At 65.9% G+C, this 112,321-nt stretch carries 112 protein-coding genes and 3 tRNA genes (1 of these 115 cut by a window edge); 77 read left to right on the top strand and 38 right to left on the bottom strand.

The features are described 5' to 3' along the window. A protein-coding gene (locus tag ASE63_RS09350) for an NAD(P)H-quinone oxidoreductase (protein WP_056800030.1) crosses the window boundary here: on the bottom strand, positions 1 to 522 show its 5' portion. The gene continues 480 nt to the left of window position 1, outside the view; only the first 522 of its 1,002 coding nucleotides appear in the window; it begins with the start codon at positions 520 to 522; its stop codon lies beyond the left edge, outside the window. Positions 523 to 786: 264 nt separating this feature from the next. Between ASE63_RS09350 and ASE63_RS09345 the strand changes: the two genes are divergently transcribed. From ASE63_RS09345 to ASE63_RS09310, 8 genes are all read left to right on the top strand, one after another. Further along, positions 787 to 1,995, top strand: a complete 1,209-nt coding sequence (locus ASE63_RS09345; protein ID WP_056800029.1) for an ABC transporter substrate-binding protein — start codon at positions 787 to 789, stop codon at positions 1,993 to 1,995. A gap of 208 nt (positions 1,996 to 2,203) precedes the next feature. After that, on the top strand, positions 2,204 to 3,076 hold the full coding sequence (locus ASE63_RS09340; protein ID WP_056800026.1) for a branched-chain amino acid ABC transporter permease: 873 nt from the start codon (positions 2,204 to 2,206) through the stop codon (positions 3,074 to 3,076). Between the two features lie 4 nt (positions 3,077 to 3,080). Next, positions 3,081 to 4,922, top strand: a complete 1,842-nt coding sequence (locus tag ASE63_RS09335) for a branched-chain amino acid ABC transporter ATP-binding protein/permease (protein WP_082609786.1) — start codon at positions 3,081 to 3,083, stop codon at positions 4,920 to 4,922. Next, positions 4,906 to 5,610 (top strand): ABC transporter ATP-binding protein, encoded by a 705-nt coding sequence (locus tag ASE63_RS09330; protein WP_056800022.1) that lies wholly within the window; start codon positions 4,906 to 4,908, stop codon positions 5,608 to 5,610. The genes ASE63_RS09335 and ASE63_RS09330 overlap by 17 nt, the downstream gene beginning before the upstream one ends. A gap of 5 nt (positions 5,611 to 5,615) precedes the next feature. After that, positions 5,616 to 6,428: a shikimate dehydrogenase gene (locus ASE63_RS09325; protein ID WP_056800019.1), complete on the top strand. Its 813-nt coding sequence runs from the start codon at positions 5,616 to 5,618 to the stop codon at positions 6,426 to 6,428. Next, complete coding sequence (locus ASE63_RS09320; protein WP_056800015.1) at positions 6,425 to 7,201, top strand: SDR family NAD(P)-dependent oxidoreductase; 777 nt, start codon at positions 6,425 to 6,427, stop codon at positions 7,199 to 7,201. The genes ASE63_RS09325 and ASE63_RS09320 overlap by 4 nt, the downstream gene beginning before the upstream one ends. 24 nt (positions 7,202 to 7,225) lie before the next feature. Beyond that, the gene (locus tag ASE63_RS09315) at positions 7,226 to 9,403 is read left to right on the top strand and encodes an alpha-ketoacid dehydrogenase subunit alpha/beta (RefSeq protein ID WP_056800013.1); all 2,178 of its coding nucleotides are present in this window, start codon (positions 7,226 to 7,228) and stop codon (positions 9,401 to 9,403) included. Continuing rightward, the gene (locus ASE63_RS09310; protein ID WP_056800011.1) at positions 9,400 to 11,010 is read left to right on the top strand and encodes a choline dehydrogenase; all 1,611 of its coding nucleotides are present in this window, start codon (positions 9,400 to 9,402) and stop codon (positions 11,008 to 11,010) included. Before ASE63_RS09315 ends, ASE63_RS09310 begins: the two co-directional genes overlap by 4 nt. 125 nt (positions 11,011 to 11,135) lie before the next feature. Here the strand turns inward: ASE63_RS09310 and ASE63_RS09305 are convergent, their stop codons facing one another. The 5 genes from ASE63_RS09305 to ASE63_RS09285 form a co-directional block, all read right to left on the bottom strand. Further along, complete coding sequence (locus ASE63_RS09305) at positions 11,136 to 12,068, bottom strand: 3-keto-5-aminohexanoate cleavage protein (protein WP_056800008.1); 933 nt, start codon at positions 12,066 to 12,068, stop codon at positions 11,136 to 11,138. Between the two features lie 168 nt (positions 12,069 to 12,236). Next, positions 12,237 to 13,178: a 3-hydroxyacyl-CoA dehydrogenase gene (locus ASE63_RS09300; protein ID WP_056800005.1), complete on the bottom strand. Its 942-nt coding sequence runs from the start codon at positions 13,176 to 13,178 to the stop codon at positions 12,237 to 12,239. Positions 13,179 to 13,314: 136 nt separating this feature from the next. Then, positions 13,315 to 15,840 (bottom strand): branched-chain amino acid ABC transporter ATP-binding protein/permease, encoded by a 2,526-nt coding sequence (locus ASE63_RS09295; RefSeq protein ID WP_056800002.1) that lies wholly within the window; start codon positions 15,838 to 15,840, stop codon positions 13,315 to 13,317. Positions 15,841 to 15,847: 7 nt separating this feature from the next. Beyond that, on the bottom strand, positions 15,848 to 16,777 hold the full coding sequence (locus ASE63_RS09290) for a branched-chain amino acid ABC transporter permease (protein ID WP_082609785.1): 930 nt from the start codon (positions 16,775 to 16,777) through the stop codon (positions 15,848 to 15,850). A gap of 108 nt (positions 16,778 to 16,885) precedes the next feature. After that, entirely contained in the window at positions 16,886 to 18,145 is a 1,260-nt protein-coding gene (locus ASE63_RS09285; RefSeq protein ID WP_056799997.1) for an ABC transporter substrate-binding protein, read from the bottom strand. Between the two features lie 107 nt (positions 18,146 to 18,252). On the opposite strand from ASE63_RS09285, the gene ASE63_RS09280 reads away from it, so the two are divergent. Both ASE63_RS09280 and ASE63_RS09275 read left to right on the top strand, forming a co-directional pair. After that, a complete protein-coding gene (locus tag ASE63_RS09280) occupies positions 18,253 to 19,008 on the top strand; it encodes a GntR family transcriptional regulator (protein WP_244491349.1) in 756 nt (251 codons plus the stop codon). A 26-nt stretch (positions 19,009 to 19,034) separates the two neighbouring features. After that, positions 19,035 to 19,811 carry an SDR family oxidoreductase gene (locus ASE63_RS09275; protein ID WP_056799986.1) on the top strand — a complete coding sequence of 259 codons (777 nt, stop codon included), beginning with the start codon at positions 19,035 to 19,037 and terminating at the stop codon, positions 19,809 to 19,811. A gap of 190 nt (positions 19,812 to 20,001) precedes the next feature. Here the strand turns inward: ASE63_RS09275 and ASE63_RS09270 are convergent, their stop codons facing one another. After that, positions 20,002 to 21,033 carry an LLM class flavin-dependent oxidoreductase gene (locus tag ASE63_RS09270; RefSeq protein WP_056799982.1) on the bottom strand — a complete coding sequence of 344 codons (1,032 nt, stop codon included), beginning with the start codon at positions 21,031 to 21,033 and terminating at the stop codon, positions 20,002 to 20,004. Between the two features lie 231 nt (positions 21,034 to 21,264). On the opposite strand from ASE63_RS09270, the gene ASE63_RS09265 reads away from it, so the two are divergent. Next, positions 21,265 to 22,116: a hypothetical protein gene (locus ASE63_RS09265; RefSeq protein ID WP_056799979.1), complete on the top strand. Its 852-nt coding sequence runs from the start codon at positions 21,265 to 21,267 to the stop codon at positions 22,114 to 22,116. 128 nt (positions 22,117 to 22,244) lie between these two features. After that, positions 22,245 to 22,949 carry a glutathione S-transferase N-terminal domain-containing protein gene (locus tag ASE63_RS09260; protein ID WP_056799976.1) on the top strand — a complete coding sequence of 235 codons (705 nt, stop codon included), beginning with the start codon at positions 22,245 to 22,247 and terminating at the stop codon, positions 22,947 to 22,949. 3 nt (positions 22,950 to 22,952) lie between these two features. Here the strand turns inward: ASE63_RS09260 and ASE63_RS09255 are convergent, their stop codons facing one another. Continuing rightward, the gene (locus tag ASE63_RS09255) at positions 22,953 to 23,519 is read right to left on the bottom strand and encodes a phosphoribosyltransferase family protein (RefSeq protein WP_056799974.1); all 567 of its coding nucleotides are present in this window, start codon (positions 23,517 to 23,519) and stop codon (positions 22,953 to 22,955) included. A 115-nt stretch (positions 23,520 to 23,634) separates the two neighbouring features. Here ASE63_RS09255 and ASE63_RS09250 point away from each other — a divergent pair, with 115 nt between their 5' ends. The 3 genes from ASE63_RS09250 (at position 23,635) to ASE63_RS09240 (ending at position 26,127) form a co-directional block, all read left to right on the top strand. Then, positions 23,635 to 23,988, top strand: a complete 354-nt coding sequence (locus tag ASE63_RS09250) for an ArsC family reductase (protein WP_056799971.1) — start codon at positions 23,635 to 23,637, stop codon at positions 23,986 to 23,988. 181 nt (positions 23,989 to 24,169) lie between these two features. Continuing rightward, positions 24,170 to 25,342: a tRNA guanosine(34) transglycosylase Tgt gene (gene tgt, locus ASE63_RS09245; protein WP_056799966.1), complete on the top strand. Its 1,173-nt coding sequence runs from the start codon at positions 24,170 to 24,172 to the stop codon at positions 25,340 to 25,342. Then, complete coding sequence (locus tag ASE63_RS09240) at positions 25,339 to 26,127, top strand: hypothetical protein (RefSeq protein ID WP_056799963.1); 789 nt, start codon at positions 25,339 to 25,341, stop codon at positions 26,125 to 26,127. The genes tgt and ASE63_RS09240 overlap by 4 nt, the downstream gene beginning before the upstream one ends. Here the strand turns inward: ASE63_RS09240 and ASE63_RS09235 are convergent. After that, entirely contained in the window at positions 26,041 to 27,027 is a 987-nt protein-coding gene (locus tag ASE63_RS09235) for a DMT family transporter (RefSeq protein WP_156410277.1), read from the bottom strand. The genes ASE63_RS09240 and ASE63_RS09235 overlap by 87 nt on opposite strands. Positions 27,028 to 27,075: 48 nt before the next feature. Between ASE63_RS09235 and ASE63_RS27160 the strand changes: the two genes are divergently transcribed. After that, positions 27,076 to 27,846 (top strand): hypothetical protein, encoded by a 771-nt coding sequence (locus ASE63_RS27160; RefSeq protein ID WP_156410276.1) that lies wholly within the window; start codon positions 27,076 to 27,078, stop codon positions 27,844 to 27,846. 22 nt (positions 27,847 to 27,868) lie between these two features. Here ASE63_RS27160 and eno read toward each other — a convergent pair whose 3' ends face one another. Continuing rightward, positions 27,869 to 29,152 carry a phosphopyruvate hydratase gene (gene eno / locus ASE63_RS09225; RefSeq protein WP_056799953.1) on the bottom strand — a complete coding sequence of 428 codons (1,284 nt, stop codon included), beginning with the start codon at positions 29,150 to 29,152 and terminating at the stop codon, positions 27,869 to 27,871. Positions 29,153 to 29,307: 155 nt separating this feature from the next. Between eno and ASE63_RS28720 the strand changes: the two genes are divergently transcribed. After that, positions 29,308 to 29,433, top strand: a complete 126-nt coding sequence (locus ASE63_RS28720) for a hypothetical protein (protein WP_280137442.1) — start codon at positions 29,308 to 29,310, stop codon at positions 29,431 to 29,433. Here ASE63_RS28720 and ASE63_RS09220 read toward each other — a convergent pair whose 3' ends face one another. Continuing rightward, entirely contained in the window at positions 29,434 to 29,664 is a 231-nt protein-coding gene (locus tag ASE63_RS09220) for a hypothetical protein (RefSeq protein WP_056799950.1), read from the bottom strand. 220 nt (positions 29,665 to 29,884) lie between these two features. On the opposite strand from ASE63_RS09220, the gene queF reads away from it, so the two are divergent. Then, positions 29,885 to 30,340 (top strand): preQ(1) synthase, encoded by a 456-nt coding sequence (gene queF / locus ASE63_RS09215; protein ID WP_056799947.1) that lies wholly within the window; start codon positions 29,885 to 29,887, stop codon positions 30,338 to 30,340. A gap of 13 nt (positions 30,341 to 30,353) precedes the next feature. On the opposite strand, the gene ASE63_RS09210 is transcribed toward queF, so the two are convergent. Together ASE63_RS09210 and kdsA are read right to left on the bottom strand one after the other, a co-directional pair. After that, a complete protein-coding gene (locus ASE63_RS09210; RefSeq protein ID WP_056799945.1) occupies positions 30,354 to 31,568 on the bottom strand; it encodes an MFS transporter in 1,215 nt (404 codons plus the stop codon). Beyond that, positions 31,561 to 32,433, bottom strand: coding sequence for a 3-deoxy-8-phosphooctulonate synthase (gene kdsA / locus ASE63_RS09205; RefSeq protein ID WP_056799939.1), 873 nt, complete (start codon positions 32,431 to 32,433; stop codon positions 31,561 to 31,563). The genes ASE63_RS09210 and kdsA overlap by 8 nt, the downstream gene beginning before the upstream one ends. A gap of 280 nt (positions 32,434 to 32,713) precedes the next feature. On the opposite strand from kdsA, the gene clpS reads away from it, so the two are divergent. From clpS to ASE63_RS09180, 5 genes are all read left to right on the top strand, one after another. After that, a complete protein-coding gene (clpS, locus tag ASE63_RS09200) occupies positions 32,714 to 33,055 on the top strand; it encodes an ATP-dependent Clp protease adapter ClpS (protein WP_056800115.1) in 342 nt (113 codons plus the stop codon). 46 nt (positions 33,056 to 33,101) lie between these two features. Then, complete coding sequence (clpA, locus tag ASE63_RS09195; protein WP_056799936.1) at positions 33,102 to 35,642, top strand: ATP-dependent Clp protease ATP-binding subunit ClpA; 2,541 nt, start codon at positions 33,102 to 33,104, stop codon at positions 35,640 to 35,642. Positions 35,643 to 35,646: 4 nt separating this feature from the next. Beyond that, the gene (locus ASE63_RS09190) at positions 35,647 to 35,922 is read left to right on the top strand and encodes a hypothetical protein (RefSeq protein WP_056799934.1); all 276 of its coding nucleotides are present in this window, start codon (positions 35,647 to 35,649) and stop codon (positions 35,920 to 35,922) included. A gap of 150 nt (positions 35,923 to 36,072) precedes the next feature. Beyond that, on the top strand, positions 36,073 to 36,795 hold the full coding sequence (locus ASE63_RS09185) for an AzlC family ABC transporter permease (protein ID WP_056799931.1): 723 nt from the start codon (positions 36,073 to 36,075) through the stop codon (positions 36,793 to 36,795). Then, positions 36,792 to 37,154 (top strand): AzlD domain-containing protein, encoded by a 363-nt coding sequence (locus ASE63_RS09180; protein WP_056799928.1) that lies wholly within the window; start codon positions 36,792 to 36,794, stop codon positions 37,152 to 37,154. The genes ASE63_RS09185 and ASE63_RS09180 overlap by 4 nt, the downstream gene beginning before the upstream one ends. A 9-nt stretch (positions 37,155 to 37,163) precedes the next feature. Here ASE63_RS09180 and ASE63_RS09175 read toward each other — a convergent pair whose 3' ends face one another. The 5 genes from ASE63_RS09175 to ASE63_RS09155 form a co-directional block, all read right to left on the bottom strand. After that, on the bottom strand, positions 37,164 to 37,592 hold the full coding sequence (locus ASE63_RS09175; protein WP_056799924.1) for an HIT family protein: 429 nt from the start codon (positions 37,590 to 37,592) through the stop codon (positions 37,164 to 37,166). Between the two features lie 66 nt (positions 37,593 to 37,658). After that, complete coding sequence (locus ASE63_RS09170) at positions 37,659 to 38,489, bottom strand: hypothetical protein (protein ID WP_056799921.1); 831 nt, start codon at positions 38,487 to 38,489, stop codon at positions 37,659 to 37,661. Then, complete coding sequence (locus ASE63_RS09165) at positions 38,486 to 39,727, bottom strand: GNAT family N-acetyltransferase (protein ID WP_056799916.1); 1,242 nt, start codon at positions 39,725 to 39,727, stop codon at positions 38,486 to 38,488. Before ASE63_RS09165 ends, ASE63_RS09170 begins: the two co-directional genes overlap by 4 nt. Beyond that, positions 39,724 to 40,491, bottom strand: coding sequence for a glycerophosphodiester phosphodiesterase family protein (locus ASE63_RS09160; protein WP_056799913.1), 768 nt, complete (start codon positions 40,489 to 40,491; stop codon positions 39,724 to 39,726). The genes ASE63_RS09165 and ASE63_RS09160 overlap by 4 nt, the downstream gene beginning before the upstream one ends. Positions 40,492 to 40,505: 14 nt before the next feature. Next, on the bottom strand, positions 40,506 to 40,979 hold the full coding sequence (locus ASE63_RS09155; protein WP_056799910.1) for a RidA family protein: 474 nt from the start codon (positions 40,977 to 40,979) through the stop codon (positions 40,506 to 40,508). A 249-nt stretch (positions 40,980 to 41,228) separates the two neighbouring features. Between ASE63_RS09155 and ASE63_RS09150 the strand changes: the two genes are divergently transcribed. Further along, complete coding sequence (locus tag ASE63_RS09150; protein WP_162261739.1) at positions 41,229 to 42,068, top strand: cell envelope integrity EipB family protein; 840 nt, start codon at positions 41,229 to 41,231, stop codon at positions 42,066 to 42,068. On the opposite strand, the gene ASE63_RS09145 is transcribed toward ASE63_RS09150, so the two are convergent. Continuing rightward, positions 42,025 to 43,347 carry a DNA polymerase IV gene (locus ASE63_RS09145; RefSeq protein ID WP_244491352.1) on the bottom strand — a complete coding sequence of 441 codons (1,323 nt, stop codon included), beginning with the start codon at positions 43,345 to 43,347 and terminating at the stop codon, positions 42,025 to 42,027. The two genes, ASE63_RS09150 and ASE63_RS09145, sit on opposite strands and share 44 nt — an antisense overlap. Positions 43,348 to 43,379: 32 nt before the next feature. Continuing rightward, entirely contained in the window at positions 43,380 to 43,670 is a 291-nt protein-coding gene (locus ASE63_RS09140) for a DUF3572 domain-containing protein (protein WP_056799903.1), read from the bottom strand. 142 nt (positions 43,671 to 43,812) lie between these two features. On the opposite strand from ASE63_RS09140, the gene ASE63_RS09135 reads away from it, so the two are divergent. Together ASE63_RS09135 and ASE63_RS09130 are read left to right on the top strand one after the other, a co-directional pair. Further along, a complete protein-coding gene (locus ASE63_RS09135) occupies positions 43,813 to 44,184 on the top strand; it encodes a response regulator (protein WP_056800111.1) in 372 nt (123 codons plus the stop codon). 16 nt (positions 44,185 to 44,200) lie between these two features. Continuing rightward, positions 44,201 to 45,577, top strand: coding sequence for a PleD family two-component system response regulator (locus tag ASE63_RS09130; RefSeq protein ID WP_056799900.1), 1,377 nt, complete (start codon positions 44,201 to 44,203; stop codon positions 45,575 to 45,577). Positions 45,578 to 45,825: 248 nt separating this feature from the next. On the opposite strand, the gene ASE63_RS27155 is transcribed toward ASE63_RS09130, so the two are convergent. Next, entirely contained in the window at positions 45,826 to 45,966 is a 141-nt protein-coding gene (locus tag ASE63_RS27155) for a hypothetical protein (protein ID WP_156410275.1), read from the bottom strand. A 568-nt stretch (positions 45,967 to 46,534) separates the two neighbouring features. Here ASE63_RS27155 and ASE63_RS09125 point away from each other — a divergent pair. Beyond that, on the top strand, positions 46,535 to 46,843 hold the full coding sequence (locus ASE63_RS09125; RefSeq protein ID WP_056799898.1) for a hypothetical protein: 309 nt from the start codon (positions 46,535 to 46,537) through the stop codon (positions 46,841 to 46,843). A 17-nt stretch (positions 46,844 to 46,860) separates the two neighbouring features. Here ASE63_RS09125 and ASE63_RS09120 read toward each other — a convergent pair whose 3' ends face one another. Both ASE63_RS09120 and ASE63_RS09115 read right to left on the bottom strand, forming a co-directional pair. Next, a complete protein-coding gene (locus ASE63_RS09120; RefSeq protein ID WP_056799895.1) occupies positions 46,861 to 48,093 on the bottom strand; it encodes a glycosyltransferase in 1,233 nt (410 codons plus the stop codon). After that, positions 48,042 to 48,662: a MarR family transcriptional regulator gene (locus ASE63_RS09115; protein ID WP_082609784.1), complete on the bottom strand. Its 621-nt coding sequence runs from the start codon at positions 48,660 to 48,662 to the stop codon at positions 48,042 to 48,044. The genes ASE63_RS09120 and ASE63_RS09115 overlap by 52 nt, the downstream gene beginning before the upstream one ends. 327 nt (positions 48,663 to 48,989) lie before the next feature. On the opposite strand from ASE63_RS09115, the gene ASE63_RS09110 reads away from it, so the two are divergent. The 30 genes from ASE63_RS09110 (at position 48,990) to ASE63_RS08965 (ending at position 79,733) form a co-directional block, all read left to right on the top strand. Beyond that, positions 48,990 to 50,759: a type I secretion system permease/ATPase gene (locus ASE63_RS09110; protein ID WP_082609783.1), complete on the top strand. Its 1,770-nt coding sequence runs from the start codon at positions 48,990 to 48,992 to the stop codon at positions 50,757 to 50,759. Continuing rightward, positions 50,756 to 52,111 carry an HlyD family type I secretion periplasmic adaptor subunit gene (locus ASE63_RS09105; protein WP_156410274.1) on the top strand — a complete coding sequence of 452 codons (1,356 nt, stop codon included), beginning with the start codon at positions 50,756 to 50,758 and terminating at the stop codon, positions 52,109 to 52,111. The genes ASE63_RS09110 and ASE63_RS09105 overlap by 4 nt, the downstream gene beginning before the upstream one ends. Before the next feature lie 292 nt (positions 52,112 to 52,403). Further along, positions 52,404 to 53,225, top strand: a complete 822-nt coding sequence (locus ASE63_RS09100) for a calcium-binding protein (RefSeq protein WP_056800104.1) — start codon at positions 52,404 to 52,406, stop codon at positions 53,223 to 53,225. Positions 53,226 to 53,330: 105 nt separating this feature from the next. Then, positions 53,331 to 55,568, top strand: coding sequence for a glycosyltransferase (locus ASE63_RS09095; protein ID WP_056799892.1), 2,238 nt, complete (start codon positions 53,331 to 53,333; stop codon positions 55,566 to 55,568). After that, the gene (locus tag ASE63_RS09090) at positions 55,565 to 56,398 is read left to right on the top strand and encodes a class I SAM-dependent methyltransferase (RefSeq protein ID WP_056799888.1); all 834 of its coding nucleotides are present in this window, start codon (positions 55,565 to 55,567) and stop codon (positions 56,396 to 56,398) included. The genes ASE63_RS09095 and ASE63_RS09090 overlap by 4 nt, the downstream gene beginning before the upstream one ends. Further along, entirely contained in the window at positions 56,395 to 57,648 is a 1,254-nt protein-coding gene (locus ASE63_RS09085) for a glycosyltransferase family 4 protein (protein ID WP_056799885.1), read from the top strand. Before ASE63_RS09090 ends, ASE63_RS09085 begins: the two co-directional genes overlap by 4 nt. Positions 57,649 to 57,650: 2 nt before the next feature. Further along, on the top strand, positions 57,651 to 58,394 hold the full coding sequence (locus ASE63_RS09080; RefSeq protein WP_156410273.1) for a hypothetical protein: 744 nt from the start codon (positions 57,651 to 57,653) through the stop codon (positions 58,392 to 58,394). A 4-nt stretch (positions 58,395 to 58,398) separates the two neighbouring features. Beyond that, positions 58,399 to 60,609 (top strand): hypothetical protein, encoded by a 2,211-nt coding sequence (locus ASE63_RS09075; RefSeq protein WP_156410272.1) that lies wholly within the window; start codon positions 58,399 to 58,401, stop codon positions 60,607 to 60,609. After that, complete coding sequence (locus ASE63_RS09070) at positions 60,606 to 61,931, top strand: glycosyltransferase family 4 protein (protein WP_056799875.1); 1,326 nt, start codon at positions 60,606 to 60,608, stop codon at positions 61,929 to 61,931. Before ASE63_RS09075 ends, ASE63_RS09070 begins: the two co-directional genes overlap by 4 nt. Positions 61,932 to 61,961: 30 nt before the next feature. Further along, a complete protein-coding gene (locus ASE63_RS09065; protein WP_056799872.1) occupies positions 61,962 to 63,149 on the top strand; it encodes a polysaccharide pyruvyl transferase family protein in 1,188 nt (395 codons plus the stop codon). Beyond that, positions 63,146 to 64,339, top strand: coding sequence for a hypothetical protein (locus ASE63_RS09060; RefSeq protein WP_156410271.1), 1,194 nt, complete (start codon positions 63,146 to 63,148; stop codon positions 64,337 to 64,339). The genes ASE63_RS09065 and ASE63_RS09060 overlap by 4 nt, the downstream gene beginning before the upstream one ends. After that, positions 64,336 to 65,799: a polysaccharide pyruvyl transferase family protein gene (locus tag ASE63_RS09055; protein ID WP_056799868.1), complete on the top strand. Its 1,464-nt coding sequence runs from the start codon at positions 64,336 to 64,338 to the stop codon at positions 65,797 to 65,799. The genes ASE63_RS09060 and ASE63_RS09055 overlap by 4 nt, the downstream gene beginning before the upstream one ends. A 101-nt stretch (positions 65,800 to 65,900) precedes the next feature. After that, a complete protein-coding gene (locus ASE63_RS09050; protein WP_082609781.1) occupies positions 65,901 to 66,932 on the top strand; it encodes a GSCFA domain-containing protein in 1,032 nt (343 codons plus the stop codon). A 769-nt stretch (positions 66,933 to 67,701) separates the two neighbouring features. Further along, entirely contained in the window at positions 67,702 to 68,907 is a 1,206-nt protein-coding gene (locus ASE63_RS09045; protein ID WP_082609780.1) for a site-specific integrase, read from the top strand. Between the two features lie 2 nt (positions 68,908 to 68,909). Further along, on the top strand, positions 68,910 to 69,413 hold the full coding sequence (locus ASE63_RS09040; protein WP_156410270.1) for a hypothetical protein: 504 nt from the start codon (positions 68,910 to 68,912) through the stop codon (positions 69,411 to 69,413). A 57-nt stretch (positions 69,414 to 69,470) separates the two neighbouring features. Further along, positions 69,471 to 69,659, top strand: coding sequence for an AlpA family phage regulatory protein (locus tag ASE63_RS09035; RefSeq protein WP_056799857.1), 189 nt, complete (start codon positions 69,471 to 69,473; stop codon positions 69,657 to 69,659). Between the two features lie 12 nt (positions 69,660 to 69,671). Next, positions 69,672 to 69,896, top strand: a complete 225-nt coding sequence (locus ASE63_RS09030) for a hypothetical protein (RefSeq protein WP_056799855.1) — start codon at positions 69,672 to 69,674, stop codon at positions 69,894 to 69,896. Further along, positions 69,893 to 70,690: a hypothetical protein gene (locus tag ASE63_RS09025; protein ID WP_056799852.1), complete on the top strand. Its 798-nt coding sequence runs from the start codon at positions 69,893 to 69,895 to the stop codon at positions 70,688 to 70,690. Before ASE63_RS09030 ends, ASE63_RS09025 begins: the two co-directional genes overlap by 4 nt. Further along, entirely contained in the window at positions 70,687 to 70,929 is a 243-nt protein-coding gene (locus tag ASE63_RS27150) for a hypothetical protein (protein WP_156410269.1), read from the top strand. Before ASE63_RS09025 ends, ASE63_RS27150 begins: the two co-directional genes overlap by 4 nt. Continuing rightward, a complete protein-coding gene (locus tag ASE63_RS09020) occupies positions 70,926 to 71,180 on the top strand; it encodes a hypothetical protein (protein WP_056799849.1) in 255 nt (84 codons plus the stop codon). Before ASE63_RS27150 ends, ASE63_RS09020 begins: the two co-directional genes overlap by 4 nt. Next, positions 71,170 to 71,523, top strand: coding sequence for a hypothetical protein (locus tag ASE63_RS09015; protein ID WP_056799847.1), 354 nt, complete (start codon positions 71,170 to 71,172; stop codon positions 71,521 to 71,523). The genes ASE63_RS09020 and ASE63_RS09015 overlap by 11 nt, the downstream gene beginning before the upstream one ends. Positions 71,524 to 71,598: 75 nt before the next feature. Beyond that, entirely contained in the window at positions 71,599 to 72,654 is a 1,056-nt protein-coding gene (locus ASE63_RS09010) for a phage major capsid protein (protein ID WP_156410268.1), read from the top strand. Then, positions 72,651 to 73,424, top strand: a complete 774-nt coding sequence (locus ASE63_RS09005; RefSeq protein ID WP_056799841.1) for a hypothetical protein — start codon at positions 72,651 to 72,653, stop codon at positions 73,422 to 73,424. Before ASE63_RS09010 ends, ASE63_RS09005 begins: the two co-directional genes overlap by 4 nt. After that, entirely contained in the window at positions 73,421 to 73,618 is a 198-nt protein-coding gene (locus ASE63_RS09000; RefSeq protein ID WP_056799839.1) for a hypothetical protein, read from the top strand. Before ASE63_RS09005 ends, ASE63_RS09000 begins: the two co-directional genes overlap by 4 nt. A 3-nt stretch (positions 73,619 to 73,621) precedes the next feature. Further along, positions 73,622 to 73,930: a hypothetical protein gene (locus ASE63_RS08995; RefSeq protein WP_056799837.1), complete on the top strand. Its 309-nt coding sequence runs from the start codon at positions 73,622 to 73,624 to the stop codon at positions 73,928 to 73,930. A gap of 466 nt (positions 73,931 to 74,396) precedes the next feature. Beyond that, positions 74,397 to 77,651, top strand: coding sequence for a phage tail length tape measure family protein (locus ASE63_RS08985; protein ID WP_056799831.1), 3,255 nt, complete (start codon positions 74,397 to 74,399; stop codon positions 77,649 to 77,651). A 2-nt stretch (positions 77,652 to 77,653) separates the two neighbouring features. Further along, positions 77,654 to 78,337 carry a hypothetical protein gene (locus tag ASE63_RS08980; RefSeq protein ID WP_056799828.1) on the top strand — a complete coding sequence of 228 codons (684 nt, stop codon included), beginning with the start codon at positions 77,654 to 77,656 and terminating at the stop codon, positions 78,335 to 78,337. A 15-nt stretch (positions 78,338 to 78,352) separates the two neighbouring features. After that, positions 78,353 to 79,039: a hypothetical protein gene (locus ASE63_RS08975; RefSeq protein WP_056799825.1), complete on the top strand. Its 687-nt coding sequence runs from the start codon at positions 78,353 to 78,355 to the stop codon at positions 79,037 to 79,039. After that, entirely contained in the window at positions 79,039 to 79,386 is a 348-nt protein-coding gene (locus tag ASE63_RS08970) for a hypothetical protein (protein ID WP_056799822.1), read from the top strand. The genes ASE63_RS08975 and ASE63_RS08970 overlap by 1 nt, the downstream gene beginning before the upstream one ends. Next, a complete protein-coding gene (locus tag ASE63_RS08965; protein ID WP_156410267.1) occupies positions 79,383 to 79,733 on the top strand; it encodes a hypothetical protein in 351 nt (116 codons plus the stop codon). The genes ASE63_RS08970 and ASE63_RS08965 overlap by 4 nt, the downstream gene beginning before the upstream one ends. Positions 79,734 to 79,822: 89 nt before the next feature. Here the strand turns inward: ASE63_RS08965 and ASE63_RS27145 are convergent, their stop codons facing one another. From ASE63_RS27145 to ASE63_RS08950, 4 genes are read right to left on the bottom strand one after another with little or no spacing between them, the layout of a single operon-like run. Further along, positions 79,823 to 81,091, bottom strand: coding sequence for a hypothetical protein (locus ASE63_RS27145; RefSeq protein WP_156410266.1), 1,269 nt, complete (start codon positions 81,089 to 81,091; stop codon positions 79,823 to 79,825). Positions 81,092 to 81,151: 60 nt separating this feature from the next. After that, entirely contained in the window at positions 81,152 to 82,075 is a 924-nt protein-coding gene (locus ASE63_RS08960) for an ATP-binding protein (protein WP_056799817.1), read from the bottom strand. Between the two features lie 24 nt (positions 82,076 to 82,099). Beyond that, complete coding sequence (locus tag ASE63_RS08955) at positions 82,100 to 82,381, bottom strand: hypothetical protein (protein WP_056799813.1); 282 nt, start codon at positions 82,379 to 82,381, stop codon at positions 82,100 to 82,102. 51 nt (positions 82,382 to 82,432) lie between these two features. After that, complete coding sequence (locus ASE63_RS08950) at positions 82,433 to 82,651, bottom strand: hypothetical protein (RefSeq protein ID WP_056799808.1); 219 nt, start codon at positions 82,649 to 82,651, stop codon at positions 82,433 to 82,435. A 112-nt stretch (positions 82,652 to 82,763) separates the two neighbouring features. Between ASE63_RS08950 and ASE63_RS08945 the strand changes: the two genes are divergently transcribed. Continuing rightward, positions 82,764 to 83,075, top strand: a complete 312-nt coding sequence (locus tag ASE63_RS08945) for a hypothetical protein (RefSeq protein ID WP_056799805.1) — start codon at positions 82,764 to 82,766, stop codon at positions 83,073 to 83,075. 58 nt (positions 83,076 to 83,133) lie between these two features. Beyond that, positions 83,134 to 83,400 (top strand): hypothetical protein, encoded by a 267-nt coding sequence (locus ASE63_RS08940; protein ID WP_056799803.1) that lies wholly within the window; start codon positions 83,134 to 83,136, stop codon positions 83,398 to 83,400. A 33-nt stretch (positions 83,401 to 83,433) separates the two neighbouring features. Here ASE63_RS08940 and ASE63_RS08935 read toward each other — a convergent pair whose 3' ends face one another. Then, the gene (locus ASE63_RS08935; RefSeq protein ID WP_056799800.1) at positions 83,434 to 83,814 is read right to left on the bottom strand and encodes a helix-turn-helix domain-containing protein; all 381 of its coding nucleotides are present in this window, start codon (positions 83,812 to 83,814) and stop codon (positions 83,434 to 83,436) included. 57 nt (positions 83,815 to 83,871) lie between these two features. Next, complete coding sequence (locus ASE63_RS27140; protein WP_156410265.1) at positions 83,872 to 84,048, bottom strand: hypothetical protein; 177 nt, start codon at positions 84,046 to 84,048, stop codon at positions 83,872 to 83,874. Positions 84,049 to 84,470: 422 nt separating this feature from the next. Here ASE63_RS27140 and ASE63_RS08930 point away from each other — a divergent pair, with 422 nt between their 5' ends. After that, entirely contained in the window at positions 84,471 to 84,710 is a 240-nt protein-coding gene (locus ASE63_RS08930; protein WP_082609779.1) for a helix-turn-helix transcriptional regulator, read from the top strand. Between the two features lie 497 nt (positions 84,711 to 85,207). On the opposite strand, the gene rpmG is transcribed toward ASE63_RS08930, so the two are convergent. The 4 genes from rpmG to rnr all read right to left on the bottom strand — a co-directional run bounded on the left by rpmG (position 85,208) and on the right by rnr (position 89,082). Beyond that, positions 85,208 to 85,375, bottom strand: coding sequence for a 50S ribosomal protein L33 (gene rpmG / locus ASE63_RS08925; RefSeq protein WP_038367996.1), 168 nt, complete (start codon positions 85,373 to 85,375; stop codon positions 85,208 to 85,210). 154 nt (positions 85,376 to 85,529) lie between these two features. Beyond that, a complete protein-coding gene (locus tag ASE63_RS08920) occupies positions 85,530 to 86,264 on the bottom strand; it encodes an NUDIX hydrolase (RefSeq protein ID WP_056799794.1) in 735 nt (244 codons plus the stop codon). Beyond that, complete coding sequence (locus tag ASE63_RS08915) at positions 86,261 to 86,707, bottom strand: DUF983 domain-containing protein (RefSeq protein WP_056799791.1); 447 nt, start codon at positions 86,705 to 86,707, stop codon at positions 86,261 to 86,263. The genes ASE63_RS08920 and ASE63_RS08915 overlap by 4 nt, the downstream gene beginning before the upstream one ends. Then, entirely contained in the window at positions 86,707 to 89,082 is a 2,376-nt protein-coding gene (rnr, locus tag ASE63_RS08910) for a ribonuclease R (protein ID WP_056799788.1), read from the bottom strand. The genes ASE63_RS08915 and rnr overlap by 1 nt, the downstream gene beginning before the upstream one ends. A 670-nt stretch (positions 89,083 to 89,752) precedes the next feature. Between rnr and urtA the strand changes: the two genes are divergently transcribed. The 5 genes from urtA to urtE all read left to right on the top strand — a co-directional run bounded on the left by urtA (position 89,753) and on the right by urtE (position 95,450). Further along, on the top strand, positions 89,753 to 90,982 hold the full coding sequence (gene urtA, locus ASE63_RS08905; protein WP_244491351.1) for an urea ABC transporter substrate-binding protein: 1,230 nt from the start codon (positions 89,753 to 89,755) through the stop codon (positions 90,980 to 90,982). 133 nt (positions 90,983 to 91,115) lie between these two features. Beyond that, entirely contained in the window at positions 91,116 to 92,717 is a 1,602-nt protein-coding gene (urtB, locus tag ASE63_RS08900; RefSeq protein ID WP_056799785.1) for an urea ABC transporter permease subunit UrtB, read from the top strand. Further along, positions 92,714 to 93,853, top strand: a complete 1,140-nt coding sequence (gene urtC / locus ASE63_RS08895) for an urea ABC transporter permease subunit UrtC (protein ID WP_056799783.1) — start codon at positions 92,714 to 92,716, stop codon at positions 93,851 to 93,853. The genes urtB and urtC overlap by 4 nt, the downstream gene beginning before the upstream one ends. Before the next feature lie 5 nt (positions 93,854 to 93,858). Beyond that, entirely contained in the window at positions 93,859 to 94,623 is a 765-nt protein-coding gene (urtD, locus tag ASE63_RS08890; protein WP_056799780.1) for an urea ABC transporter ATP-binding protein UrtD, read from the top strand. Positions 94,624 to 94,754: 131 nt separating this feature from the next. Next, positions 94,755 to 95,450, top strand: coding sequence for an urea ABC transporter ATP-binding subunit UrtE (gene urtE / locus ASE63_RS08885; protein WP_056800098.1), 696 nt, complete (start codon positions 94,755 to 94,757; stop codon positions 95,448 to 95,450). Positions 95,451 to 95,463: 13 nt separating this feature from the next. Here urtE and ASE63_RS08880 read toward each other — a convergent pair whose 3' ends face one another. Further along, a complete protein-coding gene (locus tag ASE63_RS08880) occupies positions 95,464 to 95,976 on the bottom strand; it encodes an SRPBCC domain-containing protein (protein WP_056799778.1) in 513 nt (170 codons plus the stop codon). Then, on the bottom strand, positions 95,973 to 96,317 hold the full coding sequence (locus ASE63_RS08875; RefSeq protein WP_056800094.1) for a metalloregulator ArsR/SmtB family transcription factor: 345 nt from the start codon (positions 96,315 to 96,317) through the stop codon (positions 95,973 to 95,975). The genes ASE63_RS08880 and ASE63_RS08875 overlap by 4 nt, the downstream gene beginning before the upstream one ends. Before the next feature lie 197 nt (positions 96,318 to 96,514). On the opposite strand from ASE63_RS08875, the gene gnd reads away from it, so the two are divergent. Further along, positions 96,515 to 97,501 (top strand): phosphogluconate dehydrogenase (NAD(+)-dependent, decarboxylating), encoded by a 987-nt coding sequence (gene gnd, locus ASE63_RS08870; protein ID WP_056799776.1) that lies wholly within the window; start codon positions 96,515 to 96,517, stop codon positions 97,499 to 97,501. Positions 97,502 to 97,507: 6 nt separating this feature from the next. Beyond that, positions 97,508 to 98,035, top strand: a complete 528-nt coding sequence (locus ASE63_RS08865) for a gluconokinase (RefSeq protein ID WP_056799772.1) — start codon at positions 97,508 to 97,510, stop codon at positions 98,033 to 98,035. Between the two features lie 5 nt (positions 98,036 to 98,040). Here the strand turns inward: ASE63_RS08865 and ASE63_RS08860 are convergent, their stop codons facing one another. Together ASE63_RS08860 and ASE63_RS08855 are read right to left on the bottom strand one after the other, a co-directional pair. Next, complete coding sequence (locus ASE63_RS08860) at positions 98,041 to 98,415, bottom strand: DoxX family protein (RefSeq protein WP_244491347.1); 375 nt, start codon at positions 98,413 to 98,415, stop codon at positions 98,041 to 98,043. 26 nt (positions 98,416 to 98,441) lie between these two features. Then, positions 98,442 to 99,878, bottom strand: a complete 1,437-nt coding sequence (locus tag ASE63_RS08855; RefSeq protein ID WP_056800092.1) for a multicopper oxidase family protein — start codon at positions 99,876 to 99,878, stop codon at positions 98,442 to 98,444. A 185-nt stretch (positions 99,879 to 100,063) separates the two neighbouring features. Between ASE63_RS08855 and ASE63_RS08850 the strand changes: the two genes are divergently transcribed. From ASE63_RS08850 to ASE63_RS08805, 10 genes are all read left to right on the top strand, one after another. Then, positions 100,064 to 100,148, top strand: a tRNA-Leu gene (locus tag ASE63_RS08850). An 87-nt stretch (positions 100,149 to 100,235) separates the two neighbouring features. Next, positions 100,236 to 101,678, top strand: coding sequence for a trigger factor (gene tig / locus ASE63_RS08845; protein ID WP_056799765.1), 1,443 nt, complete (start codon positions 100,236 to 100,238; stop codon positions 101,676 to 101,678). A 163-nt stretch (positions 101,679 to 101,841) separates the two neighbouring features. Continuing rightward, positions 101,842 to 102,462: an ATP-dependent Clp protease proteolytic subunit gene (locus ASE63_RS08840; RefSeq protein WP_056800089.1), complete on the top strand. Its 621-nt coding sequence runs from the start codon at positions 101,842 to 101,844 to the stop codon at positions 102,460 to 102,462. 284 nt (positions 102,463 to 102,746) lie between these two features. Further along, positions 102,747 to 104,015 carry an ATP-dependent Clp protease ATP-binding subunit ClpX gene (gene clpX / locus ASE63_RS08835; protein ID WP_056799762.1) on the top strand — a complete coding sequence of 423 codons (1,269 nt, stop codon included), beginning with the start codon at positions 102,747 to 102,749 and terminating at the stop codon, positions 104,013 to 104,015. Positions 104,016 to 104,440: 425 nt separating this feature from the next. Continuing rightward, the gene (lon, locus tag ASE63_RS08830; RefSeq protein ID WP_056799758.1) at positions 104,441 to 106,867 is read left to right on the top strand and encodes an endopeptidase La; all 2,427 of its coding nucleotides are present in this window, start codon (positions 104,441 to 104,443) and stop codon (positions 106,865 to 106,867) included. Between the two features lie 148 nt (positions 106,868 to 107,015). Next, a tRNA-Val gene (locus tag ASE63_RS08825) sits at positions 107,016 to 107,091 on the top strand. A gap of 219 nt (positions 107,092 to 107,310) precedes the next feature. After that, positions 107,311 to 107,697: a hypothetical protein gene (locus tag ASE63_RS08820; protein WP_056799755.1), complete on the top strand. Its 387-nt coding sequence runs from the start codon at positions 107,311 to 107,313 to the stop codon at positions 107,695 to 107,697. Positions 107,698 to 107,838: 141 nt separating this feature from the next. After that, positions 107,839 to 107,915 (top strand) — tRNA-Asp (locus tag ASE63_RS08815). Between the two features lie 683 nt (positions 107,916 to 108,598). Continuing rightward, positions 108,599 to 109,561 carry a DUF3383 family protein gene (locus ASE63_RS08810; RefSeq protein ID WP_210169311.1) on the top strand — a complete coding sequence of 321 codons (963 nt, stop codon included), beginning with the start codon at positions 108,599 to 108,601 and terminating at the stop codon, positions 109,559 to 109,561. 12 nt (positions 109,562 to 109,573) lie between these two features. Beyond that, entirely contained in the window at positions 109,574 to 109,786 is a 213-nt protein-coding gene (locus tag ASE63_RS08805; RefSeq protein WP_056799750.1) for a hypothetical protein, read from the top strand. Between the two features lie 527 nt (positions 109,787 to 110,313). Here ASE63_RS08805 and ASE63_RS27710 read toward each other — a convergent pair. Further along, positions 110,314 to 112,321: glycosyltransferase family 39 protein (locus ASE63_RS27710; protein ID WP_162261738.1), on the bottom strand; the 2,008-nt coding region annotated here is incomplete at its 5' end.

Genomic DNA, 112,321 nt, shown 5'->3' with positions numbered 1-112,321 from the left:
ATAGACCGTCGCGCCGGCATGCTTGGCGAGCTGAATCGCGGTCGAGCCGATGCCGCTCGACCCGCCATGGATCAGGATCGTCTCGCCCTTCTTCAGGCGGCCGCGGGTGAAGACGTTGTCGTAGACGGTGTAATAGGTTTCGGGCAGGCCGCCGGCTTCCAGCAGCGAGAGCGGCCTCGGGACGGGCAGGCAGAGCGGCCCGTCGGCGACCGCGTATTCCGCGTAGCCGCCGCTGATCACCAGCGCGCAGACCTGTTCGCCGATGCGGCTGGCCGCAACGCCGTCTCCGACCGCGACGATCTTGCCGGAAACCTCGAGGCCGGGAATCTCGGTCGCGCCGGGGGGAGGGGGATAGCCGCCGGCGCGCTGCAGGCAGTCAGGCCGGTTGATGCCGGCCGCGGCTACCGCGATCAGCACCTGGCCCGGCCCCGGCTGCGGCAGCGGCGCGGTCTCGATCTCGATCACCTCCGGGCCTCCCGGGCCCGCAAAGCGCACCTGCTTCATCGTCTGGGGCAATGCCATTTTCGTCTCTCCCTGCATCCGGCATTCTGTCGCTGGCGCGGGTTCTGAAGCGGCAGCTTGCCGCCGACAGGAACGGGCGCTTCGCGCGGGCTCGTGTAGACGCTTGCGGGTCGGCCCTGCCTCGGTCAAGCGTTAGCAAAACCGTACTTGTCAGGCAACTTGGTTATCTGCATTATCCGGCCTGCCGGCGAAACGTCCGGCCGGGAGGCGTCACGCGATGCCGACCGCAAGAAATAACGCTGACAGCCGTCCAGGGAGGACAAGATGAAGGTTTTGACGCGCGCGGCGCTGACCGCGGCATTGACTCTGTCGGGCGGCCACGCCTTCGCCCAGGTCAAGATCGGCGCGCTCTATCCATTTTCGGGCGGCCTCGCTCTGCTCGGCGACGAGAGCTTCCGCGGCCTCGAGATCGCCATCGAGGAGCGCAATGCCGCTGGCGGCCTCAAGGGCCAGAAGCTGGAGATCGTCAAGGGTGACGCCGTTGAGCCCAACCAGGCGGTCGGCGAGGCGCGCCGCCTGACCTCGGTCGAAAAGGTGCCGGTGATCTTCGGCACCTATTCCTCCTCGCTCTCGATCGCGGCGACGCAGGTCGCAGAGCTCGCCGGCGTGCCCTATTTCGAGCTCGGTGCGATCTCGGACCCGATCACCGAGCGCGGCTTCAAGAACGTCTATCGCACCAACCCGACCGCGCGCGACTTCGCCAGCCGCATGGTCGACGCGGTCAGTGAGGCGATCGCGCCTGCACTCGCGGTCGATCCAAAGTCGCTCAAAGTCGCGATCATCCACGAGGACTCGCTCTACGGGCAGACTGTGGCCGGCTACCAGACCGCCCGCGCCAAGGAGAAGGGCGTCAACGTCGTCGAGACGCTGCCCTATTCGGCGAAGTCGGTCGACCTGACACCGGTGATCCTGCGGCTCAAGACGGCCGGCGCCGATGTCGTGCTGCAGACCTCCTACCAGAACGACACCGTGTTGTTCTTCCGCCAGATGAAAGAGCAGGGCTTCAAGCCCAAGGCCATGATCGGCGCCGGCGGCGGGTATTCGCTGCGCGATACCATGACGGCGGTCGGTGCCGAGAATATGGAAGGCGCGCTGAACGTCGACTTCACCCAGTTCCGCACCAACCCCAAGGCGGCGCCGGGTGTCGATGAGTTCGTCAAGAAGTACCAGGCGAAATACGGCTCAGCCCCGCGCTCCGGCCACTCGCTTGCCAACTACATGGGCGCGCTGGTCTTCCTCGACGCGATGGCCGCGGCGCCGGACCTGAAAGCTGCCTCGATCCGCTCGGCCGTGATGCAGGTCGACATCCCCGTGGGCGGCACTGCGACCGGCTGGGGCGCAAAATTCGCCGAGAGCGGCCAGAACAGCCGGGCCGTGCCCTTCCTGATGCAGTGGCAGGGCGGCGAGCTCGTCACCGTGTTCCCGGCCGATGCTGCCGTCGCCAAGATGAAGGTCGGCATCGGCACCAACTGACGCTGCGCGTGACGGCTTTCGCCCGATCCGCGCCGTCAACACGGACAAGCCGCGTCAGCGGCGCTGATCCGGGATCCATCCTAGAGCGCCGGCGCCCTTCGATGGATCCCCGGGCAAGCCCGGCACGACGGCGATTGTTCTGCGCACGGGATCGAGTCGGCCAGCCGCGACCGCATCCACCGACAATCCGACTTCGGAGACGCCCTTCATGGACGTGCTTGTCCAGTTGCTGCTCAACGGCATCATGCTCGGCAGCATGTACGCCATCATCGCGGTGGGACTGACGCTGATATTCGGCATCGTCCGCGTCGTGAACTTCGCCCATGGCGAGTTCCTGATGATCGGCATGTACGCGACCTACCTGCTGGCGACGAAGCTCGGCTGGCATCCTTACGTCTCGGCGGTGCCGGTCGTGCTGCTGCTGTTCTGCATCGGCGCGCTGGTGCAGCGCTTCATCATCCAGAAGCTGCTCAACGCCGACGAGCACATCCAGATCTTCGCCACCGTCGGCCTCTCGACGGCGCTGGTGAACCTGGCGCTGATGATCTTTGGCGCCGATCTCTACTCCGTCTCGGCGCCCAGCGCCCGCCAGTCGGTCCCGCTCGGCGGCTATACGGTGCTCTCCGGCCAGCTCGTGATCCTGGCCTGTGCGCTGGCGCTGGTGGCCGGCCTGCACCTCTTCATGCAGCGGACGCCGCTCGGCCGCGCCATCCGCGCGACGGCGCAGAACCGCAACGCCGCGCTGCTGATGGGCGTGCGGGTCGACCGCATCTACATCATCTCCTTCGGGCTCGGGGCGGCCTGCGTCGGCCTCGCCAGCGCCCTGGTCACGCCGCTCTTCCCGGTGACGCCGACGATCGGCTCCTACTTCGTGCTGACCGCCTTCGTCGTCGTCGTGCTCGGCGGCATGCGCAGCATGTACGGCGCCTTCCTTGGCGCGATGATCATCGGCATCGTCGACAGCCTGTCGGGCTACTACATCGCTCCCGACCTCAAGGAGGTCGTCTATTTCGCCATCTTCATCCTGATCCTGATCTTCAAGCCGACCGGCCTGTTCGGCTTTGGTCGAGGGACGGAGTGAGCCCATGTCCCATCACACCGCTTCCCAGACCGCAACCGCCGCGCCCGTCGCCATCGCCAGGCCGAGTCGGCTTTCCGCGCTGACCCATCCGCGCGTCTATGTCGCGCTGATCCTGCTCTCGCTGCTGCTGATCATCCCGGCGATGAGCGGTTCGCCCTTCGTCATCCACGTCTTCGTCACGATCTGCGTCTTCGCCGGGCTCTCCACCGCCTGGAACATCGTCGGCGGCTATGCCGGCCAGCTCTCGCTCGGCCACATGGTCTTCTACGGGATCGGCGCCTACACAACGGCGCTGCTCATCCAGCATTTCGGCCTCACGCCCTGGATCGGGATGTGGGCCGGCGCGGCGCTCTCGGCCGTCGTTGCCGTCTGCATCGGCTTTCCCTGCTTTCGCCTGCGCGGGCCGTTCTTCGCGCTGGCGACGATCGCCTTCCTGGAAGTGATCCGCCTGCTCGCGATCCATTTCCATGGCGTCACCGGCGGCTCGGCGGGGCTGATCGTCCCGCTGAAGCTCGGCTGGACCTGGATGATCTTCCAGGACAAGTTCAACTACCTGATCATCGCTTTCGGCCTGCTGTTGCTGACGCTCATCGTTTCCTGGGCGATCCGCAACGCGCGGCTTGGATACTACCTCACCGCCGTGCGCGAGCGCGAGGATGCGGCCTCGGCGGCCGGCATCAGCCCGACCGAGGTCAAGCTCAAGGCGGTCGTCGTCTCGGCCGCGCTGACCAGCCTGATCGGCTCCTTCCACGCGATGTATACGACCTTCCTCGAGCCGGCGACGATGTTCTCGCTCGCCACCTCGATCGAGATCGCGATGTTCTCCCTCATCGGCGGCCTCGGCACCGTGCTGGGCCCGCTGCTCGGCACCGTGCTGGTCGTGCCGATCGCGGAAGCCGCCCGCGGCTGGCTCGGCGCTTCGGCCAACGGGCTGCACGGCTTTGTCTACGGCACGGTGCTGGTCCTGATCACGCTGACGCTTCCCGGCGGGCTCGTCGGCACCTTCGGGGCGACGGTCGGCCGCTGGGTCGACCGCCTGCCCGGCGGCAGGTCGCGCCCCGAGCCGGAGGCGCCGGCGCTGCGCCAGATCACCGGAGCGGCCGGCGAGACCATGCTGCTGACGAGGAATCTCACGATGCGTTTCGGCGGCCTGCTCGCCACCGACAACGTCTCGATGTTGCTGAAGCGCGGCGAGATCCTCGGCATCATCGGCCCCAACGGCGCCGGCAAGACGACGCTGTTCAACCAGATCTCGGGCTTCCTGAAGCCGAGCTCGGGCAGCCTCGCCATCGTCTCCGGCGGGCAGGAAACGACGCCATCCAGCGCCGACGCCTTCGCCCGGGCCGGCATCGGCCGCACATTCCAGATCGTCCAGCCCTTCGGCAAGCTCACCGTAATCGAGAACATCATGATCGGGGCCTTCATGCGCCATCCCGACGTCGCCTCGGCACGAGCGGTCGCGCTGCGGGTCTCGACGCTGGTCGGCCTTCACCAGCTGTGCGAGGTCGAGGCGCGCAACCTGCCGATCGGGGATCTCAAGCGTCTCGAGGTCGCCCGCACGCTCGCGACCGAGCCCGACATCCTGCTGCTCGACGAGGTGATGGCCGGGCAGAGCCAGGCCGACACCCAGAAGATGGTCGAGCTGATCCGCGCCGTGCGCGACAGCGGCGTCACGGTCATCGCCATCGAGCACAACATGCAGGCGATCATGAGCCTGTCCGACCGCATCATCGTGATCGATTCCGGCAAGGTGATCGCCGAGGGCGATCCGCAGGCGGTGGTGCGCGACCGGCGCGTGATCGAGGCCTATCTCGGAGAGGATTTCGCCAATGCTCAAGGTCTCTGAGCTGACGGCCGGCTACGGCCGCACCACGATTCTCCACGATATCTCGCTGCGGATCGGCAGAGGCGAGGTGGTTACCATCATCGGCGCCAACGGCGCCGGCAAGACGACGCTGCTGCGTGCCATCTCGGGGCTGGTGAAGCCGACGGCCGGCTCGATCGCGTTCGACGGCCAGGAGATCGCCGGCGCCGCGCCCGCCGACATCGTCGGCCGCGGCCTCGTCATGGTGCCGGAGGCGCGCCAGCTCTTTCCGGTGATGACGGTCCGCGACAACGTCATGATGGGCTGCTACCACGCCAATGCCCGCGAGGGTTCGGCCGCCCGCTTCGAGGAGGTGCTGGAAATCTTCCCGCGCGTGCGCGAACGGCTCGACCAGCTCGCCGGCTCGCTCTCCGGCGGCGAGCAGCAGATGGTCGCGATCGCGCGCGGGCTGATGGCGAAGCCGCGCCTGCTGATGCTGGACGAACCCTCGCTGGGCCTCGCCCCGATCATCGTCCAACAGATGTTCGGCATCGTCGAGCGCATCTGCGCCATGGGGACGACGGTGCTTCTGGTCGAGCAGAAGGCCTTCCATGCGCTGAAGATCGCCCAGCGTGCCTATGTCATCGAGAATGGCCGTATCGCCATGGAGAACACCGGCGAGGGACTTCTCGCCGATCCGCATATCAAGACCGCCTATCTCGGGATCTAGGGCAGATGACGGACATCTCCGGCCACAGCCGCGTCTATGGCATCCTTGCCGACCCGGTTCATCATGTGCAGACGCCGCAGCGCCTCAACGCGCTGATGCGCGCCCGCGGCCATGACGGGGTGATGGTGCCGATCCATGTCGGTACGGACGATCTCGCGACGGTCGTCGCCGGCCTAAAGCGGATGAAGACCTTCGGCGGCTTCGTCGCGACCGTCCCGCACAAGACGGCGATCGTCGGGCTCTGCGACGAGATTTCGCGGCAGGCCGGGCTGGTCGGGGCGGTCAACTGCGTCCGCCGGGAGCCGGACGGCCGCCTCGTCGGCGAGATCCTCGACGGGCTCGGCTTCGTCGCAGGCCTGCGGCGCGAGGGCCTCGAACCGACGGGGCGCCGCGTCCTGCTGCTCGGCGCAGGCGGGGCGGCCAATGCCATCGCTTTCGCGCTGGCCGAGGCGGGCGTCGCGAGCCTCGCGATCGCCAACCGCACCCGCGCCAGGTCGGAGGACCTGGCGCGGCGCCTGTCGCATGCCTTTCCGCAGCTTCCCGTCGCGCTCGATGAGGCCGACCCCGCGAACCACGACATCGTGGTCAACGGCACTTCGCTGGGTCTCGCCGAGGGCGACCCATTGCCGGTCGACGCATCCCGGCTGTCCGGGCGGCAGGTCGTCGCCGAGATCATCATGCAGCCGCGCGTCACCGCGCTGTTGGCGGCTGCCCAGGCGCGCGGCTGCCGCGTTCATTACGGGCTGCCGATGCTCGAATGCCAGCTGGAGATGATGGCGGATTATATGGGCATGACGGCGCCGGGCGCACGGCCATGACGGCCGCACCGGCTCCCGATCGCAACCGCGATCTTGCCGGCAAGGTCGCCCTGATCACCGGCGGCGGCTCCGGCCTCGGCCTCGCCATGACCTGGCGCTTTGCGGCGCGCGGTGCGCGGGTCGTCGTCGCCGATCACGATCCGGCGGCGGAAGCAGCGCTTTCCGGCATCGAAGGCGCCAGCTTCATCGCCTGCGACGTTTGCGTGCCGGAACAGGTCGATGCCACCTTCGAGCGGGCGGAGGCCGAAATCGGCCCGCTCGACATCGTCGTCGCCAATGCCGGGGTCTCGCAGAACGGACCGACGCTGGAGCTCAGTTTCGCCGAGTGGCGCCGGGTGATGGACGTCAATCTCGGCGGCGTCTTCCTGACGGCGCAGGCGGCAGGCCGCCGCATGGTGCCTCGCGGGCAAGGAGTCATCCTGCTGATGGCCTCGATGTACGGCGTCGTCGCCGCGCCGGAGCGTGTCGGCTACTGCGTCTCGAAGAGCGGCGTCGCGATGATGGCGAAGACGTTGGCGCTCGAATGGGCCCACCACGGCCTGCGTGTGAATGCGTTGGCGCCAGGCTATGTCCGCACGCCCTTCCTCGATGACCTGATCGCGCGCGGCCGGCTCGATGCCGACGCGCTGACGGCGCGGATGCCCATCGGCCGCTTCATCGAGCCGGAGGAGGTTGCCGATCTCGCCGCCTTCCTGGCGAGCGACGAGGCCAGCGCGATTACCGGCCAGATCGCTGGCGTTGACGGAGGCTGGAGCGCCAATGGCTATCTCTGAGACAAGAGCCGGAGGACGGCCCTGATGCCCAGGCGTGAGAAACTCCAGGCCAGCGCGCCCTGGACCGCGCTGCGCTCGACCCCGGCCGACTGGAAGGCCGCCGATCCGGCGCTGCTCGGCAGCATGCTGACGCAGCTCCACCTGATCCGCGCTTTCGAGGAGAGCGTGCTGGAACTTGCCGGCGAGGGTCTGGTTCATGGCCCGGCCCATTCCTCGATCGGGCAGGAGGGCGGGGCGGTCGGCTCGGTGATCGGCCTGCGCGCGAGCGATCAGGTTAACGGCTCGCATCGCGGCCACCACCAGTTCCTCGCCAAGGCGCTCTCCTGGCTCGCGCCGACGCTCGACCCAACTGCGGATTTCGCCGCGCCTGTCGAAGGCATGCTGCATCGCAGCCTCGCCGAAATCCTTGGCCTGCAGCCGGGCTTCGGCCATGGTCGCGGCGGCTCGATGCATCTGCGCTGGATCGAGGCGGGTGCGCTCGGGACCAATGCGATCGTCGGCGGCGGCGTGCCTCTCGCAGCCGGCGCCGCCATGGCGCACAAGCTCGCCGGCAACGGCGATGTCGCGGTGACCTATTTCGGTGACGGCGCGATCAATATCGGCTCGACGCTGGAGACGATGAACCTTGCCGCAGCCTGGGCGCTGCCGCTGATCTTCGTCGTCGAGAACAATCTCTACGCTGTCGCGACCCATATCGACGAGGCTACGCGCGAGCACCGGCTCTCGGGCCGCGGGCCGGGCTTCGGCATCCCGGCCTGGCGCGTCGACGGCATGGACCCGCTCGCCGTGCATCTGGCAATGCAGGAGGCGAGCGCGCTGGCACGGGCCGGCAAAGGGCCGGCGCTGATCGAACTCGAGGTCTATCGCTATTACCATCAGAACGGCCCGCTGCCCGGCTCGGCCTTCGGCTATCGCCCGAAGGAGGAGGAGGCCGCCTGGCGCGCGCGCGATCCGCTGGCCCGGGTCGCCGCCGAGATGACGGCGCTTGGTTTGATCGATGACGGCGCCGTGGCCGATCTGCGCGAGCGCAGCGTCGCCCTGATGCAGGACATCGCTGGCGAACTGCTGGAGCCGGACGGCAACCGCCGCCGCATCCGCCCCGAGCTCTGGCCGGACACGGCCTTCGTCGATGTCGGCCTGCGCGGCGAGCTACCGGCGCTGCCGACGCAAGGGCCGCCGGCTGGCGAGCGCATCGAGCGCAAATTCGTCGATGCCATCGCCGACGTGCTGCACCGGAGACTTGAGACCGATCCTTCGCTGGTGATCATGGGCGAGGATATCCACCGCCTGAAGGGCGGCACCAACGGCGCGACGCGCGGCCTCGCCACCGCATTTCCTGACCGCGTGCTCGGCACCCCGATCAGCGAGAATGCTTTCACCGGCCTTGCCGGCGGGCTCGCCATGGACGGGCGCTACCGGCCGATCGTCGAGTTCATGTACCCCGACTTCATGTGGGTCGCAGCGGACCAGGTCTTCAACCAGATCGGCAAGGCGCGCCACATGTTCGGCGGCACCACTGACGTGCCACTGGTGCTGCGCAGCAAGATCGCCATGGGCACCGGCTACGGCTCGCAGCATTCGCTCGATCCGGCTGGCGTTTTTGCCACTTCGCCGGGCTGGCGCATCGTCGCGCCCTCGACGCCGGAGGATTATATCGGCCTGATGAATGCGGCACTGAAGGGCAGCGATCCGGTGCTGGTGATCGAGCACGTCGATCTGTACCAGATGAACGGCATGATTCCGGCTGATGACCTCGACTACACCATCCCGCTCGGCCGGGCGCGCCGCGTGCGCGAGGGCCGCGACCTGACCATCCTGACCTATTCCGCCATGGTCCACCGCGCTGTCGAGGCGGTCGAGGCGCTCGGCGTCGATGCCGAGATCGTCGACCTGCGTACGCTCGACCGCGCCTCGCTCGACTGGGAGACGATCGGCGCGAGCATCCGTAAGACGCACAATGTCCTGATCGTCGAGCAAGGTGCGCGCGGCACCTCCTACGGCGCGATGCTCGCCGACGAGTTGCATCGCCGCCTGTTCGACTGGCTCGACCAGCCTGTCCAGCGCGTCCATGGCCGCGAGGCTTCGCCGACGATCTCGAAGGTGCTGGAGCGCGCCGCCTTCGCCGGGCGCGAGGAGGTCGAGGCAGGCATCGCGCGCGCCATGGCCGAGCGCGGTACGCCGCTCACCGGGGCTGCCGCATGACCGCCGCCGATGGCGAGGCCTATGACTACGTCATCGTTGGCGGCGGGACGGCCGGCTGCGTGCTGGCAAACCGTCTGAGCGAGGATGGCCGCCGCAGCGTGCTGCTGCTGGAGGCGGGCGGCGAGGGCAGGGGCTTCTGGATCCCGATTCCAGCCGGATTCAGCAAGCTCCTCGTCAACCCCTCCTTCAACTGGCGCTTCTGGACCGAACCCGAGGAAGCCACCCGCAACCGCAGGATCGCGATCCCGCGCGGCAAGGGGCTCGGCGGCTCGACGCTGATCAACGGCATGATCTATGTGCGCGGCCAGGCGCAGGATTTCGACGGCTGGGCCCAACAGGGCTGCACCGGCTGGAGTTTTGCCGACGTTCTGCCCTATTTCCGCAAGCTCGAAGCCTATGACGGCGAGGGCGACGCGACGCGCGGGCGCCACGGCCCGCTGCCCGTCACCGAAGTCAAGGAGCGCCCGGAGGTTGCCGAAGCCTTCATCGCGGCGGCGGGGCAGGCCGGCTACCCCCGCAACCGCGACTATAACGGACCGGTGCAGGACGGCTTCGGCTATTATCAGGTCAACCAGCGCAACGGGCGCCGCATCAGCGCGGCGGATGCCTGGCTCACCCCGGCGCGCGGCCGGCCCAATCTGCGCGTTCGGACCGGCGCGCATGTGCTGCGCATCGATCTCGATCGCAAGCGCGCCACCGGCGTGACGTACCGGCTCGACGGCGTCGAGCGGCAAGCGAAGGCGCGCCACAGCGTCGTCCTGACCGCCGGCGCGATCCAGACGCCGCATCTGCTGGAGCTCTCCGGCATCGGCGACCCTGCCGTGCTCGCGGCGGCGGGGATCGCGACGCGTCACGAACTGCCCGGCGTCGGCGCCAATTACAGTGATCATTTCTGCACGCGCATGAACTGGCGGGTGAAGCTGCCGGTGACGTTGAACGAGACGACGCGCGGCTGGCGGCTGGCGGCGTCGGTCGCCCAGTATTTCCTCACGCGCAAGGGCATCCTGACCCTCGGCACCGGGCTGGCGCATGGATTCGTGCGCACGCGGCTCGATCTGGAGGGGCCGGACGTCCAGTACTTCTTCATGCACGCGAGCTACGCCAACGCTGCCGAGCGCCGGCTCGACCGCGAGCCCGGCATGACCATCGGCGTGACGCAGTTGCGGCCGGAATCGCGCGGCACGATCCATGCCCAGGCGCCCGATCCCGACACGCCGCCCGCCATCCGCCCGAATTTCCTCGCCACGCCGACCGATCGCCAGTGCATGGTCGACGGCATGAAGATCGCGCGCGAGATCGTCGGCCAGCCGGCGATGGACCGCTATCGAGCGCATGAGATGGCGCCGGGACCCGGTTGCGTTAGCGATGCCGACTGGCTCGATTTCGCTCGCGATAACGGCCAGACGATCTACCACGCCGTCGGGACCTGTCGCATGGGGCAGGGGCCGATGGCGGCGGTCGATCCGCGGCTGCGCGTCCGCGGCATCGAGGGCCTGCGCATCGCCGACGCGTCGGTCATGCCCGCGGTCGTCTCCGGCAACACGCAGGCGGCGGTGCTGATGATTGCCGAGAAGGCGGCGGACCTGATCCGGGAGGACGGCTTGTAGGGCAGCGCCCTGCGTCATGCTCGCCCTCGTGGCGAGCATCCGCGTCTTGAACACCGCTCCCGACAAGCGACGACGTGGATGGTCGGGACAAGTCCGACCATGGCGGCGCAGTGGCGCGGAGCGTCCTAGAAATTCACCTTGTCGGCGCCCTTGAGCTGCAGCACCTCGCGCGCATCTTCGGGCGTTGCGACCTCGAGACCCAGCCCCTCGATGATCATCCGCGCGGCCTTGACCTGATCCGCGTTGGACTTGGCGAACTGACCCGGCCCGAGCCAGAGCGAATCCTCCAGCCCGACGCGCAGATTGCCGCCCATCGAGACGGCCATCGCCGCGATCGGCAACTGGTGCCGGCCGGCGCCCAGCACCGACCACTGGTAGGCGTCGCCGAACAGCCGGTCCGCCGTGCGCTTCATGTGGATCACATCCTCGGGATGCGGGCCGATGCCGCCGAGGATGCCGAAGACCGACTGGACGAAGAAGGGCGGCTTCACCAGCCCGCGATCGACGAAATGCGCCAACGTATAGAGATGGCCGATGTCGTAGCACTCGATCTCGAAGCGCGTGTTGTTCTCGGCGCAGGTGGTCAGGATGTTCTCGATGTCCTGGAAGGTGTTCTTGAAGATCCGGTCCTTCGAGCCTTCGAGATAGGGTCGTTCCCAATCGTGCTTGAAATCCTTGAACCGGGCCAGCATCGGGAAGAGCCCGAAATTCATCGAGCCCATGTTGAGCGAGGCGACCTCGGGTTTGAAGTAAGCGCAGGGCTGAAGGCGCTCCTCGACGCCCATGGTCGGGGCGCCGCCGGTGGTGATGTTGATGACGCAGTTCGAGCGCTGCTTGATCACCTTCAGAAAGGGCTCGAAGGCTTCCGGCGACTGGTCGGGCTGGCCGGTTTTCGGGTTGCGGGCATGGACATGGACGAGGGCCGCCCCGGCTTCCGCGGCGCCGACCGCGGCGTCGATGATCTCCTCCGGCGTCACCGGGAGATGCGGCGACATCGAGGGCGTGTGGATTGCGCCGGTGACCGCGCAGGTGATGATGACTTTGCGGTTCTTCGCCATCGCGTGGGGTCCTTTCGCTGCGGTGGTCTGGCAATTTCAAACTCAGCCCTCATCCTGAGGAGCCGCGGCACGCGGCGTCGCGAAGGATGATTCAGGAAGCTCCGAGACCACTGGAACATCCTTCGAGCCGCACCTTCGGCTGCTCCTCAGGATGAGGGCCGGGGGATCCTATGATTCCGGCTTGCGCTCCGCACCGCGCTTATGCGCCTGCAGCGCCGCGAGCCGGGTGTCGCGCCAGTCGCTCAGCCGCTTGACGCGCTCCGGCGCCTGCGTGCCCGGCCACTCGCTCATCACGGTCGCGACCGTATCCGGGCCGAACGGATCGGCGCTGCTGGCCTCCGGCTGCATCCGCGCCAGCGAGGCGCCGTAGCGGGCGCAATAGTCGGGGATGCCGCCCGGTGCGTTGAGTTCGATGGTTTCGAACGGCCCCATGAACGACCAGCGCAGCCCGAGCCCGTCGCGGATCGTCTTGTCGACGTCCTCGGCGCTGGCGACACCCTCGCCGACGAGGCGGAAGGCCTCGGCCAGCAGCACCGCCTGAAGCCGGTTCAGCACGAAGCCGGGCTTCTCCTTGCGCAGTGTGATCGGCACCTGGCCGGCCTGTTCGTAGATCGCCTGCGCCCGCTCGACCACGGCCGGGTCGGTCCAGGGCGCCGGCGCGAGCTCGACGATCGGCACCAGATGCGGCGGGTTGACCGGATGCGCGACGAGGCAACGGGCGCGGCCCGCCAGCCCCTCGCTGAAAGTCGAGGCCATGATGAAGGATGTGGAGGAGGCGAGGATGGTGGATGGCGAGGCGAGCGCGTCCATTTCCGCGAAGAGCTTGCGCTTCGCCTCGACGGTTTCCGGACCGTTCTCCTGGACCAGATCGGCGCCCTCCAGCACATCGGCGAGGCCGGAAGCGACGCGGATGCGAGCGAGCGAGCCCTTCGGATCCAAAACGAGGCCATGGCCGGCGAGTTCCTCGAGATTGGTGGCGATATGGACCCGCGCCGCCTCAGCTGCGCCGGGCGCGACGTCGTGCAGCGCGACTTCGAAACCGTGGCTGGCGAAGACGGTGGCCCAGGCGCGGCCGATCAGGCCCGAGCCGACGATGGCGATCTTGGTCATGCGAGGCATTTCCACGTTCGTTGAGACAGGCGCCCGTCATTCTCGGGCGAAGCGGAGCGTAGACCCGAGAATCTCCGGGGAGAGATGCTCGGGCGGAGCCCGAGCATGACGCGCTGGACGGCGGGCCGGCAGATCATCACAGCCATAGCACCTGCCGCCGAAGCGCGAGGTCCTGGCTCAGCGCGAGCGAGGGGCCGGTGTGGACGACGCTGCCGCGCTCCAGCACCACGGTCCGGTCCGAGAGGGCCAGCGCGAGGTCGAGATGGTGATCGACGATGACGATCGCGATCTCGTGCCGCAGCTTGTCGAAAGCCTCGAACAATTCCTCGACGACCGCTGGCGCCAGCCCCTCGAAGGGCTCGTCCAGCAGCAGCACGCGCGTGTCGCCGGACAGCGCGCGCGCCACCGCCACCATCTGCTGTTCGCCGCCCGAGAGATAATCGGCCGGGGAATTCCAGCGCTGCTTGATGCGCGGGAAGAAGGAGAAGATCTTCTCGTCCTCCCAGCGCGTGCCGTTCCCGGTCAGGCGCTTGAGCCGGCCGAGTTCCATATTGTCCTTGACGCTCATGCCGGCGAAGAGGCCGCGCCCCTGCGGCACATAGGCGATGCCGGCGCGCGCGATTGTCGCCGATGCTTGGCCCGCGATGTCGCTGCCCGCCAGCGTGATGCTGCCGTTGGCCGGCGGCGCGATGCCGGTGATGGTCTTCAGCACGGTCGACTTGCCGGCGCCGTTGCGGCCGAGCAGCGCGACGATCTCGTTCTCGTGGACGTCGAACGAGACCTGCCGGAGGATATGGCTCTTCCCGTAGAAGGTATCGACCTTGTCCAGCCCGAGCATGACGCCATGACGCGCGGCGCTCTGGCGCGCCTTTTCGGCCAGGGCATGCGCCCCCGAACCGATATAGACCTCCTGCACGCGCGGCGAGGAGCGCGCATCCTCGACGGTGCCGTCCACGAGCACCGACCCCTCGTTCATTACCGTGACATGGTCGGCGATGGCGAAGACGCGGTCGATGTCGTGCTCGACGAGCAGCACCGGCAGGTCGGTCGAGATCGACTTGATCAGGTTGCCGACGCGCTCGCGCTCCGCTGCTGCGAGGCCCGCCAGCGGCTCGTCGAGCAGCAGGACGCGCGGCTTGGTGGCGAGCGCGAGGCTCATGTCGAGCAGGCGCTGGCCGCCATAGCTGAGCGAGCCGGCCTCGGCAGTCTCGATGCCGCGCAGCCCCATCGTGTCGATGACGGTCCTGGTCTGCGACGAGACCACGGCGAGGGAACCGGCGGGCCGCCAGAAGCCGAAGCGCTCCGGCGCGCGCGCCTGCACGGCAAGGCGGACATTTTCCTCGACCGACAAGGTCGGGAAGAGATTGGTGATCTGGAAGGCGCGGCCGATCCCGGCCTGGGTAATCGCCTCCGGCGAGAGTCCGCCGATCTGGCGTTCGCGCAGGCGCACCTCGCCGCGATCAGGCGCGAACATCCCCGATATCAGGTTGAAGGCGGTGGTCTTGCCGGCGCCGTTCGGGCCGATCAGGGCGTGCAGCCTGCGGTCGGCCATCGTCAGATCGACATTCTCGACCGCCTTGATGCCGCCGAAGCTCTTGGCGAGCCCGGTCGCGGTCAGGATCGTGCCGTCGCTGGCGTCCGCGGGCTTCATGAAGTCCGGCAGAGTCACCGAGCCGGCCTTGCGCTCCGACATCGCGGCATCGCCCGTGACCTGCCTGCGGAACGGGCGCAGCAATCGCTCGCCGACACCGACGAGGCCGGTCGGCGAGAAGACGATGAAGGCGACGAAGAGCAGGCCGAACCAGAACAGCCAGTTCGGCGTCACGCTCGAAAGATAGTCGCGGAAGATGACGAAGAAGAGCGCGCCCAGCGCCGGCCCGAGGAAGGAGCGCATGCCGCCGATCACCACCATCGCCAGCAACTCGCCGGAGAACGCGACGGAGATGGGCTCGGCCGAGGTCATGCGGTTGTTGAATAGCAGAAGCGTGCCGGCGAGCCCGGTCAGCGCCGCCGAGAGCGTGAAGGCGGTCAGCTTGTAGCGGGTGGTGGCGTAGCCGAGGAAGCGCGCGCGCTGCTCGTTCTCGCGGATCGCGACCAGCACGGTGCCGACCGGCGAGCGATGGAAGCGCCAGAGCCCGTAGACCGCTGCCATGGCGATCACCGCGACGAGCACATAGTAGTTCGAGGCCTGCTCGAAATCGATGCCGAGGAAAAGCGGGCGCTTGATGCCGCCGAGGCCGTCCTCGCCGCCGGTCACGGAGGTCCAGCGGAAGGCGACGGAATAGGTCATCGCGGCCAGAGCGAGCGTCAGCAGCGAGAAATAGACGCCCTTGCGGCGCAGGATCAGCGCGCCGAAGGCGAAGGCAACGACGCCGACGAAGAGCACGGCGAGCAGGACCGGCAGGGCGAACTGGCCGGGCAGCCAGTGGCGCTGGATCAGCCCTGCCGCATAGGCCGCGAGCCCGAACCAGGTGCCATGGCCGAAGGAGACGAGGCCGGTCGTGCCGACGAGGATGTTCAGCGCCATGCAGGCGATGGCAAAGACGACGATTTCGGTGGCGGACGTGGTCCCGAGGCCGATCGCATGCATCAGGAAGGGCAGGCCGAGTAGCCCGGCGGCGGCGATGATGAGCGGCGCGTGGTCGCGTTGGCTTTGAGTCATTGCGGCCTCACTCGAAGCGCTGGATGCGTTCGCCGAACAGGCCGCGGGGCCGGAACAGCAGGACGAGCAGCATCATCAGGTAGATCACCGCGGTGGACCATTGCGTGAAGCCGAGCCCGATGGTGATGCCCTTGACGAGGCCGACCATCAGCGCCGCCACCACCACGCCCCAGAACGAGCCGAGCCCGCCGATGACGACGACGACGAAGGCCGGCGTGATGATCTCCTGGCCCATGGCGGGATGGATCGAATAAATCGGCGCCAACAGCACGCCGGCCAATCCGGCGAGGCCGATGCCGATGGCGGCGACCGCGACCATGTAGGGCTGCAGCGAGATGCCGAGCGCGCCGACCATGTCCGGGTTCTGCACGCCGGCGCGCACGACCCGACCGAAGGCGGTGCGCTGCAGCAGGAACCAGAGCCCGAGCACGCAACCGGCCGCGATCAGCAAAAGCATCGCCCGGTAGCGCGAATAGATGAAGTCACCGATGAAGATCTGGCCGCGCAGTTCCGGCGGGATCGAGAATGAGAGCGGCGGCGCGCCGAAGCTCATCCGCAGGCTCTGCTCGGCCACCATGGCGAGCCCGAAGGTCAGCAGCAGCGAGAGGATCGGGTCGGTCCTGTAGAAGCGCTGGAACAGCGTGCGCTCGACGACGATGCCGATCAGCGCGACCACCAAGGGCGATGCCACCAACGCCCCGCCGAAGCCGATATGCGGCGCGAGCACGATCGTGAGATAGGCGCCGATCGCATAGAAGGCGCCATGCGCCAGGTTGACGATGCCGCCGAGCGAGAAGATCAGCGACAGGCCGAGCGCGATCAGGAGGTAATAGACCCCGTCGAGCAGCCCGTTCAGCACCTGCTGGATGAAGAGGGTGAGCAAGGGTTGGCCTTTGCGTGTTGCGCGATGAGGCGATGGGTCGGATCGGGCCGTCATGCTCGGGCTTGACCCGAGCATCTCAGGTCGGAGGAGGCGCCGGTGGCCTTCTCGTCACGAGATTCTCGGGTCGGCGCGTCGCGCCGCCCGAGAATGACGCTGCGGCGATCAGCTCATCTTGCAGACGGCCTCGTCGCCGCTGGTGGCGATGACCTCCATGTTCTCGTCCGGCCCCGGGATCGGGCCCGCGGAGGTGAAGAGGTCCCACTGGTTCTTCACCTGCGCCGCGGGCAGGGCGGTGATCGTGTACATTTCGCTGATGAGCTGATGGTCGGAGGCGCGGAAATAGCCCTGGCGCGGCTTCATCACGTCGAACTTCGCGCCCTTCTCCCAGTGCTCCAGGATCTTGGGGGTGTCCGTGCTCTTCAGCTCGTTCATCGACTGGGCCATGATCTTCACGGCGATGTAGTCACCCCAGGCCTGGTTCTCCGGCGGCTTGCCGTATTTCTTGGTGAAAGCGGCGACGAAGGCCTTGGTCGAGGGCGTGTCGATCAGGTGGTTCCAGACGGACGGCCAGATGCCGCCGAAATTGTCCTTGCCGGCGGCCCAGGCGAGCGCCGTGTCGAAGCCGAAGCCCGCGACCGGGAAGGTCAGGCCGAACTCGGAATACTGCTTCAGGAAATTGGTGATCTGATTGCCGGCGAGGTTCGAGATCACGAGGTCGGGCTTGGCGGCGCGAATCTCCAGCAGCAGCGCGGAGAAGTCGGTCGCGTCTGTCGGCACCAGCTTGTCGGCGGCGAACTGGCCGCCATTGCTCTCCATGAAGCGCTTGGCGACCTTGAGCAGGTCATGCCCGAAGGCGTAGTCCGCCGTCAGCGAGAACCACTTCTTGCCCTTCACCAGCCCCTGCGCCATCAGCGCGCGGCCGCAGCTCTTCACATACATCGAGTTCTGGTGCTCGACATGGAACATGTAGCGGTTGCAGCTTTCGCCGCGCAGCGCGTCCGAATTCGCGCCCGTGTTGACGAACAGCGTCTTGGTCCGGCCCGCCACCTGCGCGATCGTCAGCGCCGAGGCCGACGAAATCTCGCCGATGATGCAGGCGACCTTGTCGCGCTCGATCATGCGCTCCGCCTTGGTCGAGGCGGTCTGCGGATTGACGGAGTCCTCCTTCAGCGCCTCGAGCTTGCGCCCGTTGACGCCGCCGGCCGCGTTGATCTCCTCGACGGCGAGATCGACCGCCATCACGCCGTACTCGCCGAGGGGGCCGAGGAAGCCGGTGCGCGGCGTCAGATGGCCGAAGCGGATCACGTCCGGCGTCTGCGCCAGGATGAGCGACGGGCTCGCGATGAGCCCGGTCGCAGCGCCGGCGCCGAGCCCGGCCAGCGCTTGCCGGCGCGAGAGGCGGGTCGTCTTCAGGTCTGACATTGGCGTTCCTCCCAGAACGTGCGCCGCGCCGTTTCGACGTCGGCCGATTGAGATCAGCGGTCTCATGCCGCTTGTCGTGATCTGTGATCACAGTTAGGTTGGCAGACATGACTGCCCCTGTCCAGCCCTTCTCCATGCCGCCTGAAGCGGCCGCCGGCACGCCGGACCATGATGGCTCGGCGCTCGACCGGATCGGTGCGATCCAGCGCGAAACCCTCGGCGAACGCGTGACCGGGGAGCTGCGGGCGCTGCTGGTTGCAGGCCGGCTGGCTCCGGGCGAGAAGCTTTCCCTTCGCCGCGTGGCCGAAGCGCTCGGCGTCTCGATGATGCCGGTCAGGGAGGCCGTCAGCCGGCTGGCGGCGGACCGGGCGCTTGAGGTGCTGCCAGGCAGGGCGGTCCGGGTGCCGGTGCTGACGCTGGCGCAGTTCCGGGAATTGACGCGGCTACGGCTCGTGGTCGAAGGCTTCGCCGCCGAGGAAGCGGCGCGAAAGGCGACACCACAGGATATCGCGCGGGTCACGAGCTATGATGCCGCTTTCCGCAAGGCGGCGAGTGCCGATCCGCCGGACAGCGCAGGCGCCGTCGCGGCCAATCGGGACCTGCATTTCGCGCTCTACGAGGCCGCCGGCATGCCGGGCCTGATCGAGATGATCGAGCGGCTCTGGCTCAAGGCAGGGCCGATTCTCAATATCGATATGCGCGACGAGCCGCGCCGCCTCAAGGGCGGCAGCGCCATGCAGGCGCATGCGCGGCTGCTGGACGCCTTGCGAAGTCAGGACGCGGCTGCCGCACGCGCTGCGCTGGAGGACGACATCGCGGCCGCAGCCACGCATATCGAGGAAACAGGCCAGCTCAGCGCCTGAGACCAATCTGGACGGGAGACGCAAGGATGGATCTGCAGATCAAGGGCCTGCGCGTGCTGGTGACGGCCGGCGCCAACGGCATCGGCCGCGCGACGGCGCGCGCCTTCGCGGCGGAGGGGGCGAGGGTCCATATCTGCGACGTCGACGAGGCGGCGCTTGCGGAGATGGCGAAGAGCGATCCCGCGATGTCGCAGTCGGTCTGCGATGTCTCCGACCGCGCCGCCGTCGGCCAGCTCTTCGAGGAAGCGCTGGCGGCGCTCGGGGGGCTCGATTGCTTGGTCAACAATGCCGGTATCGCCGGCCCCACCGGCCGCGTCGACGAGATCGACCCCGCCGACTGGGACGCTTGCGTCGCCATCGACCTGACCGGCCAGTTCAATTGCACGCGGCTTGCGGTCCAGCACCTGAAGCAGTCTGAGAACGCCTCGATCGTCAATCTGTCGAGCCAGGCCGGCAAGCACGGCTTCCCGCTGCGCTCGCCCTATGCCGCGGCGAAATGGGGCGTCATCGGCTTCACCAAGGCGCTCTCGGCCGAGCTCGGCGAGTTCGGCATCCGCGCGAACGCGATCTGTCCCGGTCTCGTCGAGGGCCCGCGCATCCAGAGCGTCATCGCCAACAAGGCGCGCAGCTTCAATGTCTCGCATGAGGAGATGACGCAGCGGTTGTTCGCGGGGGTCTCGATCAAGCAGTTCGTCGATCCCGCCGACATCGCCAGGCAGATCGTCTTCCTCGCCTCGCCCTTCGCCAAGACGATCTCGGGTCAGGAGATCTCGGTCTGCGGCGATACACGCATGCTGGCGTGAGCTGCGGCAAAGCTGTCTCAAGGGTTCGCGCGCAACCACCCCATCATCCCGCACCTGTCCCGGGATGACGGGGTGGTTCCGCGATCAAACGCCATGGCGCGGCGACACAATTCGTTGAGGCGCTGTGCGAGGAAACCGCGGGAAGCGATTCTCTTAGAACGCCTTTTCTGTGCATTTTGCCCGGCCGCCATCAGGCCAGCATGTCCCGCACCAGCGGCACGACCTTTTCGCCATACAGGCTGATGCAGCGCATCATCTTCTCGTGCGACAGCGGCCCGGCGCTGTATTTCATCTGGAAGCGCGACAGGCCGAGCGTCTTCACCGTCGCTGTGATCTTGCGCGCCACGGTCTCTGGCGAGCCGAGATAGAGGGAGCCGCGCTGTACTTCGTTCTCGAACTCGTCGCGGCCCATCGGCGGCCAGCCGCGTTCGCTGCCGATGCGGTCGCGCATGCGCTTGTAGTCGGCGAAGAACTCCTGGCGCGCCAGTTCGTCGGTCGCGGCGACATAGCCCGGCGAGTGTATGCCGATCGGCTGCACCCGTTCGCCGAGCTGCGCGAAGGCGCGGCGATAGAGATCGGCGTAAGGGATGAAGCGGCCCGGGTCGCCGCCGATGATCGCGAGCATCAGCGGCAGGCCGTAGCGGGCGGCGCGGACGACCGATTCCGGGCTGCCGCCGACGCCGATCCAGGTCCTGAGGCGCCCCGTCTCGATGGGCGGGAAGACGCGCTGCTCGCTGAGCGGCGGGCGGATCGAGCCTTTCCAGCTTACCGATTCCTTGCTGATCAGCGCCGAAAACAGGTCGAGCTTTTCCGCAAACAGCGTCTCGTACTGGCTGAGATCGAAGCCGAAGAGCGGGAAGGATTCGGTGAAGGAACCCCGCCCGAGGATGACCTCGGCCCGCCCGTTCGAGATCGCATCCACCGTCGAGAAGCGCTGGAAGACGCGGACCGGATCGTCCGAACTCAGCACCGTCACGGCCGAGCCCAGCCGGATGCGGGAGGTTCTCGCTGCGATGGCCGCCAGCACCGTTTCCGGCGTCGAGACGGCGAAGTCGGCGCGGTGATGCTCGCCGACTCCGATGAAGTCGATACCGAGGCTGTCGGCGAGCACTGCCTCCTCGATCAGGTCGCGGATCACCTGCGCATGCGGCAACGGCGCCCCGTCCGGCCCCGAGGTCACGTCGCCGAAGGTGTCGAGGCCGAGTTCGAGTTGCTGGGCCATGCGGGTCTCTCCTTGGGTCGCGAAGACTGTCGTCCGGAGGTCGGTTGGATCGGCCCTCCGCCGGGCCGGCGAGCCATAGCAGCCAAGGCCTGCGGCTGTCAGGCGTGCATCCGCGCTTCACCCGACGGGACAAACGAATTACACCTCGCTTCCGCCCACGCTTCCCGGGGGCAGGAGCGCCTGCGCGCGCCATCGGAGCGCTCCCCGATACAGGCCATCGCCGAGGTTTCCTTGCCCGCATCCGATCTGATCGTCGCCCTCGGCGATACCCGCTACCGCGTCGAACGCCCCTTCGGCTCCTGGCCTCAGAATGCCGGCTTCGTCACCGACGTCACCGTCGATGCGCGCGGCCACGTCTTCGTCATGCTGCGGCACGACCCGCTGACGCAGGCCAATGATCCCCGCGTGGTCGAATTGTCGCCGGAGGGCGAGTTCATCCGCGGCTGGGGCGAGGACCTTATCGCGGATTCGCACATGTTCACGGTCGATGCCGCCGGGCGCATCCTCTGCGTCGACCGCGACATGCACGAGGTGCTGATCTGCTCGCCCGAAGGCGAGCGGCTGGGCGCGCTCGGACAGCGCGGCGAGCCGCTGGCGCCGTTCAACCATCCTACCGACGTGCATGTCTCCGCCTGGGGCGACATCTATGTGTCCGACGGCTATGCGGCGAGCCGCATCCATCGCTTCTCGGCCTATGGCGTCCATATCCAGAGCTGGGGCGAGCAGGGCAAGGGCGACGGCCAGTTTGGTTGGCCGCATGCGATCTGGACCCATGCCGATGGCCGGGTCGTCGTCGTCGACCGCGCAAACGACCGCGTCCAGGTCTTCGACCGCAATGGCAACCACCTCGCCAGCTGGACGCATTTCCGCGACCCCGTGGCGATCTGGGGCGATGCGGACGGCAACACCTACGTCACCGACATGGTGCCCAACCTGCAGAAGATCGGCCCGAACGGCGAGAAGCTCGGCCGCTGCCGGCCGATGCTCAACGGCGCGCATGGCATCTTCGGAACGCCGGACGGCGACATCCTGCTGGCCGAGAGCAACCCGAGTCGCCTGACGCTGCTGCGCCGGCTGGACTGAGGAGGCCTGCCGCCACCGCGGGGCCGGGGGCTCTGACGCTCCTGTGAGATTGCGGGACGGGGCAGGGCGGCTATCGTCGCGCTCCTTCGCGCGTCGATTCCCGCCGCGCCGCCTCCGAGGAGCCTTCGATGGCAGATCTCTCCGCCTTTCCGATCACGGCACGCTGGCCGGCGACGCATCCCGATCGCATCCAGCTCTATTCCCTGCCGACGCCGAACGGCGTGAAGGTCTCGATCGCGCTGGAAGAACTCGGCCTTCCCTACGAGCCACACTTGATCGACATCGGGAAGAACGAGACCTGGGGGCCGGAATTCCTGTCGCTGAACCCCAACGGCAAGATTCCCGCGATCATCGACCCCGATGGCCCGGGCGGAAAGCCGCTCGGCCTGTTCGAGTCGGGCGCGATCCTGATCTACCTCGCCGAGAAGACCGGCAAGCTCATCCCGGCCGATCCTGCCGGCCGCTACGAGACGATCCAGTGGGTGATGTTCCAGATGGGGGGACTCGGGCCGATGTTCGGCCAGCTCGGCTTCTTCCACAAGTTCGCCGGCAAGGACTACGAGGACAAGCGCCCACGCGACCGTTACGCCAACGAAAGCAAGCGTCTGCTCGGGGTTCTCGAGACCCGGCTCGAGGGGCGCGACTGGCTCATGGGCGATGAATACACCATCGCCGACATCGCCTCGCTCGGCTGGGTCCGCAACCTCGTCGGCTTCTACGATGCAGGTGAACTCGTCGACTATGCCAGCCTGAAGAACGTTCCGGCCTGGCTCGAGCGCGGTCTTGCCCGGCCGGCGGTGCAGCGCGGGCTCGACAGTCCGAAGCGCCCTTGATCGTCAGGGCTGCTTTTGGGGCAGTGTCCTCAGCACGCTGACGGTGATGCCCTGAGCCTCCAGCGCCGCGCGCCCGCCGAGCCCGTCGAGCTCGAACATGAAGAGCGCCGCCGTGCAGCGCGCTCCGAGCCGGCGCAGCAGCCGGGCCGCGGCCAGCGCGGTCTCGCCCGACATCAGGCAGTCGTCCACGATGGCGACGCTGCGTCCCGCCAGGTTGTTGCCCTTCGACAGCGCGACGCCGCTGCCGAGTTCGTAATTGGGGATCAGGTTTCGCACCACGTCCGGCTGGAGCGAGCGGACCTTGCGGATGTCGATGAACCCGATGGAACGTGCCAGCGCGAGCCCGCCCGCATAGCCGATGCCACCGACATCGATCCCGGCGACGAGATCGATGTCACCTGGCAGGCCTCGCTCGAACTCGCGGAACGCCATGCTCGCGAGCGCACCGTCGCAGGTGAGGGTGCTCGCGTCGGGAAAGTCCGTGCCGGGCGCGGGATAGTTCATCCATCGCCTGACATGAGCCTTTCGCAGCCCATCGTCGCCTTCCGGGAAATCCGCTTCGCGATCCATGCTATTCCCCGGCCGACCGGCCCGCTCGAATCATGCCCCTGAGGACATTTTGGCCTGGTCCGGTGACAACCTCGCCGCATGAGCGTGGCGGGCAGGCTCGAAACGGTGGACCAGAATGATCACCATCTACGGCATCAAGAATTGTGACACGATGAAGAAGGCGCGCACCTGGCTGGAAGGGCAAGGCATCGCCCATGCCTTCCACGACTACAAGGCGAGCGGCATCGATCGGGGTTCGCTGGAGCGCTGGGTGAAGGAGCATGGCTGGGAGACCGTGCTGAACCGTGCCGGAACGACCTTCCGCGCCCTGCCGGATGCCGACAAGCAGGGCCTGGATGCTGGCAAGGCGGTCGCGCTGATGCTGGCGCAGCCCGCCATGATCAAGCGCCCGGTCCTCGAGCTCGGCAAGGGCAGAACGGTCATCGGTTTCAAGCCGGCGATCTACGAGGCGGCGCTGGCCAAGGCCTGAGCCGGCAGGCACCGTCATTCTCGGGCGCCGCGAAGTGGCGACCCGAGAATCGCCCGCCGAAGGGCGCGAGGCGCCACTCTTCCAGAGATGCTTCGGTCACGCCCGAGCATGACGGTGGGAGACGTCTGCCCGGCGTCCACGCCTCTTCCCTAAAGACCCGCGCTGCTCTACCTCGCAGCCCATGATCGCCATACCCCAGCCCGCGCAACCCGAAGCCGTTGCGACAACCGATTTCAGCTTCGATCTCCATGCCCGCGACGGCGCCGCCCGCACCGGCGAGATCCGCATGCCGCGCGGCACCATCCGCACGCCGGCCTTCATGCCGGTCGGGACCGCCGCGACCGTCAAGGGCATGTACCCGGCGCAGGTCCGCGAGCTCGGCGCCGATGTCGTGCTCGGCAACACCTACCACCTGATGCTGCGGCCGGGCGCCGAGCGTGTCGCCAGGCAGGGCGGGCTGCACAAATTCATGAACTGGCCGCACCCGATCCTGACCGATTCCGGCGGCTTCCAGGTGATGTCGCTCGCCAATCTGCGCAAGCTGACCGAGGAGGGCGTGACCTTCCAGTCGCATATCGACGGCTCGAAGCACATGCTCAGCCCCGAGCGCTCGGTCGAGATCCAGAACCTGCTCGGCTCCGACATCGTCATGCAGCTCGACGAATGCGTCTCGCTGCCCTGCGAGGACAAGGTGGCGGAGAAGGCGATGCGTCTCTCGCTGCGCTGGGCCGAGCGCTGCAAGGCGGCTTTCGGCAATCCCGCGGGCAGGGCGCTCTTCGGCATCGTCCAGGGCGGTGCGGTGCCGGCTCTTCGCGTCGAGAGCGCGCGCGAGCTCGCCGCGATGGATCTCAAGGGCTACGCCATCGGCGGGCTCGCGGTCGGCGAGCCGCAGGACGTCATGCTGGCGATGATCGAGACGGTCGAGCCGCATTTGCCGCAGGAGAAGCCGCGCTACCTGATGGGCGTCGGTACGCCCGACGACATCGTCGAGGCCGTCAGGCGCGGCGTCGACATGTTCGACTGCGTGATGCCGACGCGCGCCGGGCGCCATGGGCAGATCTTCACCCGCTTCGGCCGCATGAACCTGAAGAACGCCAAGCATGCCGAGGATTCGCGCCCGGTCGACGAGCTGTCGTCCTGCCCGGCCGCCAATGGCTGGTCGCGCGCCTATCTGCATCACCTCGTCAAGGCCGAGGAGATGCTCGGCAAGATGCTGCTGACCTGGATCAACCTCGCCTATTATCAGGAGCTGATGGCGGGTCTGCGCGCGGCAATTGCGGCCGGGCGGCTGGAGGACTTCGTCGCCGAGACGAAGGAGGGCTGGACCAGGGGCGACACTGCGGGAGCGCCGTGACCGAGTCCTGGCTCTTCCTGCTGCTCTTCAAGATGGCGATCGCTGCCGGCATCGTCGTCAGCTGTTCGTTGATCGCGGAGCGCAGCGGGCCCCTCGTCGCGGCCCTGATCGCGACGCTGCCGATCTCGCTCGGCCCGGTCTATGTCTTCCTGGCGCTCGACCATGACGCAGCCTTCATCGCGGATGCCGCGCTGGGCAGCATGGCGTCCACCGTTGCGAATGGCTGTCTCTTCCTGGTCTATGTGCTGCGCGCGCAGAAGCACGCGACGCTGGCGAGCCTCGGACCGGCTTTGCTTGTCTGGCTCGTGGCCGTCTTTGCCCTGTACTGGCTGGAGCCATCCTTCTGGACGCTGCTCGGCCTGACGCTCGCCGTCTTCATCGGCGCCCATCTGGCAGTGAGGCCTTATCTCGCTGCCCGTTCAGCGCGGCCGGCCGAGCCGCCCTGGTTCGCGATCCCGCTCCGGGCCCTGTGCGTCGCGGCGCTGGCGGGCACGGCAACCACCGCGAGCGCCCATGTCGGCGGTGTCTGGTCGGGCGTGCTGGCCGGCCTGCCGATCGTGATGTCGAGCCTGGTGCTGATCCTGCAGCCGCGCATCGGCGGCCCGGCGGCGGCGGCGGTGATCGCCAACAGCGTCATCGCGCTGCTCGGCTTCGGCCTCGCCATTTCGGTCGTGCATCTCGCGGCCGTGCCGCTGGGCTCATGGCCGGCGCTCGGCGTCGGTCTGCTGATCTGCGTCGTCTGGAACCTGGGCCTGATGGCCCTTTCGCGCCGGGCGGCGCCATGAGGCAACGAACAGCCCGCCGATGATCATCGCGAAGCCGGCGAACTGGAGCGGGCCGGGGATCTCGCCCAGCGCCGGGATCGCCAGCGCCGTCCCCGTGACCGGGATCAGCGGCGGGAAGCGGCCGACCACCGCAGCGCCCAGGACATGTGCGGCCCAGCCCCAGAGCCAGAGGCCGAGGATGACGTTGATCACCCCCTGATAGACGGCATGGAAGCCCAGAACCCACCAGGGCGCGATGTCGAAGCCCCTGAAGAAGAACAGGAAATAGAAGGGCAGATAGGCCATCGACAAGACCGAGACGATCGCCGCGCCCTTCAGCCCGTCGACCTTCCAGAGCTGGATCAGCAGCGGGTAGAAGCCCCAGAGCAGGCCGACGCCGAGGAAGCAGAGATCGCCCCAGAGCACGTCGTTGCCCGCGCCGCTCGAGCCGGCGAAGGCGAGGCAGCCGAGACCTGCGAGCACCGCGGTCACTCCTGCGATCAGTCGCGGCGACAGGACCGCGCCGAACAGCACAACGCTGCCGCCGATGCCGATCAGCGTCACGATTCCTGGCCCGATCGTCGCGCCATGGGCTGCCGGTGCCATCGTCAGCCCGGTCAGCATCAGATAGGTCATCGGGAAGCCGCTGGTCAGAACCAACAGCAGGCCGCGTTGCCAGCCGACGCCGCCGCATTGCGACAGGCCGGGCTTCAGGAATATCGGCAGCAGCAATGTCCCTGCTGTGGCGAAGCGCAACGCCAGCAGGTCATGCTGCGATATGCCGTTGAGCACGGCATGGCGGCTGACGACGAAGTTCGATCCGAAGATCAGGACGCTCAGCAGCATCCCCGCAACCGCGAGCCGCCAGCGCAGCCGCTCGCGGGACTCGGCTTCGCTTGGAGGCGGGTGGCTTGCAGGCATGCGCCACCCCTAGCCCGGAACTGCGACCACCGTTACAGGGGCGGGCGCATGGCGGCAAGGCGTTGCGGCGACAGTGCTTTTTCAGCCAACGCAATCCTGCCGTTTTTCGGCCTTCGCAATGCCGGCTCTGCGGATTTCGTAAGCGGGAAACGCAGGACGATTTCGATGCAAGCTGCCGCCACCTATTTTCGCCTCTCCGATCTTCTCCCAGGCTCCCTGGGGCGGGCCATGCCGGCGCTCGCTAGTCTGCTCGCGTTGGCAGGCGCATTCGGCGTTATGGCGTCGATTTCTGCCGAGCCCGGTGCTCCGTCCCGAACGGTGGCGGAGAACGCTGGCGTGGGGGATTGGAGCCTGCCTGCCGTCGTCGACGGCAAGATCATCGCCCGCCATAGCGGCGCCGCCAGCGAAGAGGCCGCCCTGGCGAGCGCGCGGCCGGGCATCGTCAGGCCTGCCGCATTGGTGATGCCGATGAGCGCGGATTGGCCCGAGCGTGCCTTCTCGGAAACCGAATGGGCTCGCGCGGTGGCCGAAACCCGCATTGCAGCGACGGCTCAGGTCGCGCCAGCGGTTAAGCGCACGGCCGCAACAGGCGAGGCCCATAAGGTCGAAACGCTTACGCCGCCGCTTTCGCTGACACCGCCCGCGATCGCCGCCTCTCCCCAGATTATCGAAGCGGCAGCGCCCGGCCTGGGCCTGCTCAGCCGCACCATCGTCGAGCCGGTCGCTCGGGCGGCTGGCATCGTGACGGGCGCGGCCGGCGCCGTCGGCGCGGCGGGTTCCTGGACGGTCTCGCGCGCTGCGGAGTTGCTGCCGCGCTAGTGAGCGCGGCAGCGGGAATGCCTCAGGCCAGCGCCTTGAGAGCCGCGCGCCCGGCATAGACGGCCTGGGCGCCGAGTTCCTCCTCGATGCGCAGGAGCTGGTTGTACTTCGCCGTCCGGTCGGAGCGGGCCAGCGAGCCGGTCTTGATCTGCCCGCAATTCGTCGCGACCGCGAGATCGGCGATGGTGGCGTCCTCGGTCTCGCCCGAGCGATGCGACATCACGGCGGTGTAGCCGGCGCGCTGGGCCATTTCGACAGCCGCGAGCGTCTCCGTCAGCGTGCCGATCTGGTTGACCTTGACCAGGATCGAATTGGCCGTCTTCGCCTTGATGCCCTGCGAGAGGCGCGTGACGTTGGTGACGAAGAGGTCGTCGCCGACCAGCTGGCACTTCGAACCGACGAGGTCCGTCAGGGCCTTCCAGCCCTCCCAGTCGTCCTCGGCCATGCCGTCCTCGATCGAGACGATCGGATAGTTGCCGACGAGCTTGGCGAGGTACTTCGCCTGTGCCTTGGGATCGCGCGTCTTGCGCTCGCCCTCATAGACGTAGGAACCGTCCTTGAAGAACTCGGTCGCGGCGCAGTCGAGCGCCAGCGCGAGATCCTCGCCAGGCTTATAGCCGGCGGTCTCGATCGCACCCATGACGAAGTCGAGCGCGGCCTCGGCCGATTTCAGGTTGGGCGCGAAGCCGCCTTCGTCGCCGACATTGGTGTTGTGGCCGGCGTCGTGCAGCGCCTTCTTCAGCGTGTGGAACACCTCCGCGCCCATGCGCAGGCCCTCGGCGAAGGAGGAGGCGCCGATCGGCATCACCATGAATTCCTGGAAGTCGATCGGGTTGTCGGCATGGGCGCCGCCATTGACGATGTTCATCATCGGCACAGGCAGGACGCGGGCCGAGGTGCCGCCGACATAGCGGTAGAGCGGCAGGCCCGAGGCTTCGGCCGCGGCCTTGGCGACCGCGAGCGAGACGCCGAGGATCGCGTTGGCGCCGAGCTTCGCCTTGTTGGGCGTGCCGTCGAGATCGATCATCGCCTGGTCGATCGCGGCCTGGTCTTCGGCGTCCATCGCGACAATGGCCTCGGCGATGTCGACGTTGACCGCTTCGACGGCCTTCTCGACACCCTTGCCGAGATAGCGGCTCTTGTCGCCGTCGCGGAGCTCCACCGCCTCATGAGCGCCGGTCGAGGCGCCCGAGGGGACGGCGGCGCGGCCCATCGAGCCGTCTTCGAGCACCACGTCGACCTCGACCGTGGGATTGCCGCGCGAGTCGAGGATCTGGCGGCCGATGATATCGATGATCGCGGTCATGGAAAGCTCCGTGGCGGACGCGGGAGGAAAGTGTCAGCCGCGCTTCTAGCCAACGGTCCGGCGCGCGGGAAGCCCCGATCGCCCGCTCATGCTTCCGGCTTGCGTCTTGCGCTTGATCCGATGGCAGCGCGCAGCTGTCTCATCGGGAGACGAAGATGTTCCGTATCGTGTCGAATGGGCGGCGCCCATCCCCGGAAATCGTCCTCGCCGCTCTCGCCGTTACAGTCGCCTGGTGGGCGGGGCTCTGCGCGTTGGCCGGCCGCGCCGTCTGGTTCTGGTGATTAGCCCTCGTCGGCGTCGGTGCGCACATAGCCGCCGACCAGGAAGCCGCTCTGCAGCGCCAGCAGGTAGCCGAGCCAGGCCAGGAAGGTGATGAGGCCGAACTCGGCCCGTATCAGCCAGAGCGGGATGATGATCAAGGTCATCGTGATGCTCGCCGCGATGATCGCCGCGTAGCCGAACGACAGGCCGATCAGGATTCCCATCAGGAACAGGATGCCGGCGATGATCATCGTCTGGGGGCGCTCGTCTCGATCGGCTGCGGATCGGAGGCGTTTTTAGCGAGGCAGTCACTCCGATCGCTTTTACGTGCCGCGTGGAATTTAAGATAAATTGAACGCTCGAGGCCGGCGTAAGGTTGCGCGCTCGTTCCTTGCCGTCGCGCGGACGCGGAAACCGGTTCCCACCGCGGTGCACAATGCTCTAGAAGGCCGCAAACCTCAGGAGCCCTCGATGTCGATCGACACCACGACCCTGCAGCTCGGACAGCATGCCGCGCTGCCCGCATCGCCCGAAGAGGCGCGCCTCGACCGCGTGCCCAACCCGCATGCCGGCACGCCCTATCTGACGCGCTTCACCTGCCCGGAATTCACCTCGATCTGCCCGGTCACCGGCCAGCCGGATTTCGGCATCCTGGTGATCGACTATCTGCCGGGGCAGTGGCTGGTGGAGTCGAAGTCGCTCAAGCTCTATCTCGGCTCCTTCCGCAACCATGGCGCCTTCCACGAGGACTGCACGGTCGGCATCGGCAAGAAGCTGGTCGAGCTGCTCGAGCCGGAATGGTTCAGGATCGGCGGCTACTGGTATCCGCGCGGCGGCATCCCGATTGACGTGTTCTGGCAGACGGGCGAGCCGCCGAAGGGGCTCTGGCTGCCGGATCAGGGCGTCGCGCCCTATCGCGGGCGCTGAGCCCGGCGGTTGCTCAGGTTCGGCTGCCCGGGATCGGCATGATCCGCGGCGTGACATAGCCGAAGACCACGATGGCGGCGGCGAACATCAGGATCGCCGCGCTTGCCCCGATGAGATGCATCGCGAAGCCCATTGCGAGCGGGCCGGTCGCCTGGCCGAGGAAGAAGCAGCAGGCGAACAGCGCCATGGCCGAACCGCGTGCGCCAGGCGCCAGCTCCGTCGCCTGCGCCTGGAAGGTGCCGTGGAGCAGGAAGAAGCCGAAGCCCTGCGCCGCGAAGATCGGGATCGCGCTCCACCACGGCCAGTCGAAGGCGAAGAGCGCGAGGCCCAGCGCGCAGATCACGCCGCCCGTGCGCGTCATCCGGGTGGGTCCGAGGCGTTCCACGAGGATGCGCGTGAACAGCCCGTAGAGCAGGCAGCCGAAGCCCATGCCGGCGATGACGAGGCCGGCTTCCGCCGGTCCGACGCCCGAGCGCTGGTAGAGGATCGCCGCAACATAGGCCGGAATACCGAACAGCAGGATGCCCTCGACGATTACGAGCCCGTAAAGCAGCTTGGTGCGCGGATTTGCGAAGACCGTCCGGTAGTTGCCGAGCGCGCCGGCAAGGCTGAGTTTTTGCCTGACGACGTTCCGGCGCGGCTTCAGCACCACGCCGACCAGCACCGCGGCCAGCACCGCGATGACCGCGGCTGAGAGGAACGCGGCCCGCCAGCCGGCATGGGTCGCGATGATGCCGGAGCAGGCCGAACCCGACATCTGCCCGATGATCATCAGGACGGTAAAGCGCCCGAGCGCGATCTGGCGTTCCTGCATCGGCGCCCGGTCGCCGATCGCGGCCATCGCGATCGGGATGATGCCGCCCGACGCGATGCCGGTGACCGCCCGCAGCACCGTCATCGTCTCGAAGGAGCCCGACAGGGCCGCGACGGTCGAAAGCGCGGCCAGCGCAATCAGGCAGGTCAGGATCGTGCGGATCTTGCCCATGGCGTCGGCCAGCGGCCCGAGGAAGGGCTGGCCCAGCGCATAGGACAGCGAGAACGCCGTCACCATCGTCACGATTTGCGGGATGCTGCGCCCGAATTCGCCGGCAAGCGTCGGGATCAGGGGATCGATGATCCGCATCGTGAAGGTCGATGCGAAGCCGCAGGCGCCGAGGACGAAAATCAGTGCAGGAAGAGGGGTTGCCGCCGGCGCAGGGACCGGCGGCGGAGGCGTTGTCTCAGACATAAGCCAGCGTAGGCTGGGCCTTGGCTTTGGCAAGTCGATCAAAGCCTTGCAGCTCTGCGATCAGCGCAGGGAAGGCGCGCAGCGGCACCATGTTCGGCCCGTCGCTCGGCGCGCTGTCCGGGTCCTCATGCGTCTCGATGAACACGCCGGCGACTCCGACCGCGACCGCGGCACGCGCCAGAACGGGAACGAATTCGCGCTGCCCTCCGCTGGACGAGCCCTTGCCGCCGGGCTGCTGCACCGAATGGGTGGCGTCGAAGATCACCGGCGCGCCGGTGCTCTGCGCCATGATCGGCAACGCACGCATGTCCGAGATCAGCGTGTTGTACCCGAAGGAGGCGCCTCTTTCGGTGAGCATGACGTTCGGATTACCGCTCTCGGTGATCTTGGCGGCGACGTTGACCATGTCCCAGGGCGCGAGGAACTGGCCCTTCTTCACATTGACGACGCGTCCCGTCTTCGCCGCCGCCACCAGGAGATCGGTCTGGCGGCAGAGGAAGGCTGGAATCTGCAGCACGTCGACGACCTCGGCGATTGCCGCGCATTGAGCCGCTTCATGCACGTCGGTCAGCACCGGCAGCCCGGTCGCCTCGCGGATCTCGGCGAAGACGGGCAGGGCGGCCGCAAGCCCCATGCCACGCTGGGCCTTCACGCTGGTGCGGTTGGCCTTGTCGAACGAGGTCTTGAAGACGAGGCCGATGCCGAGCGATTCCGAGATTTCCTTCAGGGCAAAGGCCATCTCCAGCGCGTGGTCGCGGCTCTCCATCTGGCAGGGGCCGGCGATGACAGAGAGCGGCAGCGCATTGCCGAAGCGCACCGGCGAGGGCAGGCCGGTGCCGATGGAGACGATGGTATTGGCAGTCATGGGGCGTCTCCATGCGGGTGAGGCGCCGGGCTTATGTCCGGCAGGCCCGGTGGGTCAAGCGCAAGCGCCCTTTAGACCGATGAGTTGCGACATTGCGTCGAACGCACTGGCGAAGCGAGAGCGAGGTCTGTAAATTCATGGGCGAAGCATTATGTCGGGTGGGAAACGCCAGGGATCGATCTTGAGAACAACGGCAGCGACGACGATGCAGGCAAGGGACATCATGGGGTCGAGCGACACCGTGGCGCCGCCCGCGGTCGTTCCTGCCGGGCCGACTGCGATGGCAGACCGCCCGAAGCGGCCGGCGACCCCGACCGATGGCGGCCGCGACGGCACCGGAACGGCGGTGCTGACCCGCACCCGGACTCGCAAGCCCAATCTCTACCGCGTCCTGCTTCTCAACGACGACTACACCCCTATGGAGTTCGTCGTTCACGTTCTCGAACGCTTCTTCAACAAGGATCGCGCCGAAGCCACGCAGATCATGATGCATGTCCATCAGAACGGCGTCGGCGAATGCGGAATCTTCACCTACGAGGTGGCCGAGACCAAGGTCACCCTCGTCATGGACCTTGCGCGCAAGCACATGCATCCCCTCCAATGCGTAATGGAGAAGAAGTAGTTTTGCGTCAGCATACCCATCTGGAAACGGAATAGGAGCGCTATCCGTGCCGAGTTTCTCGCGCAGTCTCGAACAGGCGCTTCACCGGGCTCTTGCCCTCGCCAATGAGCGCCACCACGAATACGCCACGCTGGAGCACCTGCTGCTCGCGCTGGTCGATGACCAGGATGCAGCCGCGGTCATGCGCGCCTGCAGCGTCGATCTCGACATGCTCAGGCGCAACCTCGTCGACTATATCGACGCGGAGTTGGCCAATCTGATCACGGACGGGCGCGATGATTCGAAGCCGACCGCCGGCTTCCAGCGCGTGATCCAGCGGGCGGTGATCCATGTCCAGTCCTCTGGTCGCGAGGAAGTGACCGGCGCCAATGTGCTCGTTGCCATGTTCGCCGAGCGCGAGAGTCATGCCGCCTATTTCCTGCAGGAGCAGGACATGACGCGCTACGACGCGGTCAACTACATCAGCCACGGCATCGCCAAGCGCCCCGGCGCAAGCGAGCCGCGGCCCGTCCGCGGCGCCGAGGAGGAGCCCGAGCAGCAGCGCGACTCGCGCGCTGACCAGGGCAATGACGCCGACAAGGACAAGAAGAAAAAGGAAAGCGCGCTCGATGCTTACTGCGTCAACCTGAATCGGAAGGCGAGGGACGGGCGCATCGATCCGCTGATCGGCCGCGAGGCCGAGGTGCAGCGCACGATTCAGATCCTCTGCCGCCGCCAGAAGAACAACCCGCTGCTGGTCGGCGAGCCCGGCGTCGGCAAGACGGCCATCGCCGAGGGGCTGGCCCTGAAGATCATCCGCGGCGAGGTGCCGGAGGTGCTTGAGGACGCGACTGTCTTCTCGCTCGACATGGGCACGCTGCTTGCCGGCACGCGCTATCGCGGCGATTTCGAAGAGCGCCTCAAGCAGGTGATGAAGGAGATCGAGGCCCATCCCAAGGCGATCATGTTCATCGACGAGATCCACACGGTGATCGGCGCCGGTGCGACTTCGGGTGGTGCCATGGATGCCTCGAACCTGCTCAAGCCCGCGCTCGCCTCGGGCGGGCTGCGCTGCATCGGCTCGACGACCTACAAGGAATATCGGCAGTATTTCGAAAAGGACCGGGCGCTGGTCCGCCGCTTCCAGAAGATCGACGTCAACGAGCCGTCGATCCCGGACACGATCGAGATACTGAAGGGGCTGAAGCCCTATTTCGAGGAGTTCCACAAGCTTCGCTACACCAACGACGCCATCAAGGCGGCGGTGGAGCTCTCGGCCCGCTACATCCATGACCGCAAGCTGCCGGACAAGGCGATCGACGTGATCGACGAGACCGGCGCCTCGCAGATGCTGGTGACCGAGAACAAGCGCAAGAAGACGATCGGCGTGAAGGAGATCGAGGCTGCGATCGCCACCATGGCGCGCATCCCGGCCAAGACGGTTTCGAAGAACGATGCCGAAGTCCTGCGCAATCTCGAGACCACTCTGAAGCGCACCGTCTACGGGCAGGAAAAGGCGATCGAGGCGCTGTCCTCCTCGATCAAGCTCGCCCGCGCCGGTCTGCGGGATGGCGAGAAGCCGATCGGCTGCTATCTCTTCGCGGGGCCGACCGGCGTCGGCAAGACCGAGGTCGCGCGCCAGCTGTCGTCCTCGCTCGGCGTCGAGCTCGTTCGGTTCGACATGTCGGAGTATATGGAGCGCCATACCGTCTCGCGGCTGATCGGCGCGCCTCCGGGCTATGTCGGATTCGATCAGGGAGGCCTGCTGACCGATCAGATCGACCAGCACCCGCATTGCGTGCTTCTGCTCGACGAGATCGAGAAGGCTCATCCCGACCTGTTCAACATCCTCCTGCAGGTGATGGATCACGGCAAGCTGACCGACAACAACGGCAAGCAGGTCGATTTCAGGAACGTCATCCTGATCATGACCACCAATGCGGGAGCCGCCGACATGGCCCGCAACGCCTATGGCTTCACCCGCAGCAAGCGCGAGGGTGACGATACCGAGGCGATCAACAAGCTGTTCGCGCCGGAATTCCGCAACCGCCTCGACTCGGTGATCTCCTTCGGCCACCTGCCGAAGACGGTCGTCGCCCGCGTCGTCGACAAGTTCGTGCTGCAGCTCGAGGCGCAGCTGGCCGACCGCAACGTCACGATCGAGCTCTCCGACGAGGCGCGCGAGTGGCTGGTCGAGAACGGCTATGACGAGGCGATGGGCGCCCGCCCGATGGCGCGGCTGATCCAGCAGACGATCAAGACGCCGCTGGCCGACGAGGTCCTGTTCGGGCGCCTCAAGAACGGCGGCGCGGTCAAGGTCGTCGTGGTCCAGTCGGAGACCGGCATCAAGGTGCTCGGCCTCGAATTCCCGGACGGCCCGGTCAAGCCCAAGCCGGAGAAGGACGTCGCGGCCGCAGCCGAGCAGCGCGCCCGCAAGCCGCGCGCGAAGGCGTCGGCCGCTGCGAAGCCTGTCTCGGCCAAGCCACGTCGCGGTGGCGGCAAGGGCTCCAAGGGTGGTAAGGGCAATGACGACGGCAAGACTCCCGATGCGCCGAAGGCGCAGCGGGCGGTCCGCACCGTTCCGAAGGTTCCGCTGACCAAGGCTTGAGAGCGTGTTCTTCAAACGCAAGACAGACCCCGTCCTGGCTCATGCGGCCGAGCCGGCGCCGGAGCGCGCGGCACGGCCGCAGAAGGAAAAGCTGAGCTGGTTCGAAAAGCGCGACCGGCGCCGCCGGAAGCGCAAGATGTTCGAGGAGGTGCTGGGCTGGATCCTGGTGCCGGCTTTCGTCTACCTGATCTATCTCGGTGTGAAATCGGTCGGCGGCATCCCCAAGGAACTCGTCGATTTCGGCAATGAGCTGATCGGGATTGCGCTCAAGTCCCTTTAGGCTTCTGGCCATCGGGCTTTGCAGCCAGCGCACAGCCGACTCCCCATCGCTGGGGCTCCGTCGACGCGGCCGGGCGCGCTAGTAGGCTAAGCTAGCCCGCCGATCTGGCCGCCGGGCCACGGAGCCGGGCCGCAGCGTGCCGATCCTCTCATGACCGTCTCAGCCGATTGGAGCCGCAGGCGCGTGGCGCTGGCCGGCATGCGCGATGCGCTGTCGCTGCCGGCCTGGGTGGTCGGCTTCGGGCTTGTGGGCATAGGCTCGCTGGCCCGGGATGTCGGCTACCCCGTCGAGGTCGCCGTGCTCTCGACCATCCTGGTCTGGGCCGGCCCGTCGCAGGTCATCTTCTTCGCCTCGATCGCGACCGGCGCGGCCTGGAGCGCGATCGCGCTTGCCATAGGCTTCGCCTCGCTGCGTTTCCTGCCGATGACGGTCGCGATCATGCCGCTGCTGCAGCGGCCGGGGCAAAGCGTCCGCATGCAGCTTCTGCTGGCGCATTACGTCGCCGTGACCGCCTGGACGGAGGGTCTTCGCCGTTTGCCGGGCATGCCGCCGCATCAGCGGGTCGTCTATTTCCTGGCCTTCGCCAATACCTGCATGCTGGTCAGCTCGATCGGAACCTTCCTCGGCTATTACCTGCTGGGCGAACTGCCGATCCCGCTCGCGGCGGGGTTGCTCTGCCTGACGCCGATCTTCTTCCTGGCCTCGCTCTCGGCGGGGCTGCGGCACCGGGGCGACATCGTCGCGATCGTTCTCGGGCTGGCACTGGCGCCGATCTGCGATCGCTTCATCGGCGGTGGCTTCGACCTGATCGTGGCGGGGCTGGTCGCCGGCACGATCGCCTTCTTCTTCCGGCCGCGGAAGCGGGGTCCATGACGCAACCCATTCCCTGGCTCGACGGCCCGCTCTGGCCCTATCTGGCCTTGCTGGTCTTCGCCGTGCTGCCGACCGAGATCTGGCGCTGGCTCGCCGTCGCCTTCGCGCGGCGGATCGATCCCGATTCACCGGCGCTCGAATGGGTGAGGGCGGTCGCGACGGCGCTGCTTGCAGGGATTGTCGCGAAGCTGATCGTTGCGCCGCCGGGCGCGTTGGCGGCCGTGCCCTTGTTCATCCGGGTTGCGGCGCTCGCCGCGACCCTGGCCGTCATGCTGGTCGATCGCCGCCGGCTTCTCTTCGCCGTACTCGCCGGCGAGGCGGTGCTGATCGGCGGCGCCTGGCTGGCGGCGTCGGCCTGAGCCGCGATCTCAGAGTTCCTTCAGCGCGGTCCTGATCCTGTCGGCATTCGCCGTCAGCACGTCTGGTTTCTCCATCGCACCCGTATGCGGCCGCAGGGCCACGCCGTCGAAGCGCGGCATCACATGCACATGGAGGTGGAACACGACCTGCCCGCCGGCCGGCTCGTTGAACTGCTGGATGGTCACGCCATCGGCGCCGAAGGCGGCCTTGACGGCGCGGGCCAGCGTCTGCGTCGTCAGGGCGACCGCCTTGAGGGCGTCCGGCGGCGCATCGAGCACGTTGCGGCAGGCTGCCTTGGGAACGACCAGCACATGCCCCTCGGCGCGCGGCATGATGTCCATGATCGCGATCGTCTCTGCGTCCTCATAGACGGTTTGCGAGGGCAGCTCGCCGCGCAGGATCTTGGCGAAGACGTTGGAGGGGTCGTATGCGGTCATGCGGGGTGTCCGGGAAAGGAGAGGGCTGAAAGCTGGCGCCAGCCTGTCGCGGGGCGGGTGGCCGCGTCAAGGCTCGGGCATCACGGACGCAAGCCTGGGCAGCGGGCCTGCCGGGCCATCATGCAGCGGCAGCACCTCCGTCAGCTCGGCATCGAGCACCAGATCGTCCCGGCAGCCGAGGAGCCAGAGCGCCGTCGCCTCGAAGCGGAGCAGCGGCTCGCCCCACCAGCGCGCGATCAATTCGGCGAGCGTCGCCGTTTCCTCGGCGTCAAGGTCGTCGGTCAGGTTATAGAGGCCAACGAGGTAGAGGTCGGACGGCGGACGCCCGACGGCCTGCTGGATGGCCTGCAGCGGGTTCGGCCCATCGCGCGTCTCGGGATAGGCCCGCAGATAGAGCCGTCCACGATTGACGTTGCCCGAGAACAGCCCGCGGAGCTCGACCTGGAACGGGCCGATGGCGGCGATTGCCTCTCGGGTCGCCCGGTCGATGACGGGCGCCTCGCCGGTCGAGAGCGTGCCGCAGAGCGTGGCGTGCAGCCGGTCCGCCCGGCGCGGCAGGAGATCCCAGGCGATTTTTCGCGCAAAGGACGCGCACCGCAGTTCGTCGTCGAGCCTTACCAAGGCCGCCGATGCCGCCACTAGCGCCGCGTCGATCGGCAGAACGAGCGAGAACACGGTCGGATGCCGCCCCATCTCATAATAGCGGCCATCCTGACGCGCGATCACATTCGGATGGTCCGGCGCCACCAGCGGCAGATGCGCCAGGCGATAGGGCTCGTCGAGCAGCAGCGGCGCACCCGGTGCAAAAGCCGTGCGGTTGCGCTGATAGCCGAGCTCCGCATCGCTGGAGAACGTGGCAGAATGGCTCGCTGCCGCGGGTGCGGCTCCGTCACTCACGCGTCGCCCCCGTCTTTCCTGAACGGACTTTCGGCCATGAGCGCTTCACGCGCCTGCTCGATATGCTGCCGCTCTTCGCCCAGATAGTTCGCCACCGCCCGCCGCAGGCCCGAATCGGCGAGATCGTGCAGCGAGCGCGTCACCACCGGACGGTAGCCGCGCGCGACCTTGTGCTCGCCCTGGGCGCCGGCCTCGACGCGCGTGAGCCCATGCGCGATCGCGTAGTCGATCGCCTGATGGTAGCAGAGCTCGAAATGGAGAAAGGGGTGGTCCTCGATGCAGCCCCAGTTGCGACCATATAGCGTGTTGGCGCCGCGGAAATTGATCGCGCCCGCGATGTAGCGCCCGGCACGCCGCGCCATCACCAGCACGATGCGCTCGCCCATTGCCGCCCCGACGGCGGAGAAGAAGGCGCGGTTGAGATAGGGCCGGCCCCATTTGCGCGCGCCGGTATCCTGGTAGAAGGCGTGGAAATCGTCCCAGACATCCTCGGTGAGGTCACTGCCCGAGAGCACCTCCACCGTGATCCCGACGGACAGCGCCTCGCGGCGTTCGCGCTTCAGTGCCTTGCGCTTGCGCGATGCGAGCGTCGCCAGGAAGTCGCCATAGCTGCCGAAGCCCTCGTTCAGCCAGTGGAACTGCAGGTCGTGCCGTTCGAGATAGCCGGCCTCGCGCAGCGCTGCGACGTCGGGCTCCTGCGCGAAGGTGACATGCACGGAGGAGGCCTGCGTCTGCTCGCGCAGCGCCTCCAGCCCGGCGATCAGGCCCACGCGCGCCTCGTCCGCGCGTGGCCCGTCAGCGACCAGCAGGCGCGGACCGGTCGCCGGAGTGAAGGGGGCGGCGACCTGCAGCTTGGGATAGTAGCGCCCGCCGGCACGTTCATAGGCATCGGCCCAGCCGTGGTCGAAGACGTATTCGCCCTGGCTGTGGCTCTTCAGGAAGCTCGGCGCCGCTGCGAGCAGTGCTCCCGCCGCATCCTCGACGAGGAGATAAGCCGGCGACCAGCCGGTGCGTCCGCCGATGCAGCCGCTCTCCTCCAATACGCGCAGGAATTCATGCGAGACGAAGGGATTGTCGCTGTCCAGCCCCGGCTGCGCCGCGGCAGCAGCGGGGCCAGGCGCGTCCAGCAATGCGCCGAACGCGCCCGGATTGGCGCAGGCGTTCCAGGCGCCGGCCGGGATGGTCTTGAGCGAGGTCGCGACGCGGACCCTGAGGTCGCCGCGCCCGTCCTGATTCAAGGTTTGAAGCCCTCGAAGACCATCTGGTCGGCATGGCGCGCCGCCATCTCGCGGTCTGCCGGAGTCCGCACCGTCCAGCTCATCAGCGGCAGGCCGAGCGCGTTGCGGCAGAGATAGGGCGCGGCGCTTTCGAGATCCGTGACCTTCCAGGACAGGAAGTCGGGCCTGGTTTCGTCGAAATGCAGCAGGTTCGCCATCGCGCGATGCTTGGCCGGGCCGAGATGGTCGTAGTCGGCATAGACGGCATAATCGTTCATCGCGACGATGCCGCGCGGGGTCGCCGGAGCGATCTCACGCAGGGCGGCGACGATCTCCGGATCGAACGACTTGAACACGATCGGTTGCCCCGGCCGGTCGGCGACGATCTCGGCCGCGCGCCGCGTCAGCGCGAGGTTGCCGTCGAAGCCGCTCTTGATCTCGATGACGAGCGGAACCCGTCCGGCGATCAGGTCGAGCAGGGCCGACAAGGTCGGGATCCGGGCCTCGCTGCCCTTGAGCGCGATCGCGCCGAGCGCGTCCGCCTTCAGCGCCGCCACCTTGCCGGATGTCTCGGTGAGCCGGTCGAGCACGAAATCATGGAACACCATGGCTTCGCCGTCGGCGCTTAGCTGGACGTCGCATTCGATGCCGAAGCGCCCGGCGATGGCGGCCTCGGCGGCCGGGATGCTGTTCTCGATGATGCCGGCCGCGGCATCGTGCAGGCCACGATGCGCGATCGGCCGGGCGGTCAGCCAGCCGAGACCGGAATGGGCGTGTTCGTGCATGGACCGGTCTCGCATTAGACGATCTCGAACATGGCCTCGACCTCGACTGCCGCGTCGGCCGGAAGCTGGGCGACGCCGATGGTCGAGCGGGCATGGCGGCCCTTGTCGCCAAGCACCTCGACCATCAGGTCGGACGCGCCGTTCATGATCGCCGGCAGTGCGGCGAAATGAGGGGCGGAGTTGATGAAGCCGCCGAGGCGCACGCAACGCTTGATGCGGCCGAGGTCCCCGCCGAGCGCAGCCTTCGCCTGGGCGAGAACGTTGATGGCGCAGAGCCGCGCGGCCTCGAGTCCGGCCTCGTTGAAGATCTCCGCGCCGAGCTTGCCCTTGTGATCGTCGGAAAGCTTGCCGTCGAGCCCGAAGCAGAGCTGGCCCGAGATCACGAGCAGGTTGCCGCTGATGACATAGGGCACGTAGTTGGCGACCGGCGCGGTCGGCGCGGGGAGGGTGATGCCGAGTTTGGCGAGCTGGGCGTCGACGGCGTTCATGAGGACAAACTCTCCACGGGGACGTGCCTGTCGAAAAGCAAGCTCTCGACCGGCGCTTTGCCTTTCATGGCCGATGCCCGGCGAAGCCGCAAGCGCGCTCGCCATGCCCGGCAGGCAGTGGCGCGCGCGGATTTCGCGCTGCCCGACGCCGGCCTGCCCGCGACGATCTGGCGCCCGCAATGCCTTGTTTGCGCCATTGCGGCATTGCACCTAAATTCGATGCACCACCAAACGAAAGCGGCGCGCGCCATGAAGAAGAACGGTCCGGGGTTTGCGGGAATCCTAGCGGTTGCGGCGGCGATGGCGACCGGACCCGCGGGAGCACAGTCCCCGTCGGCCGAGCGTGTCGTGCTGGTGCCACACCGGGCCGTCTATGATCTCGTTCTCGACGATGCCAAGGGCGCCAAGAACGTCGAAGCGGCGAAGGGCCGCATCGCCTTCGATTTCACGGGCGATGCCTGCGAGGGCTATGCGCTCTCCTTCCGGCAGGTCACGCAGCTCCAGACCGGCGAGGGCGGCCCGCGCGTGATCGATGCGCGCACGACGAGCTTCGAGGCCGGCGATGGCGCAAGCTATCGCTTCCGGACCGAGAGCACGGCGAGCGGCGCGCCGACCGAGACGGTCGACGGCACGGCCAGCAAGGCCGGCGAGGGCTATGAGGTCAAGCTCAGCGCCCCGAAGGCCGAGACCCATCGCGAGGCGGCCGGCGCCCTGTTCCCGAACGCCCAGATGAAGGCGGTGATCCAGGCTGCCCGCGCCGGCCAGAACACGCTGAACGTCCGGCTCTATGACGGCGCCAACGGCGGCAAGGATGTCTATGAGACGCTCTCGGTCATCGGCAAGCGCATCGAGACGAAGCCCACCGAAGCGCCTCTGCAGAAGCCCGAATTCGAGAAGCTGGCGCGCTGGCCGGTGACGATGTCCTATTTCAAGGTCGGCTCCGGCGAGACCACGCCGTCCTACTCGATCTCCTTCGAGCTCTATGAGAACGGCGTCACCGGCGCGGTCAGGCTCGATTACGGCGGCTTCGCGCTGCGCGGCACGCTCACGCGTCTGGATCTTCTGCCTCGGGCCGAGTGCGCGAAGTAGCACTGCCGCTGCCTGTCCGTTGCGGCAGGCGCAGGCTCAGCCCCTTGCCGATCGCGGCATCGCCGAAGCGCGCCCGCAAGGCATCGAGCGCGCCTTCCATTGCCTTCAGCCGCGGCGTCGCGACATCGGCGAGGTCGCCATGGTCGGCCTCCCCCGGCAAGGCGAGATCGCTCGCCCCGATGCCGATCAGCCTGTAGCGCGCTCCCGTGCACTCGCGCCGCAGCAATTCGCGCCCGGCCGAGAAGAGCCGCGCCGCGAGCTGCGTCGGCTCCGGCAGGCGGGAGGCGCGGGTGATCGAGTGGAAATCCGCGGTCTTCAGCTTCAAGGTGATGGTTCGGCCCGCAAGCTCCTGGTGTTTCAGCCGTTTCGACGTCTTTTCGCAGAGCCGCCAGAGCACCGGTTCCAGCTCCTCGAAGCTGGAGAGGTCGACATCGAGCGTGGTTTCGCTGGAGACGCTCTTGGTCTCGCGATCCGGCATCACCCGGCGCGGATCGATGCCGTTGGCGAGATTCTTCAGGCGCGGCCCATCTTTCCCCGCGAGGCGGAACAGCTTCTCGACCGGCGCCTCGCGCAGGTCGCCGATCAGCCGGAACCCGGCCTCGGCGAGCTTGGAGGCGCTGGCCTGCCCGATGCCAGGGATGATGCCGACCGGTTTGGTCGCGAGGAAGGCGACGGCCTCGGCCCGGCCGATGATCGAGAATCCACGCGGTTTGTCGAGGTCGGAGGCGACCTTCGCCAGGAACTTGGCATAGGACAGGCCGACCGAGACCGTGATGCCGATCTCGTTCTCGATCCGCCGTGTGAAGCGCGCCAGGGTCACGGCCGGGCTCGCATGGTGCAGGAGTTCCGTGCCGGCGAGATCGAGGAAAGCCTCGTCGATCGAGATCGGCTCGACCAGCGGCGACAATTCCTGCATGAGCCGGCGCACCTGCCGCCCGACCGCGACGTATTTCGCCATGTCTGGCTTGACGACGACCGCCTCCGGGCAGGCCTTGAGCGCCTTGAACATCGGCATGGCCGAGCGGACGCCATAGGTCCTGGCGATGTAGCAGGCGGTCGAGACCACGCCGCGCTTGCCGCCACCGATGATCACGGGCTTGTCCATCAGGGACGGGTCGTCGCGCTTCTCGATCGCCGCATAGAAGGCGTCGCAATCGATATGCGCCAGATTGAGGCTGTCGCGCTCGGGGTGGCGCAGCAGGCGCGGCGAGCCGCAGGCCGGGCAGCGGCGTGGCTCCGCCGCGCTACCTTCGTGGTCCTCCAGGCAGTCGCGGCACAGGACCCGCCGCACCGCCGCAGGCAGGGCTTCGCTCAAGCCGGCTCGCCGGGAGGCGGTCCGCTGAGCTGCTCGCGCGCCTGCGCGACGATCTCCGGACTTACGCCCAGATTTCCGGCAAACTCGAGCAGCAGCGAATCGCTGCCGCAGATGTGGTCAAGGACGGCTGCGAGGAAACTTGGATCGCTCGCTGCCGCCCGCAGCGTCTCGGGACCGAGCCCGGTCGCGGCCAGGAACGGTTCGAGGCGCTCCGGCTCGGCTGCCAGGAAGGCCAGGGCGCGCAGCGCCAGGGTTTCGGCGTCCAGAGCGGTCGAAGGTCGGGGCATGGCGTGAAACAGTTCCAGAGAGTCGAGGATCGGGTTTGCGTTTCGTCAACGGCTCGCATGCTAGAGAATCATCATTGAACGAGGCTGCCAGCTTGGACAATCCGGAGCATGCCGGGCGTCCTTGGCGCAAATGAAGGGCGGCATCATGAAGACGGTTCTGATCGTCGAGGACAACGAGCTCAACATGAAGCTCTTCAACGACCTGCTCGAGGCGCATGGCTATGCGACGCTGAAGACTGCCGACGGCATCGAGGCGATCGAACTGGCGCGGACGCATCACCCCGACCTGATCCTGATGGATATCCAGCTTCCGGAGGTCTCGGGGCTCGAGGTGACGAAATGGATCAAGGAAGACGAGACCTTGAAGACGATCCCCGTGGTCGCGGTCACGGCCTTCGCGATGAAGGGCGACGAGGAGCGGATCCGCGAGGGCGGCTGCGAGGCCTATCTGTCGAAGCCGATCTCCGTCGCGAAGTTCCTGGAGACGGTCCGGACCTACGCCGGCACGGCCTAAAGCCTGAAAGCGACCCATGTCCGCGCGCGTCCTCGTCGTCGACGACATCATCACCAATGTGAAGCTGCTGGAAGCGAAGCTTTCGGCGGAATATTTCGACGTCGTGACCGCGCTCAACGGACCGGATGCCCTTGCCATCTGCGAGCGGGGCGAAGCCGACATCGTCCTTCTCGACGTGATGATGCCGGGCATGAACGGCTTCGACGTCTGCCGCCGCCTGAAGAGCGAGGCGACGACGGCCCATATTCCCGTCGTGATGGTCACCGCTCTCGACCAGCCGGGCGACCGGCTGAAAGGGCTCGACGCAGGGGCCGACGACTTCCTGACCAAGCCGCTCGACGACACCGCGCTGTTCGCCCGCGTCCGCAGCCTTGTGAGGCTGAAGTCGATGACGGACGAATTGCGCGCGCGTGCCATGGCCTCGCGCCGCCTCGGCATCGCAGATCCGCTTGCCGCGGCGGCCTCCGAGAGCGGGCTGAACGGGCGCATTCTCCTGATCGAGGATCGCCCGCGCGTCAGCGAGCGGCTGGAGAACGCGCTCTCCGCCTTCCATGTGGTGGAGATCGAGGCTGATCCGGAGCAGGCGCTGCTGCGGGCCGCAGAGGGCGATTTCGACAGCGTGGTCGTCAGCCTCGACCTGGCGGATCATGACGGGCTGCGCCTGTGCAGCCAGCTTCGCTCGCTCGAGCGAACGCGCAACGTGTCGGTGCTGATGATGGGGGAGGCGGAGGATCGCGCCCGCATTCTGCGCGGCCTCGAGATCGGCGCGCATGACTTCCTGATCCGGCCGATCGACCGCAACGAGCTCGTCGCGCGCGTCCGCACCCAGGTGCGACGCAAGCGCTTCACCGAGAAGCTGCGCGACAGCGTGCAGTCCTCGATGGAGATGGCCGTGATGGACCAGCTCACCGGCCTGCACAACCGGCGCTACATGGATACGCGCATGGCGGCGATGTTCGACGAATCAGCCCTGCGGGCCCGTTCGCTCGCCCTGCTGGTGCTCGATATCGATCACTTCAAGACGGTCAACGACAGCTGGGGGCATGATGCCGGCGACGAGGTGCTGCGTGAGTTCGCGGACCGGGTCCGTGCTTGCACCCGCGGCATCGACCTGGTCGCCCGGATGGGCGGCGAGGAGATCGTCGTCGTGCTGCCGGACACCGCGCTTGACGCCGCCTATGCCGTTGCCGAACGCATCCGCGAGCGGGTCGTCGGCGCGCCTTTCGGCATCCAGGGCGATACCCGGACGATTCCCGTCACCGTGTCCATCGGTGTGTCGAGCCGCCGCGCGGGCGATGCTTCTCCGTCCGAGATCATGAAACGAGCCGACGACGCGCTCTACCGGGCGAAAGCCGGCGGTCGGAACCGGGTGATTGCCGCCGCTGCAGCATAGGGCAGGGCGCCGATTGGTTAGTCGGTAAGGTTAAGCAAGGATGAAGATTGGTGAATCGATCGTATTTGATTGATTCGCCGCAGGTCCGCCTGCAAGTGTCCGGGCGACGCAGCGGCAACACGCTGCCTCGCGACGCCCCTCGGGAGCTCAGGTCCGCCGCATCTCCTGGGAAACCGAAGGGCTCGGTCGGCCGGTTGCGGGCATTCTGGCCTCCTCAGACCCGCCGCCGGCCGGCCACCACCGCGGCCCTAGAAATAGCGCGAGAGCACGGCCGGGATCCCGTAGCCGATGCCGGCGAAGGCGGCGAGCAATGCGGCAAGGGCCAGCGCTGCCCCAAGCCGATTGAGGAAGAAGCGTGAGGAATCGATCTCCACGAGCAGCTTCAGCATGCGCCTGACAGGCCCATGCGAACCGTGGTGAGGGTGGGAGGACTTGTCGGGGGTGCCCAATGCGCGCGTTCCGGCTCGAAGATGCGTCAGGGCGCCCGGGAAGGCTGGTCGTTCCTGCCGAGGCACAGATGATAGCACCGGAACGTAACTGCAATATGCATCGAGGCGGCCGCGGCACAAAATTCATCGCCTGTGCGTGCAGTGCCACATAGCCGTTCGGCTTACGCCGCGTTCACTGGACGATTTCCGGCTGCGCACCGGCAACGCGCCAAGTCAAAGCCCGATGGCGCCTGTCAGCGGATAGTCCTCGCGAAGCTGTGATGATGAATTTTTTCTTACCCGCGAATTCTGCAGGGTTAAGTGACGGGTCAGTTTATGTTAGGAGGGTCGTGAAGTTTCAGGGAATTCAGTCGAACGAAAGTGGGTATCGATCTTTCGGCGGTGGCTCCCCACATGTATGAAGGATAGCGGATTTCAGGCCGCTGCATCCAGTCTGGAAGCTCGGGAGTAACCGTGCTGCAGGCCGGCAGTGCAGCCTGGCTGAGCCTACACAGGGTAACAACGCGTAATGTCGACTGGGACGGAGCCACTTCAGATCTGGGAAATCATCTCGTCGCCCGCCGGCAATGCTGCTCTGCAATATGCAGCGGAAAGCGGAGCGCCGCCTCTGGAGCCGTTCGTTGGGCTGATCGAGGAGTGGTGGGGCGGCTGGCTGGACGATGATCTGTCGGAGAATGTCGAGCATCTCCACCGCATGGTGGCGCGCCTGATGCTCGCCAGCGGGTGGGAGGAGGCCGGTCTGCGCCCGATCCGGCGCGGCCAGGTCATCACGGAGGCTATGGCCTTCCGCCGGATCGGAAACCGGACCCTGCAATAGCAGGGCGACCGGCCGCTTCACGCGAAGGCTTCATAGGCGTCCGGATATAGCGCGTCCTGCGGAAGAAGCCCCTCGATCATCGCCATCTGACGGTCGAGGCAGGCCACGAGCTCGTAGCCGCGCAGAATGCTCGCCCTTGCGTTGGCACGCAGGCCGGCGAGGGCGCCCGGCGCACGCAGGGCGAGCAGGACCCGCTCCGCGAGCGCATCCTCGTCGAAGAACGGGGCCAGAAGGCCGTTCTGGCCGTCGGCGACGACCTCCATGACAGGAGCCGTGGCAGAGCCGACGACCAGGCATCCGCAGGCCATCGCCTCGAGCAGCGACCAGGACAGGACGAAGGGCACCGTCAGATAGACATGGGCCGCGGAGACCTGGAACAGCCTGAGCAACGTCTCATGCGGCAGCCAGGGCAGGTGCACGAGGCGGTCTCCCAGCGCCGCCTCTTCCGTCATCACCTCGCGCCATGTGCGGCGATCGAGGCGAGGGCGGCCATAGCCCGGCCCATCCCCGCCGACGGTGACGAAAACCGTATCGGGCCTCTCTTCGGCGACACGCCGGGCCATGCGCATGAACTGCGGGTAGCCCCGGTACGGATCGAGATCGCGCGCGGCAAAGGTGACGACCGGGTCGCCTGCCCTCAGGATCCGGCCATCCGGAAGAGCCAGTTCCGCATGGGGGTCGGGCCGGCAGCGCCTTGTGTCGATCCCATCGTGGCAGACCGTGAAGCGGTTGCGGATGCCGGCCGGATACTGGGATTGCTGCCAGCGTGTCGGGGTATAGGCGCCGTCGAGGCTCTGCAGAGTCAGGAGCTGTGCTGCGTTGCGCATGCGCACGCGGCGGAGTTCGGTCTCGTCGATCGCCTGCGTCGGGTCGAAGTCGAGATCCGAGCCGGCGCCGTTGTAGTAATACTCGCAATAGCCCAGCGTCGGAACGCCCGGCAGCGCGTCCTTGGCGAACAGCATCCCGCCCCAACCGATATGCCCCATGACCAGATCGGGCCTGTCGGTTCTGCGCAGCCGGCCGAGTTCGGCCGCCACGGCCTCGCCGGTGCGGACGTGATACTCCGTCGCCGCCAGGGTCGCGCTCTGCGTCGAGGCCTCGCCAACCGAATAGGCAATCTGGCGAAGGCCCGGCTGCTGGCGCTCCAGCCGCTCGGTGATCAGGGTGATCTCGGCGCCTCCGGCCAGGAGGCGCTCGATCAGATGAGCGAACTGACCTGCCCCTGAGCGGTGAACCAATACGATATGCATGACGCGATCAGGATTCCTCCATAGCGCAGTGAATCACTCCACCATTGCTCCAGGCGGCGCAGGGTATCGTGCGTGGTCTGGAGGTTCGCCTCCAGCTCCGGATCGACGCCCTGGCCGAAGGGGTTGGTCTCGTCGAGCATGCGCAGCCGCTCGCAGAGCAGCTGCCCTTTCGGCGCGAGCGATATCCGGGCGAGGCGCCGGTCCCGGGGCGATGCGCCACGCTCGAGATAGCCGCTCTCCACCAGCTGCTTGAGGTTGTAGGACGCGTTGGACCCGGCATAATGCCCACGGTCGAGCAGATCGCGCACGGCGATCTCTCCCGGTCCGACAGCCAGCAGCACCATCACCTGCGATGGCGATATGTCGTCGACGCCGAGCTTGGTCAGTTCCAGCCGGAGATAGTCGAGAAAGCGGCGGCTCGTCCTTTCGACCAGCCTCGCCAGGTCCAGCTGAGACACCAGGCTGCGCGTCGACCCTGGATCGATGAAGTCTCGCGTCTGTACCTCCTTGCGGTGGTCGCTCACGATGCCGCCCACATAATAATCGCTGATCTGCGGTTTGGAATGCATTCCCTGCTCCGCTCGCTATCGAAATGGGCAATCCGCCCTCAAATGCTGATGCTCTTGACCGAATAGCCTATACGCAAAGCACATGCCACGTTCTATTTACACAGAATAAGAATTTATCAAAGAGAATATAGACATAAAATGTTTCAAAATTCAAAATGTCGCAAATTTTCGCCTTAATTTACGATTTTACTCATGCAATACGATGGTCTATGCTGACCGAACAATCACCTGAATTGCGCGGCGATTTTTCTATTCGATCTAAGGTCGAAGGCGTCGGCGCTCCCTACCGTCAATAGCCACGGTGATTTTCACTCGGGAGACCCGTGAATGAAGGCTGTGAGCCCGCCCTCCGATGCGCTGATCCGTAGTCTGCAGCGCTCCTTTATCGGAGGCCTCTCCTACGCGGCTCTGCTGAGCTTCTGCGTGAATATCCTGCTCCTGACGGTGCCGCTGTTCATGCTGCAGGTTCAGGATCGGGTCATCGTCAGCCGCAGCTATGATACCCTCACCATGCTGCTGGTCATCGCCGTCGGCGCGCTCGCGGTCTACGGGGTCATCGAGTTCATCCGGTCGCTGACCTTCCAGACGATGGCCAGCATTTTCGCGCGGCGGCTCAATCTTCCGGCACTGCAGGCGGCCGTCACGAACTCGCTGGAGCAGGGCTCCGGCCAGGCCACCCAGGCGATCCGCGATCTCAACGACATCCGCTATTTCATCGCCAGTTCCGCGATCGCGACCCCCCTCGAAGCAGCCTGGTCGCCGATCTTTCTGGCGGTGCTCTTCGCTTTCCATCCCGTCTACGGGCTGGTCGGCATCGTCTCCCTCGTCATCCTGATCGTGCTGGGCGTGATTGCCGACGTGCTGACGCGGCGCGTGCTGAAGGAAGCGAACGAGGAGGGCGCGGCCAGCATCAACGAGGTCGGCGCCAGCCTGCGTCACGCCGAGACGATCGAGGCGATGGGCATGCTCCCGGCGCTGGCGACGCGGTGGCGGGCGCAGCAGTTGGCGATGATCGAGCATCTCGATCTCGGGACGCGGCGCGGAAAGTTCATCGCGGCGCTGACGCGGTCCTCGCGCATGACGATGCAGCTGGCGATCTATGCCACCGGCGCCGTCCTGATCATCCAGAACGAGGTCTCCCATGGCACCCTGATCGCCGCCAGCATCCTGCTCGGGCGCCTTCTGGCGCCGTTCGATTCGATGATCACGGATTGGCGGCAATGGATATTGGCCGCTCAGGCCTGGAAGCGCGTGCGCGATCTGCTGCAGTCGCGCGCATCGCAGCGCCAGACCGTGCCGACCCCGCGCACGCAGGGCGAGTTGGTGATCGACCGCGCCGTGTTCGCGCCGCAGGGCGCCGAGCAGACGGTGATCAAGAGCATTTCGTTCAACCTTTCGCCGGGCGAGGTTCTCGGCGTCGTCGGGCCGTCGGGGGCGGGGAAGTCCACCCTGGCGCGGCTGCTCGTCGGCGTGCTCAAGCCCAATGTCGGCGGTATCTATCTCGACGGGCACAACGTGTATCTCTGGGAGCGCAGCTCCTTCGGCGAGATGGTTGGCTATCTGCCGCAATCGGTCTCGCTGCTGAATGGCACGATCGCCGAGAACATCGCCCGCATGCGCCAGCCGGACCCTGTCGCGATCCTCGAGGCGGCGCGGCTGGCAGGCGTCCACGAACTGATCGGGCGCTTGCCGCTGGGCTACGACACGAATGTCGCCGACAGCGACTTCAAGCTCTCCGGCGGTCAGCGGCAGCGCATCGGCCTGGCGCGGGCGCTCTATGGCTCGCCACGGCTGATCGTGCTCGACGAGCCCAATGCGAACCTCGATGCCGAGGGCGAGCAGAGCCTGATCCGTGCCATCAACGCGGCGCGCGCGACCGGTGCGATCGTCGTGCTGATCGCGCATCGGCCCTCCGTGATGCAGGTCGTCGACAAGATCCTGGTGCTGCGCGAGGGCCGGATCAGTCAATTCGGGCCGCGCTCGGCGATCGCGGGGATGATCACGCCCGGCGGGTTGGTCGAGGTCGAGCCTGCCAATGAGCCGACTATCGTTCCGCCAGCGCCTCGTCCCGGTCCCATTCGCGAGGTGACGCGATGACGCGCCTGCCGATGCTCAAGCTACCGAAATCCAATCCGGTCCTCGACCTGGAGGCCGAGCCCTCGGACGAGCGCGTTCCGTCCTTGCGCAACCTGATCCTGGCGGGCGTCTGCGTCATCGGGGTCGGCTTCGGCGGGTTCGGCGCCTGGGCCGTGACTGCCCATCTCGACAATGCAGCTGTGGCTGCGGGCACGGTCGTGGTCGACAGCCAGCGCAAGACGGTAAGCCATCTCGAAGGCGGCATTCTCAAGAGCCTCGTCAAGCTGGAAGGCGAGCGCGTCGCCCGGGGCGATCCGCTGCTGCTGCTGGAGGATGCACGCCAGCGGGCCGAACTGCAGCACCTCGAAGCCAAGCGCATCGGCCTGGAAGCTAAGCTCGCGCGGCTGCGGGCCGAGCAGACCGCTGCCACCACGATCACGTTCCCGGACACGATCGACACTGCGGGGAACGTGATCGCGCGCGAGGTGGTCACGGCCGAACGCGCGCTCTTCCGGGCCCGCGCGCAGGTTCATAAGGGGAAGATCGAGATCCAGCAGCGCGTCATCGAGCAGCATCAGGCCGAATCCGAGGCCTTGAAGGCCCAGATCGATGCAAATCGCTTCCAGCGTAGCCTGATCGACGAAGAGACCCGCATAATGGCCGATCTCTACGAGAAGCGCTACGCCAAGCGCAGCCAGCTCGTCGAGCTTCAGACCAAGCAGAGCGAACTCATCGGCCGTGGTGGCGAAGCTGCTGCCCACAAGGCCAAGGCCGAGCAGGCGGTAGCCGGCGCCAATCTGGAGATACTGTCGATCGGGCTGGAGCACCAGAGCGAGATCGCCAAGGAACTGCAGGAGGCACAGCTCCAGCTCTCGGAGGTGACCGAGCGCATAGTACAGGCGCAGGACGTGCTGCGGCGACTCGTCGTGACCTCGCCCCAGGAAGGCATCATCGCCAATATCAGGATGCGCACCGCTGGCAGCGCCATTGCGGCAGGGGAGGCGATTCTCGATATCGTGCCGGAGAACGAGCCCCTTATCGTCGAAGCGAGGGTCGATCCGCGCGACATCGATGCCGTGCGGACAGGATCGGAAACCCGGATTCGGCTGACGGCCTTCAACAGCAGGCTCCTGCCGCCGCTGGTTGGCAAGGTCAGCTATGTCGCGCCCGATCAGCTTGTCGATGAGAAGACCGGCGCGGCCTATTTCATCGTGCGCGCCGAGATCAGCCCCGAGAGCCTCGCGGAAAAGAGGCTCACCCTCCAGGCCGGCATGGCCGCGGAGGTGTTGATCGTGAATGGCTCGCGGCGGGCGATCGACTATCTGCTCTCACCGTTCAAGGACAGCTTCAATCGCGCATTCCGCGAGGATTGAGGCGCTTGATCGGATATTTGTGTGCATGTGCACAATGTTGGGGCGAATTATATTTCGAATTCCGAAGTAAATAAGGCGTATTACTGAAATCTTTCCGCGGTAATATCGTATAAAGCCTCATTTCATCATGAAAATGTCAAAATAAAACTCTTGCTGCGCTGCATATAATGGCTAGGCTCCCAGTCGTTGATGGTGGCGGACATGGTGTTCGCTGCCAATTGGCGCCAATTCCGGCCTGCGCGGATTTGTTTCCGTGCGCCAGGGGCGCTTTCCAATCGCCGAGGAGGTGACGATGGCCACGATCGAAGGCAGTGCGTTCGACGATTTCTTGATTGGCAGTCGATTCAGCGATGTCATCAATGCCGGCGCCGGGGACGACGTCGTCCGCGCCGGCGATGGGGATGACACGGTGTTCGGCGGGCAGGGTGACGACCTGCTGTTTGGCGAAGACGGCGACGACAACCTGTTCGGTGGACAGGGCGACGACGTCCTCTTCGGCGGCGCCGGGGATGACCTCCTCCAGGGCGGCGCAGGCGATGACGTGCTGTTCGGCGGGGAGGGCAACGACGTCCTGCAGGGCGGTGCCGGAGCCGACCTGCTTCAGGGCGGCGGGGGCAACGACACGCTTCAGGGCGGCGCGGGTGACGATATCCTCCAGGGTGGTGCCGGTAACGACATCCTGCAGGGTGGCGCCGGTGACGACATCCTTCAGGGCGGTGACGGCAACGACATCCTCCAGGGTGGCGCTGGCGACGACATCCTCCAGGGTGGCGCAGGCGACGACGTCCTCCAGGGTGGCGCAGGCGACGATCTGCTGTTCGGCGGTGCCGGCGACGATGTCCTGATCGGCGGTGCCGGCAACGATGTGTTCGCCTTCACCGGCGGCGGCGGCAACGATCTGGTGCTCGATTTCGAGGCGGGCTCCGACATGCTGCAGATCACCTCGGACATCAACGGCACGGGCGTGGCCTCGGCCGAGGATGTCGCGGCGCGTACCACGACTGTCGGCGGCAATGCCGTGGTCGACCTCGGCAACGGCGACACGCTGACGCTGGTCGGCGTGACGGCGGAAGACGTCCAGAGCGATCCGAGCAACTACTTCACGGTTGCGTGACGAGACAGCGACGCCGGCCGTTCCGGCCGGCGTCGCACCCTTCCCACTCGGATTTGCCCCCCCATGCTCACGCCCGCGCCCGTTCCTGCAGCGGACACCGCATCGATGAATCTCGCTCTCTATCGGCTCAGCGGGTCGGTCTATCTGCTGTGCTGGACGCTCGATGCGCCCTCGCCATTCGGCCGCCCGGCGATCTCGCTGTCGAGCGGCGGGCGCCGCCTGCCATCGGCGTCGATCCTGCTGGAGCTCAAGGACGGGCGCCGGCGGGTCGCTACGGCCTTTCGCTATGCCGGCCATGACGGCGTGGAGGCGACCTTCTCGGATCACCACGTCGCAAACGCGGTCACGGCGAACTTCGATCCGGTCCTGATCCACGAGATGGCCGATCCGGCCGAGCTCCTGGCCGATCTCGGCCCGCGGGCCCGTCTCACGCTCGCCGCCGCTCTCTCCGGCTCCTGGCCGACGATGTTCGGCATGACAGGGACCGCGGTCTACCTGTCTTTTCTGCGTCAGTTCCTCCTCACGCTCTCGCCCAAGCCGGAGCCGGCCCTCCCGGTCGCCAGGCTGGTGGAAGGCAAGGTCCTGCTCGAGACGGCTCTGCCCGGGCCGCGGGCCACGATCAGGGCGATCTATCGCATCGATGGTGCAGGCCTGAGCCGTGTGTCCGAAGCCGCCCGGCTGGCTCCGGCCGACCGCGCCGGGCGCCAGCAGCTTCATCTCGTTGCCGACGAAGCTCCGGCGAGCGGTTCCGTCCTGCTGCTCGTGCAGACGGAAACAAGCTTCCTCGTCCGCGTCATCCCCGTCCGGCAGGCCGCGCCCTCGCTCGGCCGCTGGTGGGCGGGCAAGGCGAGCGGGCGCGACGGCCTGCGCAGCTGGCTGGTCGAGCAGCTCTCCGGCCTCTCCGAGCAGGGCCGCCTGCTTGCGATCGAGATGCAGCGCCGCCTGCCGCTCGCAGCGCAGAATGTGCGGCGCAACGATGATCTGCCCTCGGCCGAACTCGATCTTGCCCTTTGCAATGCGTCAGGCCTCCTGCTCGGCGGCTGGTATCGCGACCCTGACGGCATGGTCGAGCAGGTCCTGCTCCACCGCGGCGACGGCGCGCCTACGCCCATCCTCGACCGGATGGAACGCTTCTCCGCCGTCCTGCCCGGTGCGAACGGCGTCGATCGGCTTGCCGCGACGCGGTTCGCCGCGCTCGTTCCGGGTTTCGCCAAGGGGGCGCCGGTCCTGCAGCCGCGCTGCGAGATCAGGCTGAAATCCGGCACCTCGCTGTTCCTGCGGCCGGCGCTCCAGCCGCATGATCCAGCCAGCATCCGCGCCCGGGCACTGGCGGCGATTCCGCCCCAGCACCTGACTGCGTCGATGCTGGAGCGCACGCTCGCGCCGGTGCTTGCTGCCTGCCAGGAGACTTTGCGCGCAAGCCTGCCGGAGCCAGCGATCAAGCTCTTCGGCGACCCGCCTGCGAGCCCCGCCGTTTCGGTCGTCATACCACTGTACAAGGTCTACGAGTTCCTGCGCGTTCAGGTCGCGGCTTTTGCCGGCGATGGCTGGTTCGCTGGCAATGCCGAGTTGATCTATGTTCTCGACTCGCCCGAGCACGAGGCCGAGGTCGCGCATCTCATCGGCGGCCTGCACCTCGCCTATGGCCTGCCGATCAAGCTGGTCGTGATGGGGCGCAATGGCGGCTTCTCCGCCGCGTGCAACGCCGGCGCCGAGGCGGCTCGCGGCGATGTTCTGGCGCTCGTCAATTCAGATGTCATTCCGGCCGGCGACGGCTGGCTGCCGGCGCTCGCCCGGCGCCTCGATCGCCGCGGCAGGATTGGCGCAGTCGGCCCCAAGCTGCTCTACGACGATGGCTCGCTGCAGCATGCCGGCCTGTTTTTCCAGCGCGATTCCAAGGGCGTCTGGCTGAACCATCACTATTTCAAGGGCATGCCCGGCCGCTACGCGCCGGCCAATGTCGAGCGCGCCGTCCCGGGCATCACGGGCGCCTGCGTGGTCATGAAGCGCGCGATCTTCCGGGATCTCGGCGGCTTCGACGACGGCTTCGTCATCGGCGACTACGAGGACAGCGACCTCTGCCTTCGCATCCGCCGCGCCGGGCTCGACATCCTCTACGTGCCCGATGTCGCGCTCTACCATCTCGAGCGCCAGTCGATCAGCCGCAGCGCCGATTACACGCGCGGCGTCGCCTCCCAGCACAATGCCTGGCTCCAGACCCGCCGCTGGGACGGCGAGATCGAGCGCCTGATGGCTGAAATGGACCGGGGCGGACTGCAGATCGCGAAGCCCGAGCCCGAAATCCGACCGCGCGCCAATCTCCGGAGGGCAACCGCAGCATGACTGCCACACTGGCCTTGAAACAGATCCTGCCCGAGCCGGGCTGGATGTCACCGACGGAGGCGGTCGAGCTCGGTCGGCTGGCGGAATCCGTGCAGAACAATCGCTTCATGCCGCATCCGCCGCCGGACAGCATCTACGTCGGCGACGGCGACTACCGCGCCATCGGCGCGGAGTTCCTCGGCCATTTCGTCCGGCTGGGCAGGCTGAAGCGGCATCACCGCATGCTCGACATCGGTTGCGGCATCGGCCGCATGGCCGTTCCGCTGACGCAGTATCTGGATTCGGAAAACGCCAGCTACGACGGCGTCGACCCGGTGCTGGAAGGCATCGTCTGGTGCACGCAGACGATCACGCCTGCCTATCCGAACTTTCGCTTCCAGCGGCTCGACATTGCCCACCCGCTCTACAACCCGGAAGGCTCGCTGCCGGGGAACCAGGTGCAGTTCGGCTTCGCCGACGGCAGCTTCGACTTCATCTCGATGGTCTCGGTGGCGACGCATCTGCCGCCTGACGAGATCGTGGTCTACCTCAAGGAAGTCTCGCGCCTGCTCGCGCCGGGCGGCCGGCTGTTCCTGACCGCCTTCGCCATCGACGGCCGCAGCACGGGGCAGGAGCGGCTGCGCTTCCAGCGCTGGCGCGAGGGGCCGGGTTGGTACGCCATCGAGGAGGCGCCCCTTGCGGCTGCCGGCGTCGACGAAGCCTTCCTGGTCGAGGCGGCCAGGGATGCCGGGCTTGCGGTCGAGACGTTGAGCCGCGGCCATTGGCGAGGCATCGAGGCCGAGCACTATCAGGACCTCCTGCTCGCGACCAAGGGGGAGGGAGGCCGATGAGCCGGCGCATCCTCGTCGTCGCGCACAACCACCCGGATCTCCATCCGGGCGGAACGGAGATATTCGCGCACGACCTCGCCGCCGCCTATCGCGAGGAGGGCAGCGAGGTGCTGTTCCTGGGCGCGACCAACGCGATCCACCGCCAGCCCCATCCCGGCACGGCCTTCCAGGCGACCGGGGAGGGCGGCGACCTGCTGCTCTGGAGCGGCCATTTCGACCGCTTCTATCTCAGCCAGATCGACCATTACGGCACCTTGCAGGATCTTGGGACGCTGCTGCGCGAGTTCAGGCCGGATGTGGTCCACATCCATCACCTGATGCTGATCGGCGCCGAGTTCCTGATGCTGATCCGCCGGGTGCTGCCCGAGGCGACGATCGCCATGACGCTGCACGACTATTACCCGATCTGCCATCATGACGGGCTGATGGTCCGCCCGACCGACAAGCAGCGCTGCACGGGCAGCTCGCCGGCGAAGTGCCACGGCTGCTTCCCCGAGATCGGGGCTGATCGCTTCCTGCTGCGCGAGCGCTTCCTGAAGACGCATCTCGCCGCCGTCGACCGCTTCATCGCGCCGAGCCGCTTCCTGCGGCAGCGCTATGTCGAATGGGGCCTGCCCGGCGACAAGATCGAGGTCATCGCAAATGCGCGGCCGCAGCCCGCGCCGGCCGTGCACCGGCCGACGGAGGGTCGCCGCAATCGCTTCGGTTATTTCGGCAATCTCAATCCGTGGAAGGGCATCCTGCCGCTGCTGCAGGCCGTCGCGGCTTTGCGGGTCGGCGGCGAGACCGATTTCGAGCTGCGCATCCATGGCGGCGCGCCGTTCCAGGCCGAAAGTTTCACCGGCGCGCTCGAATTGGCGCTTGCGACCGCCGGCGGCACCGTCACCCATTGCGGTCCGTATCGGCGCGAGGAAGTCCCCGAGCTGATGGCGGAGATCGACTGGGCCGTCATGCCCTCGATCTGGTGGGAGAATGCGCCGCTCGTCATCCAGGAGGCCTTCCACAACCGGCGGCCCCTGATCGTTAGCGGCATCGGCGGCATGGCCGAGATGGTGCGGGACGGCGTCGACGGGCTGCATGTGCGCCCGGGCGACGTCTCGCATCTCGCCGCCACGCTCCGGCGCGCCTGCGAGGACGAGGAGCTCTGGCCACGGCTGGTCGAGGGCATCGCCCCGCAGCCGACGCTTGCCGATTGCGCCCAGGCCCATCTCGCCCTGTTCGACCAACTCAAACTTCCGGTGGCAGCATGACGATGGCACAGAACCAGGAAGAAGCCCGTCTGCCGAACGTCACGCCGGCGCGGCTGAACGGGCGCGTCGACGCGCTCGACGGCAACCGCCTGCATGGCTGGATCTGGGACGAGGCCCGCCCCGAGGAGCGACTCGTCGTGAAGCTGGTGCGTGACGGCACCGTGCTGATGGAAGGCATCGCCGACCAGAGCCGCATCGACCTGCGCCGCAACGGCATCGGCGACGGGCGCCACGCCTTCGCGCTGGAACTCGACGATGCCGTCAGCGCCGTGCGCGACCAGCTCACCATCGTCGGCGTGTCGCCGAGCACGGGGGTCGAGCATGTGCTGCGGCTGCCGGCTCAGGCGGAGCTTGCCGCCGAGGCTGCGATCGCGGTGCCGCTGGCGCGCTTCTTCGACCGGGTCGAGGCGCTGATGGTGCTCAACCGCCGCATGCAGCTCGCCCAGAAGGAGCTCGGCGACAAGCTCGACGCTGTGATGAGGCGGCTCGACGAGGGCACGGCCGCGCCCGCAGGCAACCCCGCCGAGGACGACCGCGAAGATCGCATCGCCAAGGCGCTTTCCGAAATCGACGTTTTCCAGCTGCGTTTCGACTCGACGCTGCGCAGCTTCGACGAGCGCCTCGTCGTGATCCGCAAGGAGGCGCGTGCGCCCCTGCGCCAGGTCACGGTGATCCTCGGCTTCCTCTCTGGCCTGGCGGCCGTGCTGTCCTTCGTCACGCTCGCCGTGATGCTGATGCACAGGTGAGATGATGAACCAGATCAGCCTAGCCAATGCCGGAATCAGAGAGGTTGCCATTCCCGAGCTGACGCGCGTCGCCGCGCCGACCGTGCCATGGACGCCGCTCGGCGAGAACGCGATCCTGATCATGGGCGCCTGCGACGCGATGCCCGGCAAGGTGCCGATCGCGGTCGACGGAAACCCGCGCAGCAAGATCGAGACGATGCCGCTGAGCTGGCGGCGGGCTCATGCCGAGGAGGCCGCCGCCGTCGGGTTCCTATGCCTGGCGCCCGCTCCGCCGGTCGAGCGCGCCGGCTCGGGAGCCATCCTGCTCGGCAGGCCGGGCCGGCCCCTGCGGCTGCTCCTGGCGCCGAAGCCGCTGCCCTTGCAGGCGTTCCTCGCGAACCTTGCCGAGGAGGCCGGGCAGGCCTTTCCCAATGTGGTCGACGGCCTGATCGAGGTGCTGCTCGCCGGGAAGGCCAACCCCCGGCGGCTGCGCGCGGTCGGCATGCTGCTCCAGTCCGTCGCCAAGCCCGGTGGCTTCGTCGAGGTGATGGGCAAGCAGGACGAGAGCATCTTCCTGCAAGGCTGGAGTTCCAACTTTGCAGCCGGCCAGACGGCTATGCTGATCGCCCATGGCGGGCTTTCGCCGGCCGTCCTCGAAGCCGGCACCTTCGAGCGTGACGATCTCGGCGAGGGCGCCCGCGGCTTCTTTGGCATGCTGGAGGATTGCGGCGCCAGCCATCCCGGCGAGATCGAGCGGCTGTTCTTCCGGGCCAATGACGGCTGGCGGGCGCTCGAGGTCTATGAACGCTATGTCCTGCTCGAACCGATCACGGTCCCGGGCCATTTGCGCGAAGGCTTGAAGCGCGGGGCGGCACCGCAGGCGACCGCGGAGAAGCTGCAGAAGGCCTCGCAGCGCTTCGACGGCCGCGACACGGTCTGCCTGCTCGACGTACCCGTGCGGGCCGGCATCGACGATGCGACGGTGATCGAGAGCGCCGGTGTCCTGATCATTGGCTGGCTCTTCGACCCCGATCGCAAGGTCACGGGCGCCACGCTCCGTTCCGGCTCGCAATCCTGCGAGATCGACCGCAACTGGACGCGCGTCAACCGCCCCGACGTCACCAGCGCCTTCATGGAGGACCCGCAATTCGGGCCCGCCTTGGCCTCGCGGCGCACCAGCCACGGCTTCATCGTCTTCGCCCCGAAGCTGATCCCCGAGCCGGGCGAGCCGCTCTACATCGAGTTCGAGGTGCAGGGCTCCGGCCCGGCCTTCCTGCCGCTATCCCCGGGGCGCGGCCAGGCCCGTCGCTCGCTCGAGCGCATCTTCGGCCTGCTCGACCCGCGCTCCTCGACCGCGACCAGCGTAGTGGAGAACCAGGTCGCCCCCGCGCTCCAGGCTGCCGAGATCGCCCCGCCGCGGATTATCGAGACGTTCGATGTCGGCGCTTTCGATGCGGAGGCTCCGATTGGTCTCGTCATCGGCCTCGACCACCGGCCCCGCGAGCTCTCCTGCCTGTTCGCACTCGCGGCGATCGATCCCGAGATTCGGGCGGTCCCGATCGTGATCGCGGCACCGGGCGAGGGCTTCGACCGCATCGGCGCGGAGGTGCGGCGGCTCGCGCGCTTCTACGGCCTTTCGATCCGGCTGGCGTTGGTCGAGGGCATCGAGGACAGCTGCGACGCGCTGGAGGCGGGCATAAGGGCCTGCCGCTTCGAGACTGTGGCAATGCTCTCCGGAGCCGCGCAGATCCGCCAGACCGGCTGGCTCGGCAGGCTGGAGCGCGCCTTCCGGGCCCGCGGCGGCAAGTGCATCGCCAGCCCGACGCTGCTCTTCGAGGACGATTCCATCCGCTGGGCCGGCGCCTGGCTCGAAGGCGAGGGCGCTGACAGGCACGTCCACAACCGCTTCGTCGGCTATCCGCTGGAGGCGATCGGCAGCCTCGGGCCGATGGAGGTCGCGGCCGGCGCCACCGAATGCTGCGTGCTGTCGCGCGCCGCCTTCATCGAGGCCGGCGGCTTCGCGCGCAACTACTTCACCACCGGCGAGAAGGGGCTCGATCTCTGCCTCAAGCTGCGCATGGCCGGCGCGCCTTCGCTCTGGGTCCCGGAGGTCGAGCTCTATGTCTCCGACGACGGAGAGATGGCGCGGCCCCATATCGGCGCCCTGGCGCAACTCGCCGACCGCAAAAGCTTCGATCGCCGCTGGGCGCTCGCCATCTCGAACATGAAAGGATGACCATGCGGGTTCTTGTCGTATCCCATGCCCATCCCTCCCTCTCGCTCGGCGGGGCGGAGGTCGCTTCCTACAACCTGCACAAGGGCCTGCGCGCCTGCGAGGGCGTCGATACGCACTACCTCGCGCGGGTCGGCGCGCCGACGCCCCGCCATGGCGGGACCGCGCTGATGAGCATGCGCCAGCTCGGCGGCGAGTTCCTCTATTACGCAGAAGACTACGACCACTTCCTGATCTCCAATCGCGCGACGGAGGAGATCGAACGCGATTTCGTCCGGGTGCTGCGCGACCTGAAGCCCGACGTGGTGCATTTCCACCATTTCATCGGGCTCGGCCTGGAATGCCTGTTCGCGGCGCGCGACGCGCTGCCCGACGCGACGATCGTCGTGACCTTCCACGAATATCTCAGCATCTGCCACCATCACGGCCAGATGGTGAAGACGGGGGCCTTCAAGCTCTGCTACCGGGCCTCGCCGGCCGAATGCAATGGCTGCTTTCCGGACATCTCGCCGGCCCGCTTCCTGGCGCGGGAGAACTTCATCAAGGGCATTCTGGGCTTAGCCGACCACTTCGTCTCGCCGAGCCAGTTCCTCGCCGACCGCTATCAGGACTGGGGGCTGGAGCCCCAGCGCTTCTCGGTCATTGAGAACGGCCTCGACGTCGCGTCCGTGGCGCCGCCGCGCACCTTGCCGGAGCCGGTCGCAGAGGAGCCTGCGCCGCGTCGCTCGCGCTTCGCCTATTTCGGCCAGCTCACGCCCTACAAGGGCGCCGACGTGCTGATCGACGCGGTGACGCGCATCCCCGACTCGGTCTGGGGCGAGGACTCGATCCTGCTGGTCTATGGCGGCAATCTGGAGCGCCAGCCCCAGGCCTATCAGGACAAGTTCGCCAAGCTCGTCGAGGCCGCCGGCCGGCGCGTGCGCTTCTGCGGCGCCTTCCAGAACCACGAGATGCCGAACCTGATGCGCTCGGTTGACTGGGTCGTGATGCCCTCAGTCTGGTGGGAGAATTCGCCCATCGTGATCCAGGAGGCATTCTTCCACGGCCGCCCGATCCTCTCGAGCAATCTTGGGGGCATGGCCGAGAAGATCACCGACGAGGTCGATGGCCTGCATTTCCGCTCCGGCAGCCCGGAGGATCTCGTCGATTGCATGGTTCGGGCGCTGACCGAACCGAAACTTTGGGACCGGCTGCGCGCCGGGATCAAGCAGCCGCTCAATCATGTCGACTGCGCGGCCAGACATGTCGAGCTCTACCAGCAGCTCATCGCTGGCCGCGGCATGCCGATGCCTGAAGGCCGCGCGGCGACACCGATGATCGCCTGACGCAAGCGGACCAAAGAGGGGAGAAACCCAATGACCCGCATCCTCGTCATCAGCCCGTCAGGGGAGGTCTACGACCACGACAATGTGCGCTGGTACGACTACCTGAACCTGGCGAGCCATATCGACCACTATCACAACATCGGCGACGCCTTCGTCTTCGACTCGTCGCTGAAGCTGCTCAACTTCGACCATATCGAGGCGCTGCCGATCGACCGTGTCGATCGGGCGGCGATCGATCGCTTCAATGCCGAGTTCGACTACGTCTTCCTGCGCGGCTCGAACTACGTCCATGCCGAGATGGATTGGGAGCGAACCTCCGAAGTCCTCCGCCGGCTCAAGATCCCGGTGCTCGCCTTCGGCATCGGCGCGCAGGCGCCCGTGAGCGGCGGCCTTCAGCTCAGCGACGACACCAAGACGGTGATGCGGCTGATCGCGGACTCGACCACTTCGATGGGCGTTCGCGGGTCCTATTCGGCCGAAGTGATGCATGGCCTAGGCATCAAGAACGTCCGGATCATCGGCTGCCCGACGGCTTTCCGCGCGAACAAGCCCGATCTGCGGATCACCTTGCCGCCGCTCGACCAAATCAAGACGGTCGGCGTCACGCTGCGGCGCGAGGTCTCGGATTCCTATGCCCAGGACATCGAGCGCTACCTGAATTTCCATCGCGACCTCGTCAAGGCGATGGCCGATCACTTCGACGCGACGCTGATGTCGCAGGGCGAGGCGGAAGAGAAGAAGCTGGCCCTGGGCACGCCGGAGCAGAAGGCGCAGGCCATGGCGGCGCTGCGCGATAATTTCTGGGCGCGCGAGTGGTTCCTCGATGAGCAGGTCGAGGCGCTCTACCAGAGCCGGATGTTCTATTCCGACGTCGTCGCGGAATACGAGAAGCTCGTCCGCCGGCTCGACCTGGTGCTCGGCTACCGGCTGCACGGCAATCTGATGGCGCTGGCGAACGGCACCCCGTCGATCTACTTCACCTATGACAGCCGCACGGTCGAGTTCGCCGAGACCTTCAGGATCCCGAGCGTCGACGTCTTCTCCGGCAAGGATTTCCGGCTGGAGGACTACTGGGAACAATCCCGCTTCGACCGCTTCAACGCGGCCTATGCGCAGACCTACGTCGCGATGCGCGACTTCTTGGCCGAGAACAAGGTCGCCAACAAGATGCAGGCCCGGCCGGCGCCCGCCGCCGCGCCGGAGCGACGGGTCGCGTGAGCGTGGCCCGCATCCGCGCCCTGCGCTGGCAGCCTGCGGCTGCGATCGCGGCGTTGCTCGCTCTGGCGTGGCCGGCCGCGGCCGAGCCAGCGCGCTATCGCGTGGAGCTGGTCCCGGGCGCGCAGGAGGAAACCGTCTTCGCCTGGTCGCGCGAGCGCTGCGAGCAATGGCATATCCCCGACGCGCCGTTGCGCGCCTTCCGCAACGAGGCGGGCGAGGTCGTCGCCTTCGCCAGCCACCACCGCAACCGGGCCATGCTCGGAGCGGGGCTGGATCGGATCAAGACCAGCTGCGCGGTCTCGTTCCAGGCCAAGAACGACCCCGATCCGAGCGCCTTCAGCGATTTCAGCTGGATCGCCGCGACCTGGACGCCGAATGGCCGCGATGTCTTCGCGCTGATGCATGACGAGTATCATGCCGACAAGCATCCCGGCGCCTGCCGTTTCAAGGAGGCGATGAAGTGCTGGTACAACGTCGTCACAGCGGCGAGCTCGCATGATGGCGGCCAGAGCTTCACGGCCGACCAGCCTCCGTCGGTCGTCGCGGCGCCGGCCTTCCGGCAGGAGGTGGGGCAGGGGCGCCATCGCGGCTTCTTCAACCCTTCCAACATCGTCCAGCATGACGGCGCCTGGTACGCACTGATCGCGACCACCGGCGGCGAGGAGCAGAAGCGGGGCGTCTGCCTCTACCGGACGACCGATCTCGCGGATCACACCTCGTGGCGAGGCTTCGACGGCACGGATTTCACCCTTCCTGCGGTCGATCCCTATCGTGGCGATGTCTCGACGGCCAAGCCCTGCCAGCCGCTGAAGAACCTGCCGACCACGGTCGGCTCGGTGACGCGGCACGAGCCGAGCGGGCGCTGGCTCGCTGTGTTCCATCTCGGGCCCGATCCGCGCCGGAACGTCGAGGGCGGGCGCGTCGCCTATAGCTGGTCGAACGACCTGCGGAACTGGTCGCCGCTGGAGACGCTGCTGACCCACCCGACGATGTGGAGCAAGGACTGCGCCGACCCCTATCGCTACGCCTACGGAGCCGTCGCCGATCCAGACTCGAGCTCCCGAAATTTCGAAACCACCGGCGACGAGGCCTTCCTGTTCATGACGAAGATACGCGTCAACGGCTGCAGGATCGGGCCGGACCGGGACCTCGTCCGCATCAAGCTGCGGATCGTGAAGGAGACGCCATGAACGCCCCCGTGCTCAATGCCGAAATCGCGGCTGCGGCCGTCCCCGCCATCAAGATCGTCCGCGCCACGACGAACCTGCTGGTGGTGGCGGTGACGCGCCGCCCCGGCGCGGAATGGCCGGCCCTGACGGTGCGGCTCGACGGCCAGGACTACGCCACGATCCGGCCTGCCGCTCTCGTCTCGGGTGATGCCGTCGAGGCGGAGCTGACGATACCGCTGCCGCAGCTGCCCAACGGCCGCCCGCGCTCGCTGGCGGTCCTCGATGCGGCGACCGGCACGCTGGCTCCGGGCTCCAACCTGCGCCCCCTCAAGGCCGGCGCGAAGCTGCGCGGCCTCGTGATTTATCCGGCCGGCGAGGTCTACCAGCATGATTGCGTACGCTGGTATCGCGCGCCGATGGAGAAGCTGCTCGCCGACTATTTCAACATCGGCGACATGATCGTCTACGATTCGACGCTGAAGCTCCTGGACTACGTCCATCTTGAGCCGATGAAGATCATGAACCCGACCGAGGCCGACATCGAGCGCTATGCGAGCGATTTCGACTTCGCCATCGTGCGCGGCTCGAACTTCATCCACGAGACGATGGAGTGGTTCCGCGCCATCGAGGTACTGGAGAAGGTCAAGATCCCGGTCTATGCGATCGGCGTCGGGGCGCAGGCGAGCACCCGGAAGAGCTCGATCAAGCTTTCCGACACCTCGAGACGCTTCTGGTCGATCGTCGCCGACCGCAGCGCCGCCATCGGCGTGCGCGGCGCCTTCAGCGCCGAGACGCTGCGCCAGAACGGCATCCGCAATGTCGAGGTCGTCGGCTGCCCGACGATGTTCCGGACCCGCAACCGCGATCTGAAGATCCGCGTGCCGGACCAGCGCGACATCCGCAAGGTCGCCTTCAGCCTGCGGCGCGAGCAGGACCACACCTACACGGCCGATCCGCAGGCCTATTTGCGTAACCAGAAGGCAGCCCTGCTCAAGGTCGACGAGCAGAGCGACATGGTGATGTCGGCGCATGGCGAGCAGGAGGAGAAGGCCTTCTTCCTGCGCGACCCGGCGGCCAAGGAAAAGGCGGTCGCCGAATTCGTCAGGACAGGCTGGTGGAGTGGCCCCGACGATGCCGTGATGCGCCGGATCTATGAGAAGCAGCTGTTCAGCTTCTTCGAGGTCGAGAGCTACGACCGCTTCTCGCAAGGGCTGGATCTCGCCGTCGGCTATCGCGTCCACGGCGTGCTGCCGGCGATCGCGCATGGCGTCCCGGGCGTTCTGGTCGCCTACGACACCCGCAGCCAGGAATTGGCCGAGACGCTGAACGTGCCCGTGGTTCCGGAGGCTGCGCTGGCGGAAGGCGGTTGGCGCGCGGTCTATCAGGAGGGGGCCCTGAACGCGCTCGCGAAGACCTACGCCCAGTCCTACGACCGCATGCGAATCTTCCTCGAGCGCAACGGCGCGCCCCACCGGATGTGAGATCGCGGAGGCGCCGCCGCTATCGGGGCCTTCAGCACAATTTTTTTATCGAGGCGGGCCCGGCGTCGTGACGCCGGCGGCCCTGGAGGCAGGAGTCGACGATGCGGATCGAATACGACGCAGGCACAGCGCTCTCCATCATGCGCGGTAATCCGGTGCGAGGCTGGGTTTCCGGGAAGCCCGACCGGATGGCCAGGGACCGGCTGACGACCGGCAGCTTCCTGAACCTTGATCACAAGCCGAAATTCGCCATCGACCCGTCCTGGCCGATCTTCACGATGGGCTCCTGCTTCGCGCGCAGCGTCGAGAACGTCCTGATGTCGCGCGGCCTGCCGCTGGTGCTGAAGGGGCATGGCGCACCGGCGGAGGATTTCGACAGCTGGAGCGACGCCACCCAGCGCGGCGGCGGCGCGGCGGCTGGCGAACTCAGCCGCGGCGCGCTCAACAAATACTCGGTCCGCTCGATGAACCACGAGCTCAAGCGCGTGCTGCTGAACGAGAGCTACCCGGACGAGGGCATGGTCGAGCTTGCCCCCGATCAGTGGTTCGATCCCCATGCCAGCGGCCTGCGGCTGCTGCCGCGCGAGCGCGCCTTCGCCAATCGCGAGCGGCTTGCCGCCGCCAGCGCGCGGATCAAGGATGCGCGGATCTGCTTCTTCACGCTGGGGCTGACCGAGACCTGGCTGGATTCGCAGACCGGCCTCGCGATGAACGTCCATCCGGGCGTCAACTGGCTGGCGCGCATGCCGGAGCGCTTCCGCTTCGTCGATTACGGCTATGACGCGACGCTGACCGACATGCTCGAGATCATCGAGCTGATCCGCACGCATTGCCGCGCCGACATGCGCTTCATCGTCACCGTCTCGCCGGTGCCGCTGGGCGCGACCTTCAAGGATGCGGATGTGATCGTCGCCAACAGCGGCTCGAAATCGGTGCTGCGCGCCGTGACCGAGGAACTCTATCGCCGCTTCGACTATGTCGACTATTTCCCGAGCTACGAGATGGTGATGAACTCGCCGCGCGCTCTGGCCTATGAGGAGGACCAGCTCCATGTCTCGCGCGACATGGTCGCGGCGGTGATGGGCGCTTTCCAGCGCTTCTATCTGGAAGACGTCGCCCAGCGCGCCGCCTGATCTCAGCGCTGCATCAGCCTCTGTCGAGGCGGCTTGCTTCAGCTCCGTTGAGACGTCGGGCCTGTCGGCCAGACGCTCATTCGGCTGTTGCAGGCCGTGCCGTCACCCCTGATCGTCCGCGATGTAGAAGCCGATCGCCGAAGCGCAGGCCATGACGATGCTGATTTCGAGAATTCCCATTGTCGCCTCCTGCGGTTGGATTTGCTCCATTCAACCGCGAAGGCACCGCCCAGGTTCCGCCGCATCACCGCCAAAAACGTGGCTGGCCGACAGAAGCCCTCTGCGCTGGCGCCGCCCTGCTCAAGGGCTTCATGCTTGGCACTGCACGAAAAAGGCCCTGCCGAAGTCGGCAGGGCCAGGTCGTAGGTAACCGTTGCGCGCTGGAAAGAACGCGGCGCGTCCGGTTAGGTTCAATGCGGATCGAGATGGGCGAGGAGCATGTCGCTCGCCGCCACGAGCTTCATGACAGTTCTGCTCTCGCTTCGAAACGAACGAGCCCTGACGGGCTGCAGCTTCACCCCAAACGAAAAAACCGCCCGGCGAGCGGGCGGTCTTTCTCAACTCAAAACCAAAAATCGGGCGTTATCGCCTCACTTGATCTTGGTAACTTTCCCGGCGCAAAAGCCTGAAAACGCTAGAAACGAATTGAACAACTCAAGGCGCTGCGAACACAGAGAAATTTGTGTTCCATATTGCGCCATATCGTTTCATGCAGTACCGATTCTCTGTGACCCGGAGGTGATCCGGCGAGGGTGATCGGAGTTCAAACTTGGCTGGACGCTCACTTACCGACGTCGAGGTTCGCGGGCTCAAGGCAGGGCCCGGTCAGCGCCTCGTGATCTATGACGCGAAGGCCCGAGGGTTATGCCTGCGGGTGAGCCCCACCACAAAGTCGTGGAGCTTCATCTATCGGCCGAAAGGTGAGACGCGGCAGAAGCGATACACGATCGGCGACTATCCGGCGTGGGCGTTGGCGGACGCCCGCGATAAGGCACTGGCGCTTCGCCGGCGAGTGCAGGACGGCGGCGACCCTGTGCTCGAGGCTAAGGTGCGGCGCGACGCCCTGACCTTCGAGAAGCTCGTGGAGCGATATATGTCCAACCACGGGACGAAGATCCGATCCGCCCGCGAGTATCAGCAGCTTCTAGATAAGGACGTGCTCCCGACACTCCGCGACCGACGTGTGGACGAGATCACGCGCCCAGAAGTCGGGGTGCTGCTCGACGACGTCGCGAAACGTGCTCCGATTGTTGCAAACCGAGTCATGTCGGTGATGAGCTCGGTCTTCTCCTGGGCGGTGTCGGAAGGGCTCGCGAAGGACAATCCGGTCCGAGGTCTGAAGAAGCGGGGCACTGAGAAAGCCAAGGAGCGCCATCTCGACGACGAGGAGATTCGCGCGCTGTGGGCCGGCCTTAACGAGACGGCGCCGCGCTATGCGGATCTCGTTCGCTTAGTGCTCTTGCTGGGCGCGCGGCCGGGAGAGGTCGCAGGGATGTCGCGGGAGGAAATCGACCTCGACAAAGCACTGTGGCGTATTCCAGCGGAGCGGGTGAAGACGAAAGCGGCTCATGTTCTGCCGCTCGTCGGCGAGGCCTTGGCGATCGTCTCGCGTCTTTGCGAGGGCAAGCGGTCAGGGCACATATTCTCCACCACGAAGGGAAATGCACCGACCAGCCAGGATCTCGCAAAGGCATTTGAGCGCACCCGGAGCGTGCTGAAGGGGCCCGCGACGCCGCACGACCTCCGCAGGACCGCGGCGACGATCATGTCGCGATTGGAGATAGATCGGCTGACGATCGCCTATGTCCTCAACCACGGCTCGACCATCAAGGCCACGGTCACAGGCAGCACCTATGATCGACACGACTTCCTGCCGCAGAAGAAGCGGGCGCTGGAGGCGCTGGATCAGTGCATAGCTGCGGTGCTAACCGAGCGGCCGGTACCTGATAATGTCGTCGCGCTGCGGGGGCGCTGACGATGGAAACGCGTAAGCCTCCCAAGGCTGGGACGTCTCGCTATTACGAAGCAATGTGGAACGAGTGGCGAGCTGAACAGCTGGCGAAAAACCACTGGATGCTCGATCGGCGGCGTGCCGACCAAAAGCGAAAGCAGCTCGCCCATCCAGTCCGGTTCTCTGCTTTCGCTGCCGAACTTAGAGTTCTCTCCGGCATTCTGGGTAGTGACGTACCTCTCGATTTCCTCGCGTTTATAGCGAGCAGCGACATTGTCGGCGAGGATGGCCGGTGGTCTCGCACTCGGCCGTCCGATCGTGAGCAGAGGCTTGCCCTTGGTAAGAGCGCTGCCCGTCGGATTGGGCGTGGGCATAAGCCTGATCCAACTTACGCATTTTTCGCTTGGGAATTCGCTATCGAGGCAAGCAATTTCGGCGCCGCTAAGAAGCAGGTTCTTGATGCCCATGAGGCATTTATTACCGCGGAAGCCGAAAAGTTGACCTTTGGGGCCCCCTCAGAAGTCGAATGACACGGTGAAAATCTCTGCACATTTCTGTTGCCGTTCGAAACACAGGAGCGGCCCGAAATGCTCAATGACAAGATCCTCCGCTGGCCGGACGTGCACAGCGCGACCGGCCTAAGCCGAACCACCGTCTGGCGCCTCATCCGCGCTGGGAAGTTCCCTGCCTCGGTGAAGATCACCGACCACGCCACGGGTTGGAAGCAGTCAGAGGTCGAGGCGTGGCTCTCGTCGCGCCAGGCTACGGCAGCGTGAGGTGGCACGCGCATGGCCTCCTCATTCTCCCCCGCAGAGCTCGACGGGCTCCTCGCTGACCACGACACGCTGGCGAACGTCGACGCGACGATCGGCACAATCCGCGCCCTGGGACTGCAGCCGCGGCCGGACACCATCCGCGAGCAGGCTGCTTTGCAGGAGCGCGAGCCTGCCGAGGTCGAGCTGCTTGTCGCGCTGATCGGCCGCCGGCTGTCCTCGCTGGAGGGCGCACTGTGAAAGACACGCCCTCGAAGTCGTTCACCTCCCGGAAGCTCGATCTCCAGCACCGCATATGCGCCGATCGTCGTGTCACGGATGGCCAGTTCAGGATGTTCGTCCGAGTTCTGCGGGCGATGAACGAACGGACTGGCGTTGCCGTCATCGGTGACGAGACGATCATGGCGGAGGTTAAGAGCTGCGGCGGCCGCTCGACCTGCAAGGCGAACAGGCGCCATCTTCAGCAGCTCGGGTACTGGAAGATTGAGCCCGGATCCGGCAACCGAGCGACGGAATACACCATCGACCTCAGCGCGGGTATGGCGCTGATGAACGGGCTAGAGGACCTTCGCGCCGAACGCATCCAGAAGAGACGCCGAACCACCTTGGCGTGGCGCGCTCGGAAGGCTGTAGTCGGCCATACAGATAGCCGACTGCCGGACGATGTAGTCGGCCATGTGGGTGACGGAGTAGTCGGCCATGTGGATAGCCGACAGTCGGCCATGCAGGTGGCCCCGTACACCTTCATTACACCCTCAACAGAAACACCCTCATATAGGGCTGCCGAGGAATCCAGATATCTCCAGGGGGATGACGTCGATCCTGATGGTGTGGTGATCCCTCGAAACTTCCTGTCTCGGCTTGGCGCTGGCGACATTGAAGAGGGGCGTTGTCTGGCGGACAATGTGCCGGCGGCGCTGCTGACGATGCTGCTGGATCGTTCATCGAAATTCGGCGCGTCGTCGATCGGTGCCGAGATCGACAACGCTCGCAGGTTGGCGCTCGCCGCGATCGAGCGGAGGGCGTCGGCATGAACGACATTCCCACCGACCTTTTCGCCTGGGCGGATCGACCTCAGACGGTTGTCGATTTCCGAGCACGTCGCGAGACGCTGCCACGGTATGAGCGACTGCATCCGCTCCGCCACTACGACATAGCCGTTGCTCGAATGGAGAGGCGGATCCCGCCCGCGCCGATCCTGCGCTTCCCGGCGATCCACCCGGCCAGCCCCGGCAGCTACACCGGCGGGCCGCTCGAGGTAGCTCGCCGATGAGCGCCGCCTTCGAACCTGGTTGGCACCTCGTCCGCACCACCGAAGGCAGCACGGCTGTGCTCTGGTGCAAGCCCTATCCGCTGCCTGGACCGTTCGCGTGGGTGATCGCCGGCCGCACGCGAGAGGCCTGCGCCAGCGTGACCACGGCCGCCTTTGTCGCCGAGCTCACCGAGTTCCGCACGGCCATGCTGATCGCGTCGCTTGGTGCGCCGGCTGTGTTCGAGCAGGTCGGAGGCCGTGATGGGCGATGATGTCGCGCTGCTCATCCTGGCCGAACTGCGCGCCGTGAACGCTCGGCTGGATCGGCTTGATCAGGCAGGTTTCGCCGTGCCGCCGGCGCATCGCCTCGTCAGCGCGATCGGCGAGCACACCAATGGCTTGCCGTTCACCGTCCGCGAGCTGATTCGACACGGAGAGCAAGCCGAGCCGGCCCTCTTGGGCGCGATCGAAGGCGCCTGCGGACGTGTCAGCGCCCGAGGTTTGGGAAAGAAACTCGCCAAGCTGGCCGCCGCTCCGATCGCCGGATACCGCGTAGAATCCATGTCGGAAGAGCGCACCGGGCGTGTCTGGAAGGTCGAAAAACTGCTGGTTTGATCGCCAAACCCGCCAACCGCATTGTTTGCCGCATCACGCCGACGCCATCGTCTTCCAACACGGAGGACGACGCCCTTGCAACGACTGTCTGACCTGACGAGCCGCATGGTCCGCGACCGAGAGGCTCAGCAGACCCGCGGAATCTCCGACCTCGCGATGTTCGCCATGGTCACCGCGAAGACGGCGGCGGGCGGTGGTTCTGCCAGCGCGATCGCTGAAGGCCTCGGCGCCTCGCCGGCTCTCGTCTCGATGATTAAGGCCGCTGTCGGTGCGACCACGATCGAGGACCTCGGCCCCTATGCTCAGGTCTCGGCGACGTTTCTCGCGTCGCTGCGATCCCGATCCATCTTCGCGCATCTCCTCGACAATGGCATGGCGCGAGCCCCGCTCCGCAGGCCGATCCGAGCAGTCACAGCCAACATCACCGGCACCATCGTTTCGGAGGGCGCGCCGACCCCAGTCAGCAGGATCACGCTGGCATCACGATCGCTAGCTCCGCAAAAGGCTATGGCGCTCGTCGTACTCAGCCAGGAGGCTATCGTCGGAACCTCGCCAGCGGCGCTGATGCTGATCGAGGGCGAGTTGCGCAAGGGCGCCGCCGCAGCGGCTGACGGCCAGTTCATCAGCATCGCTGGATCTGGGGTCTCGCCGATCGCCGCGACCGGCACGGACGCCGAGGCCGCGCTCGTCGATCTGCGCACTCTGCTCGACGTGGTCAACGTCACCGGCGCAAGCCCTGCGCTCTACTGGGCGATGCCCCCCGGTGTCGCGAATGCCGCCGCCACGATGACGAGTCTCGCCGGCGCCCTGGCGTTCCCCGAGATGACCCCTCGAGGCGGCGAAATCCTCGGACTGCCCGCGCTCGTTTCTGACGCCGTCGCGCCCGGCACGGTGATGTTGATCGACGCCGGCGGGCTCGTCGGAGAGATCGAGAACATCACCATCCGTTCGTCGGGGCAGGCCGCGGTCGCGATGCGGGACGATCCCGAGAACGTCGCTGCCGAGCTCGTCAGTCTTTGGCAGACCAACAGCACCGGCATCCTTGCCACCATGACATTCGGGCTGGAGCGCTATCGCTCGAACGCGGTCGCGATCTTGTCGGGCGTCAACTGGGGAGGCGCTGCGTCATGACAGCTGCCCGCCTCATCGAAATCCGCGACCAAGTTACGGACCTCCGGACACGCGCCCGGAAGAGCGACGCGGCGGCCTATGCGGCGGGCCTCAACCTCACCTTGGCGAACTCCCACGACCGGGCCGCGAAAGAGCTCTGGCGCCAGGTTCACGACTTGGAGGCCCGTCAGGCCAACCTGACCGCCGGCCTTCCGGAGGACTTCGGCAAGCCGAAACCGGCGGAAGCCGTGCCAGAGCCGGCCGCGCGAGCCGTCAAGCAAGCGCCCTTGCCAGAGGGAGACTTCCCGGACGTCCCCGACTATCCCTCCGCTCTGCCGAAGGAGCAACGCAGCAAGCTCTTCCGCTCGACAACGGCCAAGATCAGCGCGTGGCTGGGAATGCTCCGCAAAGCCGGGGCCGCCACCGAGATGCTGGTCGAGCTATCGGCGATCGACCATGTCCGCACCGCTTGGGCCGTCGACCGCATCAATGCGTTGGAACAGCGCTGCGCTGATCTCGAGATGGCGTTGGCGAAGCGCGACACCACGCCGAGCGGCAGGAAGCTCGACGCCCTCAGCGCCAGGGTGGCCGAGCTCGAGGCCGGTGGGATCTTATACTGCGGCGTCTGGCAGCGGTCCGGCGTCACTTATCGGAAGGGCGCGCTCGTCACCTTCGAAGGCTCCGGTTGGATCGCCCTTCGCGAGGCGAAGGAAGGCGAGGCGCCGGGCACGCCCACCGCGTGGCAGCTCGCGATCAAGCGCGGCAAGGATGGGAAGGACGCTCGACCATGACCATCGAGGCAATGGAGACCAAGCTCGATGCGATGGTCCAGGAAGCGCTGCGCCGCAAATCCCGTCAGCTCGACATAGCCGGCGCCAGCAAGACGGAGCGCGCCGCCGCCATGGCTAAGACCCGCGCGGAGTTGAAGCGCTGGCGCGACGCCGCCCCCGCCTGCGTCCTGCGGCTCGCCGTCGAAGGAGGTTGATCCATGCAAATCACCACGCCCATCGCTGAGGCCGAAGCCATGGTTGTTGCCGCGGTCGACCGCTACGCCGCTGACCTGCTCGACGAGATGCTGTCGCCGGGCCTGCCGGGTCACGTCGTCAACGAAGCCCGGCGCAGGGTCAGCGCAATGGCCCAGCATTGGCGTGTCGAAGCCATCCTCAGCGTACGCGCCTTCATGGGGCAGCCGGCCGCTCCTTGGTTCAAGGCAGAGCCGGGACGAGGCGAGCGGCGGCCGGGTGACGGGGGGGCATCGACGTCCAGAAACGGGTCGAAGGAAAGTCCACCGCATTAGGTCTCGTTCGCAGAAAAAATTGTCGGTCCCCGGAAATTCCAGAACGTTTTTAGCCCTGGAGACCGCCGATTTTATGGACAGCGGAAGGCCGTTCCCGGCGATTTTTAGCCGATGCTGAAGGATGAGTGATGCCGAGAATGCCGCAGATATCGGAGGATTCATCGGCAGCGGACCGCGACCCAGCTCCGCCTCGTGGTCTGTCGAGGTCGGAAAAGAGCGCGTTTAGGCGCGTTTGCGAACTTCGCCGGGCTGCTGGGAGGCCAGTTGCAGCGATCGAGAGCGACATCGTTGTCGACTACCTCGCGGCCCGGTCCCGGCTCGCAGAGCTCCAACGCGTCGAGCGGGAAGAGCAGGCCGATAGCGTCTTCTTCCTGAAGGACCGGATCGCGCTTGCCGCCGCCGTCGATCGTGCCGCGGGGACGTGCAGGCGCCTCGCCAAAGACCTTATGTTGATCGGAGCCGCATAATGTCCGGAAACGAAGTCGTCCGCGTCGTCCGGGTTAAGGGCGTCGCCGAGGGGCTGGATCAGCTCACAGCCAAAATGAAGACCGTCGAGGACGCCTATTCGGCTGTTGCTCGGGGCAGTGATTCCGCCGCGACCTCCACCGAGCGGCTGGAGCGTCGGCAGCTGTCGGCTCAGGCCGCCTACAATCGCGTGCAGCGCAGCTTGGACGATCAGTACCGTGCGCAGGAGAAGATCGGTCGGGTCGAGCGTGATCTGCAGCGCGCTTATGATCAAGGGCTCGTCACCGAGACGCGTCGCATGCAGCTCATGGATGCCGCGACGCAGCGCTACAGCGCCAACAGCGCAGCGGCGACCACATATGCGACGACGGTCGGCAAGACGGCGGTCACCGCCAACGACAACCTGACCAGATCAACCGGCCTGGCCCGGCATGAGATGATCAACTTTGGCCGCCAGATGCAGGACGTCGCGACGATGGCCGCGATGGGTCAAAGCCCGTTCGCCATCCTGTCCAGCCAAGGCGCGCAGGTCGCCGACATCTTCATGTCGACGTCCGGGACTATGCGGGGCTTCTTCGCGCAGATGGCGAGCGGTGCCGCACGGTTCGCTTTATCGGGTGCGGGAGTTGCCACGGCAGGCGCCGGGCTAGGCGCGTGGGGCGTCACCGCGGCGGCGGGCTATGCATCCGGCCAGCGCGACGTCGAGCAGGCGCTGCGCGGTGTCGGCGCGGCCTCCGGCATCACGCTGGCGCAGATCAATCGCCTTGCTGATGCTCAGGCCGGCGCAGCCCGCGTCAGCGTCGCATCGGCGCGGGAGATCGCGGCGGCCTATGCGGGGACGGGTCGAATTGATCCGGGCCGGCTCCCTGGCCTGCTCGACTTCACCAAACAATACGGCGCGTTCTCCGGGCTTGGGACCGGCGAGGCCGCTACGGAGCTGGCGAACGCCTTCGCTGATCCAGCGAAGGGCGCGGAGCTCCTCGCCGAGAAACTGGGCGGGCTCAACTCGGCGGCGCAGCGGTGGATTCGGGAGCAACAGGCTGCTGGCAACATGCTCGGCGCTCAGGTCACGCTGCTGGAGAGCTTCCGGCAGCAGGTTGAGGGCTCGACGGACCGTGTCGGCTTGTTCGCCCGTGCATGGGACGGCGTGAAGCGGTCGGTTTCGGATGCCGATGATGCTCTCGGCCGCTTCCTGGCTGGCAGCGCGACGGCGGAGCAGCAGCTGGCGGCCTTGCAGGCCCAGCGGGACCGCTTCGCCGCGCTCCCGACGCGGACCGGTCGAGCACAGCAGCACCTGGCCGGCCTCGATGCGGAGATAGCGAAGCTTGGCGCCGTGGTCGAGCTTGAGCGCCAGCGCGCCGAGATCGACGCCCGGGTCGCTCGAGCGGCGAACGCGAGCCGCCGCGGCTCCGCGATCTCGGATCGCATGGACACGTATGGCACCGCGCTGCGCGAACTCACGGCGGATCGGAGCCGCCTTGAGGAGGCGATGCGGCTCAATCCCCGCGCCGGCGACTATGATGCCTGGGCGCGCTCCCTCGATCGGGTCAACGGCGCTATGGCGACGATGCTGCCGAACGCCGAGCGGGAGCGCCAGACACACGAGCTCACCATCCGCGCCATCAATGCCCGGACCCTTGCTGAGCGCACCGCGATCGAGGTGCAGCGCGAGACGCTCCGGCTTTCGGGAGAGAAGATCAGCGCAGCCGAGCGCGAGATCGCGATTCAGCGTCGCGTTGCCGAGATCCAGGCGCAGGCCAATCGCGACGCGCAGGACGCTCTGCGCACCTCGCGTGATCAACTGGCGCTGGCGGGCCGTAGTCCGGCCGAGCGGTCGCGCTTGGAGATTGAGCAGCGGTATCGCGACAACGTCGAGCGGTTCGGTGGCGTCAATCCCGCCATGCCTGCTGCCACCGCCGCGGCGAACGGGTTAGATGCGGCTTTTGCCGAGAGCCTGCGGAAGCTCCGTGAAGCTGTCCCCGGTCTAACCATCACGTCCGGCTTTCGGACCTACGAGCAGCAGGCCAGGCTTTACGCCGAGAAGCCGCACCTGGCGGCGCCTCCCGGGCGGTCCCAGCACGAGCGCGGCCTCGCTGCGGATCTGGCCTACAACGGCTCCGGGCAGCTGCCGGCGTGGGTCCGAGCCGAGGCCGCGAAGTTCGGCATCAACTTCCCGATCGCCAACCGCGCCCGCAATCCCGAACCCTGGCACGCCGAGCCCGTCGGCGGCCGCGGACGGTCGGGCGCCGGCGGCGGATCGGCTGCGGACGAAATCCGCCGCAACGAATACGCCTCCCGCGACCTCAACGCGATCGAGGGCGTCGTCGGCTCGGCGAACCGGGAGCTGCAGCGGCAGTTCGAGCTGCTCGGTCTGCAGCGACAGGCATGGGGCGAGAGTGTCGAGGAGATCGCGAAGGCCGCAAAGCAGCAGGAATTGATCAACGCGCTTCAGCGCGAGGGCGTCGCGATCGGGCCGGGCTTGCAGGCTCAGATCGACCGGACCGCCGCCGGCTATGGCGCGCTCGTACGCCAGCAGGAGGAACTTCGCGCCAGCCAGGAGGCACTTCGGTCGATAGGCGACCTAGGGCGCGATATCGGCCGCGGGCTCTATTCCGATTTGCGTGCCGGCGCATCCGGCGCGGAGCTCCTGACGAACGCGCTCGACAAGGTCGCCAGCAAGCTGATGGACATGGCGATGAACGACCTCTTCGGGAAGGCCTTCGGCAATAATGCCATGGGGCTCTTCGGAAACGGCGGGTTCTTCTCGTCGCTGATGGGCGCGTTTGGCGGGGGCGGGGGTTCCGCAACAGACTTCTCGCGCGGGGCGGGGGGCCTTTATGGGCCCGGGTTCGCATCTGGCGGGTTCACCGGCGCGGGCGGCAGGAACACCCCCGCCGGCATCGTGCATCGCGGCGAATATGTCTTCTCCGCGGCGTCGGTGAACCGGATCGGTCTCGGCAATCTGGATTCGATGCACCGTGGCAGCCTGCCGGGTTATGCTGGCGGCGGCTACGTCAGCCCGACACCTTACGCGCACCAGCCTGCGGCGAACGCCAACGCGGCCGCGCCGAAGATGGTCGTCAATGTGACCAACAACACCCCGGCACAGGTCGAGACGCACCAGAAAGAGGACGGCTCTCTGGAGGTCATCATCGACGCAATCGAAGGTCGCATGGCCCAGAAAATGGTTCGCGGCCAGGGCTCGATGAGCACGGCGATGCGCGCCGTCAGCACCGGCCGGCAGCTGCGGGGCTGATCATGTCAGTCGTCAATATCGTCCACGGGTCGAATGCCGTGCACATGTTCACCGACGCCGGTCTGTTTGCGGCAGACGGCTCAGTCACGGCGCTTCTGCATAAAGCGCACCCCGTCCCGCACCTGGGCGCCGTGTTTTCCTCCCGTGGGTCCTACTGGTTCATGCAAAAGATCGTCACCGCAATCAGCCATCACTTTTCAACCTTCGACGAAATGATCGCGGGGGTGCGTGCGCTATTCGTCAGTCAATACGAACGCCACGCCGAAGCAATCGCCGCGGCCGATGCCGGGGAATTCGAGCTCTGGATCTGCGGCTGGTCGTCCGCACGGGCGCGGCCCGAAAGTTACGGCATATCATCCCGCAACCTGCAGCTTGCCGTTCACGGGGTGGAGGCACCCGCCTGGGCCTTGCAGCAGGTGGGCGACATGGTTTTGCCACGTGACGGACGCTTTAGGCAGCGCCTTGCCGCACACCCGACCAATTCAATCGAAGAACTCGGCATCGCTATTGCCGAATGCCAGCGACAACTGCGCGGGTTTACGCCCTCGGGAGTGGAAGTCACAGGCATCGCAGGTTTTATTCAGGCAACGACAGTCACATCGGACGGTATAACGACAAAAATACTCAGAAGATGGCCAGACCAGGTTGGCCAATTTGTTTCTCCTTCCCCCGAAATATTCGCATAAGGGAGCGCGAACGACATGTTTAGAATCGAGTACGACTGGAGCAGCACGACCTGGACGGTCGCCGGCGACGCCATCACCAACGACAAGCTAACCAATATGGCGGCGGGCACGGTCAAGCTTCGCAAGGCCGGGACCGGGGAGGGCGATCCGGAGGACGGCACAGGCTCTGACGTCCGAACCATCACCGGGCAGAAGTGGGTGACTGTCTACGATAGCACCGTAGCCGGGTCTGCCGTTTCCGCCATCACCATTCCGCTTACAGGAGGCTTCGGTCTTTACCGGATCGACGGGGAGATCACGCCAAACGGGAACGACTTCGCTTCTATTTTCCGCGTCAGCAAGGACGGCGGGTCAACCTGGCTGGCGGGCAGCGATTACCTCTACATGGGTTCCGTCGACGGGGGCGGGATCGTCACGCCGATCGCGGCGACCACGACGACGTTCGGGTACTTCTGCTGGACGATGGACACGGCCTTTCCAACGGTCGGGGGCGCCGTGGAGGCCTTTTTCCGACAGGGGTCCGCCGTCAAGAACGGCTTCCTGCAGATGCGCTCGTCGTCTTACGATGGCGCGAACCATACCGCCGCGGCCCTGAGCACTTTTCTGGCCGCCGCGGGCGCTGTCACCCACATCCAGTTGCTACCAAGCGTCGTCGGCGGCCTCTACGGCGTTGGTACGCGCATTGTCGTGGAGGGGTGCTGATGCCCTTGATTTGGCAGAATGATGAAATCGTCGAGGTTTCCGATGAAGAGCTTGGCCCGATTCCAGGGCCGCCGCCGCTGACCGTCGACGACTACCGCCGCGCGATACAGGCGCACATCGATACCACCGCCCGACAGCGCAACTACGACAGCGGCGTCACCTGCGCTTCCTATCTAGGATCGACGAACACGGCATGGGCTGCGGAGGCCACCGCGTTCGTCGCCTGGCGCGATGCAGTGTGGGCACATGCGTACACCGAGCTTGCTGCCGTCGAGGCAGGGGAGCGCGAACAGCCCACGGTCGCGGAGATCGTGGACGAGCTGCCGGCGATGGGATGGCCCGCATGATGGATGTCGCCGATTTCGCCACGCTCGGCCGGCTCGAGGGGGCCGGCCATGCCCGCGCGATGATGGAGAACGGCATCGGCGCTGAGCCGGTGGTCGTCGCGCTGTTCGAAGTGGAACGGCTGCGTCTCATCATGGAGAGAATGAGGCAGCTCCAGTCGGAGGGCGCCGGCCCCGATGCGCTCGCCGTCTATGGCGAGCACGTCAATCGGCGCTTCGCCGAGGCCGTCGCGGAGATCGCCCTCGACATGCGGCTCGCCGCGGTGGCTCCGGCCCCTGCGGAGCCGTCACCGCCGGAGCGGAAGACGAAGCGTGCAGCGCGCCGGGTGAAGACGAAGGGGCTGCACTGAACAACAGGCGCCGGGCATCCTCACAACCGAGGCTTCCGCCTAGATTCAGCATGATCCGGAGGTCGCACATGACAACGTCATGCTTACACTCATGCTCCCAGCTCCTGGAGCTTGTTCGAACACCGCAAATAGAAAAGTAGGTACGGGTCGGCGATGTCGAGCACGTCCTCTTGCCATGACAGTGGGCTAGCTGCCGGTTGAATCTCATTTGCGATGATAGCCATCTGCTCCAGTGCCGAATTGATGCTAGATCCAACTGGAGCATCGACAGTGCAAACCGCACGCACACGATCAAGGATGTTGTCGTATGTGAAAGCCAATCCCGTGGGATTTTGCTTTAGGCCTAACAGTATCGCTCTATATACATCTCCGTTTGTTCCATCGATTAAAGAGTGGATTTTTCTCTCTGTTCCCCGAGTCTTTGCTCCTTGGTGTAGAGCACTTAACATCTTTGCAAAATTTGTGAATGCAGAGGTTCGCCGTAATGTTTCTGATTGGACGCCCGGGGAGACATCAAATCGTTCGTGCTTGTCCAATTTTGATCGAATGTTTAGAGAATAGCAGAGATTAAGGCAGATGCTTTGCATTAACTGAGGAGAGCCGGCGGCCTCTGTCGCGAACGTACGCTCGATCTCAGGCGAAAGGTCGATGTTTAGTTCGTGGAAGCCTCGACGCGAAATCAGCGCAAGTTCATTTTGAGACCAGTATCCAATATCAAGCGCTGCAACACGCCCACGAAGCTCTGGGTTACTTCTAACAACGTCATCTGATCGATGTGGAACGGAGGCCGTGAATATCTTAATGCCTCTCTCCGCAGCAGACTTTAGCTGCTTTCCAACTTCTTCCTGAATTTCTGGGCGAATATAGTGAAAATCGTCGATAAAGACAACGTAGTCACTTCCGGCAATCTCACGCGCGACCTGCTCCAGACCGGAGCGTCCAAAAGTCTTGCCTGTTTCCTTCTCGCGGGAATGAGTTCCGGAAAGCTGGGCCTTCGCTTCGAAGTCAGCGATAAACGGTAGCTTGATTCCACCTGACCCTTCGACCTCGCCTCCGACTTCAAAGCCCTTGGTGGTGCTACTCGTTGTCTCGCTCGGCGCTCCCATCCAATTCAGGACGCGATCCCAGATGTTATCGCCGCTCTCAATACCGGAGCCTGAGATAGTTATAAGCGACTCCTCATTGACAACCTTCTTGATTAGAACCGTCTTTCCTGATTTTGAGGGGCCCGAAACGGAAACAATAACATTCGGTATCTTATAATAATCAGAAAGCGTCTGCTGAAGTTGATGCTCTGCTCGGTCAACATATGTAATCGTCGGCGTATCATTTGGCGTGAAGACCTTCTCGACGTTCATAATTCCCCCCGTTGCCAACTGCATTTTTTCGCGCGAGTAAGACCTCCCCGCGCTCGTGAATTAGCTCACCGCCGCTTGGAATTCGAAACGGCCATTCTGACGGTGTGCGACTTGATAGTCTTCGATCTGAAAGCCAGGGCAAGCCAATGAATAACCCAGAATGATTTCGTCGTCGGGGGTCATCCAAGAAGGATAAAGAAATCCGGCAGATTTGATCTCGATCCGTGATTCTCGAAATACCGGAAAGTCGCGCGGCGCGCAGAACTCTCGCTTGAAGCGGTGTACCTCTTGGCCTGAAGGAAGCGTCTGCTTTTTAGCCAGGAAGTCTTGCCAGTCGACGAACTGCTCCTTTGCAAGCCGCGCATCGACGAAAATTGAGAGGCTTACATATAGCGCTGGAACTGACGACCGGTTGCCGATGTGACAGGCAATCTGAAGCCCCTCGCGGCCATTGTTCATTAGCCCCGGATGCGCGATGCCTAAGCTGAAGCGGCAATACAGCTGAGGATCTTGAAGGCGCCGCATCGCCTCCCTGACCTCGTAATCGTACATGGGCACGGATTCGCGCTCGTGGCGTCGATAGTAGCGCTTATCCGAAGCCTGGTGCGGAGCACGGGTGATCGCTCGAGGAGCGGCGACGACGAAAGCCAAGCCGCTGCCAGGCGCGGGGATTTCTCTGATACGCAGTCCTTCGATCCTAGGGCTGACGTTCTGATCGAGAACTTGGCCGATCCAGTCCGCGTTTATCGAACGGTCAGCTGGCGGGGCCCAGCTCGTCGCGTTGCCGGCGCCGTCCTCATCGATCCCATAAATGATCTGGCCGCCATCGGAGTTTGCCATAGCGGAGACATCCTTCGCCATCTCGCGCTTCTTGCCATCCGACTTGGCCAGGGCGTCGCCGCGCTTGAAGTCCAGATGCAGGCTCTCGCCTATTCCGCCGTCGATCACGGCCTGAAGGTCGGCTGTCGTCTCAAGCTTCAGCATAATTCCCCTCGCGCTCGACACCCGTCACAGGATCACCTCGCGCCGCGGCCGCATCGCGATCTCCTCCTCGTCGAACTCGCCGCCAGGCAGTGCGTCGAAGGCTCGGTCCAGCATGCGGATGTCATAGACCCGCCGGCGGTCGATCTCCTTCGGCTTCGGCATACGGCCGTCCGCGGTCATCTCGAGGAACTTGGTGACGGACACACCGATGTAGTCGGCCGACTCCGCGAGCGACAGACCGCGGCGTGGCGTAGGCCGGCGCTGAGCGTCATCGGGATGAAGAAGCGGTTCGCCCTTGCGTGTCATTGGATTGCTCGCTCCTGCGGTCAGCGAGGCGGCGCCTGGCGCGGCTTTTCGCTACTCGTTTGCCAGGACATAGCGCAGGCCCCGTCCGGACAGCAGCACGACTGCGCAGAGAATGGACCCGCCGACGAGATCGTCGACGTAGCCATACCTACCCATCATTGCCTGTGCAGCAACCACGACGCCAAGGGTCGCCATGCCTCCCGTGAAGGCCAGCGCACCCCACCAGCACACTCGCCCGATCCGAACGAGATACGTGCTCTCTTTCATCATACGCCCCCATCCCCGGCGCCATGATGCACGAGGGCGGAGGGCAGGCAAGCAGCGCAGCTTCAGGAACCGCCTGCCGGCTCATGTGGTTACCAGCGGCGATGGAGGAGCCGCCTTGCCTAGCTACAAGATCACCACCGACGTCGACGGGGACGTGCAGGAGGAAATAAACGACTTCCCCAGCCAGAAGGCTGCTACCGACGATATTCAGATCGGGCTCGCGGATGCGCTGCGCGAGAAAATGCCCGACGGTTCGCATGTGGCCTTCGCCGGGACAGTCGCGGACATGAACGGGCGGCTGCTTTATCGAATGTCGATCGAGTTTCGAGCGCAGAACGCCGAGGAAATAGCTGAGGAAAGCCGGCTCGCAGACGAGGCCGCAGCGCAGATCTTGACCGGGCTCGGCAAGTGGGTCGATCCGGCCTAGGACGCGCTCTATCGCCTCAGCGGGTTGAGCGAGCTGCTCCCGGCGGCTACGGTTCGGGATGACCGATCACCCAGACATCAAGCGTTCGCCCCTCAGCCAGAGCTTCACGGCCGATGGCATCACCGTGCAGATCGAGATCTATCAACTCGATGGAACCGAAGGCTGGACGCTTGAGCTCGTTGACGCGGAGGGAGGCTCAATCGTCTGGCAAGAGCAGTTCGCAACAGACGCAGCGGCCTTCGCCGATTTCACTGAAGGGCTGGAAGAGCTGGGCCTGGCGAAGCTCATCGAGCCAGACGACGACGATCTCGCTACGGTCCACTGAAGCGGGCCGTCCTTCGGCGGTCAGAGCGTGGGCTTATGCTCCCTCAGGCTCGGGAGCGCGCCGCTTGGGACGGCGCCGCGCTCGATCGGCCTCCTTCTGTGCCTTCGCCTTCTCTCGGGCTGCAGCCTTCGCTGAGAGGGTGTCCAAATGGCGCTGGTGGAAGTCGATCACCTCGAATTCGAACGGGGGCGCTGCTTTCACCGACGATCGCAGCGGCTTCGGTTGAGGCGCGATGATCCTGCGCCGCTGCAGGAAGGCTTGCACCTCCTGCTGATCAAAGCGCCAGGATGGTCTCCCATGGGTGCCGACATTGATCCCCACGATCGCGCCCTCCTTCATCAGGTTGCGGATATGGCGCTGCGACACGGAGAGATGCTCCGCGAGTTGCCCCATCGTCAGCAACTTGCCGGTCATTCGCCACTCTCGTACTGGTGCTGCGGGGCTATCGTCGGGCCTCAGGACCCACTGCGACTATCGGCAGGTGCCTGTAGGCAAATTTTCAGCCGCTTCCGTCGCTTCGTCGAACGTCTCGAAAGGCCCCGCGACGTCGCGATCATGGTTGGAAACATTGAAGGGGCCATTTTCAATCCGGAAGATCCAATAGCCATTCACGACCCACTTCTCGACCTTCGGCCTCTCGTCGCCCATTCCTGCCTCCATAGCCGCCGCTGCGCCCGCAGCAGCACTAGCTTCACCCGAAGCGCGCGGATCGTCCAGAGCAGCCGCTGTAGCCGCCAGAGCCCGGCGAAGGCCTCACACCAGGTTGCCATCGGTCCCTCAACCGACAATGTGCACAAGCCGCGGCTTTGCCGGTGGCAAATAGACCCCATGCCGAGATAGCCGGTAGCCTGCCTTACCGAGCAGCTCATGTGTGACGCAGCCGCGCTCGGCCATGAGGCGCTCGAGCTCAGCCTGTGCTGCCTTCCGAGTCCTGGGCAAGCCGGTCGCGGCCGCCGAGTCGGTGCTCGTCGTCATGTTGCGCCTCTCGATCCGTTAAGGTTAAGTACGCATATAACGTGCGACTTCGCTCGATGTATGTCAACATAAAAAGTGCAACTAGGGACCGTACCATGCTGACTGCAGCACAATGCCGTGCCGCCCGGGCTATGCTCGATTGGTCGCGTGAGCGACTGGCGGAGGCTTCGAAAGTCAGTTTGCGGACGATCGTGGATTTCGAACGCGGCGCGCGCCAGCCACGGGAGATCACCTTGGGGGCGCTCCGCACCGCGTTGGAAGCGGTGGGCGTTGATTTTATCGCCGAAGGTGAAGCATGCCGCGCGGGTGGGGCAGGGGTGAGGATCAAGATATGAAATGGAATCTTATCCGACAGGCGATTGTCGGCGCGTTGCCGGTGATGGGCTTAGCGGCATGCTCGACTGTTCCAGAGGGAACGCCTGGTCTCGTCCGGCAAGTCGATGTCGACTATGCGAAGTTCGGAGCATGCGCCTTCGACGCACTCGATAGGGTTTGGCCGAACCAGATCCGGATGGTTGATCTTCGAGGAACGGAGACAATACGCCTATTCATGGAGGTGACGACCAACGGGCCGCTGGGGGTGTTAACAGTTCGCCAAATTGAGGTGACCGTAAGAAAGAGCGGCGAAAATCGGTCGACCGTCGCCGTCGGAACGCGAGCCTTGACCAGTGAAGAACAGGCTTGGTCCAGAGTTTCGCACTGCGCAATGTCCGGATGATTTTGGCTCCGGCAGAGCGGTTTTCTCGTGTTCCCACTGTGACCCTAACGAAAAAACCGCCCTGCGAGGGGCGGTTCTTTTCGATGCAAAATCAAGCGTTTAGGCCAATCGGCCTCACTTGATCTTGGTTTCCTTGAACTCGACGTGCTTGCGCGCGACGGGGTCGTACTTCTTCTTCGACATCTTCTCCGTCATCGTGCGCGAGTTCTTCTTCGTCACGTAGAAGAAGCCGGTGTCGGCGGTCGAAAGCAGCTTGATCTTGATGGTCACGGCCTTGGCCATGGGGATATCCTCGAACCATGCGGGGCGGTGAGGCCCACGGGAAATGATAATGGCCGGGCAGACCCGGCAAACCGTCGGGCGTCGGAATGCCGTAAAGGCCGGCCGAAGTCAAGGTGAAAGCCGCGGCGGGAGCGATTTCGCGCCGCGGCCGCCCTTACAGCTCCTCGCGCACGAAGCTGCCGTTCTTCTCCCAGAAGAACGGAACGGGCAGATAGGGCGCGAATCCACCTTCGATACGGGCCTCGACCTCCTGTATGATCACCTGTGTGATGGTTGGCAGGTCGAGCAGCTTGGCTTCCTCGAAATCGACCCAGACGAGGTCGATCAGCTCCGAATCGGGGCCGACGACGTTCTCGATGCGCTTCGCCACGGCCGAGGCGTCGATCGTGAAGAAACGGGTGTCGAAGCGCTTCGGCCGCCGCGGCGGCGTGATGGCGCGGGCGACGAAGGAGACGGCTCCTAAATCGGGGAAGACGCCCTGGCCGGCGAAGTCGCTCCAGCTGCCGGCCGGCGGGCGCTCGGGCGCGCCGAATTCGGCCGAGCCGAAGAGCAGGCCGGTCTCCTCGAAGGTCTCGCGGATCGCCGCCAGCGCCAGCGCCCGGGCCTTGGAGGAGGTCGGCCGCACCGTGCGCTTGCAGAGCCTGCCCTCGCAGATTTGCGCAAGCGCGCCCGTCGCCGCCATGTGCCGGTCGCCCGGATCGACGCGGCCGCCGGGGAACACGTATTTCCCGGGCATGAACTTGTGGCCGGGGTGGCGCTTGCCCATCAGGATGCGTGGGCTCGCGCCGCTGCGATCGAGAATCATCATCGTCGCGGCATCCTTGGGGCGGATATTGCTCGCGACGCGGATGCGCTCGGCCTGGGTGAGGGTAACCGCATGGTCGTTCATGATTGCTGGACCGGTGCTGGCAGGGGTTGGCGCTCGGGCGAGGGCGGCTCTCCGCCGAAGCCGTGCATCCGCACGGCCCATTGCAGGCCGATGACGCCGCCCTTCACGGGTTGCATCAGCACGAGCGAGAGGATCACGGTCAGCGCGGGCCAGAGCAGCATCTGCAGCCCCATCGACCAGTCGCTGTATTTTTCCGCCAGCAGCACGCCGCCCACCACGATATGGCCGACGATGGTGATGACGACATAGGGCGGCAGGTCGTCGGCGCGCTGGTGGTGGAGCGGCTCGCCGCAGGCGGCACAGGCATCGACCGGTTTCAGGAAGCCGCGGAACAGCCAGCCCTTGCCGCAGGCGGGGCAGCGGCAGCGCAGGCCGTTGCCGATCGCCCTGCGCCAATCGCGTGCCGCGGGAGCGCCGGCGGAACTGTGGATCTGAACTGCCATCACCGCCTCTTGCCGGATTTCGGCTTGCCCGATTTGCCGCGCCCTGGCTTGGCGGGCGCCGGACTGCGGCTTGCGCCGAAGGTGGAGCCGGAGCGGCCACGCCCGGGAGATGGGAAGCGGCCCCGCCGCCCGCCGGGACCCGGCATGCCCTGGCGTCCTTCCGAGAGCAGCTCGAAGCGCAGCGCGCCCGCGACGGGCGCCGCCTCGACCAGCTTGACATGGACCCGGTCACCGAGCCGGAAGCTCTCGCCGGTGCGCTCGCCGATCAGGGCATGCGCCGCCTCGTCATATCGATAGTAATCCGCACCCAGGGTCGAGGCGGGGACGAAGCCGTCGGCGCCCGTGCCGTCGAGCTTGACGAAGAGGCCGGCGCGATTGACCCCGCCGATGCGTCCGTCGAAGGAAGCGCCGATCTGGTCGGCGAGGAAATGCGCGATCAGCCGGTCCGTGGTCTCGCGCTCGGCCGCCATGGCGCGTCGCTCGGCCGCCGAGATGCGCGTCGCGACCTCGCGCAGCGCTTCCAGTGTCGTGCCCTTCGCCAGCCCGTCATCGCCCAGCTTCAGGGCTGTGATCAGCGCCCGATGCACGATCAGGTCGGCATAGCGACGGATCGGCGAGGTGAAATGCGCGTAGCGGCGTAAGTTCAGCCCGAAATGCCCGTAATTCTCGGCGACATACTCGGCCTGCGCCTGGGTCCGCAAAACCACTTCGTTCATCAGGGTCTCGTTCTCCGAGCCCTTGATCATCTTGAGGATGCGGTTGAACAGCACCGGCCGCAGCGCGGCATCCTTCGGCAGTTTGATACCGATCGAGGCCAGAACCTCGCCAAGAGCCCGCATCTTCTCAAGCGAGGGCTCGTCATGGCAGCGATAGATCAGCTGGCTGCCGGCCTTCTCCAGCGTCTCGGCGGCGGCGACGTTGGCGAGGATCATGAACTCCTCGATCAGCCGGTGCGCTGCCAGCCGCTCGGGGACGATGACACGATCGACCGAACCGTCCGGCTTCAGCACGAGCTTGCGCTCCGGCAGGTCGAGATCCAGCGGTTGGCGCGCGTCGCGGGCTCGCGCCGCGACGCCATAGGCCGCCCAGAGCGGCATCAGGATCGATTCGCGGACCGGGCCGGCCTTGTCGTCCGGCTTGCCGTCGATCGCGTCCTGCGCTTGGCTGTAGGAGAGCTTTGCGGCCGAACGCATGAGGATGCGGTGGAAGGAATGGCTCTTCTTCGAGCCGTCGGCCTTGAGCACGAGCCGGACCGCCAGCGCCGGCCGGTCCTCGCCCTCGCGCAGCGAGCACAGGTCGTTCGAGATGCGCTCGGGCAGCATCGGCACGACGCCATCGGGGAAATAGACCGAATTGCCGCGCTCCAGCGCCTCGCGGTCCAGCGCCGAGCCCGGGCGGACATAAGCGGCGACATCGGCGATCGCGACGGTGACGATATGGCCACCGGGATTGTCGGGGGCGTCGTCCGGCGCGGCATGGACCGCGTCGTCATGGTCCTTGGCGTCGGCCGGGTCGATGGTGACCAGCGGCAAGGCGCGCCAATCCTCGCGTCCTTGGAGGTTCGCCAGTGGCGCGTCATCCGCCTCCTTCAGCGCTGCCGGCGGGAATTCGTGCGGAATGCCATGCGCGTGGATCGCGATCAGGCTGACCGCGCGCTCGGACTTGATCGAGCCCAGCCGCTCGCGCACCTGCGCCTCGGGCGGACCGAAGCGGCTTTCACGGCGCATGCTGACCGAGACCAGGTCGCCGTCCTCGGCCTCGCCGGTGCGGCCCTTGGGGATCAGCGCCTCGCGACCCTGCGCCTTCTTGTCGATAGGCACAAGCCGCCCGGAACCGTCGGGCAGGGCGCGGAAGATGCCGAGCACCTGCGCCTTGCCCTTGCCCATCACCTTCAGGACGCGGCCGGAATAGGCGAAGCCCTCGACGCCCTTGAGCCGTGTCAGCTTCAGCAGGACCTGATCACCGGGGCCGGGCGCCGGTGCCGCTGCCTTATGCGTGCGGCGGCCCTCGCGCGGACGCTCGATCAGGATGCGCGGCGCCGGCCCCTGCTCGGCCTCGTCCCATTCCAGCGGCGCGGCGGTCAGGTCGCCATCGCGGTCCTTGCCCTTGATCTCGGACAGCAGGACAGGCGGCAGCGCCCCGCGCGGATGCACCGGCCGCGCGACGCCGTCACCGCCGGTCTCGCCTTCTTCCTCCAGATCCTTGAGAAGGCGCTTCAGCCAGATCTTGCCGCCGCCCGAAAGGCCGAAGGCCTTCGCGATCTCGCGCCGGCCGACCTCGCGGCCGGCCTCGCGCTCGGACTCGATGAAATTGAGTATCGCCTCGCGGCTGGGTTCAGGCACGGACAACGCGGTTGCTCTCGGAGAGGCTGGAATTCTGGATCATGCCCCTGATGTGGCATGCGCACTGCCGAGATACCAGAAGCGCCGCCGAATGCATGTCCCGCAACGAAAGAAGGGCCACCCTTTCGGGCAGCCCTTCCATTGTCGAACCGCAGCCCCGGTAACCGGGCCTGAAGGTTCAAAAGCTCACGCGGAACAAGACCTCAAGATCGAGAGAGACCCGCTCCACCCGCTCTGAACCAGCGGTTGATGACAATGAGACACTGGATCACCTCCTTTCAGTTGTTACCGACAGGGTCAGGCTAGGGTGATTCTTGGCATCGGGTAAATGTCAAAAAATGCGCTGTCCTCCACTACCGGAATCTAAGCCGGCAAGGCGGAACTGTGCCCATCGGGCAGGCTGCGCATTCAGTAGGCAGAAGTTCTGCCTATGGAATGAGCAATTTCACTTTCTATTGCAATATTTTGCGTTCCGAGCCGCCTCTTCCGCAGGAAATGTCGCTTCATCGCGCTGTGCGGCAGAGATTTGCGGGCTTCCCATGCGCTGCTCCTGCGGTTGGCACATGCTTTGCGAACCATCCCATCCGGGCCGGGGAGGCCCGCCGACGCCCGGACAGGGCGCGGCCAACCGGGGAAGGTTCGGGAGTTGTCCGTGAACACCACATGTCGCGTTATTCTGGGCGCCGCGCTCGCGGGCGCCACCATGCTCGGATCGTATCTGCCTGCCGCCGCGCAGGAGACGATCAAGGTCGGCATCCTTCACTCGCTCTCGGGCACCATGGCGATCTCCGAGACGACCCTGAAGGACGTCATGCTCATGCTCATCGAGGAGCAGAACAAGAAGGGCGGCGTCCTCGGCAAGAAGCTCGAGGCGGTCGTGGTCGACCCCGCCTCGAACTGGCCGCTCTTCGCCGAGAAGGCGCGCGAGCTGATCACCAAGGACAAGGTCGCGGCCGTCTTCGGCTGTTGGACCTCGGTCTCGCGCAAATCTGTGCTGCCCGTCTTCAAGGAATTGAATTCGATCCTGTTCTACCCCGTCCAGTACGAGGGCGAGGAGAGCGAGCGCAACGTCTTCTACACCGGCGCCGCGCCGAACCAGCAGGCCATTCCGGCGGTCGACTATCTCGCCAAGGAGGAGAAGGTCCAGCGCTGGGTGCTCGCCGGCACCGACTATGTCTATCCGCGCACGACCAACAAGATCCTCGAGGCCTATCTGCTGTCCAAGGGCGTCGCCAAGGAAGACATCCTGATCAACTACACGCCGTTCGGCCATTCCGACTGGCAGACGATCGTCTCCGACATCAAGAAGTTCGGCACCGCGGGCAAGAAGACAGCCGTGGTCTCGACCATCAACGGCGACGCCAACGTGCCGTTCTACAAGGAGCTTGGCAACCAGGGCATCAAGGCGACCGACATTCCTGTTGTCGCCTTCTCGGTCGGCGAGGAGGAGCTTGCCGGCATCGACACCAAGCCGCTGGTCGGCCATCTCGCCGCATGGAACTACTTCCAGTCGGTCAAGACGCCTGAGAACGACGCCTTCATCAAGCAGTGGAAGGCCTTCAAGAAGAACGACAAGGCCGTCACCAACGATCCGATGGAGGCCCATGTCATCGGCTTCGCCATGTGGGTGAAGGCGGTCGAGAAGGCCAAGAGCTTCGAGCCGGACAAGGTCATCGACGCGCTGCCCGGCATCGAGGCGCCGAACCTGACCGGCGGCATCTCCAAGATGCTCCCGAACCACCACATCACCAAGCCCGTCCTGATCGGCGAGATCAAGGCCGACGGCCAGTTCGACGTGGTCTCCAAGACCGGCCTCGTCGCGGGTGACGCCTGGTCGAAGGAACTCGATGGTTCGAAGGATCTGGTCGGCGACTGGGTCGAAAAGAAGTGCGGCAACTTCAACGTCAAGACCGGCAAGTGCGGCGGCGCTTAAGGGGTTGAGGGGGAGGGACGGCACGGGCCCATAGAGCGCGGCCGTCCTTCACATTGCGACTGCGCCCTCGGCCATGCGCCGGGGGCGCGGCGACCACCGCGGCAGGGCGAAGTCCCGAAACCGAAGCGGATCCATGCGAATTCTGTCCAGCCTTCTGCGCCTGATCGCGCTCGCGACGTTGCTCGCGCTCCAGCCGAGCGTATCGGCGGGGCAGACCGCCGACGAGGCCTTCACCAGGCTCGGTGCCGACAGCTTTTCCGATACCAACCGTGCCATCGAGCTTCTGATCGCGAACGCCCATCCGCAGGCCGCGACGATCATCGAGGCTTTGGCCGATGGCCGGCTGCTGGCCGGGGGCGAGGCCGTGGTCGTGAAGACCGCGGACGGCAAATGGCTCGACGCCCGGACGGGCGCGGCTCTTCCGGCCGAGCCCACCGGGCTCAGTCCGGTACGGCTCAACAACGGCGTTCGCCGCAACATTCAGGCGGCCCTCGGCGGCCTCGGCCTGCTCAATCCCGACGCCGGCAAGCGCATCGCTGCCGCCGAGGCAGTCTTCAAGTCACGCGACGCCTCGCTGCTGCCGGTCCTCGAGAGCGCCATCGCCAAGGAAACCGACGCCCGCGCCAGGACGGCGCTGCGCCAGGCGCAGGCCGCGATCCTCATCGCCAAACCCGATGCCGTGGCGCTAGACAAGATCGCCGCCATCGACGTGCTGAGCGAGCGCGGCGACCAGGATGCGCTGGCGACGCTGCGATCGCTGCCGGCGGATTCCTCGCAGGAGCTGAAGGAGGCGCAAACCCGCGCCATCTCCGCCATCGAAGGCAAGCTCGCATTGTGGCGCGCCGGCCAGAACCTCTGGTACGGCCTCTCGCTCGGCTCGGTGCTGCTGCTGGCGGCGATCGGCCTCGCGATCACCTTCGGCGTCATGGGCGTCATCAACATGGCCCATGGCGAGATGGTGATGATCGGCGCCTACACCACCTTCATCGTGCAGGAGGTCATCCGCACCAGCGCGCCCGGCCTGTTCGACTATTCCCTGATGATCGCGGTGCCGCTCGCCTTCGCGGTCGCGGGGCTGGTCGGCATCGCCATCGAGCGCGGCGTGATCCGATTTCTCTATGGCCGCCCGCTCGAGACGCTGCTCGCGACCTGGGGCATCAGCCTGATCCTGCAGCAGGCGGTCCGGACCGCCTTCGGCCCGACCAATCGCGAGGTCGGCGCGCCGAACTTCATGTCGGGTGCCTTCGAACTCGGTGGTTTAGCGATTACCTATAACCGACTCTGGATCATCGTCTTTGCGGCCTTGGTCTTCGCGACGCTGCTGGCGATCCTGAAGCTCACGCCGATTGGCCTCCAGATGCGCGCAGTGACGCAGAATCGGCGCATGGCCGCGGCGATGGGCATCCGCACCGGCCGCGTCGATGCGCTGACCTTCGGGCTGGGCTCCGGTGTCGCGGGGCTCGCCGGTGTCGCGCTCTCGCAGATCGACAATGTCAGCCCCAATCTCGGCCAGAGCTACATCATCGACTCGTTCATGGTCGTGGTCTTCGGCGGCGTCGGCAATCTCTGGGGCACGCTGGTCGCCGCGATGACGCTCGGCGTCGCCAACAAACTACTCGAGCCCTATGCCGGCGCGGTTCTCGGCAAGATCGCGCTGCTGGTCTTCATCATCCTGTTCATCCAGAAGCGCCCGCGCGGCTTGTTCGCGCTCAAGGGCAGGGCGGTGGAAGCATGATCACGCGCTTCCTCCTCCAGGACATGGACAAGCGCGGCGGCGTGTTCCTCGTCGTCGTGGCCGCGATCGCGATCCTCGTGCCGCTGCTCAACCTGCTGCTGCCGGCAGGCTCGCCCTTCCATGTGCCGACCTCGACCATGTCGCTCTGGGGCAAGTATCTCTGCTACGCCCTGCTCGCGATTTCGCTCGACCTCGTCTGGGGCTATTGCGGCATCCTCTCGCTCGGCCACGGCGCCTTCTTCGCGCTCGGCGGCTATGCGATGGGCATGTATCTTATGCGCCAGATCGGCTCGCGCGGGACTTATGGCAACCCGGTTCTGCCTGATTTCATGGTGTTCCTGAATTGGCAGGAGCTGCCCTGGTACTGGTGGGGCTTCTCGTCCTTCCCCTTCGCCATGCTGATGGTGCTGCTGGCGCCCGGCCTTCTTGCCTTCGTCTTCGGCTGGTTCGCGTTCCGCAGCAGAGTCACCGGCGTCTATCTCTCGATCATCACCCAGGCGCTGACCTACGCGCTGCTGCTCGCCTTCTTCCGCAACGACATGGGTTTCGGCGGCAATAACGGCCTGACCGATTTCAAGGACATCCTCGGCTTCAACGTCCAGGCGCAAGCGACTCGTGCTGCTCTGTTTTTCGCGACCTGCGTCATGCTGATCGCCGGCTTTCTGGTGGCCCGCAGCATCGTCGTCTCGAAGCTCGGCAAGGTCGTGATCGCGATCCGCGATGCCGAGTCCCGCACGCGCTTCCTCGGCTACCGGGTCGACCGGTTCAAGCTCTTTGTGTTCACCGTTTCAGCCTGCATGGCGGGGGTGGCGGGCGCGCTCTATGTGCCGCAGGTCGGCATCATCAACCCCAGCGAATTCGCACCCGCCAACTCGATCGAGACGGTGATCTGGGTGGCTGTCGGCGGGCGCGGCACACTGGTTGGAGCTGCGCTCGGCGCGGTCGTCGTCAACTACGCCAAGACGGTGTTCACCTCGGGCTTCATGGCGCCTTACTGGCTCTTCGCGCTCGGCGCGCTCTTCGTCTTCGTAACGCTCTTCATGCCCAAGGGCATTCTGGGAACGGCGCAGCAGCTCTGGGAGAAGCGCCGCAAGCCCGCGCCTGTCGCAGCCCCCGAACCGGCCCCGGCGGAGTGACGGCGATGAACGCTTCCGTGCCCGGCCAGCTCACCTCCTCGCTACTCTATCTCGACGGTGTCAGCGTCACCTTCGACGGTTTCAAGGCCATCCGCGGCCTGTCTTTGACCATCGAGCCGGGCGAGATGCGCGCGATCATCGGCCCCAACGGCGCCGGCAAGACAACGATGATGGACATCATCACCGGCAAGACCAAGCCCGATGTCGGCACGGTGATGTTCGGCGGCTCGATCGATCTGACCAGGCTCGACGAGGCCGCGATCGCCAATCTCGGCATAGGCCGCAAGTTCCAGAAGCCGACGGTCTTCGACTTCCACACCATCGAGGACAATATCCTGCTGGCGCTGAAGGCGCCGCGTTCGGTGGCCAAGACCCTGTTCTGGAAGACGGCGGCCGCTCAAGCGAAGCGCATCGACGACATCCTCGGCATCATCAAGCTGGGCGATGCGCGAGACCGGGTCGCCGGCTCGCTCTCGCACGGCCAGAAGCAGTGGCTCGAGATCGGCATGCTGCTGGCGCAGGACCCCAAGCTCCTGCTGGTCGACGAGCCCGCCGCCGGCATGACCGACGGCGAGACCGCGCAGACCGCGATCCTCCTCAAGGACATCGCCAGGGATCATTCGGTGATCGTCGTCGAGCACGACATGGGCTTCATCCGCGAACTCGGAGTGAAGGTCACGGTGCTGCATGAGGGGGCGGTGCTGGCCGAAGGCCCGCTCGACCAGGTCAGCGCCAATGAGCGCGTCGTCGAAGTCTATCTGGGGCGGTGAGCGATGACACTCTTGGAACATGCCGTCATTGCGAGCACAGCGAAGCAATCCAGGGGGACGTCGAGCGCGGCCGCGTCTGGATTGCTTCGTCGCTTCGCTCCTCGCAATGACGGGCAGTGCAGGACCAGTTCATGCTGAGCGTCGACGCCATCGATCTCCATTACGGCGCAGCCCAGGCGCTGCGCCGGGTCTCGATCACGGCCGAGCCCGGCAAGGTCACCTGCGTGATGGGCCGCAACGGCGTCGGCAAGACCTCGCTGATGCGCGCCATCGTCGGCCAGCAGCCGATCAGCGGGGGCAGCATCTCGTTCGGCGGGCAGGACATCTCGACGCTGCGCACGGAGGATCGCGCCCGTGCGGGGATCGGCTTCGTGCCGCAGGGGCGCGAGGTCTTCCCGCTGCTGACGGTGAAGGAAAACCTCGAGACCGGCTACGCGCCCTTGCCCCGCAAGGAGCGCTACGTGCCGGCCGAACTGTTCGACCTGTTCCCCGTGCTCAAGTCCATGCTGGGCCGACGCGGCGGAGACCTCTCGGGTGGCCAGCAGCAGCAGCTCGCGATCGCGCGGGCGCTGGTCACCCGACCCAAATTGCTGGTGCTCGACGAGCCGACAGAGGGCATCCAGCCCTCGATCATCAAGGATATCGGCCGCGCCATCGACTATCTGCGCCAGAAGGGCGACATGGCGATCGTCCTCGTCGAGCAGTATTTCGATTTCGCCCAGGAACTCGCCGACACGATGTTCGTGATGGACCGCGGCGAGGTGGTGCTGTCGGGGCCGATGCAGGACCTCGACGCCAGGCAGGTGCAACGGCTGATCCAGGTTTGAGGCTGGAGTTGCTTCAGCCGCCGCTCCAGCCGAAGCGCTCGTCCAACTTGGTGAGCTGGCTGCCGAAGCCCTGCGCGGTCATCCTGGTCCAGTGCGGATCAGGATGAGGGTGGAGCGAGACGGTCATCCGCGCCTTGCCCTCCGCCGTGCCGAAACTGACGTCGATCAGGCTCTGATAGACCCCCGAGCCGGGAACGAAGTCGATCACATGGACGAGGGTCAGCCGCTCATGCGGCTCGAACTCCGAATACATTCCACGCGTGCGGTGGGTGAGCGGCTGCCCCATGCGCTTCATCGCCGCGATTGCCTCCGGCGCGTCGGCGATCATCTCGTAGTCGAGCGCCCCGCCGCGGCGCGCTTCGAGAGCTTTGACCTCGACCCGGAACCCAACTGGTCCCCACCAGGATTCGAAGCCGTCCTTCGTCGTCCACAGCGCCCAGAGGTCCTCGACCCTGGCGTCGTAGCTGCGCTCGATCACGACCGGGGCCTGTTCCGAGGCTCCGGTCGCCGCACTGATGCCATTCATTCGCTTTCCTCCTTCGAGGCGGCCTTGCCGCCCTTGCCTTGTGGCTCGATCGCGTTGGCGAAGCGGTCGAGCCGCTCTTCCCACAGCCGGCGATAATCCTCGAGCCATCCGTCGATCGCCCGAAACGGCTCCGGCCGCAGGGTGTAGAGGCGGCGCTGGCCCTCCGGTCGCACCGAGACAAAGCCGGACTCGTGGAGAATCCGCAGATGCCGCGAGACGCCCGACTGGTGGATGCCCGCCTGCCGCACGATATCGTTCACCTGCTGTTCGCCGCCCCGCAGCGTCGCCACGATTCGGCGTCGTGTGGGGTCAGCGAGCGCTTCGAATGCATCAATATTCATCATGATGAATATGCATATTGGCGCATATATCTCCTGTCAACCGGCTCGTTCGGGCTGCTACGGTGATCGATCGCTCCGGAGGGCACCGAATGCGCAATGGCTGCATTCTCGCGGCTTGTCGTTACACTGGTGAGGATGCGAGAACCCCCGTCAACGACTTGGCGGGATCATCCGTCGGCTAAGCGGGAGATGCGCCAATGCAACTCGGAGTGATCGGCCTCGGCCGGATGGGCGGCAATATCGTCCGCCGCCTCATGCGCGCCGGCCATGAATGCGTGGTCTATGACCGCGACCCGAAACCGGGGCAGACGCTCGCCGCCGATGGCGCGATCGTCGCCAGCGATCTCAAGAACCTGGTCGGCAAGCTCAAGGCGCCCTGCGCGATCTGGGTCATGCTGCCGGCAGGCAAGATCACCGAGTCGACTCTCACGGAGCTGGCGGGGCTTCTGGCCCCCGGCGACACGTTGATCGATGGCGGCAACGCCTTCTGGAAGGACGATGTCCGCCGCGGCCGGGAACTCGCCGCGAAGGGCCTGCATTACATGGATGTCGGCACCTCCGGTGGCGTCCATGGGCTGGATCGCGGCTACTGTCTGATGATCGGCGGCGACAAGCAGGCCTTCGACCGGCTGGAGCCGATCTTTAAGGCGCTGGCGCCGGGCAAGGGCTCGATCGAGCCGACCAGGCATCGCGAGGGACGCAACCCGACGAGCGAAGAGGGCTACCTGCATTGCGGGCCGGTCGGCTCCGGCCATTTCGTCAAGATGGTTCATAACGGCATCGAGTACGGGATGATGCAGGCCTTCGCCGAGGGCTTCGACCTGCTGCGCAATGCCTCCGCCAAGGAGGGGCTGCCGCCGGAATACGGATTCGAGTTCGACACCGCCGAGATCTCCGAAGTCTGGCGGCGTGGCTCGGTCGTGACCTCCTGGCTGCTGGACCTTTCCGCCGAGGCGCTGGCGGCCGACGAGAACCTCTCCTCCTATTCCGGCAATGTCTCGGATTCGGGCGAGGGCCGCTGGACCGTGGATGCGGCCGTCGAAACCGCAACCCCGGCCGAGGTGCTGACCTCTGCGCTGTTCGCGCGCTTCCGCTCTCGCGTCGACCATACCTTCGGTGAGAAGGTGCTGTCCGCGATGCGCGCCGGTTTCGGCGGGCACGTCGAGCCGAAGAAGCACGGTTGAACCGGGATGATGGTTTCAAGTGTCTCGGCTAAGCCGGCCGTCATCGTGGTCATGGGCGTCGCAAGCTCCGGCAAGACCTCGCTCGGCGAGCGACTGGCTGCGCAGTTGGGCTGGCCCTTTCGCGATGCCGATTCCTTTCACCCGCCAGAGAACGTGGCCAAGATGGCGGGCGGGGCGCCGCTGAACGACGAGGACCGCAAGCCTTGGCTTGCGGCGATCGCCGCCTGGATCGACGACCTGCGGGCTTCGGGCGGCAACGGCATCGTCACCTGCTCGGCGCTGAAGCGCGCCTATCGCCGCGTCATCATCGGCGATAGGCCGGACGTGGCGCTGGTCTATCTCAAGGGCTCGCGCGAGCTGATCGGCCAACGCATGGCCCAGCGCCAGCATCATTTCATGCCGACGGCGCTGCTCGACAGCCAGTTCGCCGCGCTTGAGGAGCCGGGCGCGGACGAGCGGCCGCTCGTGGTGTCAGTCGAGGCGTCGAAGGATGCGATCGAGTCCGAGGTGCTGACGCGCCTCGGGCTCGCCTGAGGGCCTCAGTCGCGGCGTGGCTTGCCTGACCAGGGCCAGTCGATCACGGTGCCGGCATAGAGCGCCCACCAGATCAGCACCGGCTGAAAGGCCAGGCGTGGCCCGTGGTACCACCAAGAGGCGGGAAGCTGCGGGATCGCGATGCCATCGACGGCATGCTTGATGTTGGCCGGCAGGACGCAAAGCGCATAGAGCGCGAGGCCGATCCCGGCCGCCTTGCGCAGCCGCGGGACGAGAAGACCGATTGCGCCGAGAATCTCTGCAACGCCTGTCGCCAGAATCGTCAGGCGTGGCTCCGGCACCCAGCCCGGCACGATCGGCAGGAAGGCGTCGGGGGAGAGCAGATGCAGCGCGCCGGCGGCGAGATAGAATGCCGCCATCAGCCAGCGCATTGCGGCCCGGCCGTTCACGTCACCTCGAACCAGGTCCACAGCCCCCGGTCGAACCGCTCCAGCACGGTCGAAGAGACCAGCCAGCGCCCCGGATTCTCGGCGATGAAGGCGATGTGGAGCCGCTTGCCGTCGGGAACCTGCACCGTGTCCAGGAAATAGGCCTCCCAGCCATCGTCGAGCGGGTGCAGCAGGCGAAAGGCATGGCCATGCACATGGAGCGGCTGCACGAAGGCGGTCTTGTTCTCGATCGCCAGCACGACCGGCGTGCCGCGCTTGACGCTGAACAACGGTTTGCCGGCGGCATCGCCGACGCTGCCGTTGATGCGCCAGGGGCGGGCCGGATCGATGTTGGTCATGTCGAGCTTGTAGTCGGCCGAGACCTTCGCGCCGCCCTCGATCACGATCTGAGGGCGCTGGGCATCCTGCAGGCGCACCGCCGCGGGGAGCGTCGGGTTGGCCTTCAGCTCCATTGCGGCTGTTGACGGTTCTTTCGGCTTCCCCTCCGCCACGAGGCGGACGAGAGGCACGCCTGGGCCGACCAGAGCTGTGACGACAGCGGTGGCGCCGGCCTCGGCAGGCATGTCGACCAGCAGGTCGTAGCGCGTGCCGGGCGCGAAGGGCAGCTGCGCGCGCACCGGCTCGAAGGATTCGGTCGGCTGCCCGTCGACGGCGATGACCACGGCCTTGATGCCGTCGAAGCGCAGCCGCATGATCCGCGCATTGCAGGCATTGGCCAGCCGGAGCCTGACCCGCGCGCCCGGCGCGACCGGCACGCGCTGCGGCGGCGCGCCGCCATTGACCGTGATCCAGCTGCCGAGACGCCCGGCGCCTGCGCCGTCCAGGCTCGAATCGGCGAAGGGTTGGAGCGCATTGTCGTCGCCCAGCAGCCAGTCTGAGACCAGAACCGGCAGGTCGAGATCGACCGGCGGCGGGTCCGGTTCCTCGACGATCAGCAGGCCGGACAGCCCGCGCCCGGCCGGCTCGGAGGAACCGCCGATGACGAGGGGGCGGTACAGGATCGTGCCGGAATCGGCGGGGCGCAGCCGATATTCGAAGTTTTCGCCCGGAGCGATCGGGGCCTGGGCGAAGCCACCGACGCCATCCATTGACGCCTCGCCGCGCAAGCCCTGCCAGTGCAGCGCGAGCGGGCTTGCCGTCCTGTTCGCGACAGTCAGGTGCAGGCTCTCGCCCTGCCTGATTCGAAGGGCGGGGCCCGGCGTGGTGCCGTCGAAAGCCCAGATTTCGGTGTCCACGGCTGGTGCGGGCCGCAGCCGCGCCTTGGCGAGCCCTGCAGTCAACGTCCGCTCGACGGGCGTGGCCGTGCCGGCGCCCGTTGCAGCGGCGGTCTGGGCCGCGGCCCGCCCGGTAAAGCCCGGCAGCGCCGCGGCGCCAAGGCCGAGCAGGGCGGCGCGGCGGGTCGGGAGGGCAGGGTGCTCTGCTCGATCGCTCATGGCGACCGGCATAGCGACGGCGGCGGCCGATGGCGAGGGGGCGCGAGGTGGATGCGGCAGCGCTTCGAGCCGCGTCTTTTGCAGAACCGTCATTTTTTTGCTGCATGGCCCGCGCGAAATGCGTATAGCACCGGCGCCCAATGATGGCCGCGCTGCGTTTGCTCGCGCGCAGCGCTATCGGGCCGGCGGGCGTGGCGGAATTGGTAGACGCACTGGTTTTAGGTACCAGCGGCGAAAGTCGTGGGGGTTCGAGTCCCTCCGCCCGCACCATCGAATTGCTTTTCGCGAGCGCGGCGGCGGTCATCCGGCGTCGCGCTTTGGACATTGAAGTAACGAGCTGTTGGCGGATCGAAAACGATGAACGTGACCGAAACCCTCTCGCAGGGCCTCAAGCGCGAATTTCAGGTGGTGCTGAACGCCGCCGACCTCAAAACCCGGCTTGATGATGGTCTCCAGGGCCTTCAGGGCAAGGCCAAGATCAACGGCTTCCGCCCGGGCAAGGTGCCGGTCGGCCATCTGCGCCGGCTCTACGGCCGCTCGGTCATGGCCGATGTCGTGCAGAACGCGGTCAACGAGGCGAACCAGAAGATCGTCACCGATAACGGCCTGAAGCTCGCCTTCGAGCCGCAGATCCGCTTCCCCGAGAACAAGGACGAGATCGAGGCCGCGATGGAGGCCAAGGGCGATCTCGCCTTCACCGTCGCGCTCGAGGTGCTGCCCAAGATCGAGCTCGCCGACCTGTCGGACGTGGCGCTTGTGAAGCCGGTCGCCGAGGTTCCTGACGCCGATGTCGATGCCGCGCTCGATCGCATGGCCGGCTCCAACCGCAGCTTCTCCAACAAGGGCGAGAAGGCCAAGGCCGACAAGGGCGACCGCCTGCTGATCTCGTTCGTCGGCACGCTAGAGGGCAAGCCCTTCGACGGCGGCACGGGCGAGGGCATCCCGCTTGATCTCGGCGCCGGCCAGTTCATCCCGGGCTTCGAGGAGCAGCTCGAGGGCGCCAAGGCGGGCGAGACCCGCACCGTCAAGGTCACTTTCCCGGAGAACTACGCCGCCGAGCAACTCGCCGGCAAGCCGGCCGAGTTCGAAGTCACGGTCACCGAGGTTCAGGCCCCGGAAGCCGTCAAGATCGACGACGAACTCGCCAAGTCCTTCGGCCTTGAGTCGCTCGACGCGCTGAAGACCGCGGTCCGCGAGCAGATCGGCCGTGACTTCGCCCAGCACTCGCGCCGCAAGCTCAAGAAAGCCCTGCTCGACGCGCTCGACGGCAAGTACACCTTCGAGCTGCCGCCGACGCTGGTCGAGCAGGAGTTCGCCAGTGTCTGGAGCCAGGTCGAGGCGGACATGAAGGAAGCCAAGAAGTCCTTCGAGGATGAGAACACGACCGAGGAGGCAGCTAAGGCGGACTACCGCAAAATTGCCGAGCGTCGCGTGCGCCTCGGCCTCGTGCTGGCCGAAATCGGCGAGCAGGCCAAGGTCCAGATCTCGGATGAGGAGGTCACACAGGCGCTGATCGAGCGCGCCCGCCAGTTCCCGGGCCAGGAGAAGCAGGTCTGGGAGTTCTACCGCAAGAACCCTCAGGCTCTCGCCGAGATCCGCGCCCCGATCTTCGAGGAGAAGGTCGTCGATCATCTGCTCGGCCAGGTGAAGGTCGAGGATCAGACCGTGTCCCGCGAGGCGCTCTACGCTGACGAGGATGCGGAAGAGACCGCCGAGGCGAAGCCGAAGAAGGCTGCCGCCAAGAAGGCGAAGAAGGCTGACAAGGCGGAAGAGGCTGCGGCTGACGACGCCTCCGCCTGAGCGGAGCGGAAACCTTAATCCCTAAGATTCGCGCCGCCGGGCCCCGTGCCGGGCGGCGTTTCCCTTTTCAGTCGCATTTGCCGTGCTTATGTGGGTGTCTCCTCAAGACAGCCACGATTCGCCGGCTCCAATCCGGCTTCTGCCACTCAAGGATATGTCCATGCTGCGCGATCCGATCGAGACCTACAACAATCTCGTCCCGATGGTGGTCGAGCAGTCGAGCCGCGGCGAACGCGCCTTCGACATCTATTCGCGCCTGTTGCGCGAGCGCATCATCTTTCTGACCGGGCCGGTCGAGGACTATTCCGCGTCGCTGATCGTGGCGCAGCTGCTGTTCCTCGAAGCCGAGAATCCCAAGAAGGAAATCTCCTTCTACATCAACTCGCCCGGCGGCGTGGTGACGTCGGGCCTCTCGATCTACGACACGATGCAGTTCATCCGCTGCCCGGTCACGACCTTGTGCGTCGGACAGGCGGCGTCGATGGGTTCGCTGCTGCTGACCGCCGGCGCCAAGGACATGCGCTTCGCGCTGCCGAACGCCCGCATCATGGTGCACCAGCCCTCCGGCGGCTATCAGGGCCAGGTCACCGACATCCTGATCCACGCCAAGGAGGTAGAGAGCCTGAAGCGCCGGCTGAACGAGATCTACGTCAACCACACCGGTCGTTCCTACGCCGAGATCGAGGCTGCGCTGGAGCGCGACAATTTCATGACTGCCGACGCGGCGCGCGAGTTCGGCCTGATCGACAAGGTCATCGACAAGCGTGCGGACGAGGCGGCCTGAGCCCCTGCGACGTGCTGGCGCGCCGCCTATGGGTTGGCGGCGCGCCGGTTCGTGTACATATTGCATGTGACCCGGCCTCATGATTGCATGGGGGCGAGGGTGGGCTCAGGGATCGATCCCAGGTGCCCCGGCATGATCCGGTTGTGGATCACGCTCGATCCAGGACGTGCCGGAACGGGGCGTTAACCTGATGATCGTGAACTGGGCACCTATTATGATGAAGAGACGACGGTTGCATCCGCCTCGGCTGGTGTGGTCTCCGGCTCCTAGAATGGAGATGGACGATGAGTAAGGTCAGCGGCGGCGATTCGAAGAGCACGCTCTACTGCTCCTTCTGCGGCAAGAGCCAGCATGAGGTTCGCAAGCTCATTGCGGGCCCGACCGTGTTCATCTGCGACGAGTGCGTCGAGCTCTGCATGGACATCATCCGCGAGGAATCGAAGTCCGCGCTGGTGAAGTCGAAGGACGGGGTGCCGACGCCGAAGGAGATCCGCAAGGTCCTCGACGACTACGTCATCGGCCAGGAGCATGCGAAGAAGGTCCTCTCCGTCGCGGTCCACAACCATTACAAGCGGCTCTCGCACGCGACGAAGCACAACGACGTCGAACTGGCGAAGTCGAACATCCTGCTGATCGGGCCGACGGGCTCGGGCAAGACGCTGCTCGCGCAGACGCTCGCCCGCATCCTCGACGTGCCCTTCACGATGGCGGATGCGACGACGCTGACCGAAGCCGGCTATGTCGGCGAGGACGTCGAGAACATCATCCTCAAGCTGCTCCAGGCCTCCGACTACAATGTCGAGCGGGCGCAGCGCGGTATCGTCTATATCGACGAGATCGACAAGATCAGCCGCAAGTCCGACAATCCCTCGATCACGCGGGATGTCTCGGGCGAGGGCGTCCAGCAGGCTCTGCTGAAGATCATGGAAGGCACCGTCGCCTCCGTGCCGCCGCAGGGCGGGCGCAAGCATCCGCAGCAGGAATTCCTGCAGGTCGATACCACCAACATCCTCTTCATCTGCGGCGGAGCCTTCGCCGGCCTGGACAAGATCATATCGAGCCGCGGCAAGGGCACGTCGATCGGCTTCGGCGCGACCGTCAAGGCGCCCGATGACCGCCGCACCGGCGCGATCTTCCGCGAGGTCGAGCCCGAGGATCTGCTGAAGTTCGGCCTGATCCCGGAATTCGTCGGCCGCCTGCCGGTGCTGGCGACGCTGGAGGATCTCGACGAGGCGGCGCTGAAGACCATCCTGACCGAGCCGAAGAACGCGCTGGTCAAGCAGTATCAGCGCCTGTTCGAGATGGAGGACACCGAGCTCACCTTTACCGACGAGGCGGTTGCGCTGATCGCGCGCAAGGCCATCGAGCGCAAGACTGGCGCGCGCGGCCTGCGCTCGATCATGGAGGGCATCCTGCTCGAGACCATGTACGAGCTGCCCGGCCTCGAGGGCGTCGAGCAGGTGGTGATCGGTCCGGAGGCTGTCGAGTCCAAGGCCCGCCCGCTCTTCATCTATTCGGAGCGCGAGGACGAGGCGAAATCCGCCTCGGCGTGAGGCGGTTTTGAAGATGTCGGCAGCGCCTCAGTCCGGGCGGTGCCGATGCTCACAAGACATGGGTGTCGAATCCAGAAACGCGCGCCCTTCGGCGCGCGTTTTCGTATGCCGATCCTGCCCTTTGCTTGCCGCTTTTTCGTGGTGTCTTGGCGAAGGTGCGCTCCCAAGCTCGCCCGGCGGATGAAGAACTGAGCTGATCTCCGCCAATGAATTCTGCTGCGCTGCAAACTTCCGGTGGCCAGCGGCACTGCATCGCTTGAAAGCCGGCGAGGAAATCGCCACGTTAGCTTTACTCGCGAGAGTCGCATGCCTGTCGAGGGTGCGATGCGCGGGGGCGGACGGGGTGAATGGTCGCTCTGCCCGCTTACGTCCGACGCTTACGCCCATCTTGGGGTGACGCCGGGCGCAACCACAAAGGAAAAGTCATGACTGGCTCGGCGCCCCGCGCTCCTTTCGTTTCCGGTGAGACCGGTACCTATCCGGTCCTGCCTCTGCGCGACATCGTCGTTTTCCCCCACATGATCGTGCCGCTGTTCGTCGGCCGCGAGAAGTCGATCCGCGCCCTCGAAGAGGTCGTCAAGACCGATGGGCTGATCCTGCTCGCGACGCAGAAGAACGCCGGGGACGATGATCCGCAGACCAAGGACATTTATGAGATTGGCACGCTGGCCCGCGTGCTTCAGCTGCTGAAGCTGCCCGATTCGACGGTGAAGGTGCTGGTCGAGGGAGTCGGCCGCGCCAAGGCCACGACCTATATTGCCGACGACGCCTTCTACCAGGCGGAGGCCTCGGGCCTTGCCGAGGAAGACGGCAAGAAGGTCGAGGTCGAGGCGCTCGGACGCTCGGTCGTCAGCGAGTTCGAGAGCTATGTGAAGCTCAACAAGAAGATCTCGCCGGAGATCGTCGCCGCGGTCTCGCAGATCGAGGAGCCCTCCAAGCTCGCCGACACGGTGGCCTCGCATCTCGCCGTCAAGATCGCGGATCGCCAGTCCGTGCTCGAGATCACGCATGTCGCGCACCGGTTGGAGAAGGTGCTCTCGCTGATGGAAAGCGAGATGTCCGTGCTCCAGGTCGAGAAGCGCATCCGCTCGCGCGTCAAGCGCCAGATGGAGAAGACCCAGCGCGAGTACTATCTCAACGAGCAGATGAAGGCGATCCAGAAGGAGCTCGGCGACGGCGAGGAAGGCCGCGACGAGCTGGCCGAGCTGGAGGAGCGCATCGCCCGCACCAAGCTCTCCAAGGAGGCCCGTGACAAGGCCGTCGCGGAGATGAAGAAGCTGCGCCAGATGTCGCCGATGTCGGCGGAGGCGACGGTCGTGCGCAACTACCTCGACTGGATGCTCGGCATCCCGTGGGGCAAGAAGTCGAAGATCAAGAAGGATCTGGCTGCCGCGCAGGCGGTGCTGGACGACGATCACTTCGGCCTGGACAAGGTCAAGGATCGCATCGTCGAGTATCTGGCTGTGCAGCAGCGTACCAACCGGCTCGCCGGCCCGATCCTGTGCCTCGTCGGCCCTCCGGGCGTCGGCAAGACCTCGCTCGGCAAGTCGATCGCCAAGGCGACCGGCCGTGAGTTCGTGCGCATGTCGCTCGGCGGCGTGCGTGACGAGGCCGAGATCCGCGGTCACCGCCGCACCTATATCGGCTCGATGCCCGGCAAGATCATCCAGTCGATGAAGAAGGCCAAGACCGCCAACCCGCTCATCCTGCTCGACGAGATCGACAAGATGGGCCAGGACTTCCGCGGTGATCCCTCGGCGGCCCTGCTCGAGGTTCTGGATCCAGAGCAGAACGGCACCTTCAACGACCATTACCTCGAGGTCGACTACGATCTCTCGAACGTCATGTTCGTGACGACGGCGAACACGCTGAACATTCCGCCGGCCCTGCTGGACCGGATGGAGGTGATCCGCATCGCCGGCTACACCGAGGATGAGAAGACCGAGATCGCAAGGCGTCACCTGATCCCGAATGCGATCAAGAAGCACGGCCTCGAATCCAAGGAATGGGCGATCGGCGACGATACGCTGCAGACGCTGGTCCGCCGCTACACGCGGGAGGCGGGCGTCCGCAATCTCGAGCGCGAGCTCTCCAACACCGTCCGCAAGGCGGTGAAGGACATCGTGTTGACCAAGAAGAAGAAGGTCCTCGTCACCGACGATCTGCTCGAGGAGTATCTCGGCCCGCCGCGCTATCGCTACGGCATGGCCGAGACCGAGGATCAGGTCGGTGTCGTCACCGGGCTGGCCTGGACCGAGGTCGGCGGCGAGCTGCTGACGATCGAAGGCGTGATGATGCCCGGCAAGGGCAGGATGACCGTCACCGGCAATCTGAAGGACGTGATGAAGGAATCGATCTCGGCGGCGGCATCCTATGTCCGCTCGCGGGCCGTCGATTACGGCATCGAGCCGCCCTTGTTCGATCGGCGCGACATCCACGTCCACGTTCCCGAGGGGGCGACCCCGAAGGACGGCCCCTCCGCCGGCATTGCGATGGCGACCTCGATCGTCTCGGTCCTGACCGGCATCCCGACCAACCGGGACGTCGCCATGACCGGCGAGGTCACGCTGCGGGGCAGGGTGCTGCCGATCGGCGGGCTGAAGGAGAAGCTCCTGGCAGCGCTGCGGGGCGGCATCAAGAAGGTGCTGATCCCGGAGGAGAACGCCAAGGATCTGGTCGATCTGCCGAAGTCCGTGAAGGAGGGGATGGAGATCGTTCCCGTCTCGCGGATGGAGCAGGTGCTCGAGCATGCCCTGACGCGCCAGCCGGTTCCGATCGTCTGGGAGGAGGATCTCAAGGCGATCCCTGCCAAGGGAACCGAAGAGGATGCCTCGGGCCTCGTCGCCCACTGAGCGGCCTCGAGAGGCCTGGATAGCAAGAACGGCAGACCGCCGGCGCTTCTCGCCGGCGGTTTTCTGTTGTGGAAGCAGGCGATATCGGGAGAGGGGCGTGCTTGCCCGCTTGATGAGGCGGCCCGCAGGCCTTAAACCCACGCGGCAGGGGCGGTTAGCTCAGTTGGTAGAGCGTCTCCTTTACACGGAGAGGGTCGGCGGTTCGAGCCCGTCACCGCCCACCACCACTGGCCCGGTGATGCGCTGTCCGGGCAGAGTGCCTTCCAAGACCCGATCCATGTGCCGGCTTCCAAGCCGCTTCGGCTGCGAATTCGGTTCGCACTGTCAGCAGCTTATGCGCGACCGGGGCGTCGACTGGTAATTTCGCCATGATCCCGCGCAGGCTGCGTCGCATGGCTCAGCGATCTCACCCTGCCCGTTTCGCTATTCGCGCTGCGATCGCGGTGGCGCTGTCGGCGATTGCCGGAGCGATGTCGGTGACGGCGCAGACGCTGCTGCCCGATTCCTTCTTTGTCGATCGCCCGGCCTTCTCGCAACCCGAGCAGCCGGGCCGGCCGGCGAGTTGCGAGGATATCGCGGCGCAGCTACCGGATTCGGTCCCCGAAGATTCGCGTGTCGACATGGCCATCGCCGGCAGCGTGACCTTGATTCGGACGGATGGCGCGCTCTGGTATGTCGGAATCTGTTCTGATCCGGGCGTCCGGGTGCTCTGCGTGACCTACAGTGCGAATGAGTTGAAGCAGGGCGACAAGGTCGTGCTCAGGGGCGGATATAACCGCCAGGACCGCCGTCATGTGCTGTTGGACCCCTGTCTGGCATCACCGGAATAAGGTCGCGCGGCCGCTCGGCTCTGCGGTCGCGGAGAGATATTTTCCCACCGACTCGCTTTGTTCGATACTCGCGCTTGACACTTCCGGCCGGGGGCCATAATCCACACCTCGCTGACGGCCACCGCGCCTCAGCCGCCCTGCGCGGGCGTAGCTCAGTTGGTTAGAGTGCCGGCCTGTCACGCCGGAGGTCGCGGGTTCGAGCCCCGTCGCCCGCGCCATATAAATCAATGACATAGATGTCATTCTCGGTATCCCGCCACAAATGGTTGGCCGGCCCGTTACAATTTCTGACCGGGCTTGTTCTGCCTGAGCTTCGGTCGGCCCTCTCGTCGGATCGCATCCATCTCGCGCACCGTGACTGGGGACCGGGTTGCAGGTCTTCTGGAGTCGGGTCGATGCGGCGAGCGTATTGGCCATCTTGGTCGACACCGCCTGAACATCGGCACCGCCTGCAGTAGCCTCGACCGTGCCCGACCGGCGCATGTCCGAAAGCTTCCGGGTCCTCAACCAATCCGAACTCCGCGGCCCGGATCGTCTGGAAGTCTTCGGCGAGCTTGTTCTCGGAGTAGGGCGCCGGCTTCTGCGGCTTGCCGCCCTTCTTCGTCGTGCCAGAGCCGCGTGTCCGGAAGATCGGCGCGTTCGGCAAGAGGTCGAAGCCGAGGCTGGCGATGTAGGAATCGAGCGTCCATGCCGCGCTTGCCCAGCGAAGCCGCTGCCGCCCGGCCTGTCTTGGGGCGTGCGAGCGAGAAGATGGCGCCCTGGACGTCGTCGGCGCTCTGACCGATCGTAAGGGAGCGCAGATCGATCGGCGAGAGCTGGCTGTCCCAAGCGGTCGCCATGCAGGCCGACAGGCCCTTAGCCGATGCGCCAGGCCCGCTTGCAAAGCCGGACAACCTCGCCCTTGGACGATCGCTTGTCGTGCATCGGGCGCGGCGCCCGGCGTCGTCACATGGGACGCTCACAGCCTTCAGAATGGCGATCAGGTGGTGCTCACCACCTCGGGCGCGCTACCGACCGGCCTGACCGCCGGGATGACCTATTACCTAATCAACCAGGCGACGAACACCTTCCAGCTCGCGACGACGCCCGGCGGCTCGGCCGTGACCACGACCGGCATGCAGAGCGGCACCCACACCGCCACTCGCCGCAGTTCGGCGGCTCGATTGCTGTCTATGTCCAATCGAAGGGCTACAATCGGTCGTTCGTGTTCTATCGCACGGACGCGATGCTCTATGGCGCTCTCGCGATGCTGGCCTACGCCTCGACCGGCGATCTGGACCGCGGCAACCTGCGGGCCGCGCAGCGCGGCGATATCAACAGCGGCAACGCCTACACCCTCACGTTCAAGAAGCTGGCCGGGATCACCGCATTCAACAAGAATTCGGCGGTCGTCCAGGCGATCACTGGCTTCGTTCCTGGCCTTGGCCTGAACCCGGCGCAGGGCCACTACAAGAACTGCTGCGTGAACGTCGGCGACCTCGACATGGTCGTCGAGGCCTCGGTCGGCTCGGGGGCATTCATCGACGAGATCCACGTCGGTGACTGGATCGTGGCGCAGACGCAGGAGTCCATGCTCTCCGCGCTCGCGAACAATCCCCGCATTCCCTACACGAACCCGGGCGCCGGCATCCTGACGAACGCTGTCGATACCTTCATGCAGCGCGGCGTCGCGGCGGGTGTCGTTGCGACTGACCTGCCGGCCGACGGCGAGGAGTTCGTCTCCGAGTATCAAATCAGGGTCGACCTCGTGGAGAACATCCCCGCCTCGCAGCGGTGCAACCGCATCGCTCCCGATATCCGGGTCGATTTCCGATATGCAGGCGCGTTCCACTACGGCTCCGCCTCCATCATCATGCGCTTCTAAGGAGGCGCGGCTATGACCGTGAGTTGCGCCCCGCTGACCCTCTACGGCTTCCTGAACGTCGCCCTGACGATCGATGGCCGCCAGGTCATCGGATGGTCGGAAGGCGATGACGCCGTCCTCGTGGAGCGCTCGACCGATCTCGGTTCGGCACTCACCGGCGCCGACAGAGCTTCGGTCGTCTCGATCACTGCGGACCAGACCACGGCCATCACGATCAAGCTTTAGCCGAACTCGGCAATGAACCAGCACCTTCAGCAGAAGGTGAAACGGATGCGGATGGGCAGCCAGGGCCCGATTTCGATCGTGCTGCGCGACACCTAGACGGGTGAGGGCGGCGGCTGCTCGTCGACCGTGGTGATCCGCGAGCCTTCGAAGTCCTGGGGCGCTGACGGCCTTCTCCGTCAACCAGGCGACGGGAAACGACAACAACGTCGGGTCGATCGCAAACCCGATCGCTTCGATTATCGAAGATCTGCGACCAACGCCGATCGGAAGCGTCTGCTATGTCGGCCTACTCGCCGACTACCGCCACGACCGGATTACGCGCTTGAACGGTCGCCGTCTCAATATAACTGGCTTCAACACTGCTAGGACCGTGATCACCCCTCGGACGATCTCATTCCAGCCTAACCCGATCGCCGCCAACCTGCAGGCGCCAGATTTTCGCGATACAGGAATCTATCCCAATAACACCGGTTGTTTCGTTTCTGGATCGGGGAATAGTTGGCAATGCTGGATTTAGCGCGCCGAAGTCACGGTAGCGGAACCACGACCCGATGATCGTTCCAGTCCCGGTTGCCGCTGTCGGCAGGCACCATATCCGCTCGGCCCGCCTCTGCGCGATAGATCCCGAATGCTACCCCCTTTGCCGCTGTCCCTGTCGGGACCTTCATCGAAAGAGCATCGAACCGTAACGGCGCTTCAATTGTGTAGCTGTTGTTGTCCGTCAGCGGAATGCTCGTGTTCAATACGATCGTTCCCTGGAGGTCGACTAGGTGGGCAAAGAAGAACCAGTTGCCTAGTGGAGCAACCTTATTCTTGTCCCACCACAATTCGATATTGACATTGTTCCCCTCACGCTTGAGCGAGAGTGCAGCGATTCTAAATAATCCGCCAAACCTGATGCCGGATGCAGCGGTTCCCTGCACAGTAGATTGCTTGGACACCTCGTCCTCGCTCCACCAAAGCTGCGGGTTTGCAGCCGTAAACGTCGCGCCCCAATGTCGACTGCGCTTCAATGCGTCAAGCGCGGCTCCCAGCCGATCCCGATCGACTACCCGTAGCGCGCGAATATGGTCGGTCTCGCCGAAGACTTGAACGCCAGCCGTTTCATCGAGCTGCGAGAACCAGGCTTCGAAGAAGGTCTGCTCAGCCGAGTAGCCCTCGACGGAGGATACGCTAAGGCGCCGCGAACGTTCACGCTGATCCCGAACGGGCGGAAATAGGATAAAATCAGCACCGGTAATCTCTGATATCCTGAATGTACTTGATCGCTGCCAGTCGATCGGGCCGCTCGTTGTGATATTGGGGAGTTTCGGGTGAGAGCGGTGCTCGAAATCCCAGAGACCGTCTATCTCTGCCCGTTCACCGAAGCCGGCGAAATAAACGGAGTGGGGCTTCCCGCTCGATCCGTGCTGTCTTACCGTTGCGAGCATCCGACGCCCTAGCAACAGCTCTGGACTAACAGTGCCGCGCACCCCGAGATTGACGCCGGATAACCGTTGCCACTCCGGTGGTGGGTTCGACTGAGCCAAAAGGATCGTAAGATTTAGGGGAAGTATGAGCAGAATGGCTCGTGCGATGTTCTGCTTCTTGAACGACGCAGCATTGAGATAACCAAAAACCACCGGAATAATACAGACCATCGTCATCAGGGCGAACGGGTAGAAATAGCGTATCTGCGAGCCGCCCATCTTGATGGCAAAGAACCACAACCCGGCAGCCATATGCATGGCAACCGCGAGTAGACAGGCGACAATCAATGCCCGCTCCGTGCGTGCCGACTCTCCGGTCGCTGTCCGCAGCCAATGCACCCCGGCTATAATGGAGGCAGCGAGCGCGAGGATTGAGCCGAAACCCAAGCTCGTCTGGACCATCCGGGCCGTGGATATCGAGAGATCCGCTACCCAATCTTCCGCCAAGACCGTGAGCGCGCGATCTGCGTATGCAAAGTTCTCAATCGAGAAATAGCTTGAGCGGAAACCAGCCAGGACTATAGGCCCGCATACCAGGGCGAAGGCGATCGCTCCGGTGCATAAGGTTCGCCAATCGGCGAGCGGACCACGCGATCTCGGTCGTGCCGCCCAACCCGTCGCAATCGCGAATATGAACCACGTTCCGATCACCGCCGCCATGACGAGCAGGCCGGCCGGCTTGGTCAGGAAGGCGAGTCCAGCCAAAAGCGCGGACAGCACTGTCCAGCCCCATGACGGCCTCGTCGCACCCAGGATTGCCGTCGCGCATGCCAGCGCAGAGATACCGGCCAGGAAGCTGTCTGTCAGACCCCAATAGTTTGGCGCGTCGTCGGAAAACTCAAAATGATAGAACATCGGCAATGCGGCTGCATAAAGCGCTACGCACGCGACGTTCGATGAATGAGTTTTCCGCGGCATCAACGCGATGACAAGCACGGCGGCTGCAGTTGGCCTGCCCCCTGAAAAGTGGCCCTCCCTGAAGTAGGCTTTTTGAGCCTTTGGAGGATGCCCGCGATGCCGCAGAAGAAGCACAAGCCTGAAGAGATCGTCGCGAAGCTGCGGCAGG

The organism is Allobosea sp. Root381 (assembly GCF_001429395.1).
GTDB lineage: Bacteria > Pseudomonadota > Alphaproteobacteria > Rhizobiales > Beijerinckiaceae > Allobosea.
This window is presented reverse-complemented; position numbering and strand designations above follow the sequence as displayed.

Bases quoted from the DNA above. Each gene is read 5' to 3' on its own strand.
- ASE63_RS08865 (WP_056799772.1), top strand. From the start codon at position 97,508: ATGATGGTTTCAAGTGTCTCGGCTAAGCCGGCCGTCATCGTGGTCATG.
- ASE63_RS27150 (WP_156410269.1), top strand. From the start codon at position 70,687: ATGAACGACATTCCCACCGACCTTTTCGCCTGGGCGGATCGACCTCAG.
- ASE63_RS09110 (WP_082609783.1), top strand. From the start codon at position 48,990: ATGAAGGCTGTGAGCCCGCCCTCCGATGCGCTGATCCGTAGTCTGCAG.
- ASE63_RS09095 (WP_056799892.1), top strand. From the start codon at position 53,331: ATGAATCTCGCTCTCTATCGGCTCAGCGGGTCGGTCTATCTGCTGTGC.
- queF (WP_056799947.1), top strand. From the start codon at position 29,885: ATGTCGATCGACACCACGACCCTGCAGCTCGGACAGCATGCCGCGCTG.
- ASE63_RS09050 (WP_082609781.1), top strand. From the start codon at position 65,901: ATGCGGATCGAATACGACGCAGGCACAGCGCTCTCCATCATGCGCGGT.
- ASE63_RS09140 (WP_056799903.1), bottom strand. From the start codon at position 43,670: ATGCCCCGACCTTCGACCGCTCTGGACGCCGAAACCCTGGCGCTGCGC.
- urtD (WP_056799780.1), top strand. From the start codon at position 93,859: ATGAACGCTTCCGTGCCCGGCCAGCTCACCTCCTCGCTACTCTATCTC.
- urtB (WP_056799785.1), top strand. From the start codon at position 91,116: ATGCGAATTCTGTCCAGCCTTCTGCGCCTGATCGCGCTCGCGACGTTG.
- ASE63_RS08920 (WP_056799794.1), bottom strand. From the start codon at position 86,264: ATGAACGACCATGCGGTTACCCTCACCCAGGCCGAGCGCATCCGCGTC.
- lon (WP_056799758.1), top strand. From the start codon at position 104,441: ATGACTGGCTCGGCGCCCCGCGCTCCTTTCGTTTCCGGTGAGACCGGT.
- ASE63_RS09300 (WP_056800005.1), bottom strand. From the start codon at position 13,178: ATGACCAAGATCGCCATCGTCGGCTCGGGCCTGATCGGCCGCGCCTGG.
- ASE63_RS08950 (WP_056799808.1), bottom strand. From the start codon at position 82,651: ATGATGAAAGAGAGCACGTATCTCGTTCGGATCGGGCGAGTGTGCTGG.
- ASE63_RS08965 (WP_156410267.1), top strand. From the start codon at position 79,383: ATGATGGATGTCGCCGATTTCGCCACGCTCGGCCGGCTCGAGGGGGCC.
- ASE63_RS08970 (WP_056799822.1), top strand. From the start codon at position 79,039: ATGCCCTTGATTTGGCAGAATGATGAAATCGTCGAGGTTTCCGATGAA.
- ASE63_RS09180 (WP_056799928.1), top strand. From the start codon at position 36,792: ATGACGCAACCCATTCCCTGGCTCGACGGCCCGCTCTGGCCCTATCTG.
- eno (WP_056799953.1), bottom strand. From the start codon at position 29,152: ATGACCGCGATCATCGATATCATCGGCCGCCAGATCCTCGACTCGCGC.
- urtE (WP_056800098.1), top strand. From the start codon at position 94,755: ATGCTGAGCGTCGACGCCATCGATCTCCATTACGGCGCAGCCCAGGCG.
- ASE63_RS09055 (WP_056799868.1), top strand. From the start codon at position 64,336: ATGAACGCCCCCGTGCTCAATGCCGAAATCGCGGCTGCGGCCGTCCCC.
- tig (WP_056799765.1), top strand. From the start codon at position 100,236: ATGAACGTGACCGAAACCCTCTCGCAGGGCCTCAAGCGCGAATTTCAG.
- ASE63_RS09340 (WP_056800026.1), top strand. From the start codon at position 2,204: ATGGACGTGCTTGTCCAGTTGCTGCTCAACGGCATCATGCTCGGCAGC.
- urtC (WP_056799783.1), top strand. From the start codon at position 92,714: ATGATCACGCGCTTCCTCCTCCAGGACATGGACAAGCGCGGCGGCGTG.
- ASE63_RS09005 (WP_056799841.1), top strand. From the start codon at position 72,651: ATGACAGCTGCCCGCCTCATCGAAATCCGCGACCAAGTTACGGACCTC.
- ASE63_RS09000 (WP_056799839.1), top strand. From the start codon at position 73,421: ATGACCATCGAGGCAATGGAGACCAAGCTCGATGCGATGGTCCAGGAA.
- ASE63_RS08855 (WP_056800092.1), bottom strand. From the start codon at position 99,878: ATGAGCGATCGAGCAGAGCACCCTGCCCTCCCGACCCGCCGCGCCGCC.
- ASE63_RS08860 (WP_244491347.1), bottom strand. From the start codon at position 98,415: ATGGCGGCATTCTATCTCGCCGCCGGCGCGCTGCATCTGCTCTCCCCC.
- ASE63_RS09255 (WP_056799974.1), bottom strand. From the start codon at position 23,519: ATGGATCGCGAAGCGGATTTCCCGGAAGGCGACGATGGGCTGCGAAAG.
- ASE63_RS09155 (WP_056799910.1), bottom strand. From the start codon at position 40,979: ATGAACGCCGTCGACGCCCAGCTCGCCAAACTCGGCATCACCCTCCCC.
- ASE63_RS09130 (WP_056799900.1), top strand. From the start codon at position 44,201: ATGTCCGCGCGCGTCCTCGTCGTCGACGACATCATCACCAATGTGAAG.
- ASE63_RS09260 (WP_056799976.1), top strand. From the start codon at position 22,245: ATGGCAGATCTCTCCGCCTTTCCGATCACGGCACGCTGGCCGGCGACG.
- ASE63_RS09115 (WP_082609784.1), bottom strand. From the start codon at position 48,662: ATGCATTCCAAACCGCAGATCAGCGATTATTATGTGGGCGGCATCGTG.
- ASE63_RS09315 (WP_056800013.1), top strand. From the start codon at position 7,226: ATGCCCAGGCGTGAGAAACTCCAGGCCAGCGCGCCCTGGACCGCGCTG.
- ASE63_RS08930 (WP_082609779.1), top strand. From the start codon at position 84,471: ATGCTGACTGCAGCACAATGCCGTGCCGCCCGGGCTATGCTCGATTGG.
- ASE63_RS09210 (WP_056799945.1), bottom strand. From the start codon at position 31,568: ATGTCTGAGACAACGCCTCCGCCGCCGGTCCCTGCGCCGGCGGCAACC.
- ASE63_RS08805 (WP_056799750.1), top strand. From the start codon at position 109,574: ATGACCGTGAGTTGCGCCCCGCTGACCCTCTACGGCTTCCTGAACGTC.
- ASE63_RS09285 (WP_056799997.1), bottom strand. From the start codon at position 18,145: ATGTCAGACCTGAAGACGACCCGCCTCTCGCGCCGGCAAGCGCTGGCC.
- rpmG (WP_038367996.1), bottom strand. From the start codon at position 85,375: ATGGCCAAGGCCGTGACCATCAAGATCAAGCTGCTTTCGACCGCCGAC.
- ASE63_RS09310 (WP_056800011.1), top strand. From the start codon at position 9,400: ATGACCGCCGCCGATGGCGAGGCCTATGACTACGTCATCGTTGGCGGC.
- clpS (WP_056800115.1), top strand. From the start codon at position 32,714: ATGGCAGACCGCCCGAAGCGGCCGGCGACCCCGACCGATGGCGGCCGC.
- ASE63_RS09250 (WP_056799971.1), top strand. From the start codon at position 23,635: ATGATCACCATCTACGGCATCAAGAATTGTGACACGATGAAGAAGGCG.
- ASE63_RS09080 (WP_156410273.1), top strand. From the start codon at position 57,651: ATGGCACAGAACCAGGAAGAAGCCCGTCTGCCGAACGTCACGCCGGCG.
- ASE63_RS09040 (WP_156410270.1), top strand. From the start codon at position 68,910: ATGGAAACGCGTAAGCCTCCCAAGGCTGGGACGTCTCGCTATTACGAA.
- ASE63_RS09125 (WP_056799898.1), top strand. From the start codon at position 46,535: ATGTCGACTGGGACGGAGCCACTTCAGATCTGGGAAATCATCTCGTCG.
- ASE63_RS09020 (WP_056799849.1), top strand. From the start codon at position 70,926: ATGAGCGCCGCCTTCGAACCTGGTTGGCACCTCGTCCGCACCACCGAA.
- ASE63_RS09150 (WP_162261739.1), top strand. From the start codon at position 41,229: ATGAAGAAGAACGGTCCGGGGTTTGCGGGAATCCTAGCGGTTGCGGCG.
- ASE63_RS09120 (WP_056799895.1), bottom strand. From the start codon at position 48,093: ATGCATATCGTATTGGTTCACCGCTCAGGGGCAGGTCAGTTCGCTCAT.
- ASE63_RS08995 (WP_056799837.1), top strand. From the start codon at position 73,622: ATGCAAATCACCACGCCCATCGCTGAGGCCGAAGCCATGGTTGTTGCC.
- ASE63_RS09185 (WP_056799931.1), top strand. From the start codon at position 36,073: ATGACCGTCTCAGCCGATTGGAGCCGCAGGCGCGTGGCGCTGGCCGGC.
- urtA (WP_244491351.1), top strand. From the start codon at position 89,753: ATGCTCGGATCGTATCTGCCTGCCGCCGCGCAGGAGACGATCAAGGTC.
- ASE63_RS09070 (WP_056799875.1), top strand. From the start codon at position 60,606: ATGACCATGCGGGTTCTTGTCGTATCCCATGCCCATCCCTCCCTCTCG.
- ASE63_RS09035 (WP_056799857.1), top strand. From the start codon at position 69,471: ATGCTCAATGACAAGATCCTCCGCTGGCCGGACGTGCACAGCGCGACC.
- ASE63_RS09295 (WP_056800002.1), bottom strand. From the start codon at position 15,840: ATGACTCAAAGCCAACGCGACCACGCGCCGCTCATCATCGCCGCCGCC.
- ASE63_RS09105 (WP_156410274.1), top strand. From the start codon at position 50,756: ATGACGCGCCTGCCGATGCTCAAGCTACCGAAATCCAATCCGGTCCTC.
- ASE63_RS09320 (WP_056800015.1), top strand. From the start codon at position 6,425: ATGACGGCCGCACCGGCTCCCGATCGCAACCGCGATCTTGCCGGCAAG.
- ASE63_RS09325 (WP_056800019.1), top strand. From the start codon at position 5,616: ATGACGGACATCTCCGGCCACAGCCGCGTCTATGGCATCCTTGCCGAC.
- ASE63_RS09030 (WP_056799855.1), top strand. From the start codon at position 69,672: ATGGCCTCCTCATTCTCCCCCGCAGAGCTCGACGGGCTCCTCGCTGAC.
- ASE63_RS09100 (WP_056800104.1), top strand. From the start codon at position 52,404: ATGGCCACGATCGAAGGCAGTGCGTTCGACGATTTCTTGATTGGCAGT.
- gnd (WP_056799776.1), top strand. From the start codon at position 96,515: ATGCAACTCGGAGTGATCGGCCTCGGCCGGATGGGCGGCAATATCGTC.
- ASE63_RS28720 (WP_280137442.1), top strand. From the start codon at position 29,308: ATGTTCCGTATCGTGTCGAATGGGCGGCGCCCATCCCCGGAAATCGTC.
- ASE63_RS09275 (WP_056799986.1), top strand. From the start codon at position 19,035: ATGGATCTGCAGATCAAGGGCCTGCGCGTGCTGGTGACGGCCGGCGCC.
- ASE63_RS27145 (WP_156410266.1), bottom strand. From the start codon at position 81,091: ATGAACGTCGAGAAGGTCTTCACGCCAAATGATACGCCGACGATTACA.
- ASE63_RS08960 (WP_056799817.1), bottom strand. From the start codon at position 82,075: ATGCTGAAGCTTGAGACGACAGCCGACCTTCAGGCCGTGATCGACGGC.
- ASE63_RS09345 (WP_056800029.1), top strand. From the start codon at position 787: ATGAAGGTTTTGACGCGCGCGGCGCTGACCGCGGCATTGACTCTGTCG.
- ASE63_RS27140 (WP_156410265.1), bottom strand. From the start codon at position 84,048: ATGGGCGACGAGAGGCCGAAGGTCGAGAAGTGGGTCGTGAATGGCTAT.
- ASE63_RS27155 (WP_156410275.1), bottom strand. From the start codon at position 45,966: ATGCTGAAGCTGCTCGTGGAGATCGATTCCTCACGCTTCTTCCTCAAT.
- ASE63_RS08935 (WP_056799800.1), bottom strand. From the start codon at position 83,814: ATGACCGGCAAGTTGCTGACGATGGGGCAACTCGCGGAGCATCTCTCC.
- ASE63_RS08985 (WP_056799831.1), top strand. From the start codon at position 74,397: ATGTCCGGAAACGAAGTCGTCCGCGTCGTCCGGGTTAAGGGCGTCGCC.
- ASE63_RS09235 (WP_156410277.1), bottom strand. From the start codon at position 27,027: ATGCCTGCAAGCCACCCGCCTCCAAGCGAAGCCGAGTCCCGCGAGCGG.
- ASE63_RS09160 (WP_056799913.1), bottom strand. From the start codon at position 40,491: ATGCACGAACACGCCCATTCCGGTCTCGGCTGGCTGACCGCCCGGCCG.
- ASE63_RS08980 (WP_056799828.1), top strand. From the start codon at position 77,654: ATGTCAGTCGTCAATATCGTCCACGGGTCGAATGCCGTGCACATGTTC.
- ASE63_RS08880 (WP_056799778.1), bottom strand. From the start codon at position 95,976: ATGAATGGCATCAGTGCGGCGACCGGAGCCTCGGAACAGGCCCCGGTC.
- ASE63_RS27160 (WP_156410276.1), top strand. From the start codon at position 27,076: ATGGCGGCAAGGCGTTGCGGCGACAGTGCTTTTTCAGCCAACGCAATC.
- tgt (WP_056799966.1), top strand. From the start codon at position 24,170: ATGATCGCCATACCCCAGCCCGCGCAACCCGAAGCCGTTGCGACAACC.
- ASE63_RS09175 (WP_056799924.1), bottom strand. From the start codon at position 37,592: ATGACCGCATACGACCCCTCCAACGTCTTCGCCAAGATCCTGCGCGGC.
- ASE63_RS09065 (WP_056799872.1), top strand. From the start codon at position 61,962: ATGACCCGCATCCTCGTCATCAGCCCGTCAGGGGAGGTCTACGACCAC.
- ASE63_RS09305 (WP_056800008.1), bottom strand. From the start codon at position 12,068: ATGGCGAAGAACCGCAAAGTCATCATCACCTGCGCGGTCACCGGCGCA.
- ASE63_RS08975 (WP_056799825.1), top strand. From the start codon at position 78,353: ATGTTTAGAATCGAGTACGACTGGAGCAGCACGACCTGGACGGTCGCC.
- ASE63_RS09075 (WP_156410272.1), top strand. From the start codon at position 58,399: ATGAACCAGATCAGCCTAGCCAATGCCGGAATCAGAGAGGTTGCCATT.
- ASE63_RS09090 (WP_056799888.1), top strand. From the start codon at position 55,565: ATGACTGCCACACTGGCCTTGAAACAGATCCTGCCCGAGCCGGGCTGG.
- ASE63_RS09220 (WP_056799950.1), bottom strand. From the start codon at position 29,664: ATGATCATCGCCGGCATCCTGTTCCTGATGGGAATCCTGATCGGCCTG.
- ASE63_RS08940 (WP_056799803.1), top strand. From the start codon at position 83,134: ATGACCGATCACCCAGACATCAAGCGTTCGCCCCTCAGCCAGAGCTTC.
- ASE63_RS09280 (WP_244491349.1), top strand. From the start codon at position 18,253: ATGACTGCCCCTGTCCAGCCCTTCTCCATGCCGCCTGAAGCGGCCGCC.
- ASE63_RS09270 (WP_056799982.1), bottom strand. From the start codon at position 21,033: ATGGCCCAGCAACTCGAACTCGGCCTCGACACCTTCGGCGACGTGACC.
- ASE63_RS09290 (WP_082609785.1), bottom strand. From the start codon at position 16,777: ATGACGGCCCGATCCGACCCATCGCCTCATCGCGCAACACGCAAAGGC.
- ASE63_RS09330 (WP_056800022.1), top strand. From the start codon at position 4,906: ATGCTCAAGGTCTCTGAGCTGACGGCCGGCTACGGCCGCACCACGATT.
- ASE63_RS08875 (WP_056800094.1), bottom strand. From the start codon at position 96,317: ATGAATATTGATGCATTCGAAGCGCTCGCTGACCCCACACGACGCCGA.
- ASE63_RS09015 (WP_056799847.1), top strand. From the start codon at position 71,170: ATGGGCGATGATGTCGCGCTGCTCATCCTGGCCGAACTGCGCGCCGTG.
- ASE63_RS09335 (WP_082609786.1), top strand. From the start codon at position 3,081: ATGTCCCATCACACCGCTTCCCAGACCGCAACCGCCGCGCCCGTCGCC.
- ASE63_RS08955 (WP_056799813.1), bottom strand. From the start codon at position 82,381: ATGACACGCAAGGGCGAACCGCTTCTTCATCCCGATGACGCTCAGCGC.
- ASE63_RS09085 (WP_056799885.1), top strand. From the start codon at position 56,395: ATGAGCCGGCGCATCCTCGTCGTCGCGCACAACCACCCGGATCTCCAT.
- clpX (WP_056799762.1), top strand. From the start codon at position 102,747: ATGAGTAAGGTCAGCGGCGGCGATTCGAAGAGCACGCTCTACTGCTCC.
- kdsA (WP_056799939.1), bottom strand. From the start codon at position 32,433: ATGACTGCCAATACCATCGTCTCCATCGGCACCGGCCTGCCCTCGCCG.
- ASE63_RS08915 (WP_056799791.1), bottom strand. From the start codon at position 86,707: ATGGCAGTTCAGATCCACAGTTCCGCCGGCGCTCCCGCGGCACGCGAT.